The sequence below is a fragment of the Lentibacillus songyuanensis genome (assembly GCF_039548255.1).
Taxonomy (GTDB): domain Bacteria; phylum Bacillota; class Bacilli; order Bacillales; family Amphibacillaceae; genus Lentibacillus_C; species Lentibacillus_C songyuanensis.
In genome coordinates this window covers 1-115,343 of sequence record NZ_JBCLVH010000010.1, presented here as the reverse complement: position 1 = coordinate 115,343, position 115,343 = coordinate 1, and the positions used below count along the sequence as shown (strand labels likewise).

Genomic DNA, 115,343 nt, shown 5'->3' with positions numbered 1-115,343 from the left:
ATCATGCATTGTGGAAACTCCCCCAGAAGGCACTTTCGCATCTAAAATTGCCCGTAATAAATAAGTTCCATCTCCTGGCCCAGCACCACAAGGATCATCACATTCATCAACAAATGCCCATAAACCTCCCTTCTTCATAGCATTCTCTATAGCAGTTTCTACTGGCGGCATATCTATGAAAAATTGTTCTTTAATCTCCCACATGTATTCCACCATGTCCTTTGCTATTTTTTCTGCCAAAGCTTTATCATCATTGGTCACAACAATACATGATGCACCTGCTTCTTTTTTATCGGAGCCATAGAATCCAGCAAAAGGTGAAACATTTATAACGTTTTCATTTGCTTCCCATTCATATGCTCTATCCATCAGAGCTTTCATTGGACCATTATCTGTATTCGTACGTAGAGCTGGTAGAAGTATTGGTGGCTGCATTCTTACGCAAACAGGCTTAACTTTATCAAATACAACTTTCTCTAGAAGCTGACACGCTTCTTGCTCCCTTTCATAAGAGTCTTGATGTGGCTGCGTATTATATGCAAATATAGCATCTGCTTTCTTCGCAGTTACATCAGAAATATTACCATGTGGATCCAGTACCACTAAAAGAGGCATTTCATCTCCTACTTCATTTCTAACAGCGGTCAGCAAATCACCTTCGCAATCTTCATAACCCTCAACCACTGCTGCACCATGCAAATGCAGTAGTACTCCATCCAACTTTTTATCTCTTAAATTGTTAATTATTTCATTTTTAATAAATTCATAAGCATCCTTTCTTATTGGTCCCGAAGGTATGGCACCAGCAGCAATCAGTGGCACAATATCCCATTCCTTTTGTTCTCCATAATCAACAAATCCGCCGATATTGCCCGAACACGTTCGTATCCCTCTTTGTTTTTTCACCATCGTGTCCTTCTTATCCAGCACCCAGAAGTCTTCCAACGATGTATATTCACTACTAAAGCTACTTGTTTCATGCCAAAAGCTACCCATTGCAACTCTCATTTTTTTATTTCTCCTTTATCATTTATTAAAAATGTAATTACTATAAATCTATAATCTATAATTAATATTATGGGGCTCACCTTAACCTTAAGATTATCACTCCCTTTTTTGTCAAGATTGTAAACAACCTAACTATCTTTATCTTGGAATTGGTACCAACCTAGTTTAAGAAGCTGAGTAATGTGATTAATGTGCTTTATCTCCTTAAAAGAATCCAATCCCTGGGGGCCAAGCTCTCTTCCTATTCCACTCTGTTTATATCCTCCCCACGGCGCTTCCACATAAGGAATATGATAATTATTGATCCAAATTGTACCCGCTTTAATTTTTGCCGCAATTGCTGAAGCGTGGTCTACATCACCAATTACCCCTGCCGCTAAACCATACTGTGTTCCATTAGCTAAATTAACCGCTTCCTTATCGTCCTTAAAAGATTGTACAGTTATAACCGGGCCGAATATTTCTTCCTGAACAACTGTCATTTCTTGGTGAACATCGACAAAAATCGCAGGTTGAATATAATATCCTAAACCTTCTATCTCTTCTCCTCCGATTAAGGTAGCCCCTTCTCTAACCCCCACAGATAAGTAACTTTTCACCTTTTCTAAATGGCTTTTATTAATAATTGGACCCATCTCCGTTGTCTCCAGCCTTGGATCTCCAATCCTAATTTTGCCTATTGATTCCCTCAAACGATCGATGACTTTTTGATATAGGGATTCATGAATTAACACTCTTGAAGAGGCTACACAAACTTCACCTTGATTAAAAAACCCGCCAAACATAATCCATTCAACAGCTTTATTAATGTCTGCCTCTTCCAAAATTATCATCGCAGACTTTCCGCCCAACTCAAGTGAGATACGCTTGAACGATCTTGCACAGGCTTCATTAATATTTCTACCGGTTTGCACTCCCCCTGTAAATGAAACCTTATCAATGTTTTGATTAGAAATCAGAGACTTTCCTACGGTTTCTCCATCTCCCAAAACTAAATTAAATACTCCTTCCGGTACGCCAGCTTCCTGGAGCAACGCAGTAAATTGAATCATCGACAATGGTGTTACTTCCGACGGTTTAAAAATAACCGTGTTCCCTGCCGCTAAAGCTGGAGCAATTTTCCACATCCCAAGTAATAGTGGAAAATTCCAAGGTAAAATGAGCGAGCAAACTCCAATTGGTTCATATATTATCGTACTCACCGAGCCATCTTCCATATCCATTTTCCGATATGTTTCCGATTCTATAAGTTTCGCATAATATCGAAGACAGTTTATCGAATCCTCCATATCCATTTTGGATTCCCTAATTGGTTTGCCGGTGTTTTGTGTTTCGATTTTAGCCATTTCATTAACATTTTCACCTAATAAATCTGCAACCCGGTATAGGACCTGGATACGTTTCTTTCTATTTATCCACCAGTCTGTTTCGTCAAATGCTGTTCTCGCAGCTGCAGCTGCCTGTTCCGCTTGTTTAGCCGTTGCCTCAGAAATGTCTATAATTTTTCTTTCATTTGCTGGATTTATAATCGTTCTTTTTTCGCCTTCTCCATTTATCCACTGCCCGTTTATAAATAACTGTTTTTTATTAATCATCATATTCTCCTTATTTCCATTTAGAGATTATATAATATAAACATTCTGATAATATCGGATAAAGCACCCCTCAATAGTCAGAGCCCTTACCTTATCACATCTACTTTTTCATACTGCTCAGTACGTTTCTTCATGGCTATCAATGTAATCATCTCAAAAATAACGGAAGATGCTGCAACAGCGGTAATTTCTCCACTATCATAACTTGGTAATACTTCCACCAAATCAAAACCTTTGATATTAAGTCCATCCAAGCCACGGACATATTCCAATGCTTCATAACTTGTCGGTCCGCCAACTTCTGGGGTCCCTGTTCCTGGTGCATATGCAGGGTCAAGGAAATCGATATCATAGGTAACAAATACCGGACGGTCGCCAGCGCGGGCATGAATTCGCTCCATCACTTTGTCATAACCAATTTCTCTAACTTCTTTCATTGGAATAACTTCATAACCAAGGTCTCTAGCGTCCTGCATATCTTCTGGGCCATAAAGCGGACCGCGCATTCCAACCTGAATGGAATGGTCCACATCGATTAATCCTTCTTCAACCGCCCGGCGAAAAGGCGTTCCATGGACATATTTTTCACCAAAATAATTGTCCCAGGTGTCACTATGTGAATCAAAATGGACTAATGCGATCGGTCCATATTTCTTGGCGAATGCCCGCAAATGCCCTAATGTAATCGAATGATCCCCACCCATCATGACGGGAATAATTTCTTTATCCAAAATTGGTTCAAGTGCATGAACGATATTGTCATATGTCCGATGAATATTTCCAGGAATAATATCAATATCGCCGTAATCAACCCCTGAACAATAATCAAAAATATTAATATCCTGATCAGGGTTATAAGGACGAAGTAAAACAGAAAAATCTCGGATATGTTGTGGACCATAGCGTTGACCAGTACGATTGGAAGCTGCAGTATCAAATGGTACACCTATGACAGCAAAATCCACATCTTCTGTTGTCGGTAAATATTCCAATCGCATAAATGTACGCGGACCGGTGTAGCGTGGCGATTTTGACGAATCTTTTGGTTGGTACATAAAAATTCCCTCCTTCGAATACTTTTATTATTGCAAAATCCATGCCACTTTTTAGTCCCGCAAATTAAGCGGATTCAACGTGTTCATTTAATTCAATTTTGACTCAACTAACAAATTATCAATTCAAAATGAATCAATCGATTCATTTTGAATTGATTTGGTATTCTTTTAACCGGCGAACGACTGTGGACTGGCTCAAACCAAGGAACTTTGCCATTTCATACGTTGTTTTATATTGACGATATGCCCGCTTCAACCAGTTTTTTTCTACTTCTCGTAACGCTTCCTGCATTGTCAAACCTTTTCGTTCAAAAGCCTCTGTGGTCCACTCTTCTGTTGGTAACCCTGTCCCTATGTTGTCAGTTTCTTCAACAAATGGAAGGTCGGACGGATAAATTATGTTTGACATCGATGTTATAACTAACCGTTCGATTAAATTTTCTAGTTCGCGCACATTACCGGGCCAATCATAATTTTGTAAGTTATTAATTGCCGCTGGATGAAGCACTTTATTCGTTTTATATTTATGGTTAAAGACGGATAAATAGTGTTGGATTAATTGATAGACATCCTCTTTTCTTTCTCGTAAAGGGGGAACCGTAATTGGTATAACATTCAAACGATAGAACAAATCTCTCCTAAACTTACCTTGAGCTATCATTACTTCCAAGTCCTGGTTAGTTGCTGCAATCAGACGAAAATCAACATTCTTTCCTATCGAGCCACCAATTCTGGTAATTCTCTTTTCCTGCAAAACCTTTAAAAGTTTTACTTGAATGGCTAATGGCAGTTCACCAATTTCATCAAGAAACAGTGTACCTCGGTCCGCAAGCTCAATCATACCCGGTTTCCCATTTTTATCAGCGCCTGTAAAAGCGCCAGGCTCATAACCAAAAATTTCAGATTCGAATAACGTTTCCGGAATCGCACCACAATTTACTTCTATAAATGATTCATTCTTTCGCTGACTATAATCATGTAACATATGCGCAATGACATTTTTTCCAACGCCCGATTCACCTAGTAACACAGCAGTAGCATCGGATGCCGCAACCCGCTGTACCATATGATAAATGTCCTGCATGGTTTTACTTTTAATCACTACTTCATCCGCTTTGTTCTCTCTTAACTCCTCGATTTCCGATTCATACCGCAACATTTTAAGCTGCAGTTGCTCATAATCTTCCCTTAACTGCTGAATTTCTGTCAAATCGTGGGAAAAGCTGATGATCCTGACAATATCCCCATCATTGTCTGTAAGCGGAATCCCCGTTGCCATCACAACTTTATTCGTCGGTGTTTTCTGCATTACCTGTACTTCTTTTTTCGTATGCAATACTTTTGCTGTTACAGATGGATAAAAAATATGTTCCTCTTCCAATTGGAAGACTGTCTTACCAGTTAAATCTTCCTTGGTCTTCCCATAAATACTCAGGCAATTTGCACTTACCCGTAACACGTTCCCCTCCCCATCAGTTACCACAATATTATCATTGGATGCATCTAAGATTCCGTCTAATTCAATTTTTAGAAGTTTCATATTTGACATTAGCTTATCACCTTCCTATTTTTTATTTACCTTGTAGCAATTTTAACAGTTTATTTGGCAGAACGTATAAAAATTCCACAAAAAAAGGTTCTTCTAAATTTCTTTAAGTCATATGACTATTTTCAAGAAATAAAGAGAACCCCTCTATTAACTTACTATTTTATGAACTTTTAGATATCTCATTACTCAATTCTTGCTTTTTTTCCTCCGTTTTTAATGGTGATGAACGCACTATATCTTTCTCGGCCCTCAACGATTTAAAAAACGAAATGCTCATAGCTATAATGACTAAAGAAAATGGTAAACCTGCAACAGCAGAAACAGTTTGCAACGGAACTAATCCACCACTTAAAAGTAATGCAATCGCAACCCCGGCAATAACGACCCCCCACAATATTTTACTTCTATTTGATGGAGCTATCGTTTCTTCACTATACATTCCTAACACATAAACTGTAGAGTCGGCTGATGTTACAAAGAAGATGATTAAAGAAATGATTGTCATACCAATAAGAATAGGGCTAATAGGGAAAAGCTCTAAAAAGTAGAACAAAGCGGTATCCATATTTGCTAAAATTCGATTTGCTAACTCTGTATTTTGTAAATTAATAACGTTGTATAGTGCACTTCCACCGAGAGTTGAATACCAGATCATCGTTGCTATTGAAGGAATAAGCACTGCACCAAAAATAAATTCTTTTATAGTTCGTCCTTTGGAAATTCTTGCAATGAAAATCCCCACAAATACACCAAAACTGATTGCCCAGCCCCAATAAAAGAAATCCCAACCCGCTTGCCATGTGTAATCATTAAGAAATGGCTCAAGATGAAAACTCATACCAACAAAGTTCTTTACGTAGTTACCGGTTGTATTTACGATAATTTCTAGAATGTGCCTAGTCGGTCCCAATACAAAGATCAACACCATAATTGCTAAAGCAAGTACGATATTAATATTGGACAACCATTTTATTCCCCGTTCTATGCCAGTACTGGCAGAAATAATAAACAAAATCGTTAATAGAAGGATTAAAATAATTTGATTAATAGGTGTGTTATCTATATTCCAAACGTATTCAAAACCTGCCCCCATTTGCTTAACTCCCAACCCTAAGGAAGTCGTTATACCACTGATGACGGCAAATATAGCAATAATATTGATAACTTTACCAAGCGGTCCAAATGCCCGCTCACCCAACAATGGTTTTAACGTATGATTAATTAACGGCGGGGTGCCCTTTCTATATTGAAAATACGCCATCATTAATCCAATAATTGCATATGTTCCCCAACTGTGTAAGCCCCAATGAAAGAAAGTATATTGCATTGCGACTTTCGCGGATTCCACTGTCCCCCCTTCACCAAAAGGAGGCTCGAGATACATTAGAACTGGTTCAGCAACTCCCCAGAAGAATAGACTAATCGCCAGACCTGAGCTATATAACATAGCAATCCAAGAAAATGTGCTAAATTCTGGTCTATCGTCATCCTTACCTAAGCGAATTCTTCCGTATTTTGAAAAAGCAACATATAAACAGATTATCACAAAGAGAAAAGCTACCAACATGTAATACCATCCAAAATTGTCACTAATAAACGTATAAAGAATGTATTCGGAGATTTGCCCCATCGTTTCTGGGGCTAGTATACCGAAGCTCACAAATACTGCAACCACAATAAGTGAACCTATTACTACTATATTTCTTCTCATTAAAAATCTCCTTTCATTTATGCTCACTATTTAATGGTGGGGATCACCCACTGATTTTCTCCTCTTTCCGTCGTTACATATTCCGGCCACCGATAATGAATTGGAGGCTCATAATCACATAGCGGCGGAACCCATTCCTCTCCACCTATACCACCTCCAGTACGTTCCACGAACTCATCTTTCGCCTGTTTTAATAATCCAGGCTGTGTTAACAAATCAATAATCGTCATCCCAACTGTTTTGGAGGCGCTTATAATCATCGGATCAATGCATTCTCTTATTCCCCCCAATGCATTCATAACCCATGCCGGGTAAGCATAGCCCGATTCAGGCGATTTTAGCGCCGGTCGCCCAATATACAACCTGACAGTTGGAGCATGCCAACAATATTCGGTATAGTCATCTGATGTAAAATGACGTTGCCATGACGGTAACATTTCCCGCATTTTTCTTTCCGCTTCTTCCGGCGATATCAATGTTTCAATCTCTTCCAAAAATGGTTTGTCCATCGGTTCAAAGCCAAGATTTGCTTGGATCTCTTGTGCAATTTTTATAGCATCCCCATTAAATTTAGGCGCTCCCGCAATTTCTAAATTCTGATAGGTTGCTTCTGCCATGGCATGATTTTCAAGTCCAGTACGTGACTTTGTGATCCAATCTCGTTTCCAATTACAATGAGCTGATTTTGCAGCACTTTCAGCATTTTGATCAAGAACCTGAACCACTTTTTCGGCCATCTCAATAGTAGGGACACGGATAAAATAATAGATTTGGGCCATTTGTCCTGGAATATTGTCTGCAGTTGCTTGACCTGTATTTAAAATGGTTTCATTGACAGACCAGCCCATGTTATATGACAGCATATGCTCCCTATACATCTTGGACAAACTGTACATATTCACAACCGCATCCGTTGCTCCTGGAGCCCGGGCTGTTGCATGCGAAGCTGGAATAGGCGAATCCCCTCCTGACGATAACCATGTCTCTGGCTCATCACAGGTAAACGTATACATTACTGAATATCCAACCGCACAATGCGTATCCAAACGTGTTGTATTGCATAAAGGTAACATGTAAAAAGGATGGAAACTTATAGCTGCATCTAGATCATTATAGTAACCCTTAGCAGCATGAATAGGTTTCGAACCCCTTAATTTTTCAGCAGGTTCCCCAAAAAATTTTAGTTTCCCTTTTATATTATTTTGCTCCATGGTTGCTTTCGCAGCTAAAAAGCCTCCAAATGATCCAATGCCTAATGCGGAATGTGGATCCGTGTGCCCACCCGCATATTTGCTAAGTCCGTCCCGTGGCCGCTCAACGGTTTCCGCCGCTTGACAATTGCCGGGGACGGCATCATATTCCGCATACCCTCCAATTACTGGTCCATTTCCATTATCCCAGGTGGCACAAAATGCAGTTGGCATTCCGCCGCTTCCTTCTTCTACTACAAATCCTTCCTCTTTTAATCGGTTGATATACCATGCAGAAGACTTATATTCTCTCCATGCTGTCTCACCATAATTCCAAATGACTTGATTCCAGTCTGACAGTTTCTTCTCGTTGTCTGTTACCCAATTCATCACCATTTGTTTTTCTTGAGAGGCCATAAACCAAATTCTCCCTTCTAGTAACCTTTAATCCATAATTTAGAAGTTATAACAACAGATCTTATGAAGTCTGACAGACATGATACATTGATTCATAAACCAATATCACCTTTGTCAACTTAGAGCATAAATCGTGTCCGCCAAAATTATGTTCACAAATAGACTTCGATCCTATTTAGTGTGGGTTATTTCCATTCAAATTCAAACAATGAGCGAACCCATGTTAGAAAAGATTTGTTCGCCTCCAACCCAAGTTTCACAAACCTCAATATCTTTAAAATGATCCATTGGTATGTCATAAGGATTGTCAGTTAAAATGGCAAAATCCGCTAACTTACCCTCTTCAATGGATCCAATTAAATGTTCACGGTGTATCGCCTTTGCAGCTTCTATTGTATATCCTTGTAAAGCCTCTGTAAGCGAAATTTTATGCTCTGCCCCAACAATGTTACCTTGCAATGTTGAACGCGTAACAGCAGCATAAATGGCCAACAAAGGATTTGGTGGAGCAACAGGCGTATCCGAAGACAATACAATAGGAATATTTTTCTCCTTAAACCAGCCATATGGAGAATAATTTTCACCATACTCACCTACTGCACGCACAACACCTTCTCCAAACTGATAAACATGTTGTGGCTGAGGTACAGGCCAAATACCCAATTCAGCAATGTCATCAACTTGTGAAACAGCAGGTAAACCACAATGCTCGATTCGATGACGACGATCACTGTCCGGTGATAGCTCTTGTGATGCCCTTGCACCATCAATAACCAATTGAATTGCTCCGTCACCTTGAGCATGCGTAATTGTCTGAAATCCTTGTAAATGTGCCTTTACGAAAATATCTTTAAATTCATCTGGTTCATGATAAAGATATCCTTGTTTACGCTTGCTATCAGAATATCCGGATGATAAGTATGCTGTTCCCGAATTTAATGAACCATCCGCATATAATTTTATAGATCCAATTGATAATTTCTCATCTCCAAATCCCGAACGAAGCCCAAGTTTTATTAACTCATCCAAATACGTAGATAAAAACGACATGACAACGCGTAATTTAAGGTTTCCATTTGCTTTGGCGGTTTCAAATGATTCCATTTCTTGTTTGGTAACTTGTGGATCGTTAATCGTGGTGATGCCAGCAGAAATGCATTGCTCCTGTCCAACCTTAACCAGCGTTTGTAAGCCGATAGGAGTATCAGGCATATGAATATTTGGCCCATGATTACCAATAACGACTCCTGATTTCTTTGCAAAAAAGTCATTGGCACTATCGAATAACTGCCCATTAGGTATCCCATTTTCATCTTTTCCAACAACACCGGCAACAGGATCTTCTGTATGTTCGTCAATTCCCAATTGATTAAGTAAAAAATGATTAACTACATTTGAATGACCGCTTACATGCATAATTTGCACAGAATGATTCTTACTTACTCTATCAAGGTCATCTGCAGTAGGATAACGTTTCTCTTCCAAATTCCGCTGGTCAAAACCGAATCCACGAATGATCCCTTCAGGCTTTAGTATTTCTTTATGTTTAGAAAGTTGATTGACTAAATCATCCATATTTTTTACCGTTGGATAGCTGAGATCAATCCATGTATGACACATTCCTAACATCATAAGATGGGCATGCGGGTCAATAAACCCAGGTATAAGGCAACGTCCCCCTAGATCAACTTTTTTAACTTCATCACCCTGTAATTTTCTGTTACACTCCTCTAGTGAGCCGGTACATACAACTTTATTCTCCCTTACAGCAACAGCCTCTACCCCTTCTTTTTTTCCCATTGTTAAGATAGAGCCTCCATAAAATAATAACGATTTGTTTACCATATCTGTCTCTCCCTTGTGTTGAATATTAATAATAACGATTATTCATTTTATTATTTGCAATTTATATGCCAACTTGAGCCATTCTTATCATGAGGGCAGGTTGTAATAATAACTGTTATATAAGTTATACAAGTTTGTATAGCCTGTAATATTCAAGATTAATCCTAATGTAAATTATATAAGCTTCTACACAATCTATTTTATAGCTAAAAAGTTACTAATTTAATGTATTTCATGTGACAGAAACCGGTTTATGAAGACCTTATACGAATCGGTATAACCTTATACAATATTGTATAAGGTTATTACTTGTGCTACAATTCTATGTAATAGGCCATATACGGGATGATTTTCCATAATTATTTTTGAAATTTATTACTCGAACCATGGAGGCTACGCATGAAACCAAATGAATTGTGGGACTGGGAAGAAATCATTAATACAATATATACGGGTGTCGTTATTACCAATCCAGAAGGGAATATAGTCTATACTAATGATTCATGTGAATATTGGTTTGGATTAAAAAAAGCAGAACTAATTGGGAGATCAGTAATAGAACTAGAAAAAGAGAAAGTATTTTATCCTTCCTTAGCAAAAAAAGTCATTGAAACAGGTAAGAAACAAACACTGATTCAGGAAACGCAGACCGGACAAAAGTTACTAGCCACTGGAAATTTCATTTACGATCGTAACCAAGATGTCAAATTAATCGTGTGTTATGCACAGGATATAACAGAAATGGACAAGTTAAAAGCATATGTAAAAAAAGTAGAGGGAGAACTAAAAAGTATTAAGCAGGAATTATACCAACTTCAAAATGCCAAGGATATCACTTTTGGAATTGTGGCGAGAAGTGAGAAAATGAAGAATATCATTACTTCCCTTGACAGAGTGGCAAAAACAGAGGCAACTGTTTTATTTACTGGAGAATCAGGGGTTGGAAAAAGCTTACTAGCTGAATACCTGCATAATAAAAGTGAAAGAAAAGGAAAGTTAGTAAAAATCGATTGTGGAAGTATACCTGAATCCTTGCTTGAATCAGAACTATTTGGATATAAACCCGGCGCTTTCACAGGGGCAAATCCTAAAGGTAAGAAAGGTTTAGTTGAAGAAGCAGAGGAAGGCACCTTATTCTTAGACGAAATAGGTGAATTACCCTACACTTTACAGGCTAAGCTGCTAACACTCATTCAGGAAAAACAATTTTATACAATCGGAGACACTACTTCAAAAACAGTAAATTTTCGTCTGGTAACCGCAACCAACATTAATATAGAAGAAATGATAGAGCAAGGAAAATTTAGAGAAGATTTATATTTTCGGCTTTCTGTGATTCATCTTGCAATCCCGCCCTTACGTGAACGTAAAGAGGATTTGATTGCTATGATTATGGATCTTATAAAGAAGTTCAATCAACTTTATAATCAGGAAAAAGAACTATCGCATGAAGCAATTGATTGTTTACTCAACTATTCCTGGCCTGGAAATGTAAGAGAGCTTGCAAATATCATTGAAAGACTAATCTTAACGATAGATGAAGAAATCATTACGCAAGAGCACCTCCCTCAAGAAATTGCTACTTCCGGTTTTCCTGTTTCGATGGTTGGAACAAAAAGAACACTTCCTGAAATTATGGCAGATACAGAAATACGGATCCTTCGTGATGCTCATGTGAGGTGTAACAGTACCACAGAAATGGCCAGGTTATTAGGAGTAAGTCAACCGACTATTGTTAGAAAGCTTCAAAAATATAAAGGTATGATTTAATAACCTATTTAACATTGAATGTGAAGGCGCCCTATTATTGGGGACGCCTCTTTGTATAAACATGCTTGGACTTTCGTATTAAATCATAAAACGATTATTTTTATTCCAAAACCCTTCCCAGCCTCTCCACCGCCTCCGATATCTCCTCTTCCCCAATACTAGCAAACCCCAACACCAATTCAACCATACCTGCAGTTTCATACCGCTTCGTCAACATAAACCGTCGCATCGTATAAATTTCCAGCTTTTCTTGCTTCGCTGCTTTTTCCACTTGCTCATATGTTTTTCTCGTTTTAAACCATGCCAAAAAATGCAAGCCGGCCGGAATATCTTCTATAACAACCCGCTTCCCAAATCGCCGGCAGATATGAGCGATCAATTCCTTACGTTTCGATTCATAATGGTGCGTCATCCGTTTAAGATGGCGTGCATATCCTCCTGTCTCAATAAAATAATATAAGGTATATAACGATAGAACATTACTGCTCTGCATAAAATACCGATATTTTTCCCGGTATTTCCTCAATATATCTGGCGGCAAAACCATGTAGCTGATCCGCAATCCAGGTAGCATTGTTTTGGAAAACGTACCTGTGTAAATGATACGCTGATTTTGGTCTAAACTTTGCAACGATGGAATGTTATCCGTCTCATATTTGAATTCACTATCATAATCGTCTTCAATAATATAACGGTCGGTTTTTTTGATAGACCAATTTAATAATTCAACCCTCCTTGCGATAGGCATGATTTTGCCAGTTGGGAACTGGTGTGATGGGGTGACAAATAAGTAATTAATATCGGTCGCTTCGACTTCATTCATTGCAATTCCTTTATCGTCGATTGCAAGCGTATGTACATCAAATCCCATATCTGCAAGCAGCGTATAGAACCGCGAATATCCAGGGTCCTCCATCGCAACAACTGTCCCTTTTTCATTTAGATCCATTAAATTGCGAATTAACAACTGGGTGCCTGCCCCGATAACAATTTGCTCCGGCTTACAAACCACCCCGCGTGACATAGCAATTAAACGGGCGATACTTTGCCGCACCAGATATGGTCCCTGATAATGGCTGACCTCGGATAATTCATATTTATGATTCATCAGTGCTTTTTGCTGGCATTTCATCCATTCATGAAAGGGAAACATAGCTATATCGGATGTCATATGCGATAAGGAAAGCCACCCTTCCCCTGTGAAATGCTGCTCTTTTAAATCCTCCGGTAACGACTGTTCATGCCGCTTGCCTTTTTGGATAAACGGGGTAATATTTTCTACATAATAGCCTTTTCTTTCTTTTGTATAAATGTATCCCTCCGCAAGCAGCTGCTCATAGGCGCTTGTCACTGTATTCACACTAACATTTAGTTGTTCAGCTAACTGCCGTTTTGATGGGAGCTTTTCATGTGCTTGTAATCTGCCTTCCAAAACCTGTCCTTTTATACGCAGATAAATTTGTTTATATAAATTTTTCCTGTCGTCTATTTTATTAAGCGTAATCAACATTAGCCATCCTCCTAATCTGGTGCCCAATAAAATTAATAACTGGTACTTTTCATTATACCAGATTGTTGTCATACTTATCACTATATTAGAATAAGGAGTGATTACGATGACCACAACAGTAGCAACAACCGAAGAGTTACAAGCCAAGCGTCAAAAATACATCCCACGCGGTGTAAGCAATGGGAATTTGAACATTGCAGCACATGCAAGCGGTGCAACGGTAACCGATATCGAAGGAAGGAAATGGATCGATTTTGCCGGAGCCATCGGAACGCTAAACGTCGGCCATACCCATCCAAAAGTCACGGAAGCGGTTAAACAGCAAGTCGATCGATTCCTGCATCCAGGTTTTAATGTCATGATGTACGAAGGCTATATTCAACTGGCAGAAAAGTTATGCGAGATCACCCCTGGAACATTTGATAAACAAGCTATCCTATTAAATTCAGGGGCTGAAGCAGTGGAGAACGCGGTAAAAGCAGCCCGCCGCTATACAGGCAGACAAGCTGTTGTTTCATTTACAAGAGGATTCCATGGCCGGACCAATATGACCATGAGTATGACAAGTAAAGTGAAACCGTATAAATTTGGCTTTGGACCATTTGCCCCTGAAGTTTATCAAGCTCCATATCCATACACATACCATAAGCCTGATACCATGACTGAGGATGCTTATGTGGACCAAAAAATCGAGGAATTTAAAGACTTCTTTCTTGCAACAGTAGCGCCTGAAACAGTTGCTTGTATCGTGATGGAGCCTGTTCAGGGGGAAGGGGGCTTTGTTATTCCACCGAAAAAATTCGTACAATTTGTAAGTAACTTTTGCCATGAGCATGGGATTGTCTTTGTCGGCGATGAAATTCAGACAGGCTTTGGACGGACTGGAAAGTTATTTGCTATGGAACATTTTGATGTCGTACCTGACCTTATTACTGTATCCAAATCATTGGCGGCTGGTCTGCCATTAAGCGGCGTTGTTGGTAAGACAGAGATTCTAAATGCTGCAGGTCCAGGTGAATTAGGGGGCACCTACGCAGGTAGTCCGGTTGCTTGTGCCGCTGCATTAGCTGTCATCGATATCATGGAAGAGGAAAACTTATCACAAAAATCGGAAATGATTGGCCAAAAAATAGAACATAAATTACTATCCTTGAAAGAGCAACATGACTATATCGGAGAAATACGTCGTTTGGGATCTATGGTTGCTGCTGAATTGGTTATCGATACTACAACCAAACAGCCGAACAAACAAAAGACAGCCGAAATTGTCATGAACGCGAACGATAACGGCTTATTGCTACTTTCTGCTGGAATTAAAGGCAATGTGATCCGCTTTTTAGCACCGTTAGTCATCACAGATGAAGAACTAACAAAAGGACTGGATATGTTGGAAAAGGCATTTGATTAAAACTGGTGCCAAACGGGTATTTTTAACTATCGGGCGGTCTTAAAGGAAGAATGAACAATAAGAATTTTTGTGAAAATATGTTATCTGCTGAACCCTATTCCTTTAGCATCTAACAAAATTGTATTATGCTAATGAAAGATAGGTAAACATATCAAGATCAAAAAGATCATAAAAGGAGGCACTAGCAATGACAAAACAATTCAACGTAACGAACCCTGCCACAGGCGAAATCATTGAGCAAGTCACGATGAATACAGAAGAAGAAATTAACAAGAAATTAGAACTCGGGCATAAAGCCTTTAAGGAATGGGCAAAAGTCAACGCGCATGAACGTTCCCGTTTACTGCAAAAATGGTCTGACAAGGTTAAGGAAAACAAACAAGAAATCGCTGAAATCATGACCAAAGAAAATGGGAAGCCAATGCATGAATCATTAGGTGAGGTTGACTATGCAGCAAGTTATATTGACTGGTATGCTGAAGAAGCAAAACGAATTTATGGTCGCACCATTCCGGCGAATACGGAAAACAAGCGCATTATTGTCAGCCATCAGCCGGTGGGACTTGTAGCAGCAATCACTCCCTGGAATTTCCCAGCAGCCATGATGACCAGAAAAGCAGCTCCAGCTCTTGCGGCAGGCTGTACGTTTATTGTAAAACCAGCAGTAGAAACACCATTAACCGCGATTCGGATCATTGAACTTGCCCATGAAGCAGGGATTCCTGAAGATGCGGTACAATGCGTCAACACGCGTGGAAGTATTGCCGGTGATATTTTTACCAGCAGTGATTACGTTCGTAAAATCACGTTTACCGGTTCCACCCCTGTGGGCAAAACATTAATTAAAAACAGTGCCGATTCAGTCAAGCATGTAACAATGGAATTAGGTGGGCATGCTCCACTAATCGTTGCCGAAGACGCCGATCTTGATTTTGCGGTACAACAAACAATTGCCACCAAATTTAGAAATGCAGGTCAAACCTGTGTCTGCGCTAACCGGCTGATTATCCACGAAAACATAGTAGAGGAGTATTCCAAGAAGCTGGCAGCAGAAGTGGAGAAACTCAAGGTTGGTAACGGCATGGATAAAGGCACCGATGTCGGACCGATCATCAACAAAAAGGGCTACGAAAAAATTGTTGAACAGGTAAACGACGCTGTCGAAAAAGGTGCAGAAGTATTAGTCGGCAATAAATATGATACGGATGATGATAAAGGATATTACTATGTTTACCCAACTGTATTAAACAATGTTAAGGATAATATGGACATCATGCACCAGGAAACATTTGGTCCAGTTGCTCCAATTACAACCTTTAACAAGTTAGAAGAAGCTGTTGAAATTGCCAACAACACGCCATACGGTCTTGCAGCCTATTTCTTTACGAATGATTACCGAACCGGAACATATTTACATGATCATCTGGACTTCGGTATTGTTGGCTGGAATGATGGCGGACCATCTGCTGCCCACGCACCATTTGGTGGCATGAAGGAGAGCGGCCTTGGCCGTGAAGGCGGAATTGAAGGAATTGAGCCTTATTTGGAGACAAAGTATTTGTCGATTGGGAATTTGTAAAAAGAATGTAAAAACAGAGCTGTTATGATAACGGCTCTGTTTTTATATTTGTATACTTTGCACATCATGCATGGTCTTTGGCAGACTCTTTCCACGCAAACGTAATACCAATACCTACCGCTAATAAAATAGCTGCAAAGTAAAACGGATAATTCAGATCAATATCGAACAAAAGTCCGCCAATGACTGGCCCAATCACGTTACCGATGCTCGTAAACATAGAGTTCATCCCGGCAACAAAGCCTTGCTCGTTTCCCGCAATCCGCGACAGATAGGTGGTAACAGTCGGCCGCAATAAGTCAAAGCCAATAAAAATGGTTATAGTAACAAGCATAATCATATAATATTCATGTACCAGCGTCATTAAAAATACCAAAACCATCGAGAAAATCAAACAATAACGGACTAACCGAACCTCTCCAAACCATTTGATAAAATGGCCAAAAAAGACCACCTGAAAAATTGCACCTAATATGCCCCCACCCGAAATCATAATCGCAATGTCTTTCGGTGTAAAACCAAATTTATGGTCAGCAAACAAGGAGAACAACGATTCAAACGATGATAGACCAAATGAAAAAATAAAGATAATTAAAAAAGAAATGAGATAGATTGGTATGAATATCCGTTTCCAACCTGTTTGTGCCCCTGGAATCTGCTGTACATCATCTTGATGTCGCTCAGGCTCTTGCAACAATACAAATGATAGTACAGCCGCTATTAAACCAAAGACAGCAGCGAAGAAAAACGGCATCCTTGTTCCAATACCAGCCAAAAAGCCGCCAACTCCCGGCCCTACGATAAAACCAGTATTAATCGCCGCTGACATATACCCCAATGCCTTTGGTCGGTAGTCGGGCGATGTAATATCGGCAATATACGCTGTAACTGCGGACATAATAAAAGCTGCGCTAACCCCTCCAACCATGCGTGATATGAATAGTGCAACCACATCCTTGCCGATGCCAAATAGAAATTCAGAAAAAGCAAAGATAATTAATCCAATCACGATCATTTTTTTTCGTCCAAAACGATCCACCCACTTTCCAGCAATTGGAGAAGCCAGCAGCTGTAAAAAAGCAAATGCTGCAACAAGATATCCAACAACCGAACCGGATAAATGTAATTCATTCATAATGGTTGGAACAACGGGAATAACGAGACTAATCCCCAAAAATGCCAAAAATAAATTGATTAATACAATGACAAGTGCCACCGTTTGATTTTTCTCCATACTATGTTACTCCTTTAAAAAACTGTGAACTATTTCAGAACTAATAAAGACACTTACAGTATGCGTCAATCAATGAAAAACATGATCATGCACCTTAATATGCGAATTTATTTTCAAACCACCGTTTTACTCATTTCATGATTGTACTATATTTTCATGCAAAAGGTCTGTTGTAAAGCCTTATTTTTTATAAAAAAGTGAGCTTTTTCTATCACCGACAAAAATAAGATGAATCCATAGCAGCCAATAATATCATACCTGCTTTAAACAGCAAAAAAGTGATGTTTCCCCCTTTTATTTCATTGGCGGTTTTCATTAACTGATTATGGAACAAATACACTACCAAAGAACCACAAAAGGCATTACAAATTTCTTATGAAAATGAATACTTTTTACCTTGAACATCTCGATTTTTACTGGTAATTTATAACTAATTATGCAAAAGTGTTAACATTATGTTAATTTATACAGGCTGTCAACTCGATGACGTTGTTCCATCTGGATTGAAACTACTACACATCATTGTTAAACCCACTCACAAATTCCTGCACGACAACGGCAGATTTGATCACTTCCCATTCTTGTTAATCCCTTTTAATCAGCACGAAAGTAATGTTTTGATATTAATGAAATCATGCTATAGTATTCGGCCGTTAGCATTTAAAATGATTTGGAAAAAACAAAAAGATAGCAGGTATTTTCACATAAAGGAGTAGCCTATGAAGAAAATTTTTACATGGATGCTCGCTGTTTCTGCCTTGTTCCTCTTAGCTGCTTGTAGCAATGATGAGGAGACGGCTGACGAGCTGATTGAATATTATAATGAAGAATGGATTCCTATCCATGCAATGAAGAGTGCAAAAATGGATGATGCCCAAGAAAGACTTTTGAAAATTCAGGAAGAACAAGAAGAAAATTATAGAGGAGAAGCTATCGCTTTGTACAAAGACGAAATTATACCATCTTTTAACGAGGTTTTAGAGCGACTTAAGTCCGTAGAACTGGAACACAAAGAGGTTAAAAAAATGAACGATTTGCAAATGAAGGCGGAGGAATTTGGCAAAACCCATTTAAAAATGGGAATTGATTATTTTAATGATGATATCTCAGATACCCAATACATGACCCATGAAGATGAATTAAAAGAAAAATATGATGACGTCCTTGAGTACCGGGATAAACTAATAGAAAAATATGACCTGAAATATGATAAAGAAAAAGACAAAGTCGATGGCTTTTACGAACTAAAGCATAAGGATTAATAGAAAATTTATCGAGCGAACTGATTTTCATAAATGTTAAGTCTGTACGCTCTTCGCTTAGAGATATCACTAAAGGAGTTAAAAACATCCGGGGAAAGCTTTAAAGACAAGACAATCTTCTTTACAAGCCTGTTATGAAAAAAATCCATTGTGATTATGTTGTAAAAAGACCCCGAAAAACTGAAGAAACGTGTAAATGATGAGGTATTATCCAGTGAAAATAATTTAGCTAAAGAAATCGCTATGGTTGAGTTATATTTGTTTTCCGGTAACGAGCGACCGGAGGATCATGTCATTAACGGAACAGACGCTGCTAGCTCAGTGCTTATTTATCATGTTACGAAATTATCAGCGGCAAATAGATGCGGTTGGCGAAGATATCGACTTTGAACAAGGACCGAATGATCCATTATTGGCAAGAGTGGAATCTATCCATTATGATGTGACGGATAATTGTCTTGGATTCGGAACTAACCACCAGCCTTTTTGACGAAGACGATAATTATACCAGAAAAGATTTTATGAATCCTTGAGGAAGGAATGACGGTGGAGGATTTAATTAATAACTAGATCCTGAAACATATTATCGACCAGCAATTCAACAGTGGCCGGATCTGGAGTGTTCAACATGATGAAAAGAATGTTTTTTATATGTATAAGTATGATTATACTACTTTCTATTACAAGTTGTTCAAATGACGATGAAGTAGCTAAGGAGTTAATTGATTACTATAATAATGACTGGATTACTGTTCAAAAAATGAAACAAGAAAAATTAGGATCAAAGAAGATTGAATTACTCCGTCAAATAGAAATAGGTGATGAAAGTGCCAATACCTATGCTAAAGAAGAAATCATACCCAGTATGAAAGAAATACTAGATTATCTTCATGGCATTAAGTTAGATCATAAAGAGGTTCAAAAGTTACATCAATTACAAGTTGAGGCAGATGAGTTTTTCTATGAAGGACTTAAAGATTTTCCAGCACATTATCGTGGCGAAATAAATGATAAGGAAATACAGGAAAAAGAAGACAAACTTAAAGAAAAATATGATGAAGTCCTTGATTATCAAGAAAAACTCATGGAAAAATATGACCTCAAGTATGATCAGGCTAAAGGCAAAGTAGACGGCTTTTATGAACTGAAAAATAGGGAAGATTTAAAGGATAAGATATACTCGATTATCGGGATAAATTAAAAACATTATAATGAGAGCTTTTTGAAACATAAAAAGGCTCTCTGATTATATGAATCGTATAAAACATGGGGTGTCACACTTGAAAAAAATGTTTTTTATATGGATTAGTATGATACTGTTGCTGATTATGACTGGTTGTTCAAATGATGACGAAGCAGCAAAAGAATTAATTGATTACTATAATAATGATTGGATTACCGTCCAAAAAATGAAAGAGGAAAACTTAAACCCAAAAAAAGATAAACTGATTGACATTGAAAATGATAGTAAAAATAAGGCAAGCACCTATGTGAAAGAAGAACTAATGCCAAGTATGAAGGAAATATTGGATTATCTCAATCATATCGAATTGGAACATAAGGAAGTTAAAAAGTTACATCGATTAGAGATGGAAGGAGAAGAATTTGCCTATAAAGGGTTTAAAGACGGTATAGCTTATTATAAAGGAGAACTAACTGATGATGAAATGAATGAAAATACCAAGAAGTTGGAGAAAAAATATGATGCATTTCTTGAGCGAAGGGACAAATTAATGGATAAATACAATATTGTTTGGGTTGACGATTCATCTTCTGAATCGGGTTATCAAAAAATGAAATTAAAAAGATAGTTGCTTGCCAACTTACGAAAAGGCAAAGGGAACTAGTTGCTTAGCTCCCTTTTTCTATAAAATCTTGATACACAATCTCCCCATCCATCACCGTTAATTTCACCTTCGTATCTTTAATCTCTTCTACCGGCACATCAAATAAATTTCGGTCAAGTACAATGACATCAGCAAGTTTTCCCTTTTCAAGTGTACCTAGCTCATGTTCCCGAAATCCTCCGTATGCCGAACCGTTAGTATAATCATGTAAAGCCTCTGCCAGTGTGACCTTTTCAGCCGGGTTCCAGCCTCCTATTGGATTGCCATCATTAAATACCCTAGTCACAGCTCGATAAATTTCCATCATTGGATCTAATCCCACCACAGGAAAATCTGTGCCAAAAGCCATTCGAGCACCGCGTTGTTTTAGGGTGTTAATCGGCCATGTAAAAGGCTCTCGTTCCTTGCCCAATCGGTCCAGATAATCGTTGTCTTCATATTTTTCAGACACTCCTAAATGCTCCGGCTGCATTGATGCAATAACACCCAGTTGCGAAAAACGATCCAGATCATCAGGATGGATGACTTCAATATGCTCAATCGTGTGTCGTGAATCCCGTACCCCATTTATTTTTTGCGCAGCTTCAAAGCTATCCAATCCCAACCTAACCGCTCCATCTCCACAAGCATGTAGTCGAATCCGAAAGTCTTCACGGTCAGCATCGATAATCCATTGTTTCACCTGGTCTATCGGAATCAGTGTATTACCTCTTGTTTCAGGACAATCTGAGTAGGGTTCTAAGAGGTAGGCGGTATATGTTGTAGGGACCCCATCCAGGAACTGTTTCAAACCAGAAAACATCAGCTTATCCGAACAGTATTGCTCTCTTAATACTCGTGGGCGTTCTAAGTCACCATTTAGTGCAGTCATAAACTGGATCCGTGTGGTTAATTTCCCTTTTTCCTCAAATTCTTGATAGATATCCAAATCGCCGAGCTCCAAATTAGGAAGCGGAAGCATATCACTTACTGTCGTAATACCCAATTTCGCCGCCTGGTTCAAAAATTTTTCTAGGATGCATGCTTTTCGTTCTCTTGGAATGCTAGTAAATGCCTGTTCAGCTAATCCCATCGCTGTTTCATATAGAAATCCAGTCGGCTCTCCATTTTCATCTTTTGCTATTCCGCCAAACGGAGGGTCTGGAGTATTACGATCAATCCCAATCACTTCTAGTGCTTTACTGTTCAGCCATGCTCCATGACACTCTGCATTAAACAGGAATACTGGACGATCTGAAATAAATTGATCAAGTGTTGAACGATGCGGGAGTTTCTTTTCATCCCAAAACACATGATACCAGCTAAAACCAATCACCCAAGGATCATCGGGGCGGCTATCAGCAAACACCTTCACCATTTCTGCTGTTTCCTGTTCAGACTTCGCATCAAGCAATGAGACACTAACCTGTGCCAAGCTACCTAGAAATAGATGCAGGTGAAAATCCTGAAATCCTGGCATAATTAATTTCTCCCCAACATCCAGCACCTTTGTATGAGAGCCAATGAACGGTTTAACTTCCTCCACTGAACCAACAGCTACAATATAACGATCCCGAATAGCGACTGACCCCTTTATAGGTTTATCATGTTGTCCGGTAAATATCGCTTCACTAGTTAATACAAGGTCCGCTTGCTCTAAAGTACTCATAAATGTCTTCCCCCAACGGTGTTTTACTTTTATAAAAGTAATATTCGATAATCAAAATCACTTAATAATGCAACTATTAAGAATTAACAAAAGATAGTTGCTCCCCTAATGACTTCACTTGATAAAGGTCATCTCGCCTATCTTTTAACGGTGTGACCGTTCCAATCAAACGATTTTGCCTTATAGCTTCGAGATCGACTTCACCTATCACCATCGTTTCGGTATTTACAGCAGCCTCTCCGATAATCCCATCATCAGTTGATCCATAATCAATCGGCATGAATATCCCGGATTGTGCATAGTTCGTGTTCATATGATAAACATGGGTCAAGTTCCCAACGGTACCCGCAGTGATCGTGGCCACTTGATTTTCAATGGCTCTTGCCCGGGCACAGCAACGAATTCGCAAATTGGCCTGTTGATCTTGTGCTGTAAATGGAATAAAAATCAATTGAGTACCTTGATTCACAGCAATTCTTGCAAGCTCTGGAAACTGAATATCGTATCCTATTAAGATGGAAACTTTTCCACAGTCCGTATCAAATACCTTCACTCCATTACCAGCTTGCGTTCCCCACCATTTCCGTTCATCTTGAGAAATGTGCAGTTTATATTGCTCATCAATTCTGCCATTACGATGAAATAAATAAGCAACATTATACAGCGAACCCTTCTCAATTACGAATTGAGAACCGGCAATAATATTGATACTGTAGCGAATTGCCATTTCGGAAAATAACTGCAAGTAGTCCTTGGTATACGCTGCCACCTCCCTTACCTGTTTGTTTGGCGCGGTTTTCTTAATAAAAGATAATAGCTGTATTGTAAATAACTCCGGAAACACGACAAAGTCGGATCGTACCTTGGAACTTGCATCGATATAGTATTCACTTTGTGATGCAAAATCCTTAAACGATTGAATTGCCTTCATCGGATATTGAATTGCTGATATACGTATGGGCAACGCACGCTTATATTTTTCAGTTATCACCGGCACATATTCCGGATTCCTCCATTCCATTAATGTTGCATATTTTAATGAGGCATGGTCATCTGGTAAATAGTTTGCCATGACTTTGTGCAGTTTAAAGCCGTTCATTAGTTGAAAGGTAAGCACAGGGTCATACAAGTTTCGATTGATGACTTCATTCGTATATTCATCCGCTGATATCTGATCCCCATATTTATGATAATTTGGCAGCCTCCCGCCGAATAAAATACTTTCCAAATTAAATTTTTTACATATTTTACGACGTGCTTCGTATAAACGTCTACCAATTTTCATTTGTCGATATTCCGGGTGAACGACAACCTCAATCCCATATAAATTCTTCCCTGCCGGATTATGATTGCGGATAAACCCTTCATCGGCAATTTCATCAAATGAATGATCTTCCCCATATTCATCAAAGTTGACAATAATACTGGAGCACGAACCAACAATTACCCCATCATATTCAATACAAATTTGACCTTCAGGGAAAATTTTCAATTGGCTTTCGAAATGTTCCCGTTTAAAGGCGATAGCTTCATTGCCAAAACCAAGCTTGTTCATCTTGATGATACCTTCTATATCCTCATGTCTTGTATTTCGTACGATAAGTTTCTTTTTTATAGTTGATACATCTGTACCTAACATCTCATTCCCCCTCTTGTTCATTCCACGGTGTTAATCCTACAGGAACCAGCATTGTCTTCTTATCTATGGAAAGCACTGGTCCCCATACTACTTACTCGTTTGTTTTAATAGAAACAAACTTTTCTTCCAAATACTCCACGAGCCCGTATTTTCCACCTTCTTTTCCAATACCGCTTTCTTTGACACCACCAAATGGAGCCTGAATGGTGATTGGTGTTGGGTCATTAATACCAACAATCCCGAACTCTAATTCCTGCATCATTCGAAAGCCACGGCCCAAATCATTTGTGAAACAATACGCAGCTAATCCATAGGAAACATGGTTCGCCCTTTCCACCACTTCTTCTTCTGTTTTAAATGTAAAGATAGGAGCTACCGGGCCAAATGTTTCTTCTATAGCAATCTTCATCTCATCATTTGCATAATGAATAACAGTTGGCTCGTAGAAGTTTTGCTCGCCACCGATTTTTTTTCCTCCACAGAGTACTTTTCCGTGATGTCTTTTAGCATCTTCTACATGACTGGATACTTTTTCTAACGCTGCAGCATTAATTAACGGACCAACATCAATACCATCTTCCAATCCATTGCCGACCTTTAAATTGGAAACCCTATCTGCGAGCTTTTCCCCAAATTCTTCGGCGATGCTTTCGGAAACATATACCCGGTTGGTACTGATACACGTTTGACCCGTATTTTTAAATTTTGAAAGCAAGACACCCTCTACTGCTGCATCCAGATCTGCATCTTCAAACACGATTAATGGAGCATGCCCTCCCAATTCCATGGAGATTTTTTTCACCGTATCTGCAGAATCACGAATTAGTTTTTTCCCGACAGCTGTTGATCCAGTAAAAGTAATCTTGCGTACATCCGGATTGCTTGTCATTGCACTTCCAATTTCTTCCGCATCACCAATCACCAGATTTGCTACTCCTTTTGGTAATTTGGCCTCATGGAAACATTCAAACACTTTTATTGCTGATAGCGGTGTTGCAGGTGCAGGTTTCAACACAATTGTACATCCGGCGGCAAGCGCTGGTGCGATTTTGCGGGTAATCATGGATAACGGAAAATTCCATGGCGTGATCGCGGCAGCTACACCAACCGGTTGACGAATGACCATTAGATGTTTATCCGGATGTGACGCAGGAACCGTATCCCCATATACCCGCTTAGCTTCCTCTGCATACCATTCCAGGTAACTTATCGCACTGTTCACCTCACTTTTTGCGTCAGCAAGCGGTTTGCCATTTTCCTTTGTGATCGTTTCCGCCAGTTCATCCTTGCGTACCCGCATCAAACGAACCGTTTCTGCTAAATAATGACTCCGCTGATTTCCAGTCGTTTTCTTCCATGTTTTGAATGCCTCTTTTGCATCAGCAATTGCCTCATTAGTTTCCGCCTTTCCTACCGTTGCAACAGATGCGATTACTTCCCCAGTAGCAGGATTCTTAACATCCAATTTTTCCTTTGTTTCTCGCCATTCACCATTGATATAAACCATGTTATAACCTCCCTGAAGTATTCCGTATCGAAATTCTTTTTTTAATATTCATTCCTTATTTGCCAAGTTTTTTCAAAAGCTGTAATTGAATCATCAATAACCGCAATCATTTCTTCCACTTCTTGTTTATTAATGATAAGTGGTGGCGCTACGGCAACAATTTCTTTATTGGATCCAAGTGCTCTTAGGATTAGTTTCCGGTCAAAACATTCATCCACAACGGTGATTGCCGGCGCTACTGAAGGATCAAAGTATTTTCCACTATCCCGTTCTTCCCGTAGTTCAAAGGCTGCCAGCAGCCCCTTAGCTCTGCATCTTGTCACATGTGGGTGTTTATCTTCCAAATAGTTAAACCCTTCTCTTAACACCTGCTCCATATTACGTACATTTCCTACTACATCTTCCCGCTCCATTATTTCAATATTTTTCAAGGCAACGGCACAAGCTGTTGGATGACCACTGTAAGTAAAACCATGTGATAACACCCCGTCATATTGAACAATCGTATCGCGAATACCTTTTTTCATCATGACGCCGCCTAACTGAGAATAGCCACTAGTTACACCTTTGGCAAAACACAACATGTCAGGTACGACATCCCAGTGTTCCATGGCAAACATTTTTCCAGTTCTGGCAAAACCACAAATTACCTCATCAGCAATAAATAAAATGTCGTTTTCATCACATAGATCCCGGACTGCTTGCATGTATCCTTCGGGTGGAATATGAACACCACCAGAGCCTTGAATCGGTTCCATAATGAACGCAGCAATCGTATCTGCACCTTCTTTTTCCACGATATCGCGAATACACCCTTCATAGTTTGAATCGCTCTTATCTCCGCGTTCACAATTGGTAAGATAAGGTTTGGCATGGAAAACATCCGCTATATTCGAATTTGCAAAGTCGTGGAATGCCGGGATACCAGTCGCTGTTTGTGCTGCAACTGTAACACCATGATAGCCGTTCTCCATTGCAATGATTTTTCGCTTCTTTGGCCGACCTTTTAAACTCCAGTAAAAGCGGGACAACTTAAAAGCGGTGTCATTTGATTCTGATCCACCAGAAGTATAGAAAACGGCACTTAAATCACCAGGAGTGATGCTGGACAGCTTGTTCGCAAGCGTAATAGCCGGTTCGTTAGAATATCCCTTAAAGGATGAAGCATAGGCCATTTTTATCATTTGTTCCTTTCCTGCTTCTGCAAGCTCTTGTTGTCCATGACCCAAATTCACATTCCAAAGCATGGATAATCCATCAAAGTATTTCTCACCATCTGTACTATTTGCATAAACTCCGTTCCCATCAGCAAAGATAAGCGGTGTTCCTTGTTCAGCCTGTGCTTTCGGTGGAGTGGTAGGATGAATGTAATGTTCCTTATCCTGTGCTACTAGTTTCGTAGTTTTTGCACTTTGTGTTTGTACAGCCACATTAACCCCCCCTGAAATAGTAGTTAATTCTATACTTATTACTGATGCAACTTCTATGCCAATCAACTCTAAAGTTTATAAATGATATTAAGTAATTAAAAATGGTAAATAGCTGTCCTGCTGCGTTTCGAATCATTCAATAAACTAACCTGCCATTTCATTTATATTTGCATAAATGACACATCTTCAAACCATAAAGGAGGAACATTTATGAAAAATTACATAGCATTATGATTAAATGCATAATTAGATAAAACTAATTCTTAGACCTAATATGTAAAACTAGGCCGTCAAATATGAGTGCCTAGTTCTACGTATTCAATTCATTACAAGTTAAATGTTTTCCCCCTATTCTTTTAGCCACTTCAGGACTGGTTTGTCACCACATGCACATGATACATGTCGTGCCGGCGATCATTCAGCGGTTGGACCGTACCAACCAAACGGTTTCGACGTAGCGCTTCTAAATCTACTTCGCCCACCACCATCATCTCAATGTTAGCAGCGGCTTCACCAATAACACCGTCACCAACCCCATAATCAATAGGGGTAAAAATTCCTGATTGTGCATAATTTGTGTTCATATGATATACCTGTGTCAAGTTCCCAACTGTCCCCGCAGTTACCGTTGCAACTTGGTTTTCAATTGCTCTTGCCTGAGCACAACAACGAATGCGCAAATCCCCCTGCTTATCTTGTGCAGTAAATGGACTGAAAATCAATTGAGCTCCTTGATCTACTGCGATTCGTGAAAGCTCCGGAAACTGAATATCGTATCCCATTAAGATAGAAACTTTTCCACAATCTGTATCAAATACTTTCACCTCATCGCCAGCTTGTGTTCCCCACCATTTCCGTTCATCTGGAGAAATATGCAATTTATACTGCTTATCAATTGTGCCATTGCGATGAAACAAATAGGCAACATTGTACAGCGAACCATTCTCCTCAACAAAATGAGAACCTGCGATAATATTGATGCTGTAACGAATTGCCATACCGGAGAACACTTCAAGGTAATCTTCCGTAAACTCCGCCACCTTTCTTACTTGTTTACTTGGCACGGTTTCTCCAAGAAAGGCTAAAAGTTGCATTGTAAATGATTCAGGGAACATAACAAAGTCAGATCGTATCTTGGAACTTGCGTCGACATAATATTCACTTTGCGCGGCAAATGCTTTAAATGATTGAATCTCCTTTAACGAGTACTGAACTGCAGCTATACGAACGGGTAATGCACGCTTATATTTTTCCGTTACTTTTGGCACATACTCTGGATTCTTCCATTCCATTAATGTTGCATACTTTAATGAAGCATGGTCATCTGGTAAATAGTTTGGTAGAATACGTTTAAATGTAAATCCATTTATTAGCTGAAACGTCAAAACTGGATCATACATGTTTTTCTTTATTACTTGATAAACATATTCCTCTGGGCTTATCTGTTCCGCATACTTGTGATAATTAGGAATACGCCCTCCGAAAACAATACTTTTTAAATGAAATTTTTTACAGATTTGCCGGCGGGCTTCGTACAAACGTCTGCCAATCTTCATATTCCGGTATTCCGGATGAACGACAACATCCGTACCGTAAAGATTTACCCCGTCCGGATTATGATTTCGAATAAAACCATCATCCGTAATTTCGTCGATAGTATGCTTTTCATTATATTCGTCAACGTTTACAATTAAACTGGAACATGATCCGACAATTTTACCATCAAATTTAATACAAACTTGCCCCTCTGGAAAAATCCGCAAATGGCTTTCATAATGTTTTCGTTGAAAAGGGATTTCCGGATTGGCAAAACCAATTTTAGCCATCTCGATAATCTCGTCAATATCTTCTGGTTGAATCGGGCAAACAACAATTTCCTTTTCATAACCGGCATGCTCCACTTTTGTCATTATTTCTCTCCTAACCTGTTTAAATAATTAATAATGATTTCTACGTTCCATTTTAAGATATACGATCACGAAACTTCATATAAAATTTCATCATTCCAACTGCCTTTGCGTGTTGGCTATGAAAGGGAATGGGGCGCAGCTGTTCTTTTTCCAATGGATTACTTCTCTCCCCCTCATGTAATATACTATTGGCAATCAATTTACCTGCCATGGAGGACATCGCGGCCCCATGCCCGGCAAACCCAAATGCATAATATGCGCCATCTTCCAAACGTCCCATATATGGTAGCATCTCCTGCGTGAATCCTACCTTACCACCCCAACTGTACTCGATTCTGGCATTTCTTAGTTGTGGAAAAACGTCAATCATTCCTTGACGCAGATTTTGGAAAAGGTGCTCCTGATCCCGTCTATTGGAACGGCCGGAACCTCCAAATGCCATCCGGTGATCTGCCGTTCTGCGGAAATAATATAGTAAGTTTTTTGTATCTGATACCGCTCTGTCATGTTTAATTAATTCTTGCAACTCTCCCTCAGGCAGTGGCTCAGTAGCAATCATAATACTTTCCACCGGAACAATCGTCCTCTTAATTGTATTCTGGAAGTTACCGGAATACGCATTGGTCACAATTACGAGATCTTTCGCAAATACGCGTCCTTTATTCGTTTCGACCACGACTCCACCAGACATTTTGCGATATTGTAATGCCTCGGAATGTTCATAAATTGTCCCGCCCAATTCTTCAACTGCTTCAGCCAGGCCAAGGACATAATTTAATGGATGAAAATGAGCACTACTCCCATCAACTCGGCCACCATGGTAAAAGGAAGTATTTAATTCAGTCTGCAGATCTTGCTTCTCGACAATCTTTATTTTGTCATAATGAAAATCTCTTGCCATTATTTCCTGTTCCCTTTTCATACCATCCATGTGTGATGGTTTGTAGGCAGCATGAAAATCTCCATTTCTCCTAAAATCGCACGATATTTGATGTTTATGGATGATACCTTCAATCAAATCGATCGAATCAAGGGATAACTGCCACATTTGTCTAGCTACTTCCATCCCTTTCTTTTTCGCATGTAACTCCATGGATCCAATATAACCGGTAAGTACTTCGCCACCGTTTCTTCCACTTGCACCATAGCCAACTCGTTCTTTTTCCAAAACAACCGTTTGGCAATCTTTTTGTTGAAGATGATAAGCTGTTGATAGTCCTGAGAAACCACCTCCGATGACAACCACGTCACAATGCTGATCCCCTTGAAGGCGTTGATACCTTTTTCGTTTATTTCCTGTCGCTTCCCATAAAGACAATCGATCCATGTTTTCACTCCTTTTTTCTGAAAAAACTAGTAAACGTTGTTCGTTAAAACAGTAAATTCTTATCTTTTGACGATGTGAATTTCATAAAGAGCATTACGGATAAAAGAACCAATAACATAAGTAAAATAGATAGTGCTGCTCCTAATTGCCAGTTCATTTCAACCAAGAAGGAATCACGGATGACATTTCCAACCATGACCAGCTTGTTACCTCCCAATAGATCAGCAACAACAAACACACTGATTGCCGGAACAAACGTCATAATGAATCCGGCAATAATACCTGGAAATGTTAAAGGTAAAGTTACTTTGAAAAATGTTTTTACCGGATTTGCCCCTAAGTCTTCCGCTGCCTCTAGATAAGATTGATCCAATTGTTCAATAGATGAATAGATTGGCAATATCATAAAGGGCAGGAAACCATAAACTAAACCGATAATAATGGCAAATGGTGTGTATAACATTTTAATCGGCTCGTCGATAATTCCGAAATTCAATAAAATATTATTGATTACTCCGCCATCATTTAGAAGAGCATTCCATGAATAGAGGCGAACAACCAAGTTTGACCAAAAGGGAATCATAACTAGGAACAACAGAATATTTTTTCCCTTATCAACACGTGCGATGAAATATGCAAACGGATAGGCCATCAATAGACATATAATAGAGGCTACCAACGCCCATGCGACCGATTGCCAAATAATACTTAAATAAAAGGAACTAAACGCTAACTTGTATGAGGAAAGGCTGAATTCGAAAATTGTTCCCCCATAACCATCACTAATCGTAAAACTAATCACAACAATCATCGCCACAGGAATTACCAAAAACAAAAGCAACCAAAGTAGACTTGGTGATAATAGTGAATATGCGAGTTTAAGATTTTTTACCATATCTGTCTCCTTTCTACTTCTTTGTCTGCGTCATCCGCTTTCCAACAACGAGAACCATAATGACAATGAAAATAATCATAATGGTTGAAAGTGCATTAATTTCTGGTGAGACACCTTTACGAACCATTGAATAAATCAAAACAGGTAACGTACTTGAACCAGGACCTGTATTAAAAAAGGCAATTACAAATTCATCAAGCGATATGGTAAACGCCATCAGCGAGCCGGCAAGAACCCCTGGGAAAATCAATGGAAATGTAACCTTCCAAAATGTTTGCCAGCTATTGGCACCAAGATCTTTAGCAGCTTCCTCCAATGACGAATCAAATCCATATAACCGAGCTACTACTACCAACATCACGTACGATGTGGTAATCACCACATGACCCGGAATGACTGTGGCAACCCCCAATGTAACATGTAGCCAGCCATATAGGGCTAGCAGGGAAACCCCGACCACAATATCCGGGATAACAACTGGGATATAAAATAAGAAATTCGTCATTTGCTTCCCGAAAAACTTGTAGCGATGAATGGCAAGTGCTGCCAACGTTCCTAAGACACTTGCAATAACAGTTGTGATGACGGTGACAATAATACTGTTCTTTAACGCATTTAATATTTGCTCGTCATGAATCAATTTGAAATACCAGTCAAACGTAAAACCAGTCCACACTGTCCCCAGCTTGGAATCATTAAATGAAAATATCATCAGCACAATCATTGGGATATAAAAGAAAAGGAATACAAGCAATGTATAGATAAACAATATTCTTTTCGTTTTAACTCTCACTTTTTTTCACCCACCTTCTAACAAAACAATAACCTTATTAAGTGAGGGGTTCCGACGCACTCAGATGTGCTAATGCAGGCGAAGGCATAAGGACGTGACGGTTTTAGCCTGCCCTTCCGCCCCCACTTAATAGAGGAACAAAGGCTAAGTTCTCAGGTATCTGAGTTGAAATGCCTTTGTGACCTGCATCGTGCAGGCTGAGAACAGAATCGGACCTTTGTCATGCAGTTGACTCCCATTTATCTTTTTTGGTTTCATCCAGTGGGAATCTTACTGCCCGTTAAGAGTGGAATAAATATGATTTATTCCATATTTTCACCATTACTTGGCTCTTACTTCTTGCCACGTACGATTCATCATCTGTAACTTTTCAGGTTTTAAATCCCTATAATATTGTGCATTATCCGGTATTTCTGGATATGAATTCGGATTATTCTTCACTTCATCTGTCATCTCATCTTTTGCAGCTTCATTTGGATTACTACTTGGTGTATTTTCGGACAACTTCGCACTTATTTTCGCATCTAATACAAAGTTGATAAATACTTCAGCAGTATATTTATGTTTGGATGATTTCGGAATAACCAAATTATCGACCCAAACAGTTCCACCTTCTTTAGGCATCACAAATTTAATATCAGGATTGTCCTTATAGGCTCTGGCAGCAGAATCATTATAAGTGTGAGAAATCCATGCTGTTCCATTTACTAAATCGGCATCTGGTTCTGAGCTGTATCGAAGGATACTAGGATTTAACTCCATTAATTCTTTTTTAGCTTCTTCTAAATTGTCTTCATCTGGTTTATTAGCGTCATATCCTAATTTTTGTAGCGCCATTGTTAGCGACTCTCGAGAATCATTTTGTATCGTTACATGACCTTTATATTTGGGATCCCAAAGATCTTCATAACTGGTTGGCTTTTCCACTTTTTTCTCGTTATAGGCGATTCCCTCCGTTCCAAACATATAAGGAACAGAATATTTCTTTTTGTCCTTACCAGGGTCGTATTCAGGGTTTTGCAAATCCTCTTTGATATTTTCAAAGTTTGGTATATTGTCCATGTCTAGTTCTGCAAGAAGATCCTGGTTAATCATTCTTTCAACGATATAATCAGTTGGAACAACGACATCATATGGAACATTTGCCTTGTTTAACTTGGTCAGCATCTCCTGATTGGAAGTGAACGTATCATAGACCACTTTCACACCATATTCCTTTTCAAAATTTTTGATGACATCCTCATCACCATAGCCACCCCAATTAAAAAAGTACAATTCATCGGCAAGCTCTTGATCTCCAGAGTCTGCTGCGGCATCATCGGAAGAACCACATGCAGTTAAACTAATAACCAACAAACCTAACAGGACCATCCAGAACATTTTTTTCATCCATAAATCCTCCAATTCGTTTTGATTCGTTAAACTTACCGTAAAATGACAGAATGAGCTGGTTCCCAACTAATTGAGATTTCATTTCCTTTTTGCATATCATCCATTTTTCCATTGGATTCATGAACAACCATTTCTGATCCGTCATTTAGCTCTACAACCACTTTTGTTGTCGTTCCAATATAAATCTTTTCTTTAAATGCTCCGGTTAGAACAAATGGTTCGTTCTGTTTTTCGGACACAATTCCGGTATTTTCCGGCCGAACGGAAATATATACTTCTTCTGCTTCTTTTAGGTCATTGCTTTTTGGTATGAGAACATGTTGGCCAGCAACATTTAATAAAGCATAGTCTCTATCCAGATGATCCACCACCCCCTTGAAGATGTTTGTTTCTCCAATGAAATTGGCTACAAACCGCGTCTTTGGTTTCTCATAAATTTCATTCGGACTGCCCATTTGTTCAATTTTCCCTTTATTCATAACCACGATGCGATCAGACATAGTTAACGCTTCTTCCTGATCGTGGGTTACATAAATGAAGGTTATACCAAGACTCTGTTGTAGACGTTTTAACTCTATTTGCATTTGTTTTCGTAGCTTTAAGTCAAGTGCTCCCAATGGTTCATCAAGCAGTAAAACTTTAGGATTGTTCACTATAGCTCGGGCAATAGCGATCCGTTGTTGCTGACCGCCGCTCAATTGTTTAACACTCCGCCCGCCATAATCCTCCAATTGCACCATATTTAGTGCTTCTTTTACACGTTCTCGTATTTCCTGTTTATTAATCTTTTTCATTTTCAATCCAAATGCAATGTTTTCTGCCACATTCATATGTGGAAACAACGAATAACTTTGAAACACAGTGTTCGCTTCCCGTCTATATGGCTCCACATTGTCAACTTTCTTTTCATCAATCTTTACATAGCCGGAAGTTGGTTTTTCAAATCCCGCAATCATTCGTAATGTTGTCGTTTTCCCACAACCAGACGGACCAAGCAAGGTTAGAAATTCCCCCGCTTTCACGTTTAGATTTAAATCATCAACTGCTCTGTAACCGCCGAATTGTTTTGTAATATTTTCTAATTGAACCATGTAATTTTTCAATTTTCACCCCTCCAAATAAAGTGAAACTTCGTTCAGTGGGGGGTTCGACGCACTCAGATGTGCTAGTGCAGGCGTTGTCACAGGAAGTGACGGTTTTTGCCTGTCCTTTCTCCCCCACTTATACTAAGGAATCCAAGGCTAAGTTCTCAGGCATCTGAGTTGCAACGCCTTTGTGACCTGCATCGTGCAGACTGAGAACAGAATCAGGCCTTTGTCATGCAGTTGACCTCACTTATCTTTTTTAGTTCCACCTTAAAACCTTGAAGTGGGGGGCTTACTCCCCATTAAGGCGGGATAAAACCATTCTCTGCCTAAAACACTTGAAAATTCCATTATTTTTATGCTACTTTCCTATCGTGGAGTGAAAAGAAGCAACTATTTTTCTAAAGGAAGGTAACAAATATCCCCCTTTTTGACAGCGCTTGCAATTTCAATTACCGATTACCCATTACAAATTAAAGAAACACTGTGCTCCACATACAGATTTGTCATTTTCATCAAAGAGAAGCTGTTTTCTCCGCTTCTTCAAAATCAAGGTCAGCCATTTTCCTTTTAAAGAATTTCGTTTGATATAGCATGTAAATAAACCCGATTACTACCCAAACGAGACCTCCAATAAGTGCATCAGCGTGTAGAAAATACCATAAGACTCCAGTTAAACCAGCGCCAATAAGAGGCATGATCAAGTAAGAAAAAATATCTTTTGGTGCTTTATACATTTTCTTTCGGAACACAAAATGGGAGACAACGGATAAATTAACAAATGTAAAGGCAATCAATGCGCCAAAATTAATAACAGCAGAAATTAATTCCAAACTAGGGGATATTGCAAGTAACGATACTGCGCCAACCAATATAACTGAGAAGATCGGGGTTCTGGATGTTGGATGGACGTACCCAAAGAATTTTCTTGGCAATACACCATTTCGCCCCATAACATATATCAAACGAGAAACACTTGCATGTGAAGCAAGTCCAGAAGCTGTAGTCGCCGCAAATCCACCAGCCACAAATAGTATTTTGAAGAGTGTTCCACCGAGATATAAACCTATCTCAGGTAATGGGTCATCAACTACTTTAAAAACGGATACGTCAGGAAACAATGCTTGTGTGAAATGACCACAAACAAAAAAGATACCTCCGCCGATGAGTACTGTCAGCATAATCGCTTTCGGCATAATGTTAGTATTTTTAGCTTCTTCTGTATACATTGTAATGGCGTCAAAACCAATGAACGAAAAGCACACAACCGTTGCACCTGTTAAAACAGCGGTTAACTGTACATTGGAATGGAATAACGGTTCTGTTGTCATAATTGTTCCTTGCCCCATCCCTTGAGATAATTTAATAAAGGCAAGAACAATAAAAGCTAAAATTAAAGTGGATACAAAAACAATAAGAATGGAATTTAAACTGGAGGTTTTTCCCATACCCCAAATATTGATTCCTGTCACCACAATGACATAACTAACTACCCAAATCCATGCTGGTACCTCTGGAAAAAAAGATACCATGTAAATGCGAATGATCAATGCATTAACCATTGGAAGAAGTAAGTAATCCAATAGGGCTGCCCAACCGACCATAAAACCAAGGTAAGGATTCATCGTTTCTCTTGTATACGTATAGGCTGAACCTGCACTGGGAAACTCTTGTACCATTTTTCCATAGCTAACGGCGGTAAATAACATGACGATTAATGCCGCTACATATGCAAGCGGAACAACTCCATTTGTTTCTTTTGAAACAATCCCGAATGTATCAAATACCACTGTCGGGGTCATATAACCTAAACCAAGCCCGACAATCGCCCAAAGGCCCAGCGAACGCTTTAGCGTACTTTTTTCCGCCATATACCTACTCTCCTTATATCGGAAATTTTTCAGGCATTACTTTGAAAGTCGTACCAAGTTTTAACAAGAATGAATTCCTATGTCCTGTTCGTTATACTTAAAGCCTCCTTCTTGGTTTGATAATTATAATAATTACAATGATTGCAACTTTTATGCCAACCCTGTATTCACTGTTTCAAACGATTTTGTATCACAATTTTATGAAATAATGCATACTCTAATCATTTATGCATAAAACAACGCTCTGCTCAATTTTTAAGAAATAACCTTCTTATAACTAGAGCGCCTTGACACTTTGTCAAAGACGCCCATTTTTGTTGCATATGGTAATTATTTTGAAAAAATAATGTATATATAGAACTTACGTAGCTATTCATCTTTTCATTAACATATCTTAAATCGATACATATGAAGAAACGCATAACTACAATTAACATCAATCCTCGTTACGATGCTTAATAGGAAATTTATCAAGTGGACTAATTTTAATGAATGCGAAAAGGGGAAACTCACTTTTTACCAGCCCACGAAAGATGAACGTTTCTTCTCTTATATTCTAATGGATCCACATTTTATCAGAACTTCTTGAACTTGCTTTAATGAACCTTTGCAAAATCAATACTTAGGTAAGCTATGCTATCCTCCCCAATCACTGCATACCACCCGATTAGTATAACTTCAAGTATTTCATAATTTACTCAAGTTTCGGACATGATAAATAAACTTCGCCCCTTGGTATCAGTAAAGATTTCATTATCAAGCTACACCAGGAATAAGCAGCGGTTTTTGCAAATAACTAGGTAACTTGCTGAAAAACCGATCAAAAAATTACTGCGACAAACCAAAACCTTCATCAAATGGTTAAAAACAAACTATTTAGGGAGGATCTTTATTATCGTCTAAATGTTGTATCCATTCAGGTCCCTTCATTAAGGGAGAGGATAGATGATATCCCCCTATTAATTTATTATTTTTTTGATTCTTTCAAGAAAAGATATCAGAAATCTTCCAACTAAGCGAAGATGTGATTGATAAACTTAAACATTATCGCTGGCCGGGGAATATTCGAGAATTGGAAAATATGATTGAATATTTGGTAGTGACTGCTAAATCAAATACCATAGAAGCTAATGCCCTTCCAGACAAGGTATTATATGAAAATCAATATATGAAGGAGGCTTATAATTTAGGGGAGCATAACCTTACAGATTATTTAGAGGAAATAGAGAAAGAAACAATAAAAAACGCTAAAACAGAGCATAAGTCTACTAGAAAGGCAGCTAAATCACTTGGTATTACACAATCTGCCTATGTAAGACGGTTAAAAAAGTATCATCTTTAAATGAATCGATTATGACTCGTTCACATTAAAACCTTATGAGAAAGTATAATTTTAGCCATGAATTTTTGAACATATACCATTTTATCCCTCCTTAACGGGCAGTAAGACCCCCCACTTCAAGATTTTGAGGGGCAACTAAAAAAGATAAGTGGGGGTAAACTGCATGACAAAGGTCCGATTCTGTTCTCAATCTGCAGGACGCAGGTCACAAAGGCGCTGCAACTCAGACGTTCGAGTTCTTAGCCTTTGTTCCTCTATGCAGTGGGGGAGAAAGGGAAACCCCACTGCATGAAGTTTCACTTTATTATGGTACAGAACTTGCATTAAAATGTTAAAAGGAGGAATTCCATTGGTATCAACAATAGATAACAAGCCCAAACAAGATGGATTCAGAATGCCGGGTGAATTTGAACAGCATCAAGGTACTTGGATGCTATGGCCCACCCGAACCGATACATGGAGAGCGGGAGCAAAACCGGCACAACAAGCATATGTAGAAGTTGCAAAGGCAATCGCACAATTCGAAACCGTTACCGTTGGTGTAGGAACTGACCAATTTGAACATGCACGTGCACGTTTGCCTAACCATATTCGGGTAGTTGAGATTTCATCGAATGATGCCTGGATACGCGATATCGGACCAACATTTATTAAAAATGATCATGGAGAAGTTCGCGGAATAGATTGGAAGTTTAATGCATGGGGAGGGCTGGATGAAGGATTATATTTTCCTTGGGATCAGGATGCACTAGTAAAACAAAAAGTATTGGAAATCGAACAAATTCATCGATATGATGCCTTTGATATCGTGTTAGAAGGTGGAGCAATTACAGTCGATGGTGAGGGTACACTGATCACCACCGAACAATGCCTATTGAATCCAAATCGAAACCCTAATTTGTCCAAGCAAGCGATTGAGGAAAAGCTTCGCGACTATTTAAACATTGATAAAGTTATTTGGCTAAAGGATGGTCTAGTTGGTGATGAAACAGATGGACATGTCGATGAAGTTATATTTTTTGCCCGACCTGGAGAGCTTGTAATAGGCTGGACAGACGATCCCAAACATCCACAATATGATGTATTGCATCAGGCTTACCAACAATTAATGAAGGAAACCGATGCAAAAGGAAGAAATTTTACAATCCACAAAATACAACTTCCAAAACAAATCGTATTAACTAAAGAGGAAAGCCAGCAAATCGACATGAACGCAACCAGTTATGATCGTTCACCTAATGATACATTTATTGCGACATATATTAATTGTTATATCTGTAATGGTGGGGTCGTTATACCCGTTTTTCATGATCCACAAGACGAAATTGCTATCAACACGTTTAAAGAGATATTTCCCGATCGTGAAGTTGTCCCCGTTTATACACGGGAAATTTCCGTTGGTGGCGGGAATATCCACTGTATTACCCAGCAGCAGCCGTTACCGTAGTAAAGGCAAGGAGTTGCTCCTTGCCTTTGATTCAATCTCGTTTTCAGAAAAAGTAAAACATAAAAAGGTTCCACCATACATAAAGTGAAACTTCATTAAGTGGGGGATTTCGACGAACGCAGACGTTCTAATGCAGGCATCGCCACAGGACGTGGTGTTCCTAGCCTACCCTTCCTTCCCCACGTAATGTTAGTGAAGAGAATAGGACCAGTTTACTCCCACTAATCTTTTTTGGTTTCACCTTAAACCCATGAAGTGGGAGTCTTACTGCCCGTTAAAAGTGGGATAAAATTACGATGTGATCTCTACTTCATCAATTGATTCCTCAAATGATAATTCAGGTGGTTGCTTCTTAAACATCCTAGTTAGATACATTAAATAAATGCATCCAATAATTAACCAACTAATCCCTAACAGGAAGGCGAATTTACTTAAGCTAGTCCATAACCAAATACATAATATTACTCCTATTAACGGAAGTAATAAATAAAGTATAAAGTCTTTAAATGTGCGTTTCCTGTTTCTTACGTAAAAATGGGCAAACACTGATATATGCACAAAGGTAAAAGCAGAAAGTGCCCCAAAACTAATAAAAGAAGAAACTGTTTCTAAACTAAATAATAAAGCTGACAACGCTACAACCCCCACGATAATTGTGTTAAATACAGGGGTTCGATATTTTGAATAAAGGTATCCAAATATTTTTTTGGGAAGAATTGTATCTCGCCCCATCGCATATAACAATCTTGATACACTTGCATGCGAGCTTGTAGCTGAGGCAAAACAACCTAAGATATAAGCAGTCAAGAAAAAGGATTTAAATAAAGTTCCACCAAGAAATGCCGCAACTTCTAAACCAGCGGAGTCTGGATCCTTAAACGACATATAGTCAGGAAATACAAGTTGACCAAGGTAAGAAATAATGATGAATAATAAACCACCAATAATCGTAACTAGAAAGATTGCCTTTGGTATTATTTTTTTGGCATTAATAGTTTCCTCAGACAATGTTGAAACAGCATCAAAGCCTAAAAATGAGAGACATAAAATTGCAGCCCCTCCAAAAACGGGAGAAGATGAACCCTCGGGGTTAAAAAATGGTAATGTTGAGAAAAGGGTCCCTGCACCTTCACCACTTAAAAGTCCTTTAACGGAGAGAATGATAAATAAAGCAACAAAGATAATCTGAAAAGAAATCAAAGTGAAATTCACTCCTGCAACAACCCTGATACCTCTAACATTAACAATTGTTACAATCATGATCGCTAGTATTAGCCAAAACCACACTGGAATTGCCGGGAATTCAGCATTTAAGTATATTCCAATAACTAAGTAGTTGATCATTGGCAAAAACAGATAATCTAATAATAAAACCCACCCAACAAAAAAACCAATATGTGGATTAAGTGATTTTTGAGCGTATGTATAGGCGGAACCAGCATATGGATAGGCTCTAACCATCCGCCCATAACTAAAGGATGTAAACAACATAGTAAGCAGAGTTACAACATAAGCCATTGGCAGCATCCCTTTCGTTAATTGGGATACAATTCCGTAAGTAGTAAATACGGTTAAAGGAACCATATAGGCCAATCCAAATAATACGACAGGTAATAATGTAAGTACTTTTCTAAACTCTGTATCGGATTTCATTACACTCACCTTCCTGAATTTTTATCCCCCCTCTTAGCGGGCAGTAAGAGTGGGATAAAAATACCCATATTCCTCTGGCAATGGTTCCTTCACGTTCATAACCATTTCACTTGTCTAAAATTCACGGGCTGAGGAAACAATAGTTGCTCCTGATTCTTTATATTACTCATCGATGAAGCTGCTGGACCCGTCCCCCGCACTTGTTTCTACAACACCTTCATGTCCTGCTTGTTTCAGAGTATCCATCCTGCAGGGGTGATGGCAATGAGAATTTCATATTTTTTCTATGGGATTCCAATTCGCATATTTATCGTCCTGCCTTCAGTTATTTATCTTTGAAATATGGTTTAGAAAGTGTTCATTCAGATCAAGAGAAAGCTGTTCTCCACTTTTTCGTAATTATTATTATCCAATGAATTCCCGATCCGAAGAAATGCTTGCCTTTTCGATAGGTTAATAATGATAGAAAAGACTGTTTCCATTCTGCGATGTTCTGGTGCACGGTTATTTTCGAAATGATTAATCGAATTAGGAGCATTAAATTCATCAGATAGCCAACGCTCAAATAACTGCTCGTTAATCACTTCTTTATTTGTGATACTTGTTTGCATTAGCTGCTCAGCTCTCTTTTTACGAAGTGCTGAATCATCAAATTTAAATTCATTTCTGTCCTCTAAATTTTTCTTGATTTCATTGGAACAAATATGATTCGTATGGACTAATGTTCCATTATCTCCCCCGACATAATCCAATCCAAATGGAGAAACCTCTGCATTAACCGCCATGCCATTTCCGTCTCCTTGATCATATCCAATCAGGAAACTAGCAGCAGATGCCATTTGTCCTCCTTTCACCTTGGATATGGCTTTTGTTAGAGAATTAGAGTTTAGCACCGCCCTCAAACCCAGATGAATAGGAACCTCATTAGACTTTTTATCCGTGATTAGGGCATTAAAGCAAATTCCTACGCCCGCAGAATTAAATCCAATCTTTCCTATGATTCCGCCTTCTGTGACCATTGTTATCGCCGGATTAGCTTTACTCTGTATATCTAGTAAAAGCAGACTTCTTTTTTGTGAGGCCTTCCAATCCCAATTTTGGCCAATAATCGTGTCAGATATGATTGGATTCATAACCGCCATGGCAGTACATCCATCAGAAAATGCCTTCCCTTTATATCCGGTTAGTGCAATCTCACTGCGGGCATTTAGAGCAAGAATATCGGCAAATTCCACACCTGCCCCATCCGCAATCCCTTCCATTTCCTCTATCATCTCTGGATCATATCGTTCAATTGCTTTCAAATGGACCTGTGCCCGTTCTTTGGCTTCAGACCACGTAATATTCTGATAGCCGTGAAATAATGTTTCATATGTTTCCAGACTGTGATGAACCTCTTGTTTAGCCTGGCTGCCATGTTCATAACCGATTTCCTTTGCAGAACCTCGCAGTTGCAGTTTTTTAATCATCTGTTTCCTCCATTCGTCTTGTCTGATAAATATTAATTTATCTTTTCCTTAAATGCTGTAAGTGACTCATCGATGATCCCGATCATTTTGTCAATTTCCTCTTTATTAATCACTAATGGTGGTGCAATAGCAACCCGGAACGTTCCTATTGGTCGGAGAATAAGCTTGCGATCGAAGCATTCATCCACAACCGTGGAAGCTGCATTCAGTGACGCATCAAAATAGTCACCAGTCTCCGGATTGAACACTTCCAGTGCAGCTAACAGACCAATTGTCCGGCAGTTTCGTACGATATCGTGCTTCTCCTCTAAATAGGAAAGTCCTTTCTGTAATTCCTTCTCCATTTGTTGTACATTCTTTACAACATTTTCTCGCTCTAATATCTCAATGTTTTTCAATCCAACAGCACATGCAGTCGGATGCCCACTATAGGTGAACCCATGGGCAAAAACACCATCAAAATTCACAATTTGTTTTCTTACTTCATCACTAATCATTACGCCACCGAGTTGCGAATAACCACTGGTAACTCCTTTTGCAAAACACATTAAATCAGGCACAACACCCCAATGTTCTATGCCAAACATTCTTCCGGTTCGGCCAAATCCACAAATCACTTCATCCGCAATAAACAAAATATCGAATTCATCACAAAGTGACTGAACTGCTTTTAAATAGCCTTCAGGAGGGATATTCACGCCGCCTGCGCCTTGTACCGTTTCCACAATAATGGCAGCAATGGTATCTGCCCCCTCTTTTTCGATCAGTTCACGAATCGAATCCGCATAATTGGGATCACTTTTATCCCCTAACTCACAGTTGGTTAGATGTGCCTTTGCATGAATAAATCCTTCTACACTGGTTCCAGCAAATTCATGTGTTGAAGGAATACCAGTTGCACTTTGTGCTGCCTGGGTTACCCCATGATAACCATCCTTTAATGCAATAATTTTCTTTTTTTCTAGCTTTCCCTTTTGTGCCCAGTAAAAACGAGATACTTTGAAAGCGGTGTCATTCGATTCCGAACCACCTGACGTAAAGAATACTGCATTTAAATCTCCTGGGGCAATCGAAGCAAGTTTTTCAGCAAGTCTAATCGTCGGCTCACTAGAGAAACCTTTAAAGGCTGAAGAATAAGCTATTTTTAACATTTGCTCTCTAGCTGTCTCAGCCAGTTCCGTTTGCCCATGCCCCAAATTCACATTCCATAACATCGACATGCCATCTATATAAGCTTCCCCCGTTGCATTATATGCATAAATGCCCTTACCTTCCGAAAAGATAATACCAGGTCCGTTTTCCGCCACATCTTTTGGTGCTGACGTTGGGTGAATGAAATGTTTTTTATCTAGTTCCGTAAGTTCACTAGCTTTTGATTTAGCAATATTCGAGTTCATAAAATAACCTCCTGCTTTTTATATTCTATTTATTTAAACTTGCAAATCTTATGCCAATATTTAATTATATTATTAGAAAACACACTAATATGTTGTTATAAAAGAATTTTAAATATATGATGCATCATATTTTCCCAAGTCATCGTGATGAATAGTTACAAAAACTATGCATCAACGCATACACTTATTATAGAGTGCATAAAAGACAGCTTATCTGTTACTAACAAGCTGCCTTTCCATGCTTACTCGCACTCCAATATTTTTTTATATTTACGACTGACGGCGGACTGACTAATGCCTAGTGCCTTCGCTGCCTTTGTCGTTGTCTTATATTTTTTCATTGCTAGCATAATTAACTGCTCTTCCACATCTTCCTTCGCTTCACTTAACGGGATAATTCTTGAAATCATTGGCCTTGACCGCTTGACCTCTCCAGTAATCATAAATTGTCCAACAAAGTCTTCATTGATCACATCTTCATCTGCCGTCACAAATAAACGCTCAATTAGGTTCTGCAATTCACGAATATTACCCGGCCACGAATAATTTTCTAATAAGTTCAATGCACCGGGTGAGAAATGATAGTTTTTGTCGTATCGCCGGTTCAACGATTGCAGCGTATGATAAGCTAACAAAGGTATATCCTCCGGTCGTTCACATAAAGGCGGTACATGAATCGGAATGACATTAATTCGATAATATAAATCCTCACGAAAACTTCCTTTTTCAACCAGCTGCTTTAAGTCCTTATTGGTTGCTGCAACGATTTGTACATTGATAGGAATCGGGGTAACGCTTCCAATTGGCACCACTTCATTTTCTTGCAGTACCCTTAACAATTTCACCTGCAGCGAAAACGGCATATCACCAATCTCATCAAGAAACAGGACACCACCGTTCGCCTGCTCAAAATATCCTTGCTTTCCCCTTACATCCGCACCGGTAAATGCCCCTCTCGCATAGCCAAACAATTCACTTTCCAGTAAATTTTCTGGTATTGAGCCACAGTTGATCGTTAAAAATGGCTTTGCAGAGCGATTACTTTCGGTATGTATGGCCCGGGCAATTAATTCCTTTCCTACTCCCGATTCCCCCTGGATTAACACCGTTGAAGAGAAACTCGCTATCTTTTCAATTTGAATCATGATCTTTTGCATTTTAGCACTGCAATAAATGATATCTTTAGAAGGATCAGTTTTATTCTTTAATCGTGAAAGCTCCTGCTTGTACCGCTGCGTTATTTCTTTGGTTTGCTGTAGTTCGGTCTTCAGCTTTGTATTTTCCGTTATGTCCCTGGAAGCAATCACCACCCGCATTAATCCCCCGTAATCATTAAAAATGGGATTACCAATGGCGAGTATTTTCTTTCCAGTATTGGTTTCCTGCACAATGGATACCTTCTCTTTCCTTTCAAGCACCATTCTTGTTACAGAAGGGGAAAAATGACCTTTTTCTTCTAATTCCAATATATTTTTCCCAACTAACTGATGTAGATCTTCTAACCAAAAATCCCGAATATAATTATCACTATGTCTTATCAATGTGCCCCGATGATCAACAACTAACAGTTCATCATAAATCGTAGAAAGAATCGCGTTGAGATCCCGATTTAAGTTTTTTACTGTCTCCATTTCCATGGCCATATCCTCCACCATCGGCAAGTCTTGCACGATGATAATAGCACCGTCTACCTTTCCGTCTGAATGCTCAATCGGACTATAATCAACCAATACCCCCATTTTATCGGTAATATGGATTTGGTTTAATATGGTCTTCCCAGAAGAGAATACTTGTTGCAAATGTTCGCCATTAAATATACTGCCTGCATTCGCTCCCATTACTTTATCCACAGTAGATCGAATCATTTGTAATCCTGAATCATTACAATTAACAACCTTTTGCTGATGATCAACGACAAATATCCCCATCGGTATTGACGCAAGCAACACCTTCAATATATTAATATTATGATTATCACGAAACATTTCGACGAGCATATCTTCCCTTCTGAGATAGCCCACCAATTCATGATGGTCATCATGCACTAGCACAATTGGTTCACCTAAAATTTGAAAAATATAGGGTACAGAAATGGTTTGATTCGGATTGAACACGCCAATTTTTTCAATGGAAATTGCATTGGAAAGGATTTGCTCCATGTTTAAATCCTGGCTCGTTATTTCTTGAGTCGTCAATCTTTTGAGATCAACATAGGCATATACATGATCGTTATTCGATAAAAATAAATATGGATCATGATGGTCAACTAGCTTCCTAGAACCCACCTCCCCCTGTAAGGTACCTTCTACTGTAACAATAGGTCGTAGCTTATCAAAAATTGTTTGGCTCATTCATGGACCCCCTTTTTCACAAGCAATTCTATGTATTCCCCATTATAGCAAATTTCTTTTAATAATCCGATGTATATTTATAGATGAATAAATAAAAAAGGTGGCATACCCATGCAGGCCGCCACCTTTTTATCTTCTTGAAGATTTTAAATTGTAACTCCAGGCTTATTCAGCAGTGAATGCACTTCCCGATAAGGCAATTGATGCGATTCTGCAACCCCTTTAAAGGTGACATTGCCATCAAGCGTATTCAGTCCTTTTAACAAAGCCGAATTATCCAAACAAGCCTGTTTATATCCTTTATTAGCGATTTGCAGCGCATATGGCACCGTCACATTGGTTAATCCAAGCGTCCCTGTTCTTGGTACTGCCCCAGGAATATTTGGTACCGTATAATGAACAACGCCATGCTTCGTAAATGTCGGATCGTCATGACTGGTAATTCGGTCACTTGTTTCCACATTTCCACCTTGGTCAATGGCGACATCCACAATGACCGATCCATTTGGCATATCTTTCACCATATCTTCCGTAACCAATACTGGCGCCTTAGCACTAGGAATCAGCACTGAACCAATTACCAAGTCAGCATCCGCGACTTCTTCATGGATATTCAGACTGTTTGACATAATGGTACGGACGACCCAAACAAGTCATTCAGCTGTCTTAACCGAGCAGGATTCAATTCTAAAATAGATACTTCTGCACCTAAGCCTAAAGCAATTTTCGCCGCATTTGTACCTACTACCCCACCGCCAATGACAGTGACTTTCCCCCGTTTCACGCCAGGTATACCAGCTAACAGAACCCCTTTTCCACCGTTCGTCTTCTCTAAATATTGGGCACCAATTTGCGTCGCCATGTAACCGGCAACTTCACTCATTGGGGCCAACAATGGTAATGACCGATCATCCAGCTGCACTGTTTCATAAGCAAGCCCAACCACTTTTTTATCAATCAATGCCTTGGTCAACTCAGGTTCGGCAGCCAGATGCAAGTAGGTGAATAGATTTAACCCTTCATAAAAATAATCATATTCTTCTGGAAGCGGTTCTTTGACCTTCATTACCATTTCCTTTTCCCAGACTTCTTTTGCAGTCGAGGTAATGATGGCACCTGCTTGTTTATATGCTTCATCCGTAAATCCTGACCTGACGCCTGCTACCACGGAACAAGCCATGCAACGTTCCCCGGCCGAGCCAAAAGCAGCACTGATGATTTGGGTTGCTGCGTTTTCAAGTTAGCATCTTTTAAAACAATGGAATGATTTTTCGCACCGGACAATGCCTGCACACGCTTTAAGTTTTCCGTTCCTTTTTTATACACGTACTCTGCTACCGGCTGAGAACCAACGAAAGAAATGACGCCAATCTGCTCATGTTCAAGCAAACCATTAACAACATCATGTGCCCCATGGACGATATTAAATACACCTTCTGGCAATCCTGCTTCTTCCAGCTATTCTGCCAACCGATTTGCCAGTAATGGGGTCCGTTCCGATGGTTTTAGAACGAATGTATTTCCCGTTACAATCGCCATTGGGAACATCCAGCATGGTACCATCATTGGGAAGTTGAACGGGGTAATCCCGCCGACAACCCCGATTGGATAGCGGTAAACACCAGATTCAAGTCCTGAAGCTATCGATGGTAGTTGCGATCCCATGGATAAGGATGGTGCTCCGGCTGCAAACTCCACACATTCGATACCATGAAGCACTTCCCCGTGTGCCTCTTTAAAACTTTTGCCATTTTCGATCGTGACCAATTCAGCCAGTTCATCCCAATGATCGACTAATAGTTGTTGATATTTAAATAGAATCCGCGCCCGTTTTGGAACGGGTACCTCTTTCCGCGACGTAAATGCTTCGGAAGCTAAATCGTCTTTGGAAAATTAAATTCCTGTAGAGTTTTTTATCTAACCTGGACAATGCCTAATCATCTATATGTACTTTTGTCGTTTCACACCATGCCTTCGATAATTAATCGAAAGCCAGGCGACCAACGTTGCAACAAGCCCAGAAATCGCAAAAATTATTGTAATGACGATAAATCCATGAATAGCAATCGACCGTCCTGGTACAGGCACAAGTCCAAAATATACGGTACCGAAGATCGCAACACCGAACACACTAGCAAGCCTCATGGTGGTATTGAGTAACCCACTCATGTCAGAGGCATCACGTTTATCAACCTCGCTGGTCAGGTGGTCAACCATACCTGTGAATTCTATGCCGAAACTGAGTCCACCTAAACCAAGCAAAATTATAAGTAATGTTCCGCTAACAGCTCCAGCCAGCACACTGACACATATTCCGGCGAAACTGATGGCAAAAACAAAAGAGGCTATGGGAATCATCAAACGCTTATTCCTTGCAGAAAGTTTCCCAATAACTGGGCCACCGATTCCAAACGCTGCTACCCATGGGACCAAAGCAAGCCCAGAGTAAGTTGGACTTTTGCCAAGTCCCTGTTGGAGATAAAGTGCTAGCACGAACAGAATAGCGTAATATACACTGCTGATGACAAATTGTGAAAACAGTCCCAGGGAGATACTCGGCTGAGTAAAAAGCCTCAAATTGATTACTGGATAACCACCTTTTGCCTTAAACCGATGTTCCATGACTATAAACAAAGCGAATGCTAGTGCACTGCCTACTAAGCAGTTCCATACCCACATCGGCCAACCTTCATTTTGGCCAAAGGTAAGGGGGACAACGAGTAGCAACAGTGCCAGTGTTAGAACTACAACGCCCTTTAGATCCAGACGTTGGGACTTGTGTTCAGCGTTTTCGGGTAAAAACCGTGCGGCCATCCCAAGAAACAGAATACCTAATGGTACATTAATCAAGAAAATCGGGCGCCATCCCATATTAAATAAGTTGGCTGAAATAAGCACGCCACCCAATACCTGGCCCATGGCAGCACTACCGGCTAATACAATCGTGTAAGCCGAAAGAGCGTGAGTCCTGGCTTTCCCCTCAAAATTTAGCTGGATACCGGTTAGAACCTGGGATATCATGAGTGCTGCACCAACCCCTTGAATAAGGCGAGCAATCACAAGGACAATCGCGTTCGGAGCAATGCCGCAGAACATGGATGCCAATGTAAAAAAACTAAGCCCATACAGGAACATTCGACGGTATCCATGAATACTACCTAATCGAGCGCTTGTGATTAGTAACGCTGCATACGTCAGTGCATAGCCCGAATTGATTAAAATTAGCTCTGCGCTTGTCGCGTGCAAACTAGAGTGAATAGATGGCGTGGCAATGTTAACAATAGCCGTATCAACGTTTCCCAAGAATATTCCACCAAGTAACGCGGCTAACAGCCCAACTTGGGAACTTGTTTTATTTTTGTACTTTTCATTTACCATAACCATTTCTTTTGACATAATGAATTCCTCCTTAAAAATCTTGTTAATCTATCGATTAAGTCAAGATTCCTTTCATAGACTGTCCGTGATTCATGTAAAATGGAAGATAATTGGAGAGTAAAAACTTATACCCTCCACTTACCCAATCGTTTTATTATAAGTGAATTTCAACGATCTCATTTAGAGAGGAATACGTTCCGACGTGGATGGTTCACCCATGGTCTTTTCAATATTTCGACTGTTTTTTTCTAGTTGCAGTAACTGTTGTTTCATTTCCAAGCCTCCTCGATATCCTGTCAACCTGCCATCTTTACCGACGACCCGGTGGCAAGGGATTGCAATAAGAACAGGATTAGCACCTATTGCTGCACCAACCGCGCGAAACGAATTCAACTTTTGAAGATGCTCCGCAACATCTGAATAGGATTTCATGTGTCCATAGGGAATATTGTATAGCGTTTCCCAGACTAATCGTTGAAATGGAGAACCGTAAATATCGATCGGAAAGTCAAATTCCTTTCGTCGCCCTTGAAAGTACTCTTTGAACTGAAACGTAAAGGGCTTTACTAACAATTTATCATGAATCAAACGGGCATTCGGGAGTCGGCTACTCACCCATTTATCTAAATCCACAAATGATTGAGTGGGAGACACATAACAAAGGCCCTTGTTTGTTGCAGCCACCATCAATCGCCATGATTCATAGAAGAAAAAATCCCAATAAACAAACGTGTTATTTTGTTTCATCTTGAACCCCTCCATAATTTTTTTCAGTTTGTACCTTTTTCCGAAACACTGTTGGTGTAAGACCCGTTTTTTTTTGAAACAGTGTTGTAAAATGGGCAGCGTTGGGAATTCCCACTGCCTCGGCAATTTCCTTAATGGATTGATCCGTAAAAAAAAGAGACTGTTTGGCCTTTGAAATTCTTGTTTGTTGAATGTATCCAGCAAGCGAAATGCCCTTGATGCGCTTGAATATTCGATGCAAGTGATAGGGACTGCCATGGAACATTTCTGCAATCGTATCAAGCGTCAAGGTTTCACTGTAATGGGTGTCAATCCACTCAGTAATTTGTATCACCCATTCTTCGTCTGGCATTCGCAGTCCATCCGGCCTGCATCGTTTACAAGGACGAAAGTGTTGAGATAATGCTTGCTCAACATCACGAAATATTTGTACATTCTCTTGATTTGGAACCCTTGATTTACATGAAGGCCGACAAAAGATACCCGTGGTTTTCACACCATAGAAAAAGAATCCATCAAAAGAGGCATCATTTTGAATAATGGCTTGCCAAATGTTACTGTTTATAGACTTCTTTTCACCCATTCCGGATGTGCTTAACTGTTCTTCCACAATTTTTTCGGGCTCAGGTTGTTTCATAAGATCGCCTCCACATGTTAAGTATAAATCGGATCACCACAGCATGTAAGGATTTTAGAATGTAATAGCAAGAATACAAAAGTAATCAAAAGTTATTTTGTGATAAAGGACAAAAGAAAAAACCATCAATTTTGATGGCTTGATGGAGGTAAATTTATTATGGCCCGAAAAAAGAATCGTTGCCAGTCCCTTTATGATTAGCAAATTATTTGGACTCGTAACAGAACACGGTTTCTGTTACAAGTTTGTTTCACCATACTTGTTTGCCTCATTTTTTATATAGTACTATGGTTCATACGAAATTACTTTTTTCATTAGTACCACTTTGATAGGGATTTCAGTGGAAAAACATAATGCATTCTAAAGCTCATCTATCACTACTGGAACCGTTATCAAACATCATCTTCAAACAGAACGAATATTGTAAGACTTGTAGTATCAAAGATTAATCTTTCATCCTTAATTATGTGTATCAAACTAACTAAATGATTTTAAAGCTAGTTTTATAGCTCCTTTCTAAATGAATAACACCATTTATCGTAATTCATCTTTTCTTCATAAAATCGATGTGCATTCGTTCGTTGAATTCCAGATTCTAATGCAATAAATTCAGCATCCTGATCCTTTGCCCATTGATGAATAAAATTTAGTAGTTTCTCACCATATCCGTGGGAACGGTATGCAGCGTCAGTAGCTAAATCATAAATGAACACATGCCGCTTGTTATAAAAATTGACCCGCCAAGAGACACCCGCTACAGATACAATCCTATCTTCTTCATATAATGCGAACAGTTTATATTTTTGTTCTTTCATTTCCATTAACAAACCGATAAAACTTTCCTCCGTTAAATCGGTTCGAAGTTGATTAATTACTGGAAATGCTTCGAGCCACTGTTTTTTTCTTTTCAACTCAATTATACTGGTCATTTTTATCCTCTTTTCGTGATAAAGGCATAAACTATTCATTCACTATGAGACTTGAATAAACTTCTGGTCTCCGATGAGCCATACATGAAATTTTACCGCGTACTTGGTCGATATAATCTAAATCCAGTTCTTGCATAATGATTGCTTCTCTTTCAGGCGCTCTCGCAAGAACTGTTCCCCAAGGATCAATAATCATACTATTACCAAATTCCACTTGTTCTGGTGGAACCGTTCCAAATTGTCCTGCTGCAATTATATAACATTGATTTTCAATTGCTCTTGCGCGCAAAAGAATTTCCCAATGATGTGCTCCCGTGTATAGAGGAAATGCCGCTGGGACAAAAATAACTTTACTACCTTGAATAGCTAATGATCGGAACAATTCTGGGAAACGAATATCATAACAGATTGTCATACCGACCGTACCAAAGTCAGTCTCCGCTGTTACAACATCACTTCCTGGTTTAATCGTATCCGATTCCTTGATTGTATACCTTCCTTCAAATTCTGCATCATACAAATGAATTTTTCGATATAACTTGACAATTTCACCCTTACCATTTAAAAGAATACTCGTGTTATACACACGTTGCCCGTCCGCCTTTTCCAAAATACTGCCGCAATGTAAATAAACATTATATTCCTTTGCAACACTTGCAAAAGCATCACTTGTTGGACCAGGTATTGTTTCTCCTATTCCCACTTTCTCGCTATCTTCACCCATATAGTCAACATACTCCGGCAAAACGATAAATTCTGCACCTTTATTTGCAGCCTCTTTAACTAATTTCAGTGCCTTTGAAATATTTTCTTTCTTATTATCTCGAGAATTAAGTTGAATCGCCGCTACTCTCATTCCTATCCCTCCTGAATTTTACTAAATTACTCATTATCCTATGTGGCATACTACTAATATTTACCTCTTATTTAATCTTATTTTTGAAAATTTGCGGATAATCCCATCTGGCATAAACATAATAACCAATACGATAATTAGTCCGTAAATAACTAATCTATAGTCTCCTAACACTCGTAAATATTCAAGTCCCATGACAACTATAAACGATCCAACAACAGGCCCAGCAATTGTTCCAATTCCTCCAACAACAACGATTAATAATATTTGCATCATAATATCTATACTCATGACAGATGATGGTGTTAATACTTGGACATAATGGGCAAATAACGAACCCGCAACTCCAGCGATAAAGGCACTAATCATAAAAACATATAATTTATGTTTTGTTAGATTAATCCCTAAGCTCTCCGCTGCATCCGGGGATTCTTTAATTGAATTTAATGCCAACCCTTGAGGCCCCTTTACAATCCGGTATATGATAAACATGGAAATAAAAAATATGATTAAAACTAGATAATATATATTTAACCTGTTCGCCAAGTTAAAGCTAATTGACCCGATACTTGTGAATGCAGGAATACCACTTAATCCTAATTCTCCTCTTGTAAGGGTTACCAGATTACTAGTTACAAGTTTTGTAACTTCCGCAAAACCTAAAGTTAATATAGCAATATACGGAACAATTCGAAGTCGTAAAACAGGTAAACTAATAAAGGCCCCAGCTACTGCTGCAAAAAGTCCTCCAATAAGTAATCCAAACCAAGGAGATACATCTAATTTCATCGACATCAAAGCAGACACATAAGCACCAATCCCAAAGAAAGCTTGATGTCCAAAAGAGAATACCCCTGAGTATCCTGCAATTAGATTCCAGCTAGAAGCAAGGATGGCAAATATGAGCGATAAAATTAAAATATGCAGATTATAACTTTGTACAAATAGAGGAATTATTAGCAGAAATATAGCTCCTATTAAATAACCAAGTTTATTTGTTTTATACCAAGCTACATTTTTCCCCATGATAGTATCCTGATTATTGACGTTTACAACGTTTTTAAGATTCAATGACTACCACTCCTTTGTTCCAAATAATCCAGAAGGCCTGATCCATAAAACTAAAATTAGTAAAGAAAAGGCGATTACATTTTGCCATTCGGAAGCAAATACTAAAACACCTAATCCTTCAAGTATTCCTAATCCAATCCCCCCTACAATTGCCCCTACTAAACTGCCAAGACCACCAATAACAACTACTGCCAATGCTTTTAGTAGTAAGTCTGATCCCATCCATGGGTTTACAGAATAAATTGGGGCCAGCATAATCGCTGCAACCGTTGCTAATACAGCACTAACACCAAACGCAATCATATAAATTAATTTTGTATTGATTCCGTAAAGGGTTGCAGAATCACTATCCTGTGATGTTGCCCTTAATGCTTGTCCAAAACGGCTATACTTAAGAAATGCCCAGAATAGAAGGATAATCAATACCGCTACCATAAAGATTAAAATACGTTGAGCGGATAATCCGATTCCAAAGATGGAAAATTTTGCATCTATATAATAAGGGATATTTTTAAATCGTTCACCCCAAATATTTAGCGCCAAATTTTGTAATAAAATAGATAAACCAAAAGTTGCAATCAAATGACTCTCTGTCCAACTTGGCTTGTCCATTAAATATTGAATAATGACCCTTTGAACTACAACCGCTATAATAAATACGATAATGATGCTTATAATAGCTGCAATGATCGGATTAATACCAGCGGATACATTTAAGAAAAACATTAAAAAACCGCCTAGCATGTAAAACTCCCCATGTGCCAAGTTCAGCATTTTCATTGTACCCCAAATTAGTGACAATCCACTTGCCATTAATGCATACATAGAACCAACGATAATTCCATTTAAAATTTGTTGTATTATAATTTCCATATCATCACTCCTTATAATCCTAAATATGCTTGTTTTACGTATACATTATCCATTAGGTTTTCAGCTTTTCCTTCGAGAACAATTTTTCCTGTTTCCATCACGTACGCATAATCAGAGATTTCGAGAGCAACGTTGACGTTTTGTTCTACTAGTAAGATCGTAATACCTTCCTTGTTCAGTCTTTGTAGTAATACAAAGATCGACTCAACAATTTTGGGTGCTAATCCAAGGGATGGTTCATCCAACATTAACATCTCCGGACTACTCATTAACGCTCGTCCAATAGCCACCATTTGCTGCTCTCCACCAGATAATGTGCCCCCATGTTGCATTTTTCTTTCGTGTAGCCTTGGGAACATTTCATATACTTCCTCTAATTTTTCCTTTCTTTTCCCCCACAATGATTTTTCAAATGCACCCATGAGCAAATTTTCTTCTACCGTCATTTGAGGGAAAAGTCTTCTATCCTCCGGGACATGGGAAATTCCATGTGAAATAATAGCAGAAGGAGGAACCTTATCTAGACGTTTATCATTATAAAAAATTGCTCCACTTTTCGGTCCTATCAATCCAGAAATTGTTCTAAGGGTAGTTGTTTTTCCAGCACCATTTGATCCCAACAAGGCGACTGTTTCACCTTTTTCTATTTTCATAGAAAGATTGTGAATTACTTGTACATTACCATAGAAAACATTAATATCATGAATATTAAGCATGTTGTTTTACCCCCCCTAAATAAGCTTCGATTACGAGAGGATTCTCTGAAATTTCTTTCGGTGTTCCTTTAGCTAATACTTCACCATAGTTTAAAACAAGAATACGATCGGACGCTCCCATAACTGCCTTCATTACGTGCTCAATCATAATGATAGCAACACCGCTTTCTTTGATTTTCTTAATAATTCCTACAACCTCATTCCCTTCAGAAGGGGTAAGCCCTCCAATAACTTCATCTAATAAAAGAACTTGTGGTTCTGTTGCAAGAGCTCGAGCCAACTCTAGTTTTTTTAGATTTCCAATAGATAAGCTCTTCGCTTCCAAATCCTTAATATTACTCATTCCTACAAACTCCAATATTTCTTCTGCTTTTGCTCTAGCCTTTGAAATACTATCCTGTTTATTTCCAAAATAGGAACCTACCATAACATTTTCAATTAAATCCATGTTTTGAAATGGCTTCGTTACTTGAAATGTACGTGCTATCCCTAGATGACATCGCTGATCCGGACGTTTATTCGTTATATTAATATCTTTATATATAATCCTTCCAACATTTGGTTTTAGCACCCCAGCAATTACATTAAACATCGTAGTTTTTCCGGCCCCATTTGGGCCAATTAACCCAAGAATTTCATCTTGGGCTAATTCAAATTTCACATCCTTCAAGGCCGTTAAACCACCAAAAACTTTTTTGACGTTTTCTACCTTCAAAATAGTTTTACTCATAAGCTACCTCCGTTATATCTATAATGAACATTTACTTTATCCATGGTTGTCCTTCATACTTTGAAGTTGCAATGTTTTTCGGCCAAATAATTTGATTCTCACCATCTTGTATTTGTGCTGCTGGAACTGGAAGGAAATCTGGTCCTGATTTTGCAGTATGATTTGCTTCATTGAATTCAAATTTTCCGGAAAGTCCATCTCGACTTAGACTTGACAGCCCTTCAACAATTTTATCGGAATCCAATGTACCCGCTGCCTCGATTGCACTTAATGCATTATTCATATAATCATAACCTTGAGCAGCATCAGAGTTTCCATCAGCTTCATATATTTTTACATATTTCTCTTCAAATTCTTTTTGTACTTCAATAAGGCCAGGGTGATAAGAGATTGGCTCCCAAATCAGTCCATTTGCATTTGTCCCAGCTTGCTCAATGAACTCTGGACGGATTGGATAATATATTGCCATGTGTAAAGATTCTAAATTAGTTTCATTAAATTGTTTCACTAGCGCAACTCCAGACGAAACTGATGTGAAACAAGTAATGAGAACATCCGCATCAAGTGATTTCAATTTTGTTAATTGAGGATAAAAGTCTGTATGGCCAACATCAACTGTTTCAAAAGCTACTTGCTCCCATCCATCTTTTTTAAATAGCTCTTCTGCTTCCGCTACATTTGAACGGCCGTAATCAGTATCTTCAACTACAAACGCAACAGTTTTATTTTTTGGATCAAAATGTCCATCTTTGATTAATTCTTTAATTGTTTCATATGCCCCTTCACCATAAGCTTCACTACTAAAGTTGCCTTTCCAAAAATACTTATATTTATCTGGGTCTTCTTCTACTTTTTCTGAAATAGCACTACTAACTGGTTCTCCACTCATAACGGGCTTTTCATACTGAGAAGCTAAGTCCATTACCGCCATCGTTACAGAACTAGAAAAGGCGTCGCCGATTAGAAAGTCAACATTATCATTGTTAAATAATTTCTCCGCAGTACTCACGCCCTCTGAGGGTTGACCTTGGTTATCCTCAAAGATCATTTTAACTGGTAGCATATCTCCATCAATTTCAATTCCACCTTTTTCATTCCACTCGTCAACAGCCATTTCCATTCCCTGCTTAAGCGCAATTCCTGAGTTTGCTGTTGAACCAGTAAGTGGTCCAGTAACCCCAATCTTAACCGTATCTGCAGAACCACTAGCACCTTGACTACATCCAGCCATAAATAGTATCCCGGTGATTAATATAATCATTGAAACAAATATTATTCTTTTTTTCACAAAAGTTTCCCCCTTGTCAATTCAAAAAAATGAATATAGCATATACTCTTAGAATCACTACGTTTTACCTTAATTCATACATTGTAGCTGTTTACATGAATCTTAGACTTAATTTCCTTTTCATAAATAACTTTTTTATCTCAACACGAATAATACGAATAAAACATAATACATATATTGGGAATTATATATTTTAATTTCTTATTTTACACCATTCCATAATAAAGGCTGCGAAAGTTTTTGTTACTTTCTTCAGACTATCTAAATCGACGTATTCATTTGCACCATGCATTCCTTCCCCTATTGGTCCATAACAAGTAGATGGAATTCCAAATTCTTCAAATGCCCGGGTATCCGTCGTACCAGTAAAGTTTAATTCCTCAATCTCTTCATCTGTTATTATATTATGTGCAAACGCTATTGTTTTATATAATTCAGAGTAATCTGTACCTGATGAAATTCCTGGGGCACTAAACCCATAAAACTCTACTTCTGGTGGTGACTCCTTTAACCATTCATCATTTTCAGCTGCATTTAAGATCCATTCTTTTACTTCTTGTTGAACGTCTTCTGGGTCTTGGTCTGGGTAAAAACCAATACGAGCCTCAAAAACACATTCAGAAGGAACGTTTGAAGGCCAGTCACCGCCCTTTATGACACCTACATTTACATTTAATGGGTGAGAGTGTTCCAAGTAGTTATGATGTTTCGGACGACTATTAATATGTTCACGGTATTCATCCAAAGCTTTAATTAAGTAACTTGCTTTATTAATCGCATTTACTGCCTTTTCTGCTCTTTCTACGTGAGCTCCAGCTCCACGTACTTTTACCCTTACCCATAATACACCTACGATTGCTGTTTGAATTCTTAGCTCTGTTGGCTCCGGAATTAGTGCTGCATCGGCAACAAAACCATTATCTAGTAAAGCAAGTGCACCATTTCCAGTACATTCTTCTTCTATTACCGTTTGAATTTGAACATCTGCACCTAATTCAATTCCAGCTTTTTGAATTGCTTTAACTGCATGAATCATCGCGGCAACGCCGCCTTTCATATCTTGAATTCCACGACCATACATTTTATTATGGATAATCGTTGGATTATATGGATCTGTATCCCATAGAAGTTCAGGTTCTGCACTAACTACATCCACATGTCCTTGAAGAATTATACTCTTCCCAATTTTAGGACCCTTCGTTTTTAATTCTCCAACAATAACAGGACGATTTTCATACGACCATTCTGGAACCCCAAAATTTTTATAAACACTAAGCCTTTTCGGATCCGGTTCAATGGAGGTTGTTTCTAAGTTCATTTCATCCAAATGTTTTTTAATAAATTTTTGAACACCTGCTTCATTCCCTAATGTACTTTTATAGGAACCAATGGACTTTAAGAATAGCAATTGTTCATCCCATAACTCATCAATAATTTGATTTACCTTTTCTATTTCTCTAGTTTCGCTTAAGTTATTCATAACTTATCCTCCTTGATAATTTAATAGACTCTCGGCATTCACCGAGTCAGACTGGGTAAGGGATTTCCCTTCCCATAGATTTTATTTTCCTCCTACCTTGTAGGGGGATTTTTTATTGAAACAATATTCCGAACTGGAAATAACATGTTGAAATATTGTCATTAAAATAGTCAAAAATACCCTTGACTTTTCAAAATTAACCCAAAAATCGGTTTTTAGGGGAGTTTTTCCTATTAACCAAGTGAGGGTGTTGATTTTGAAACCAATTTTCACCGCACATGCGGACTACCAACAGTTTGTCATGGATCAACTACAAGAACACTATTCCGGTGGTATCCTTACACTTGTGAATGGTGATTGGCCTGTTATCATGAAACTCTGGATCACGGATCTCTCAAAGATCACGATACTACTTATGCCTTATTACGGTAAAAGAGGTCCGGAACCGAGAAATCCTGCGTCCATGATGCGGTCGTATCTGCTTTTACTCTTGACCAATCCAACCATGAGTATCGATCGTTGGGTTGATCAGCTTCAACGAGTTCCACTTTATGTATCCTTAGTGGATTTGAACCCGGTGACACACCTGGTGTTGGTACATTCCATGACTTTTTCTTTCGCCAGTGGGGAAGTGAAAGAAAAAACGTAACCCACAAAAGGAAAAGCAAAAAGTCTCGTAAACGGAAACCAAAAAGAGGTAAAAAGGGTGAAAAAGCACCTGTATCCAAGCTTGGTCGGGTTAAACGGTTGGTCGAGTGGATCATCCCAAGACTAGATCAAGAAAAACAGATGCCATTCGATCGTTTATTTGCATTTTTTCAATCCGAAATACTTACCATTTCAGCTAAGTTAGGACTGCTCGGGGATACAGATAATATAAGCGTTGCCGGTGACGGTACACCCATCGTCACCGCATCCCATCCCCGAAGCAAATCCACCTGTAATTGTCGCGCCCAGGGTATAGCGAATTGCAAGCACGGTCGCATTTACTCCCAACCCGACTGTGACAGTGGATGGGATAGTCATCGAGAGAAGTATTTCAATGGATACCACCTCTATATGATCAATGCTTGCGATAGCCCGTATGACTTACCTTTGTACACGCGTCTGAATCCTGCTTCCACGCATGATTCGGTCGGCTTGGTTGTCAGTTGGGCTGAATTTTCGCAGCGGTTCAACCTGGGCGCGGTAGAAAGGGTGCTTCTTGATGCCGCACATGACGCTTATTCTATTTACGAACTCATGGATCATAAACAGGTTGAACCTATTATTGATCTGAATAAGCGCGCCAAAAAAGATGTTAAAACAGATGGTGATATAAGGATATCACCACAAGATATTCCCATTTGCCCGATTGGTAAGAAAATGAAACCAAACGGTTATGACAATACACAACACCGCCAGAAATGGAGATGCCCATTGGCGTGTGGAACAAAGAATTCTTGTGAAACACCCTGTTCGACTGCAAAGTACGGTCGAACCTACCACACCTATACCAAAGAGAACAAGCGTCTGTTTCCCAAGCTATCCAGAGAAACAAATCGTTGGAAAACGATTTACAAGCGTCGTACTTCAGTGGAGCGATCCAACAAACGTGAAAAGGTCGACTATCATCTCGAGGCTGGCAGACATCGTTCTACGATGATGTGGTACATGCGAACTTACGGAATTATGATGTGCCAGCACATGGATGCATGGTACAGCCATCAAGAGCACGAATTGGACTTTATTAAAGAATCGATTTTCCCAAAAGTAGTCTAAGTGATTGAATTTTCGAAGAAATAATATCCTTAGGCTTATTTGACATGCCCTTTTTTGAAAACACTATGAAAATAGCCGGTTTTAACTTCAATCAAGACTTATTTCCAGTAATTTTATGGAAAATGTGTCATTGTCGCCCTAAGAATTCCGGGAGCCTATTTTAATATTTGTAACCAATATTATTTTTGTCTTACTTTACACCAGTCCATAATAAAGGCTGCGATCGTTTTTGTTGCGGTCTTTAAACTATTTAAATCGATAAATTCATTTGGCCCATGCATATTCGCCCCGGTTGCTCCATAACAAGTGGTTGGAATACCAAATTCTTCAAAAGCACGGATATCCGTCGTGGCTGTAAAAGCTATTGATTTGATTTCCTCATTTGTAGTTAACTTATGTGTGGAGGCAATGGATTCGAAAAGTTCAGAGTCCCCTTCATTCACAAAACCTGGCGCACAAAAGCCAAAGAATTCAACTTCTGGCGGAGTTTCTTTTAACCATTCATCTCTTTGAGCAGCATTTAGAATCCACTCTTTTACTTCTTGTTGAATTTCTTCTGGATCTTGATTAGGATAAAAACCAATGCGGGCCTCAAAGATACATTCCGAAGGAACGTTGGACGGCCAGTCACCTCCCTTAATTACACCGACATTTACATTCAAAGGATGAGGGTGATCGTCAAAATAACTTGGTTTTGGTCTATTGTTAATATACTCTCTATATTTATCCAAAGCTTGGACTAAATAAGCTGCTTTATTAATCGCATTTACTGCTTTTTCTGCTCTTTCTACATGCGCTCCAGCTCCTCTTACTTTTACCCGAACCCATAGTACACCAACTTGTCCTTTTATAGTTCTTAATTCAGTTGGTTCTGTAATTAAAGCACCATCCGCAATGAAACCTTTATCCAATAAAGCTAAAGCTCCATTTCCAGTACATTCCTCTTCCATCACCGTTTGAAGTTGAACGTCAGCCCCTAATTCTATTCCAGACTTTTGGATCGCCTTAACTGCATAAATCATCGCTGCAACACCCGATTTCATATCACAAATACCGCGTCCATACATTTTATCATCGATAATTGTAGGGTTATATGGATCTGTCTCCCATAAATATTCAGGTTCAGCACTTACAACATCAATATGCCCTTGAAGGATTAAGCTTTTCCCGATTTTAGGACCTTTCGTTTTCCATTCTCCTACAACTACTGGGCGATTTTCATAGGACCACTCTGGTACTCCACAATTTTTATAAGAAGAAAGTCTTTTCGGATCCGGATTAAATGAAGTCGTTTTCAAATTCATATCATCTAAATGTTTTTGGATAAAACACTGAATACCCGCTTCATTCCCCAACGTACTTTTATAAGTACCCAACGATTTCAGAAAAAGTAATTGTTCTTCCCAATTTTCCTCGAGAATTGCTTGTACTCTTTTAATATCCTTTGTTTTCTCCACAATGTTCATACAATTTCCTCCAATCTATTATTCCTATATATCCAATCCTTAATAAATTAAAGATATATATAGCTTAAACTAAAACACTTTCAGTAGATTGTTATTTAATTTTGTAATCACAACAGGTAATCCACCTAAAATCACCCCCCTCAACCCTTATCAAAGAATCGAACCTCAACACCTGTACTAGCATCATCAAATTTAACATTTATTTATATTTATTAATTATGCATTGATAAGTTTTACGATTAGCACATGAAATCAATTATATTATGAAAATATGAATATAACGTTTTCCAAAACTTCAACTTTCATTTCTAATACTTTTACTTAGGATTTTTACTTATTGTTCAAAGCTAAATATATGGACAAGTTACACTTGAGCCAACTTTTGGTATAGCTTAAGTTTATTTAACCTAATAATTGCCTTACTTGTTCAGTATAATTAATTAAATTTGGCATTTATTATAATCCATTTTCATTAAGATTAGTGGCAATTTTTATTATGCCAACAGTCATTATCCCTATCTATTTGAGTAACAAATATATATCAGTGAATATAAATTTAATTGGTGATTTTCTAATCATTATTGTACTAAATGCTATTGTATCAGGCTTAAATTTGAGGGTAACCTACTAGCTTAATAGCATTATACGTGGTATTCTGAACATTTTCCTACCTACAATATTCAATTTAACAGTCAACAAAGTGTATTTATTAAATAAAGTTTTCCGATCAGTCTACTTTCTGCTTTAAATTACTTTTCATAAGCCCATCATCTATTATTATTTTATGCCTAGTTGTTTTTGAGTGGATTGTATCGCATCATGTAATTTTTCGATCATTGTATGAATTTGTGATTGATCTATAATAAGTGGTGGTGCAAAACAGATAATATCTGTCTGCTCATAGGTTACTGGACGGCAGATAACTCCTCGTTCATGTAATGCTTCAATAACTTTTCCAGCTACCTTGGATTCCGAAGCAAAACGCTGGTTGGTATTCGGATCCTGAACAAGCTCAACTGCACCAAGCAGCCCCAGCGTGCGAACGTCACCGACAATTTCTAATTTATTTTTTATCTCTTTAAATCCGTTCAACAGTACTTCACCCATTTTTCGGGAATTTTCCACAAGATTTTCCTGCTCGATTATCTCAATATTTTTTAAGGCTACGGCAGCTGCAGTTGGATGACCACTATAGGTAAAGCCGTGGAATAGCGTTCCTTTCGATTTTTCCTTCAAGACATTATGAATGGCATCCGATATAACCACGCCCCCCATTGGAACATACCCACTGGTAACACCTTTTGCAAAGGTCATTAGATCAGGAATAACTTTCCAATTTTCTGTACCAAACATCTTTCCAGTGCGGCCAAATCCAGTGATAACCTCATCAGCAATAAACAAAATACCGTATTCGTCACATAAATTCCGGACTTCTTGTAAATAATCATCCGGTGGAATGAGTACACCACCAGCACCTTGTACTGGTTCAGCCATAAATGCCGCAACAGTTTCCGGACCTTCCTGTTCAATCATTTGTCTGAGTGAGGAAATTGCTTTCCCGGTTGTACTGCCATATGGTGTTTGAGCATGAGTAATACCTGTGATCATATGTCCAGCCATATCCCAGAATTCCGGAATTCCGGTTACACTTGTTGAAGCTGCTGCAACCCCATGATATCCCCGTTTCAATGCTATAATTTTATGGCGTTCCGGCTGTCCTTGGATTTTCCAGTAATGGCGGACGAGCTTAACTGCCGAATCATTTGCTTCCGACCCACCCGAAGTAAAAAAGACACCGTTTAAACCTTTAGGCGCAAGTGATGCGATCTTTTCTGCCAATTTAATTGCCGGCTCATGGCTAAATGTTGAGAAAGCCGAGCTAAATGCTATTTTTTTCATCTGATCAGCGGCAACTTCCGCCAATTCTTTCCGGCCGTGACCGATGTTTACATTCCATAATGATGACATTGCATCCATGAATACGCTTCCACTTTTATCAGTAAGATAAATTCCTTCACCCTTTTCTACAATGATTTTTGGTCCATATTCCTGTTGCTGTTGAATTGACGATGTCGGATGAATAAAATGTTTTTTGTCCAATTCTTCTAATGTTTCCATGTAAAAGCCCTCCCTTTTATTTAAAAAACCAGATATACAGGCAGCACAAAAACAATATATTTGCCTACCTATATAACTGGCTATAACCTAGGACATGCCCCACTTCATCAGCAGAGTCAATTAGATTTGACAGCTATTAATATATTATAAATAAAAATATAACAAAAAATCAATCTATTGTCAACACTTTGCAAAGTTGCAATTGTGATCCAACTTTACAGTATGAAATTAAAGCACAACCAGCTCACGGTCTAACCTGAAGACAGCTGGAATACTCCTTAACAAACTATTCATAAAGAGAAAACACCCCAATGTTTGGCATAGTTTAATTACTCAGTAAAAACTACCAAACAGAAGAGGTGTCCGCTATTATTTGACGCTACTGGATGACTGTCGGAGTTGGAAATTGAACAAGGGATTTTAAAGTTAAAGGATGCCTGGAATTTATAATGAAACTTTATTACTACTTCCATCTGGTACCTATTAAAACACCAGAACTGATCCTTTTGATTATACCAGAATATATTATAATACTACTATGGATACGATGCTAAATTTTTAGTAGGACCTATTTCTGGGGTCAGGAAGGAGAGTAGGTATGGGGGATAAAAGTGGGAAATCAAGGAATATATATATAATTATGGGTGTACTTATTGTACTTGTAGCAGTGTCCTTTGCCAGACTTTCATACGGAATGATTCTTCCTTTTATGAAGGATGGTCTCTTTATTTCCTATAAATCAGCAGGAACTCTTGGCACAATTACTTCGCTAGGGTATTTAATTTCTATTATGTTTGCGGGGTATCTATCGACTAAATGGGGTGGAAAAAATACAATAATTGTTGGATTACTTCTAATTAATTTAGGCTTTTTCAACTTATCAATAACAACAACTTATTGGTATAGCTCTGTTTTTATGTTTCTTCTAGGTATTGGAACTGCTTTTGTTTTCACTCCGTTAATTGCGATATTGACCGAGTGGTTCCCACAAAAAAAGGGTTTTGTTATTGGATGTGTAAATAGTAGCGCAGGGATTGGATCGTTATTTGTCGGCATCCTTGTTCCCTTTCTTGCTGATATATATATCGAAACGTCTTGGCGAATAACTTGGAAAATTTTTTGCATAATTGGAGGTTTAGTTTTTTTCATGACTATATTTTTTATTAAAAATCCTCCAGTTGCAAAAGAGGCTTTAATTCAACCCTCTTCTCCAGTAAAAAAAATATATACAAATAGAAACGTGATCAAAGTAGGTCTTATCTATGGAATTGTGGGAATGACTTTAATTGTTCAGACTACCTTTATCCTAAGTTTTATGTTGGAAGAAGGGCTGGATATGAGACTTGCTGGGCAATTAATTGCTTTGAACGGAATATTAGCTATTTTTAGCTCACCTTTTTGGGGAGGAATTTCCGACCGATTAGGCAGGCGGAATTCTTTAGTTATAGCAATGAGTCTAAATCTTTTGTCTACGATTATTCCAGTCGTATTACCTAATACAATAGGGTTTGCAGTAAATTTAGTTATTCAAGGAGTTGTTGCGTTTGGTATAATGACGCTAGTACAAGCCTTAAGTACGGAACAATCATCCTCCCAAGATACACCTATTGTAATTAGTTATACCACTTTTTACTTTGCGACTGGACAGTTTTTAGGTCCTACTCTAGCAGGGTGGCTTATTGATTATAGCGGGTTTAAAAGCACCTTTCTTTTCTTTGCGTTATGTATGTTTATCGGTTTATTTATAATTAAAATTATAAAAGTTACAGAAATAAAAACGGTCGGAAATTCCTCTGCTGATGGATAAATATAAACTTTACTGTTTTGAACTTTAATAACTTTGGTTCGGTAACAAATCACTGGATTAACGACACCCTTCGATATTATAAACAATCGCATACGCTACGAAACGGACAAGATCATAATTTGCCTTTCCCTTTAGTCAAACTGATTTCATCGATTCCTATCAACGGAGGTGTTGTAACTTTAGAATAAAGTTTGATAAAACCACCTCGCAGATCCGTGTTTTACGGTAAATAAGAAGAATCCATTTTGAAAAAGGATTGATCAAAATGGATTCATTCTTTGTGAAGTATTATATAATTTTTGTTTAATAAATAGTTCGATCATCATCTACCTGATTTATTTCACAAAAGTGCCCTTTTCTTAACTGATTTTTTTAATTAGAAGATAGCCATTCAACTACATCATCTATGTTTTTATCTGGTGGGAAAACAGGATAAAACACTTTTTCAATGATCCCATCTTGCACAATAAGAGTAAGCCTTTTATTAAGCGTCATGGAATCTACCTCAAATAATGGAAGGCTTAAAGCATTCGATAAAACCAAATCTGAATCACTTAATAATTGATACGGTAAATGAAGCCGTTCAGTGAATTCCTTTTGATATTCAGTATTTTGGGTGCTCACACCAAATACTTTTGTATTTAATTTTTGTAATTCCTGAAAATGATCTCGAATAGAACAAGCCTGTGGTGTACATCCTCTAGCGCCTGGAATTTCATTCCATCCATTAGGAAGACTTACTCCCGGCTTTCCCGTTAAAGGGTAAAAATATAAAACAAATCTCCCCATTATCTTTGACGGATCTACACTTTCGTCAGCTATAGAGTTTAATTCGACTGATGGTATTGCGTTACCTTTCAAATGATTACATGCGCCATCATCCTGAGGTACAGGAAGGTCGTTAGGAAGTTCCAAAAAATTGTTTTCTGCCATTATCTTGACTCCCTCTATCAATTTTTTCCCTGACTATAACTATTTTTGTCATCCAAAAATCACAATCTGGGTAATGAGCTTTTTGATTTGTGCATTTAATATGGCGATACAACCGTTTGGTAGCCAAATGGAATTTCCGGCTGATGAGAAATAACAAAAGGTACTTTATCACTATCACTTGCCATGGCATAACGGTTAAGCATCCAAATCATACTTTTGTTAATATTTGTGTAGAAACTTAACCAATACGACAGATGGTCTGGATTTTCATTTTTTATTATACAATTTGTCGGACTATATTAACCCTAAATTATTACTAAACTCTTTTTTGTTAACCGCGATCAACTACAATCACTTTTGCTTCTTCCTTATTAGGATTGAACACAACATGAGGAGTATCGTCAGGGATAATGAAAGCATCCCCTTCGTTCCACTCTGTTACTTCATTATCAATTTTTATTTTAATATGACCTAGAACAACATAAAATGCGTGACCTTGATAACAGACATGATCTGCTTCATAACCTGAAGGATAAACAACAACACGCATTCTTGCGTTGTCGATTTCTAACCATCTGGAAACAGCCCCTTTAGATGCTGAATCCGGGTAAAATTCTTCATTATTTTTGCTGACAACCATGTTTGATAAGTAACTGTTCGTTGATCGAGACATAATAACAACCCCTTTCAATCTTTTATTTAAAATTTTTTTGAACTGATAGAACAGCATGATGTAAACTTTCATCTTGGGTACCTGCTTTATCCTTTCCTTATTCGTGATTGACGGTAAAAAATAAATAGTATCCTGTCATATAAAATCTGGATAAGTTTTGATTCAACTGGCAGGGTGATACCCCACCGGTTCCATGTGGTGGTTCTGCTATAAACTCTACCATACAGTATAGGGCCATCCTGTTCGATCGCTTCATGTATGGTTTCTATCAAATTATGTGTGCTTTTTTATAGAGTGCTAGAGTTTATCGATATATACTCAGGTAAGAGCTACGCAGCCATTTCTCAAAATTCAGGAATCCCTATCACACTTGTCGATACTGATGTTGCCGATGTTACACCATGATTTGTCTTTTTTATGGACTATCTCGTTTTCGTTCAGGCTCCCCTTTCAGTTTTAAAAATAACGAGCCAATCATAACTATCCGTTGGACGGATGGTTAAGATTGTTCAATAAATTTGGAGATTGTTCAATAAATTTAGACTGTCATCCCAGTCCCCTTCAGCAATGAACCCACATCCTGATAAGGCAACTGATGCGATTCTGCAACCCCTTTAAAGGTGACATTGCCATCAAGCGTATTCAGTCCTTTTAACAAAGCCGAATTATCCAAACAAGCCTGTTTATATCCTTTATTAGCGATTTGCAGCGCATATGGCACCGTCACATTGGTTAATCCAAGCGTCCCTGTTCTTGGTACTGCCCCAGGAATATTTGGTACCGTATAATGAACAACGCCATGTTTCGTAAATGTTGGATCGTCGTGACTGGTAATTCGGTCACTTGTTTCCACATTTCCACCTTGGTCAATCGCGACATCCACAATAACCGATCCATTTGGCATAGCTTTCACCATATCTTCCGTTACCAATACCGGCGCTTTAGCTCCAGGAATCAGTACCGAACCGATCACCAAGTCAGCATCCGCAACTTCTTCATGGATATTCAGACTGTTCGACATGATGGTATTCACGGATGACCCAAACAAGTCATTCAGCTGTCTTAACCGAGCTGGATTCAATTCTAAAATAGATACTTCTGCACCTAATCCTAACGCAATTTTTGCTGCATTTGTACCAACTACCCCACCACCAATGACAGTGACTTTCCCCCGTTTCACGCCAGGTATACCAGCTAACAGAACCCCTTTTCCACCGTTCGTCTTCTCTAAATATTGGGCACCAATTTGCGTCGCCATGTAGCCGGCAACTTCACTCATTGGGGCCAACAATGGTAATGAACGATCATCCAGCTGCACAGTTTCATAGGCAATCCCAACCACTTTTTTATCAATCAAAGCTTTGGTTAACTCAGGTTCTGCAGCCAAATGCAAGTAGGTAAACAGAATTAATCCTTCGTAAAAATATTTATATTCGTCCGGAAGCGGTTCTTTGACCTTCATTACCATTTCCTTTTCCCAGACTTCCTTTGCGGTCGACGTAATGATGGCACCCGCTTGTTTATATGCCTCATCTGTAAATCCCGATCCCATGCCAGCATCCGTTTCGACGTATACTTCATGACCAGCGTTTTTGAGTGTGACCACACCTGATGGAGACATGGCTACCCTGTTTTCATTGTTTTTAATTTCTTTTGGGATACCTATCCGCATTGTCTGCTCCCCCTCCTGTGATAGCTACTACTATGCTTATACCCAGCGTGTCGTAATAACTTTCTTCCGTGTATAAAATTCAATACCGTCTTTCCCATTAACATGCAGATCCCCATAAAACGAATCCTTCCAGCCAGAGAATGGGAAAAAGGCCATTGGAGCTGGTACACCAATGTTTACCCCCAGCATACCGGCATCAATCGTTTCGCGGAACTGCCGAACACTGCCACCATCGTTTGTGAAAATACATGAACCATTGGCAAAACGGGATTTGTTCGTCAGCTTCACCGCTTCATAGAGATCCTTGACACGAGAAATGGACAAGATTGGTGCAAACATTTCGTCCTGCCAAATCTTCATTTCGCTTGTGACATTATCAAAAATGGTTGGACCGACAAAATAGCCTTTCCGCTTCATTTCTTCATCATTTCGCCCATCCCGAATAAGAGTCGCACCTTCTTTTTCTCCTGTTTCAATATATTGCAGTGTCCGCTCCTTATGTTGATCGCGAATAACTGGCCCAAGGAAAACACCTTCATCCAATCCATTACCAATCTTGATTTCATTCGCTTTTTCCACCAATGTTTCAATCAAATCATCAGCAATGGAGTCTTCCACGGCTACCACGGAACAAGCCATGCAACGTTCCCCGGCCGAGCCAAAAGCAGCACTGATAATTTGGGTTGCAGCATTCTCTAAATTTGCATCTTTTAAAACAATGGAATGGTTTTTCGCACCAGATAGTGCTTGCACCCGCTTTAGGTTTTCTGTTCCTTTTTTATATACGTACTCGGCTACTGGTTGCGAACCGACAAAAGAAATGGCGCTAACGTTTTCATGCTCAAGCAATCCATTGACAACATCATGTGCCCCATGAACAATATTAAATACCCCTTCTGGCAATCCTGCTTCTTCTAACAATTCCGCCAAGCGATTTGCCAGTAATGGCGTCCGTTCTGATGGTTTTAAGACAAACGTATTTCCTGTTACAATCGCCATTGGAAACATCCAACACGGCACCATCATTGGGAAATTGAATGGCGTTATTCCACCCACAACGCCGATCGGATAACGGTAAACACCGGATTCAAGTCCTGACGCGATCGATGGTAGTTGTGACCCCATGGATAACGATGGAGCTCCAGCAGCAAACTCGACACATTCGATACCACGAAGCACTTCCCCATGCGCTTCTTTAAAACTTTTACCATTTTCAATAGTCACTAATTCAGCTAGCTCATCCCAATGATCAACTAGTAATTGTTGGTATTTAAATAAAATTCGCGCCCGTTTTGGAACAGGAACCTCTTTCCACGACGTAAATGCTTCGGAAGCTACTTCTACTGCCTGGTCTAAATCACCTTTTGTGGAAAGAGGTACTTGTGCAATCACTTCATCTGTAGCTGGGTTCAATACTTCTGCCGTTTTTTCAGATGCCGCCTCCACCCATTTTCCTCCAATATAGTTCTTAAGCGGCTTCAATTGTGTTTGTGTCATATCTATCATGCCTCCTGCTTCGTTTTTTTCGGGGTGCCAGGCACTTAGAGACTCCCGCGAGTGCCGGGCCACCCGTCACGTCTTTTTTCTATGCATTTTCTTTAAAAACTTTTTTCAAGGTAGAAACAATAAATTCAACATCTTCGTCTGTACTCGAAAGTGGTGGACACAATGCCAAAATATTATTGTATCCGGCTACGGTATCACCATTTTTACCAATGATCAGGCCATTCGCTTTACAATCTGCAACAATTTTACCCACTCGCTCTGGTGATGCTGGTTCTTTTGTCGTCTTATCCTCGACCATTTCGATCCCCATCACAAATCCTAGATTGCGGACATCGCCAACATATGGATGTTCCGTCAATTCAGCGAGCTCCGTTCGTAAGCGTTCACCTAAAACTGCTGCTCTGCCAACTAAATTTTCTCTTTCCATAATCTCAATATTTTTGAGTGCTAATGCACAAGCTGCCGGGTTGCCACCGAATGTATTGACATGACGAAAATGACTGTTTTCCCCATTATCGACAAAGGTTTGGTAAATATCTTTACGCACAGCAGTCACTGAAAGCGGCAGATATGCACTAGTGAGACCTTTTGCCATTGTTACAATGTCCGGTTTAATATCAAAATGCTGATGACCAAACATTTTACCTGTCCGGCCAAAACCACAAATGACCTCATCGATGATCAATAACACACCATGCTTTTTACAAATCTCTTGTACTCTTTCTACATATACAGGATCTGGAATCAAAACCCCTCCACCGGTAATTAATGGCTCCATAATCACAGCGGCAATCGTTTCTTTTTGCTCCCAAATAATTTTATTTCCCAATTCCTGTGCGCATTGCAAATTGTGTTCCTTAACGGATACGCCGGCTGGTCTCCGGTAATTATCAGGAGGAGTCACATGCAAAAATCCGGAGGTTAGCGGTTCGTATTTGTATTTTCTTAACGCCTGCCCAGTCGCTGCTAACGCTCCAAGTGACCCACCATGATACGCCCGATAGCGGGAAATAAACTTATATCTTGATGGCTCCCCATTTTGCTGATGATATTGCCGTGCTATTTTAAAGGCAACCTCATTTGCATCAGAGCCACTGTTCGAATAAAAAATCATATAGTCATCATCAAGCAGCTCATTCAGCTTTTCAGCAAGCTCAATGCCCGGAACATGGCTTTGGGTCATGGACGTGTACGCCATTTTTTGCATTTGTTCATATGCCGCTTTCGCCAATTCCTCCCGCCCATAGCCAACGTTGACACACCACAACCCTGACATGCCATCTAGTAATCTGTTTCCCTCATGATCTGTTATCCACGAACCCTTTCCCTCTGTTACCACCATCGGACGTTTTGTATCGTTGTATTGTGAAATATGATGCCAAACATTTTGTCGGTCTTTTTCCTCAATTAATTGAGATTGCTGTAAATCTTTAGCAGTCTTCATCTCCACGTTCTCCTTTCCAATAATTTACTTTATCATTTGTCCATTAACCTATCGTTGTAAGCGGTTACTATTTTAATCTGTTATCCGCCTACTTATACTGTCATTCCTATGTTGACAACCTACAACTAATACTTCATAATTTATTTTACAAAGAATTATAAACATTGTAACTTCACACTTTGTAACATGATAAGCCATTTACTTTAACATTGTGAGGGGGATGGGGCTTGATCAGTAAATTTGAATTAACCATTCGTGATGTTCTCCAAAGAAAAACCTTTAAAAACGCCAAAGTAATTGCTGGTGATAAGGGGTTAAACAAACAGGTGAAATGGACGCATATTTTGGAAACAAACCAATTTGATTCCCTGATCAATGGCGGGGAGTTGATCCTGACAACCGGAGCGGGACTTAAGCTGGGCTCATCCACTGAATTCAGAAATTTAATGAACAGAAACGCAGCCGGTATTTGTATAGAAATCGGTACACACGTTGACCATATTTCCGATGAGATCATTCACTTAGCCAATGAATATCACTTCCCCATTATCATTTTTAAATGCTTTGTAAAATTTGTCGATATCACGCAAGATCTTCATTCCTTAATTATTGACCAGCACCACCAAATGCTTAATCAATTAAACGAATTGTCAACCAAATTTAACGAACTCTCCCTATTACCAAATGGCATTTTAAAAATTCTTCAAGAATTGCATACCTATTTGAAGAAGGGGGCCTTATATATCACCGATGAAACAAGATCCTATTATTATCCACCTGAAATCAAATACATAGAAGAAAATATCCGTAAACGTTTTTCCGATTTAGATGACCATCAACCAAAAGATAAATTAATTACATTAGACGAAGAAAGATATGCACTGGTTCCTGTCAAAGGACTTGGCCAAATTTGGGGATATTTATGTTTACCAGTAGAAGGAAATATCATGGAGGAGTTTCTTTTCTCCGTAATGGATCGTGCAGCTTTGGCAATTGCACAAATCATGTTACGAAATAGGACAATTGAAGAAAGAAAACAAAATAGAGAAGACAAGATCGTTCGAGATTTATTACACGGAAAGAAACATGAATCCGACGAGCTACATTCAATATTCCCTTTATCTACAAAAGAGTTCTATTACAGACTTATTCTTATCCAAACAAATCAACCGGAAACAACCGTGGATGAGGATGATTGGAATGAAACCAAATTGCAACGATCCGTATTGTTTCGCTCCCTGTTTAAACAACATGGGTTTCATCCTGTGGTGTCTGTCAGCAAAAGCGATACCGCTATCATTGCATCGTTTAAAATGAAAGATGATACTGATCAACAAAAACACAAATTTTCATCACTTGCACAAGCAATAACAAATATGCAAGCCAAAAATATTTTTGATGGCGGCGCGTGTTTGTTTGGGATTAGTAAAGTTAATAGAGAAATATCTTCGCTGTCAATGAGTTATCAAGAAGCAAAAAAGGTTCTTTTTCTTCAACGGGCGAACATTGCGTCATCGATTTTTTATGAAAACATCGGGGTATACCAACTGCTCCTCGATCATAAAGGTGAACATCTACATACCTACATTGAGGATTGCCTGGCACCTTTAATCAAGTATGATCAGGATACAAACAGTGAACTATTACGAACCCTGGAAGTTTATTTGGATTGTCGTGGTTCGAAAAAAGAGGCAGCCGAGCAATTATTTATTGTTCGTCAGACGCTGTATCATCGTTTGAGAAAAATGGAAGAATTGCTTGGCAAAGACTTTATGGAGCCGAGCAATCGACTTTCCCTGGAAATGGCGATCAAGGCTTATTATGTAGCAAAAGCGATTTATTAAGGATTACATGGTATTAGCTGAAAGAAATCTAGTAGACATAGATTTCTTTCAGCCACCCACCTAAACAAACTCTACTAAACCTACTTCGTCACCAAATCCAAAACCGTCTGCAATATCATATTAAATCGCAACATATTTATGATATGGCCGTATTTGTTTTTGCCTCTTTTTGGATTATAATCCAGTGATTGTATTGATCAATTAAAAACCCAATCCCAAACATAAACAGCAGTGTTCCGAATCCAAGGCCAACAATGTCGTGTCGAATAACAATAATAACAACACTGATCGATAATGGAATAGCAGTACAAAAAATGGTTCCAATTGTATAATTATTCATTAGTTTCCCGAAGGCTTTTATCAAATAGTCGGAAGGCAAGTGAACCTGGCTGACTCGAAAGTAAATGCTTAAAGCAACTGCCATAAAGTTGAGACCTATTAATAAGTATATAAAACGAATCCCCATATTACCTGGTACATAAACAATATGATGTATGTACAAAAACAAATCGATTAATAGTCCAAACAAAACAGTAAGAAAAGCACTTTTTATGATTATCAACAATGTGAATTTTATTTTCATAAAGTAACTTAATAAAAACGAAAGTAGATTCAAAATAATAACCCAGACGCCAATTGAAACTGGTAATATACTTCCAAGATTTTCAGCGGCAGTTGCCCAAGGTGCACTTCCCAAGTTAGCTATTATCATAAAGCTATTTCCTAAGGCATTTAACATAATAGAACAATAAAACCATAATAAATTAACTGAACTAATTCTCATTATTATCTTCCTTTCATCATTGCACAAGAAGTCCCATATCAAAAAGCTTCATTGACATCGGATTCAAACGTTTGCGAATAAAAAAGAGCGGGTAACAGTATGGAGCCTACATATCGCTCTCAACTATACCCCACCCCTTTTGTCCAACTTCATGTTTTAATGCATCCCTTCAAACCATGGAAGGACAGAATCGTTTTGGTAATCTCCAGTTTATTTCCAATGCTAAATGAAGAATCCGTTTATTTAAAAGAATATCCCCCATCAACATATAAATGCGTACCTGTTATGAAGGAAGACTCATCAGAAGCTAGTAATACCGCTGCTCCTACTAAATCGGTGGGTTTTCCTACTCGTTTTAACATAGTAAGTTGAGCCTCTTGTTGGAGGACAGTATCATCCTTTAGACGTTCTGCGGTTAAATTTGTTTTAATTGTGCCAGGTGCAATTGCATTTACTCTAATATTTTTAATTCCTAATTCAAATGCCATGTGTCTCGTCATAGAACCAACAGCGCCTTTAGATGCTCCATATGCAACTGCATTAGGTTCAGCAAGTTCCGAAGTAATCGAGGACATATGAATAATGGTGCCACTTTCTTGTTCCACCATAACTTGCGCGGCCTCTAAACTACACAAATAAACCCCCCTTGCATTAACATTCATAATCTTTTCGTAATCCTCTATTGTAGAATCCAAAAATGGTATTTTTTTTGTGATTCCTGCATTCGCGACCATAATATCTAATTTCGAAAAGGTGGATATGGTTTGTAAAATTAAATTGTTGACAGATGCTTGATCTGAAACGTCTGTTTTAACCGCCAACCAATTTTTTTGAGGATGCCCTGTATTCATTGCCTCTTTTTTGGCAGCCTCTTGATTAATATCTGCATACACTACTTTAGCACCTTCACCCAAAAACCCCTTGGCAATTGCTGCCCCATTCCCTGAACCTGCTCCTGTAACTATTGCTACTTTATCTAAAAGTCTCATCGTTGTCCTCCAAGTTATGATCTATTATTTATATTTCGATATTAAATTCCAAGTGTGCGCATCTTCGTCAGTTTAAAAATGATCAATCTAAGATATGTCCTTCCTTTTTGCACCACCATAATTCTAAAAAACTTTTTACTATCGTTCATTTCTCATATACAGTGTATAACATATAATACTACTGAGCTAATAATCAAAAATCAGTTTATACATTTTTTTTGCGCACAAGCAGCAATACTTTCCTCAACGATTCCTAGTCCTTTGTCCAATAATTCATCATCGATATTTATTGGAGGAAATAATTTTGGAACTTCTTTGTTTGGACCACATTTATCCATAATTAATCCTCGTTTAAAAGCTTCTGTACAAACTATTTCCCCAAATCCTTCCATTGAACTTGCAATTCCATTCATTAATCCACGACCACGAACTTCCAATTCTAATGAGGGGAACTTTTTCGCTATTTCAGATAGGAATGCTCTAGTTTTATCTCCTTTTTGATGAATACTCTTTTCAAAAGAAGGGCCATCCCAAAATTTAAAAGACTCAATTGCAGTTACAAATGCTAAAGTATTCCCTCGAAACGTTCCCGTATGCTCTGCGGGTGCCCATATGTCATGCTCTGATTTGAAAAGAGTAAGTGCTAATGGAAGACCATAACCACTAATCGATTTTGATAAACAAATAATATCTGGATCTAAACCAATTGATTCGAAACTGAAGAACGACCCTGCTCTTCCACAGCCTGCTTGAATATCGTCAACAATAAACATGATGTCAAAGCGGCGACATAGTTCTTGAACCTTGATAAGCCATTCATCTTTCGCTACCTTTATACCACCTTGGCCTTGAATAGTTTCAACAATGATAGCAGCAGGTAATTCGACGCCACTACTATCATCTGTCAATAATTTTTCCAAAAAGTCAAAGGTATCCATATTTCTTCCAAAATAACCATCGTAAGGAACTGTTCTTGTATTAGTAAGTGGAACACCAGCTCCTTTTAGACTTGAGTCACTCCCCGAGATTGAAAGGGAACCTAGTGTCATGCCATGATAAGCATTTGTAAAACTAATTATAGTTTGACGTCCTATGACTTTTCGAGCTAGTTTAAGTGCACTCTCTACAGAATTCGTTCCTGTCGGTCCAGGAAACATCACTTTATAATCCATATTTCGAGGTTTTAATATACTATCCTCAAACTTTTGCAAAAACGCTTCTTTTTGTGGAGTTGCCATATCCAGACTTAATGTAATACCATCATTTTTTATAAAATCCATTAATTTCTGTTTTAATACAGGATGATTATGACCATAATTTAAAGCGCCTGCACCACTAAAAAATCAATATACTCCTTACCCGTTTCATCCCATAATCGACTTCCTTCACTTTTAGTAAACATTGCGGGAAAACTTCTAATATAACCACAAACTTCTGATTCCAACTGTTCAAACATCCGTAAATCATTTAATTCTTGTTTTATTTTCATATTATCCCCCTTTGAAAGAGTAATAAACTTAAATAACAAAATGCTTAAATTTATAGAATTAGTATTTTACATTATTGGTCTCTAACCTATCTTCTCAGAATCCTCTTCGTTATTTTTATTTTTTCCCTCCCAAAAATCAGCATTTTTAATTCCTAGTTTTATTGGATCAAATACAGGATCTTTTCCGGCTTTCTTCTGAGCTTTATAATCATTTAAAGCTACTACAGAATATTTAAATAAGAACAGAAGGGTAAACAAGTTTAGGTATGCCATGCTACCTAATCCTATGTCTCCTGCAGTCCAAGCTGCTTCAGCAGAAATTATTGTACCCTCGAAAACAAAAATCATGATTCCGAATTTCATTAAATAATTCGTCCATGGCCTTTCCTTATTAACATTAATATAAGATAAGCTAGTTTCAGATTTATAATAGTAGGAAATCATCGTTGTAAAACAGAAAAACAACAATGCAATAGCTAGAAACGCCTTCCCCCAACCCGCAAAAATGGTATCTATAGCAAATTGTACGTTGGTTCCGCCTGCTACTACACCGGGAATATTATTAACACCTGCTCCTTCTACATTATACATTCCCGTAATGATTACCATGAAAGCTGTCATCGAACAAATAATCCATGTATCAATATATACTGCAAAACTTTGAACCAGCCCTTGTTTTGCCGGATGGGAAACCTCGGCAGCAGCACCTTCAAACGTTTCTCCACCAGAACCTGCGGCGTTCGAGAAATATCCTCTTTGAATTCCCCACGAAATAGCGGAACCTATTAACCCTCCAAATGTTGCATCAGCTCCAAAGGCACTTGATACAATAATTCTAAAAACTTCCGGTATCGCTGAAAAGTTTGCAAAAATAAGGATCAATGCTAATAAGATATAGCCTATTGCCATAAATGGAACAGCTAATTCTGCAGTTTTTGCGATTCTTTTTACACCACCAAATACGATTAACGCAAAAACGGCTACAAGAATAAGTCCAGTAATCAAACGATTTATTCCAAATGCATCTTCCATTGCAATCGCAACAGTGTTAGACTGAATATTCATTAACAAAAATCCATTGGCTATTATCGTAAGGATCGCATATGCAATCGCTAATTTTTTCAATCCTAATCCTTTATCCATAAAAAACGGGGGACCGCCACGATACTCACCCTTCAATTTGCTTTTAAATATTTGGGCAAGAGTAACTTCAACAAAAGATGTTGCCGCTCCCAAAAAAGCCATTACCCACATCCAAAAGACTGCACCTGGTCCTCCTAAAGAAATTGCAGTAACAACCCCCGCGATATTCCCTGTTCCTACCCTACTACCTAAAGACATTGATAAAGCTTGAAAGGATGATACCCCACTTTTAGAGGAACCTCCCGTAAAAGTAAATCTTATCATATCCTTAATCTGCGTAACCTGGACAAACTTCGTGATAATTGTAAACAACAAACCAATCGCCAAGAATGAAAATATAAAAAACTGATTCCACACTAATCCACTTAACCAATCCATAAACGAATTCATCATCGACCTCCTTAGAATTATAAGACATTGAATGAATCATACATCTTACATAAGATTGACCATTTAGAAATAATATTGAACTATTTATGATTTAAAATAGTTATTTCCTGGACATAAAGTTTGCTTTGTGTTTGTGTACTTTTTATTATTAAATCTGCCACATCATCCGGTTTCATAAATTCGTCTAAAGACTCCTGAGGAAGACTTTTCTGCCACAAATCAGTTTCCATATTACCCATATATGCGCAAAATACTTTTATATTTGTTTCGGTTAACTCTTCTGCAACAGCTTCCGAAAAGCCACGAACACCGAATTTGCTTGCACTATAAACGCTTTCAGTTGATTTCGCTTGTTTTCCCGATGCTGATACAATATTAATAATTTGTCCTCTATTTTGTGCTTGCATATGCGATAACACGGCCTGCGTACAAAAAACTGTTCCTTTCAAATTAATATCAATCATGGCTACAATTTCTACTTCCTGTAATTCATTTAGTTCCTTGAAGACTCCAACACCAGCATTATTAACAAGATAATCAATTCCTCCGTGCTCATTTACGATGGCTTCCATCACTTCTTGCACTCGGCTTAAGGATGTAACATTTACCTTATAGATAGAGGAACCTCCAGTTAATGTTAAAGCCACCTCCTCTAATTTAGATATTGTTCTCCCTAACAAGCATATATAATATCCTTGTTGTGAATATTTTCGTGCCAATGAAGCTCCGAGACCACTTCCTGCTCCGGTTATTACAACGACTTCCTTTTCCATTTTTAACTTCCTTTCTGACATTTTACATAATATTAAAATAAGTAAAGCTATACCTATTTGCTATTTATTTTTGTTTATTATTAATAAGTTTTGAATTCTCCTTCGCTTATGTGAAATCGTTTTCATTACATCTTAAAATCGTTATCCCTCATTTGAAGTCACACTGTAATATTTAGTGTGACCCCTAAAAATGTTCAAAAGTTCCAGTATAATGGCTTCTTTAACACACCTTTTTAGTATACATTATAACTCTGCCCCGTCTGTGCACCTAAAACGCTCTTTTTAAAAGCCCTAGCAACACCTTTAGCCTTTACAGGTTCAAATCCCTTAAATAATGGACCATACTTTTCTTCAGATTCCTCTACCATATTCGGGCTGACACTATTAATGCGTATACCTCTTGGCATTTCGATAGCTGATGACTTAACAAATGCCCGTACACCGCCATTGGCCATCGCAGAGGATGCTGCTTGTACGATAGGATCATCCATTAAGATCCCGGTAATCAATGTAATACTGCCGTGATCACGAATATATTCTAAACCTAAAAGTACCAGGTTTATTTGGCCTAATAGTTTGCTATTTACCGCAACAAGATTTTGTTCTGGTGTCATTTCGGTGACAGGACCAAAATGGGAAGCACCCGCCGTGCAGATAAGTGCATCAATTTCACCAACTGACTCAAACATATTCTTAATACTTTCTGTTGAAGTCATATCTACCTGCACTTCGGAGCTGCTTCGGCTCGCTTGAATGATTTCTGCATCATCTTTCAATTCATTAACAACCGCTTTTCCAATCGTTCCATTAGCACCGACAACTAATATTTTCACTTCGACTACCTCCCCTATCGTTCTATTACTGTTACTTGCAGCATATAAATCTAAGCATTTCGTTTAAATTGATGATAAGCATGCTCACGTGCCTGTGAAATATTTGGTTGAAACTGTATTAAAGCCTCCGCCCTAGTTTGCTTCACGTGACCAATTGCTTTATTTATTTGGCTATCCAGCTTGTTATCCGTTAATTCAGAAGCAATGGTCAACCCCGCCACTTGCCCCTGGGCCATGGCAACCTTTGCACTCTCAATTCCAGTAATATTTCCTGCAACAAAAAGGTTGGGGACATTTGTTTTCATCCGTTCACTATGTACTGGAACATGGCCTCCCAGTTCCTTCACATAGATAAACGAGCAACCAATCAATGCTGCTAACTCAGGCAATGGAGCTAAGCCACCTGCTATACAGACAAAATCTGTACCTACGATGTCATCGGTATTCTCTATCGTTTCTCCATCCGCATTTACCTGCACGGTTTTTACACCGGTTACTTGGTTATGACCAATAATTTCAGTAGCGGCTGTTTTTATTCTAATCGGTATATCAGATATTTTGATCCCCTTTTTAGGAAAATACTTGATTGCGAATCTTGGACTGACAAATTTTGCAAGTTTGCCCGCCTGACGCAGAAATGCAGATGGTGCCAAATGCGTCAATCTCATAAGGGATTCCATCACCTTTTCAGGACTACCAGCCTCATTTGAAGTGAGATTTTTAGCGGGAATAATAATTTCCTTAACATCTATACCACAAAGTTGCAGTTCATTTGCTATCGCAACGGAAAGTACATTTGCACCAATGATGACACAGCTGTTACCAGGCTTCACCCGATGCACATTGCCCATCACTTGAGCAGCACCAATCGATATAGCCCCTGGGAGTGTCCAACCGGGAATAGGAACTGGAACTTCGGTCGCACCAGTTGCTAAAAGTAGCTTCTGAGCTACCTCTTGTCCTTGGGATGTGTGTATTTTCCAACCAGCATCGGTTTGCTCGATATTATAAACTGATACCCCACATTCAATCGTAACCCCTAAATTGACGGCCTTTTGATGGAGAATAGAAGACTCTTCAATCCCATTCAACCATTTCCCACTAGGCTCCTGATAAAGTTGGCCAAGCAGCCTTCCACCAACTTTAGGAAATTCATCAATTACTTTTATATCTAATCCTTTTTCAGCCCCAGTAATGGCCGCATTTAAGCCAGCAGGGCCAGCACCTACAATAACTAAATCCCACAATTTACTCATCCCCTTTTCCAAAAGAGGTTAACGTGTGAATCTCCATTCCATTGAAAACGGGGGTTATACAGGCCCGCACTACTTTTCGCTCCCCCAATTGAACGCGACATTCAAAACAATGACCAATATTACAATAGATACCTCGAGCATTTCCACTTACCTCATGATGACGAAGTGTTTTCACACCTGCTGCCATCATGGCTGATGCAATAGTATCCCCTTTATATGCCTGGTATGGCTGCCCATTAAAATAGATGGTAACGGCTTTTTGTTCTAATTGATTTCCAAGAATTGGGTGGTTCTCAACTCTCATTGTCATGAATGGTTCCTCCCAACACACCAAAAGTGGTGGGCCGTATTGGCGGCCGATAGCTTAGTTGTATTTTATTTTTTAATGGTTCCTTATTTATCTCACTTACTACTTGATCGATTACATGTCGGCAGGTTCTCCCCCCACAGTAACCCATGCCGGCCCGTGTTCTTAGTTTAACCTCTCGAGAGGAACAACCATATTGCTCCACTGTATCTCTTATCACACCAAGGGAAACTTCCTCACACCTGCACACGATAATTTTATCCTCATCCACACCTAATCCCCCCATCTTACATGAAACCATTATAAGGTTTTTGCGTCGTAGCCATATGCGCCCAGCGAATCATCGTGATAAAATCAAAAACCGGAAGTCCTGTTGCACGCTGAATGTCAGATGCATATGGTGGGAGATCACTACATTCTAGTAAAATAGCACCAATATTTGGATGTTCTCCTACAAGTTCTAATGCAGCTTGAACTACTTCCTTTTTTACGGTTTCATTATTAAAACTCCCTCTACTTTCAATAATGGCTGAGAACTCAGGTAATTCTCCTAACCCTTTTACTTTTACATAGTCCGGATTAGCAATTCCACAACTCTTAAATAAGTCGTCCGTAATTCCATAAATGTCCGCAGTCAGCATTCCGATATTTTGATCCAGTTTTAATCCAGCTTTAATCCAAGGCAATTGAATAACACTTGATAAGTAAACAGGGATATCTACTGCATCGGCCACCTTATCTTGAAAATTACCAAAGAATCCGCAAGCCGCGCAGATTGCACGTGCTCCCTCTTCTTCAAATTCTTTCGCGGCTTTGATAATATCATCCAGCAAAGTAGGATCTCCTACATGGATTCTTTTTTGATTGCAATTTGGCACGACTTTTAACCGTACAGGGAAATCATACGTGCTTAGATTGGCAACATTTCCTGGTAAAACAGGATACCAGCAATCATCTAAATAAAGAATTCCAACTGAATACCCCGCTACATATTGACCTTTTTTCATGGTAATCATCTTGCTTTCTTTTCCATCGCCTAAATACCCGTATTCCCGTTTACTATCCAATGCTTTTGAGCTCATGATGGCACCTCCTAATAATTTTGGAGAATATTCCTTCTCCGAAACTATTAAACCCAAATTCACATTAACTAGAAGTAACCGTTGTATCCTCTGCGTTAACGTTATATCCTAACTTTTCTAGTTCCTCCTTAAGCTTTGCTTTTATTTCAGCAGTAGGTTGTGTTAAAGGCTTTCTCACTTTACCACCTTTCATTCCAATTATGTCCAACCCTGCTTTTACTGGTCCCGGGTATGGATTATCTTCCGCCTCAACTAAGCCATAAATACCCGATAATTTTTGATTCAATTCACTTGCTGCCAATACGTCTTTCTTCTCAACAGCAAGTTCGTAAAGGGTTACAATTTCCTTAGGAAGCAAATTGACTAGAATTCCAAAAGCACCTTCTCCTCCAATGGAAAGAGTAGGAAGTATAAAAGGTTCTTCACCGGTAAACACAGTAAAGTTTTCAACATCCTTCGTCAAAGCCAGAACATTACATAGGTGACCAAAGTCTGCAGATTCTTTCACACTTACAATGTTTTCTACCTGACTCAACTCATAAATTAATTCAGGAGTAAGGCAAACATTGGTTGCTGGCGGGTAATTATAAATGGCGATTCCAACCTTTGATTTTGCAGCTATTTCTTTGTAAAATTCTCTGATTCCTTCTTCACTTGTCTGATGATAGTATGGTGGTAAAACAAGACCCCATGTTGCACCACATTCTGCAGCATAATTGGTAAGTTCAATTGTCTCCTGCGCGGTAGAGCATCCAACACCTGCCATAACAGGCACTCTTCCTGCTGCATATTCACAGCCAGCCTCAATTAAACTCTTACGTTCTGCATATGACATAACATGATATTCCCCTGTTGTGCCCCCAACTAAAAGACCATGAACGCCATTTTCGATTTGAAAATCAATTACTCTCTTATATCCTTCAAAATCAATCGTTTCATCATCATGGAAAGGTGTGATTAATGGTACAAAAATTCCTTTAGGTGCAATACTCATTTTTTATTCCTCCTATAGTTTCATTTTATAATTAAACATCTATATCACTTATGAAATTTCAGCTTTGTAACGCGACAATTTTAACTGTTCAATGTTAAAATCAGTTTCTTCTCCCGAAATTAACTGGGTTACCATTTTCCCCGTAATAGGCGCCATACTGATCCCATCACCTTCGTGTCCGCTAGCAATATAAAAACCAGGAACTTCTTCTACTTCAGATACAATCGGTAAATGGTCGATAACCCATGGCCTGATACCAGCATACGTACGAATACAACTTACATCCTTTAAAACCGGCAGAAAACGTGTTGCTCGTTCAGCAATCCCTCTGATTACTTTATTTTCCGACCTCACGTTATAACCTTTAAAGGCTCGGTGGCCACCTACTAAATAGTTATTAGCATCTGTGGGCTCAATCGTAAATGCAATATTACTATCATCTACTAGTTTGCTAACTTTTCTTTGGTAATTGATATCTTCAAATTTAGAGAGCATGTAGCCAAATTCATGCACCTTTTGCTTAACGATTCGATTTGTTTTCTCGGTGACTAGGATGATACCTTTACGTGGTCTAATTGGAATATCGATACCTACCATATCCCCAATGTCGCTTGCCCAGACCCCAGCACAATTGACGACCCGTTTTGTATAAATTGTAGTCCTGTCCGTTTTCACTGCCTCCACATGTCCGTTGGTTCCTCTGACAATATCTTTAACCTCATGGTTGGTAAACAGTTTTAAGCCATATTTCTTTGCCTCTTCCACAAAAGCATAGCAAACTAAATAAGGGTTCATCGTGGAATCAACTTCCGTCCAAATTCCACCAGCTAAATCTTTAGCTAAATATGGCTCGATTTCCAACAGCTCTTTGTTATCAACTATGTTCATACTATAGCCCGCATCAGCCTGCTCGGTGGCATACCCTTTAGCCACCTCCAGTTCTTGTTGTGTTTCACAGACATATAAACTACCACGAGTCTTAAATTCAAAGTTAAATGATAACTCTTCCGCCAATTCTTTATACAGTTGAATGCTTTTGAATCCTATTTCTGTATCAATTCCGGGCTTCTTATCACTGATGAGTGCTACTGCATCGCAACGACTGGATGTACCACTTGCCACGTCCCCTTTTTCGACCAAGGCGACACTGTAACCAGCTTTAGACAGATGATAAGCTACACTCGAACCAATAATTCCGGCACCGATCACAACGATATCAACACTATTCAAGCTATCACCTCCTTGCTTAACGCTTGTTAGCTATCTCTTATAAAAACCTGAGGGTTGCACATTTAGCGCGATATTCACTTGCTTTTTATATAAATATTCTTCCAATCCATACGTTCCCAAGTCCCCGCCAATACCACTTTGTTTATAGCCACTCCACGGGGCCTCATTAAATGTTGGGTGATACGTATTAATCCACGTAATACCTGCCTGTAGACCGCGGATCACCCGCTGAGCCTTAGCTCCATCATTCGTAAACACTGCAGCGGCAAGACCAAAATCGGTTCCATTTGCTAACTCAAGGGCCTCTTCTTCTGTTTCAAATAATTGGATCACGAGCACAGGGCCAAAAATCTCCTCCCGAACAATACGCATGTCAGGCGTTGTGTTGGTAAAAATAGTTGGTTCCATATAGTTGCCCTTCGCAAGTTCACCGTCAGTAATTTGTTTCCCGCCACATAAAAGTTCCGCGCCTTCTTCTATCCCGATATTCACGTATTTTAATACACTTTCCATATGTGATTGAGATATCAGTGGACCCATTTCCGTTTCTTCATTCCATCCCGGTCCAATTTTAATTCGCTTTGCCCGTGCTACAAGCTCCGGAACAAACTTATCATATATACTTTTTTCAAGAATAAGTCGTGAACCAGCAGAGCAAACTTGACCTTGCTGAGCAAATATGCCAAGTAATGCATAATCTACTGCGGTAGCAAAATCTGCATCGGCGAAAACAATGTTCGGTGATTTCCCGCCAAGCTCCAGACCAACCTTTTTTATCGTATTTGCAGCCTCTTTCATTATTTGCTTACCTGTTGATGTACCTCCAGTAAATGAAATTTTGTCCACATCTGGATGTTTGACCAGCTCATCCCCGATAGTTGCTCCTGATCCCATCACTAAATTAGTAACCCCATTAGGTAATCCGACCTCATCGATAACTTCAAATAGTCGAATAAGCGTTAATGGTGTTTGCGTAGAAGGTTTAACAACTACCGTACATCCAGCTGCTAGTGCTGCAGACATTTTTTGGGCTGCCATCACCAGTGGATAGTTCCAAGGGACAATAAGCGCTACCACACCAACAGGCTCACGGATAACCATCGCCTGTATTTCATCTGGCACTTCGTACGTTTGACCATGTGGTTTTGTCGCCAGTCCGGCATAGTATTGGAATTGATTAATTGCATCTTCTACGTCACCGAGTGAATCACTATATATTTTTCCATTATTTAACGTTTCCAGTTTTGCTAATTCTTCTTTACGTTCCTCTAACTTATTTGCTATTTTCAATAAATAATCTGCTCTAATTCGGGCATACGTTGTTTTCCAGCCATTTTTATAGAAAGCATCTTTAGCAGCTTTGACTGCATGATTGACATCCTCAACCCCACCTTCAGTTACGTTTGCGATTACTTCGTTGTCTGCAGGATTGATTACTTCACGCGTTTTATTAGATGAACTAAATACCCACTCCCCGTCGATATACATACGCTCTACTGTGTTTAATTCTTTAAGAACTGATTTGTAATTCACCGATGTACTGATCATATTAATTCAACTCACTCCCTCTTAGAATGGAAACACTTAATGAATACGCTTTCTATTCACTCTAAAAATTTTTGATATGATCTACCTAAAACCTAGATCGGAATAAATACCTAACAAAAGTTACTAATATGGATATCTGTTAGCTTTAAATTAATTATATTTTCATGGTATACTGAATCTTGTCATTAGTAAAATACGTTTTTTTAATGTTTATCATCAATTCTATTCATATTAAGGAGGTTACAATGTAGTGAGTATCCAGAGGTATGAAATTTTCAACAAGGTTGTCCAATTGAAAAATATTACGAATGCAGCAAATGAATTAAATATATCGCAATCAGGTATCAGTCACGCAATTAAAGTTCTTGAAGATGAATTGGGTGTAAAACTGTTGATCCGTAGTCGTACCGGGGTTAAGTTGACGAGTGAGGGAGAAAAGATTTACCAACATTCATTAATAGTGACCCAGGCTCATTATAATCTGCTACAGGAGGCTTCCGCTTTAAATGGAATAGAAACCGGAACGATTAAAGTAGGTACATTTGCAAGTGTTACTACACACTGGATTCCGAAAATCCTAACCTACTTTAAGGAGAAATATCCCGGCATCACTATAAAGATTTTCGAAAACGATTATCAAACCCTTGAAAAGGCAGTGATTTCAGGGGAATTAGATTGCTGCTTTACCACTGTTTCCGATAACAAGGATATTGAATTTGTCCCATTGAAGAAAGACAAACTCTACTGTATTGTTTCAAACGAAAACCCACTACATAAACAAAACGAAATGAAAATAGACCAACTTAAGGAATTTCCATTAATTAAGCCAAAAAAAGGATGGGATAATGAAATTTCTAATTTTTTTAGTAAACATCATATAAATCCCGTAGTTGCCTATGAAGTTTCCGATGACCAATCTATCATTGCATTGGTCCAGGATAATTTGGGGATTAATATTCGGCCTGGACTTGTCTTAACAAATATGCCAGACAGCATTACTGCCCTTGAATTTGCCGAAGAGGCTTATAGGGTTATTGGTATAGGGACTACAAAGCATGCGTCACACGCAACGAAGAAGTTTATTTCTATTGTTACAGAATTATATCAAAATAGTTAATTCCTTCAAATAGTTATCACATATCTAAATTGGGACCCAGATAAAATCTATGATCTCTCTGACCATCGTTCCTTGGGAGTTATTGGAGCTGATAATACTATGGACTTTGTCGTATCTAACATACTTCAGTATTGCGTAGCATAGTATGAAGTTTGTGTGCCATGGGTAAGAAGGTTGGTCGTCGAAAATTTCTTAAAGCATAATATGCCCTTGTCATAAACAACAGCTGCACTGTACGGGATTTTCTTCCTTAGAATCCAAGCTGGGCACACCAATAAAGTGAAACTTCATTCAGTGGGGGTTTCCCTTTCTCCCCCACTGAATAGAGGAACAAAGGCTAAGTTCACAACATCTGAGTTGCAACACCTTTGTGACCTGCGTCCTGCAGGCTGAGAACAGAATCGGACCTTTGTCATGCAGTTGACCCCCACCTATCTTTTTTAGTTTTACCTCAAAATCTTGAAGTGGGGATCTTACTGCTCGTTAAGGCGGGATAAAAAATTGGCAGCATTTTATTCGCTGCCAATTAACTATATACCATAAAGGAATACCTTTTACCTATTTGCTACCACATATACTCTATTAAACTTATCCCGTCACCAAATCCAAAACCGTCTGCAACATAACATTAACCCCATTCTCACAGTCTTCCCATGGTGTCAATTCATCTTCCGCATGGCTCTTACCATTTATACTTGGAACAAAGATCATCGCTGTCGGAATATATGTCGCAATAAACTGGGCATCATGTCCAGCACCACTAACCATCCGCTTATACGAATAGCCAATATTTTGCGCCGATTGTTCCACTGTATTTACGATTTTCTCATCAAACCAGACCGTATCCCGATCCCATTGTTTAGTGAGTTTTACCTCACATTTTTCTTTGCCAGCGGAATCCGGGAGTCCCTGAATAATTTCCTCCACCTGCCTAATGGTTTTGGCATCCTGGTGTCTCGCTTCAAGGGTAAACACAACCTTATTCAGGATAACGGTATGAATGTTAGGACTTACATTCATGCGGCCGATCGTGTAGACTAATTTATCGTCCAGCTTATTCATTTTCTCCCGTATTTCAGTAATCAAATTATTCGTAGCGAACAAGGCATCTTTGCGCATTGGCATTGGTGTTGTACCGGCATGGTCGGAGTCTCCGGTAACCTCAATTTCATAATTGACCATGCCAACCACGCCTTCAACGACACCAATCTGGAGTGATTCACTTTCCAGTACGGGCCCCTGTTCAATGTGTAACTCCAAAAAAGCTGCTGCATCTTTTAACCGATTTTCTTGATCACCCTTAAAACCACTATTTTTCAGTGCCTCCCCAAATGTTACGCCATCTTCATCCGTTGACTGTAACATGATTGCTTTATCAAACTTACCGGAAATGACACCGGAACACATCATGGCTGGCTCAAATCGCGCTCCCTCTTCGTTCGTGATATTGGCAACAACAACTGGCACCTGAGGCTTTATCCCCTGATCCACCATTGTTCTTACAACCTCGAGACCAGTCAATACGCCAAGCACCCCGTCAAACCGCCCGCCTTTTTTCACCGAATCTAAGTGTGAACCGACTACAACTGGCGGTTTATCATTATCCAACCCGGGTAATGTTGCATACATATTTGCCATGTCATCATATGCAACCGTCATTCCTAGTTTTTCACATTCGGCTTGGAAATGTTTCCTTACCTTAATATCAATATCTGATAAGGCCAGGCGTGTAACGCCATTATTTTCCGTTCTGCCAAAATCTGCAAACTCCTCTATTGTATCCTTTAGGCGTTCTCCATTAATTAATACTTTTTGTTTCTGCACAACTAGTCGCCTCCAATGAATTCTCTATCTATCGTTTCCATATCGACGTGTTAATTCTTTACCTTTTTTCTTTGAACTTTCTCCTTGATATACAACGTGGTAACATATTTTCTGCTGTCCGGATTGGTTAACAGAAGCGTCTCTTTTTTTGAGGGCTCGGTTTGATGTTCAAATTCAAAAACATCTCCATCAAGTGTACCAACCATTTTCGAAATGGTATACCCGCGTTTCATTAAATCATCAATTTTAAGCTTCTCTTCTAGAAAAACATCATTATCTGACAATTCGCTTTTCCTCCTTTGCGAAAGGGGAAAACAAGTCCCCCTCATGATGAAATGAGATTTTTCCATTACCCAACAACTTCTTCTGTTTCTGTTTGCTCCTCATCAATAATCCAATCACGTCCAACAGTGATTCCTAAATATTTTTCATCACTTGGATCTTCAATCTCAGCTTGTGGAAATTTATTAAAATACCAATACTTCGCTAATACATAGTAGATGGCCCCTGCGATAACAAAGCCAACGATAAATGAATAATCCATAAAAACAATGGCGACAGCACCACCGATTACCCAGGCAATGAAACCAACAATATTGACACCACCATGATACTTGAATTGTCCTGCGTGTTGATATAGCTCTTGTACATTTACCCTCCGTTTTCGGAGTAAATAGTAATCGACAACAAGAATCCCGCTTATCGCCGACAACACGGCTCCAAAGAATAACAGCGCCTGCGTCAAAATTTCATAAACACTCCATGGCTGGATAATCGTTCCTACAATACCAACCACAAATACCGCAATCGCATTGGATACCTTAGGCCCTAGCACATTGGAAAAAATAGCAGCAGCAGGGATAATATTTGCAGCTGTATTCGTCGACCATTGTGTCAGGACAATCATCAGAAGCAGCATTGCCAGCATCCAGCCTGAAGCTGTCTCTTGCAGGGCAATAACCGGGTTGGAACTGCCTGCTACCATAAAGGCTGCCGCACCAATCATAATCATAAATGTTTCCGTTAGTGGCATGGCAATCAGACTGCCAATCAAATTCGTCCGATTTCGTTTAAACCAATTTCGTTCATGTTTAGGTGCTTTAAAAAACCGGGATATAGTCGGGATATCACACCCTAATGTTGCCCAGAATCCCATATTGGCAAAAATGACGATCATAAACGCAGTAATTGCAGCGCCTCCTGTAACCGGACTTTCCGCCCATGCCCAAACACTGCCTCCTTTGTCAATGATATCTGCTGTTAACGTTTGATAGATGATTAAGGATAGAATAATAATGATTGGGGCTGCAAAATCAGCAAAGCGCTCTACCCATTTAATACCAGATGCAGTATTAATCAGCTGGACAAGCGCAAATATGATATAACATAACAACCAGTTATCAAATCCTGAATTAATCGTATGAATGATGGAGTTGATTGCAGTCGAACCGAAATACGTGTTTAGCCCAAACCAGAATGATGCTGTGACCGCTCGTGCTACAGAGGGAATATGCGTACCAACGATGCCAAACGGAGCCCTCATATAAACCGGAAAAGACAAACCATGCTCAACCCCAATATCCCCAACAATCGAAACAATTAGACCAATTGCAAGACATCCCACTATAGTTGCTAGCACTACCCAAGGTAAAGGAATACTCTGTACTCCAGAAGCACCAATATCAAAGGTTGCTAAAAGAATTGCCATCCCAACCCACATTGCAAAAAATCCCATAACTCCTATCTTTCGCTGACCGTGACCAATTGGAAGTAAATCCGGTGACTTTAGGTACGCGTTATTTTTATTGGTCTTTTCCATCATCTATCCCCTTTTTTAAGTGGGCATCCTATGTTGCCCATTTTCTAAATACAGCAGCAACAATCATCCCTTCGTTCATCGTTCTTATCATCGGCAAATCTTCCCCTTAACATAAGAAATCTTATTATACTCTCTGTTTATCACCCTATTTAACCGTATGCAAAAATGCCTCTCGATCATTCCAGGACATTGGCGGCGCAGTTGGCTCCAGGTCCACCATGTCGATTGCCCCTTCAACCGGGCAAACAATGGAGCATAGATTACAGCCAACACAATCATCTTCCCTGACCTTTAAGTAATCATTTCCGTTTTCATCAACCAGCATATCGATACACTGATGAGAAGTATCTTCGCAGGCGATGTGACACTTGTTGCAATTAATACAAACATCATTATTAATCCGGGCTACCATGCGATGATTTAAATCCAGATCGCTCCAATCGGTAAATTTATGAACGGATTTACCGATAATGTCACTTAAAGAGGAAATTCCTTTTTCATCCAAATAATTGCTTAAGCCTTCATTCAAATCATCGATAATACTAAACCCATGATGCATGGCTGCAGTACAAATCTGCACACCACCAGCACCCATCAGCATAAACTCGACCGTATCCTGCCAGGTAGAAATACCACCTATTCCTGAAATTGGAATATGGAAGTCCGGCTGCCGTGCACATTCGCCAACCATATTTAAGGCGATCGGTTTAACCGCTGGACCACAGTATCCGCCATGTGCCCCCTTGCCATTCACATTAGGCGTTGGGTTCCACGTGTCAATATCGACGCCGATTAAACTATTGATGGTATTAATCATACTTACTGCATCCGCACCGCCACGCTGCGCAGCTCTTGCCGTTGAAGTGATATCTGTAATGTTCGGCGTTAATTTCGTAATCACCGGTACTTCGGCAACTTCCTTGGCATACATGGTTATCTTTTCAACCAAATCCGGATGCTGACCGCACGCCGAACCCATACCCCGTTCAGACATACCATGTGGACAGCCAAGGTTTAATTCAAACCCATCGACCCCGACATCCTGCACCCGTTTCACAATTTCATGCCAATTTTCCCGCTTGGGTTCGACCATCAAAGATGCAATAATGACCCGATCAGGGAAAAGTTTCTTTGTTTCATAGATTTCTTTTAAGTTTTCCTCAATTGGCCGATCCGAAACTAATTCAATATTGTTAAAGCCGGCTACCCGTTGACCATTAAAGTGATAGCCACCAAAACGAGCGGTCACATTCAATGTCGGCTCACAGAGTGTCTTCCATACAGCCCCGCCCCATCCAGCTTCAAACGCACGTTGGACCTGATACCCTGTATTCGTTGGCGGAGCAGATGCAAGCCAATAAGGATTTGGGGATTTAATTCCTGCAAAATTAATACTAATATCAGCCATATTCATCCTCCAATCATCTAGGTTATACTTGATTTTCAGTCGCTTTTAATTGTTGATGTATCGCATATGCTGTTTCTTTTCCCTGCTGGGCAGCCGATACAGCCATGGCTTCACCAATACCTTTTGCAAAAACCACATCACCGGCAGCATAGACTTTCGGATTTGACGTAAGAAAGGTTTCAGAATCCACCTTCACCACACCGCCATCATGTGCTAGACCGAATTCATCAATGAGCGGACGATGCCGTGTTTGACCAATGGCCTTTACCACAATATCAACATCCATTAAAAATTCAGACCCTTCAATTTCTACTGGCCGTCTGCGTCCATCTAATTCCGCTTCTTGTAATTCCATACGCACACATTCCATTTGTTTGACATGACCATCATCATCACTGATCAGACGCTTTGGTGCAGTCAGCCATCTAAATTCAACGCCATCCTGTTTAGCAAATTCATATTCAAAGTCATAGGCTGACATTTCCGCTTCTGTCCGCCGATAAAGAATCTTAACATTGTCGGCACCAAGTCTTACGGAGGTCGTCGCACCATCGATCGCCGTATTTCCTGCTCCAATGACAGCAACACGCTTGCCAACAAATTCATCGGGGTAATTTCCGTTCTTTGTTTCTTCCACTAAATCTATCGCATCATAAACCCCGGCCAAATCTTCCCCCTCCATGCCTAGCATCGGCACCTCAGCCATGCCTACCGTTAGTATGACAGCATCATAGTCCTGTATAAGATGATCCGCAGCAATATCTTTACCAACTTCCATATTTGTACGAATCTCGACACCCAAGCTCTCCACCTGTTCGACTTCCCATAAAGAAATATCCTTTGGCAATCGAAATGGTACAATACCATGAGTATCCAATCCACCAGCCTCACCTTTAGCTTCAAAAATGGTTACCTCATAACCAAGTCGTCCCAGTTCACGAGCTGCCGATAAACCTGCCGGGCCACTACCAACAATCGCAATTCGCTTTCCATTTTTTTCTCCTGCCTTAAATAATACTTGTTCATTTTTTATCGCCCAATTGGTTGCATAACGCTGTAAGTCCCCAATCATAATTGGTTTCGTCGAATCATTCAGGACACAAGCACCTTCACATAATTCCTCGGTTGGGCAAACCCGCGCACAACTTGCTCCGATCGGGTTTTCTTCCATGATGGTTTTGGCTGATCCTTTTAAATTTCCGGATGCAATCTTTTTAATAAAACCAGGAATATTAATCCCAGTTGGACAAGCTTTGATACATGGTGCATCATAACAATAAAGACAGCGATTGGCTTCGTCTAATGCTTCTTGTGCATTATAACTGGGCTTCGACTCATCAAAATTCTTTGCCAACTCATCCGTTGGAAGCAAATTTTGCAGTAAATTTTCCAAAGAAAAGCCTCCTTTCAGGATTACGGTCACACGACTTTTTTCACAGACCTTGCGTATTTACGCACACTATTTAATCTGGTGGAATTAAAAATCACCTCCTAAAATAGAATAGATTTTCCTTGTACAGGTATATAATAAGTAAGCGTTTTCAATGTGTATATTTATTATTATAAAATTTCCTAATTAATTATATATTTACATTGTGTAACAAGTTTACCCCCATCATTAGTCATTCTGTAATAGAAAATGACTAAGCCACATTGTCATAGCGGATGAAACTTTCCACTTACAGCATCTATCGTTATTAAAAAAGGATCAGTAAGGCCTATGCTACCTTCCACAACCCAATATGGCCGATAAAATAGCTTTTGTTTTGTTGCTGCTATTTTCGGAACGGTAAGCACCTTCTTTTTAGTAGAAATGGAATGATATAAATAATCCTCTGCAATTTCTTCGGCTTCTTCAAAAGCTAGATATGGGTTAATGATATCCCGGTCAGATATCTCTTGTTTCGTAAATTGTGGAAATGTATCCGCTAGGGCCCCAACTTTATTAACACCATCGACAGTACAACCAACGTGTCCTTTTAAGGGGTGGAAAAAGTTCTGTCTATCGATGATATATTCAAAAATAAAATAGGGATAGAATACCAGTCTTTGCACCTGATAAGTTCTCCCAGTATCTAATCTTTCCAGTCGTTTTTTAATTTCCTCCCGGCTAAACCCTGGCTTTTCTGCATCAATAATCACAATGATTCCCCTTTTACTTGTTGTTTGTTTCGAATAAAAGTAGAAATAATCTTTGCCTCTGGACCAATATCGCGATTCGCATGTTTATCTATATTTTTCGGGAGTGATCGTGGCCCTTTTGCCTGCTCAAATACCTCTTGGATCGGTTCTGATGGCGGTGTACCAAACAGGTTACCAATGATCATTGCGATAATGGAAATAAGTAAACCAGCAAGGAACGGATGAATCCCAGTAACATCCTGCCAATCCAATGACGTCCATAATATGTTTGCCATCCCGCCACTAATCATCGAGCTTAAAACGCCAACACGATTTGCCTTTTTCCAATAGACAGCCGTGATATAAGGAACCATGAAACTATTACCCAATGTACCGAATGCGAATACAACTAGGTCAAACACCTTTGGCGGCTGCACAACGGCAACAATAATACCAATAACACCGGCTAACAGCACACTTAGTCTGGATACAAGAATCATCCTGTTATGACTGGCTTTTTTATCGATAAATCGTTGATAAACATCACGCGACAAAATGGTCCCCGCCTGCATTAAAATGGAATCAGATGTTGACATGATTGCTGCCATCACAGCGGATAGTAATAACGCTGCAAAGATTCCGGGAAAGAAAGTATATGCAAGTGTTGGAATAACCATTTCCGGATCACTTAAATTTGGTAAAAGAACGATTCCCATAAAACCTAATAGATATGGCGAGTACGCAAATAGTTGATTATATATTGTTGTCCACAGTGTTGCAGTCTTGACGGTTGCGGTACTTTTCATTGACATATGTCTGACCACAACATGCGGCAGTCCCATATACCCGATCATGTAGATTAAACTAGATCCTAAAATAACACCCCATTGCCCATAATAGACATAGTCTTTCCCCCAAATACTTAAGTAGGAGGCATCAAATTCTCCAAGGGATTGGTTTAAGCCAGAGATTCCGCCGACATGTATAAGCCCGACAACCAACAGACAAGCAACCCCCAAAAGCATAACCAGTGCCTGGAAAAAGTCCGTCCATACCACGGCTAAATAACCACCAGCAACCGTATAAATGATGATGATGCCAACACCAATAATAACCGCCCACTCATATTTCCAACCCGTTAAAGACTCTAATGCCTTACCAGCAGCGAGAAATTGCGCAAATACGTAGGCAAATAGAAAAACCGTCGCAATGATCGAACCTACAACCCGTACCGCCGCACTTTCAAAACGTTTTTCCAAGTATTCAATTGGAGACAATGCACCTAAGAGTTCCGACATTCTTCTCATTCGTTTCCCTAAAACCGATAGATTGATAATACCACCGCCCGCATCACCAATCGCATACATGATGGCATACCAGCCGTGTTGAAAGGCCAACGCTGGACCGCCTAAAAACATAAACCCGCTCATTGAGGTACTTTGCATCGTTAATGCGGTAACAGCGGGGCCAATTTTACGATCGCCCAGTAAATAACTATCTGGTGATTTAGAGGCTTTCTTGGAAAAATACAACCCGATACACAAGAGAGCCAATAAATATATAACGAATATGACGACATCAGAACTCACTTTTTGTTCATCTCCCTTTCTTCAAATTTATCATCTCTATTTTTGATGAAATACATAATAATACCAAGTGCCAGCCAAATAAACGGCCATGGAACGATATACCAAAATGTATCTGTAGGAAAATTGAACATCCGTCGCACCTCCTTTTTATATAGTGGCTTGGTTTACATGTATGTTGGCTAGAAGGGTATTATTACAACTTGTACATGGGAGTGGCCTTTTAACAGGAAATAAATGCAACAGGTAAAAAAACACTAATAATGATTTTACATATTGTCTAATGAATGAAATATCTACCTTTATTATACTAATTTCACAATCTTTGATACCGCTTACAGAAAGCGGATAATAGTTCTAGCGTTGATCTCAAAAAAATTACTAGGAGGAGTATAGATGACAGACCAAAATACCAATATGAAATCAAACTTAACGACACGTCACATTGGCATGATTTCGATAGCAGGTGTCATTGGAGCAGGATTGTTTATTGGTAGTGGTGCGGTTATTCATACGACAGGCCCCGCTGCGGTTATATCTTATTCATTTGCTGGTTTACTTGTTGTCTTGCTGATGAGGATGCTGGGCGAGATGTCAGCGGCCTATCCAACAAGCGGCTCATTTTCTACCTATGCACGTGAAGCCATTGGGCCATGGGCTGGATTTACCATTGGGTGGTTATACTGGTTCTTCTGGGTTGTCGTCATTGCTATAGAGGCAACAGCCGGTGCTGCAATTATCCAATATTGGATTCCTGATTTTCCACTTTGGCTTATGACACTTATTTTGACACTTTTATTAACAGGTACTAATTTGTTTTCGGTCAAATCGTTCGGTGAATTTGAATATTGGTTTTCACTCATCAAAGTAGTCAGTATTGGTGCTTTTCTCGTTTTAGGATTTTGTGTTATTTTCGGATGGTATCCTGGAATCAAATCTGCTGGCACGGTCAACTTAATTGGCAACGGCGGGTTTATACCAAACGGAATGGCCTCGGTCTTAGTTGGTATCACCACTGTTATTTTTTCCTTTATGGGTACCGAAATCGTTGCGATAGCGGCCGGTGAATCCGAGAATCCAGTGAAATCAGTTAAAATTGCAACGAACAGTGTTATCTGGCGGATTTTGATTTTTTTCATCGGATCTGTTGCCATTATCGTTACCCTGTTACCATGGAATTCGGCTGACATCCTTGTAAGTCCATTTGTTGCGGTCTTGGACTATATTGGTATACCAGCGGCTGCGCAAATCATGAACTTTGTTGTACTAACTGCTGTACTATCTTGTTTGAATTCAGCTCTTTACGCAAACTCAAGAACATTGTATGGAATGGCCAAGAAGGGTGATGCACCAAAAGCATTTATGAAATTAAATTCAAAAGGTGTCCCAGCCAGGGCAATTTTATTTAGTACATTATTTGCTTACATTGCCGTTATATTAAACTATATTTCACCTGATAAAGTATTTTTGTTTCTTGTTAATTCATCTGGAGCGGTGGCGCTTCTCGTGTATATAGTCATTGCTTTTTCTCATTTACGAATGAGGCGAAAACTGGAACGGAAAACTCCGGAGAGACTTGATATAAAAATGTGGTTCTTTCCCTATTTAACATATGCAACGATTTTCTGTCTTGCCGGAATTTACATTGCAATGTTTGTCATTGAATCACTAAGAATGCAGGCCATTTTAACATCCATTATTGCCATTGGAGTTGTTGTATCTTATTTTGCTTTTTACAGGGCCAAAGAACGCGTAGCCAAAAATGCACCAAAAAACAACTTTTCCACTGATCCACAATCAAGATAAATAGAAATATCAAGTTGGGAAATGGAATATGTACCCAGCAATGTCTGGCATTTTATACGCTAAACGATTCCAACTTCAAAAGTCGATTCCTTAACAGGGAATCGACTTTTTAATTTAGCTTTTTTAAGTAAAGCACAAGAGCCTTTTTTACCTCTAATTTCTATTGGATAATCAAATTCGGTTCCTTCTCTAGGGAGATGCTTTGTGCATAGACATATTATAACGTCTTCATAGTCATTATCATTGCTTATAATAAAAACTGGTCTTTGGGTTAGTTTTCCGGATGGTAAGGCAAATTGGGCAAAGAAAAATTCGCCGTGATAAGCATTATTCCTCCGTTGGCGAATGTAGTCTTCATACTTGTTCATATATTTCCCCTAAAGTTTCTTTATATAGGTCATCCCAGCGTCTTTTTCCCTTTTTATCTCAAAAGTAAACCTTGGATTTATAGAAAAATCGACGAAAGCAGCTTTATCCCGAAAATGAATTCTTTTATCAAAAAATAATCACCTCAAAATCAAAAATTCTGTACTGCACCCCAAAAGTTAGAGTGAAAATCTAACTTTTGGGGTGTTTATTTATGGCTAAATATAGTGAGAAGTTTAAACTGATGATAGTAAAAGAATATCATGAAGGAAAACTTGGATATAAGCTGTTAGCTCAGAAACATGGGGTGAAGTCGCATAAACAGATTATAAACTGGGTAAAAAATTATGAGGAATTTGGTGCCGATGGATTAACGAGGAAGAAAAAGAACCGATCATATACTGTTCAATTTAAGCTGGATGTATTAAGATTTATGAAGAGAACAGGTTCTTCAGTAATAGATACAGCCCTTCAATTTGGCCTAACTAATCCTTCGATGATAACTAAATGGAAAAAGTCCTTTATTGAAGGTGGTGCTGGAGCCCTTGGTAAACCGAAAGGACGACCACCTATGTCTGATAAAGCTAAGAACAGTAAAAGCAAACACGCAGAAGAAAAAGAAATGACGAACGAACAAAAATTAGAACGTGAAAACGAGCTTCTTCGTTTGGAGGTAGAATACCTAAAAAAGTTGCGAGCTTTTCAGATGGATCCGGAAGGCTATCTAGAAAAGCACAAGCAGCGTTATCATTCGAACTCAGGGAAAGGTTCAAACTAAAAGATGTTTTACATATAGTCGGTATCCCTGAATCCTCCTACCATTATCATATAAAGATGTTGAAGGAAGAAAACCCTAATCAAGTGCTAGAGGAGCTTATTCTATCTATTTTCGATGAACATAACGGAAATTATGGCTATCGTCGAATTCATCTAGAATTGAAAAACCGTGGATATAAAGTGAATCATAAGAAGGTTCAACGTATCATGCAAAAATTAGGACTTAAAGGGAGTAAGTTCTGGAGAAAAACTCGCAAGTATAGTTCTTATAAAGGTACTGTGGGAAAAGTTGCGAAGAATCTTATTAATCGCCGATTTTACACTAATGTGCCCCATCAAAAATTAACAACAGATATCACAGAATTTAAATGTGCCAATGGAGAAAAATTATATTTAAACCCAATCATGGATATGTTTAACGGAGAAATTCTTTCGTATGGAATAAGTATGCATCCAACCTTAGATTTTGTACTTAAACCGCTCGAAGAAGCTCTTGAAATCGTAAAAGACACAAAATACAGAACAACTATTCATTCTGATCAAGGATGGCATTACCAACATAGAAAATGGGTCAAAACACTTAACAAAAATAAGGTTTTTCAAAGTATGTCTAGAAAGGGAAACTGCTTAGATAATTCACCAATGGAGAACTTTTTTGGTTTACTAAAACAAGAGATGTATCATGGAGAGGCATTATGTTCGTTTATAGAATTAAAGGGTAAGATTGATAGCTATATAGATTACTATAATAAAAAACGTATCAAGCAAAAATTGGCCGGCATGAGTCCGGTTCAATACCGTATCCACACCAGCCAATTAGTTGCTTAATATAAACTCTAACTTTTAGGGGTCACATCATTCGGGGTGATTATTTTTTGCTGATTGTGTGCAATCCCATGGAAAAAGTGATCGCACTATACCGTTAGTGTTATTAACACTAACGGTATTTTTGCTAAGTACATATAATGAGAATCGCGCTTACAACAACTTCAAGTTCACACGCTCTTCAATTCTTCCTCTGCTTTTGTATCATCAAAACAAAGCGCAAACGGTTTTCCCGGAATAAACTTGCCATCACCTTTTTTACCAACAAATTCCCCATCATCAACCATGAGCTTACCGCGAAGAAACACTTTATCCACTTTCCCTTCCTGCTTGTAGCCCTCATATGAGCTGTAATCAACCCCATGAAGACTATTTTCATTGGAAATAATAGATGATTCATTGGGGTCATATAAAACGATGTCTGCATCCATGCCAACGCCAATATGTCCTTTGCAATGATCCAATCCCATGTTTTTAGCAGGTGTCGTGGCAAATAAATCAACAAACCGCTGTCTGGAGATCTTACCGGTATTTACACCGTATGTCCAGAGAATCCCTAATCGATTTTCAACACCTGGCGCACCATTTGGAATATTGGTAAAATCATCAACGCCCATATGCTTCTGATTCTTCCAATCAAATCCGCAATGATCCGTGCTAATTGCGTTTAGCCAACCATTATCAACTGCTTCCCATAAAGCTTCCTGATCGTCCTTAGTTCGTAATGCTGGCGACATCACATATTTAGCACCCTCGAAATTCGGTTTAGCCAAATCATCTTCATCAAGCATCAGATACTGAACACACGTTTCCCCATAAACCGGAAGTCCGTCATTTTTGGCAGAACGGATTGCTTCCATCACATTTTTAGCTGTGACATGCACAATATAAACAGGAGCCCCTACCATTGCCGCTAAATTAATCACGCGTTGGGTTGCTTCCAATTCTACCCGCGCTGGTCGTGATACAGCATGATAATATGGATCGGTCTTTCCTTCAGCGACCAATTTCTTTTGCAGTAGATCAATCACATCGGCATTTTCACAGTGGACCATAACCGTTACACCAGCTTCTTTTGCTGCTTTTAATGCTTTGTAAAGGGCCTCATCATCACTGTGAAATGGCATTCCTTTATAGGCCATAAACAATTTAACCGTGGAAATACCCCTGCTAGGCAAATCGGCAATTTCCTCAAATGTTTTATCCACAGGATCACATACGACCGCATGGTATGAATAATCCGCCATGGCTTGGGGAGCTACTTCATTTTTGTCCATTTCAAAAATCGTATCTGCCATACCTTTGCCTTGTTCCTGGTTGACAAATTCTACAACAGTTGTCGTTCCACCAGCTACAGCAGCATTGGAGGTTTCGAATCCCCGAACCCGTTCTCCTTTGAATTCAAACGAATAGTGAACATGCTGATCAACCCCACCCGGAAGGACATATTTCCCTTTGGCATCAACGACCTCATCGGCAGTCGCGTCTAACTGGGCCCCGACAGCAACTATTTTTTCTCCCTCAACTAATACATCGCCAACAAATTCATCAATAGCGGTTACAATTGTTCCATTTTTAATTAATGTACGCATGTATATCCTCCTTGTATAAAAATTGTGAATACTTAACGTGATGTCGTATGTGTTTCTCCTTTTTTGGTAGCCAACGCTTTAACCACTTGCAGTAACAAATCACCCCCCGATTTGATATCCGATTCACTTGAAAATTCCTCAGGGCAGTGACTTTTACCGCCCATACTTGGAATAAAAATCATTCCCACATCGGTAACCCGGGTCATCATGGCTGCGTCATGAACCGCGCCACTATTCATTTTCATATAGTTATAGCCATATTTCTCAGCTGCTGTTTCAATAGATTGAATGATTCTAGGAGAAAGTTTCATAGGCTCCGATTCACCAATCAATTCCATCTTGCTTTGAAGTTTGTCTTCAGCAGCTACGGTGTTTACCTTTTCCGTTAGGGCATTGACCACCAAATCGATTCCTCGTGCCTCAACATCCCGCACATCCACGAAGAATTCCACTCGCTGAGGGATGACATTCGGCATATTTGGCTGACAGGTTATTTTTCCAACTGTGGCAACCGTTGTTGGCAGAGCTTTCGTTTTTGCCGTTTCCCGGATAAAAGCAATGATGGCAGCCGCTCCCGCCAGCGGATCCTGCCGCAGGTTCATTGGTGTTGTTCCTGCATGATTGGAATCGCCTTCGAGCGTAATTTTAAACGTCTTCATTCCGGCGATTGCTTGGACAATACCAACTGCCTTATGCCCCGTCTCAAGCACAGATCCCTGCTCAATATGTAACTCAATCATCGCATCGACTTCATCCTCACCAAGCGCATCCCTTTCCGCCTGCTCGACTTCAAGATCAAAACGTTTTATGACATCATAAGCGGAATCCCCATTTCCATTTGTAATCGATTTTAGGTCCGCCAAGCCATATTTCCCGGTCATTACCTTGCTGCCTAGCATCGTAATACCGAAATTAGATCCTTCTTCCTCAGCAAAAATAATCAGTTCAATGGGGCGGCTTAACGTTAGTTGTTCCTCTCTTATTACTCTAATCGTCTCTAAGGCAGTTAAAACACCAAGTAGTCCATCAAATTTCCCGCCATTCTCTACAGTATCGATATGTGAGCCGATCATGATGGAAGGCTTATCGATTCCCTTTCCATACGTTGCCCGAACATTTCCAACGGCATCTACTTTTACGGAAAGACCTAACCCTTCCATTTCCGAAAACAAATAATTCCTTGCTTGCCTATCCTCCGCACTGTATGAAAATCGGGTACAACCATGATTTGGGGTTTTCGTAATACTGACAATGGTTGATAAATCGTTAAGCAGTCGCTTTAGATTGATTCCCAACTCCAGGCCCCCTTACGCAATATCCATAACAACATTGGCTGGATTGTTGCTTATATAATAGTCTTATAAAGTGAAATTTCATTCGATGGAAGTATTATAGCAGAGATGTGCATAATAGAATTTTATCTATCCATTTTTTCCGGTCACGTCTAAATTTTAGTTTAATAATTTAACTATATATATATTGACCATCAATCTCATGTTGCAGATTGTAAAAAGATAGTACGCTTTTCTTTTACACATTGTAAAGCGCTTACATTCGACTTTTTTCGTGTTAGGTGCGTCTATTTTATCCTATTTACAGTATACTAAAAATAATAGTAACGAACTACCTTTAAAGAGAACAACAGTTAATTTTGTCCATAACTCACTGCGACGTTTTTTATCTGTGTATAATTATAAAGCGCAATCCAGCCTTTTTCTCGTCCAAATCCACTCTTCTTATAGCCGCCAAATGGCATTTGCACCCCACCGCCGGCACCATAATTATTGATGAAAACTTGTCCTGCATCAATTCGGGTCGCCAAGTAATGTGCACGACTAATATCTTGCGTCCAAATTCCTGTAACCAGACCATAATCCGTCCCATTTGCCAAATCTAATGCTTCAGCAACATCACTAAACGTAAACACAGTCAACACAGGACCGAAAATTTCTTCCTGCGCTAATCTGCTATCTCTCCCTACGTTATCAATAATTGTCGGCTGCACATAGAATCCACCTGCATAACCATCTATGTTTACAGCATTTCCACCAGTGACAATAGAAGCCTCATTTTTTGCTAGCTCCATTAATTCCATCACATGATTATATTGTCTTTCGTTTAATATTGGACCAAGATCCTTATCGTCTAAACCGGGGCCAAGCGTTAAATGTTCAAAGCGCTCAGCGACTTTTGCCAGAAATTCCTCTTTAAACGATTCTTCCACCAGGAGTCTGGAGCCTGCAGAGCACGTCTGACCGGAATTTTGTATGATGGAACGAACGACTCCTTCTACAGTTTTTTCCATATCACAATCTGCAAAAACAATATTCGGTGATTTGCCTCCCAGCTCTAGTGTAGATGGTACTACATTTGCCATTGCAGCCTGACCGACAGCAATACCCGTCTCCACTGAACCGGTAAATGTGACATGATTAATGGATGGTTGGCCGGATAATGCCGCACCAGCTTCATGCCCGTATCCCGTAACATGATTAAACACACCTGCCGGTAAATCCAGCTCATCGAAAAATGTCGTTAGTCGCATTGCTGTCATCGGCGTATCCTCTGCACTTTTTACCACCACTGTATTGCCCATTGCTATAGCTGCAGCAACACTGCGGGAAATAATCTGCAACGGGTAGTTCCATGGCACAATATGTGCGGTGACACCGACAGGTTCGCGCACAACGTAGTTCAACAGACCGTCCTCAATTGGGATGGTATCTCCCATCACCTTATCTGCCGCTCCGCCATAAAATCGGAAATATCGAATTGCTGCATCAACATCCGCATACGCTTGAGAGATCGGTTTACCAACATCCATCGATTCCAGTTCTGCCAATTCATCCCGCTTCGCTTTCATTTTAGCAGCAATATCAAATAAAAGGTCACCGCGTTCGTAAGGTTTAAGCTTTCTCCATGCCTCACTTTGAAAAGCACTACTGGCTGCGTTCACCGCTTCATCCACATCCTCCTTTGTCCCTCTTGGAATGCTTGCAATGACTTTTCCATTGGATGGATTTTTCACATCGATATGCTCTCCATTTTTACTATGAATCCAGTTTCCATTTATATACATTTTAAACTGTTTCACAAAATCCCTCCATATAATTCATTTCGTTCAGACTCCCTCTCATCATGAGCATAATCAAATATTCCGACCGCCATCAACATGTAAAACAGCGCCCGTGATCATTTTTGCTTCATCGGAAAGCAGATATTTAATGGAATGGGCAATATTTTCTGGCTTCAGCAATTTCCCAAGGGGAACACTCTTTTCAAAAATTTGCTTTCTAGTATCATCCACGTTTGCCCCTTCTGCTGAAAATTGACCAAGCATCGTCGTGTCGGACGGACCAGGGTGAAGCACATTCACATTAATATGATTTGGTGCCAACTCTAGCGCCAAAGCCTTAGAGAAAGCCTCTACTGCGCCTTTTGATGCAACATAGGATTGTAAACCCGGTCTTGGTCTAGTAGCAGATACAGACCCAACGTTTACAATACTTCCTTCATTCTTTTTTCTCATATATGCTGAAGCTTCGCGACAAGTTAAGAACATCATAGTCATATTAATATCCATGATTTTATGCCATTCATCCAAGCTCACTTCTTCAATTGGGGTGGCACGTTGGGCAATGCCTGCTAGGTTAACCAGCCCGTCAATGTTCCCAAACTGATGGGCGGTTTTTTTAAAAATATTTTTCACGGCATCTTCATCCAATAAATCCCCTTCAAAAGCTATCAATTTATCATTTTCTTCATATTCTGTAAGTGTATTTATGTGAAGATCGCAACAAGCAACATTTGCTCCCTGATCCAGTAAAAGCTTAACAGTTTCCTTCCCCATACCTCCGCCTGCACCGGTAACAATGAAGGTCTTATCTTCAAATGACATACAATTCACATCCTTTTTTGAAGTTTGCTTACAATCGCATCCCCAACTTGCGCTGTAGTTGCATTCCCTCCAATATCTGGTGTTAGTGTTTTATTTTCTTCCAGCACATCTTCTATGGACAAGAGAATTTTATTATACAAGTCAGATCGCCCGAAATGCTTGAGCATTAACGCTAATGACCACATTTGTGCAATTGGATTTGCGATCCCTTTCCCTGCAATAGCAGGAGCAGATCCATGTACCGGTTCAAACATGGACGGGAATTCACCGGTAGGATTAATGTTGGCTGATGGAGCCAGACCCAACCCGCCTGCGAGGGCTGATCCCAAATCAGACAAGATGTCACCAAACAAATTGGAAGCCAGAATCAGCTGAAAATCTTCGGGACGTTCCACAAACAAGGCAGCAATCGCATCCACATAGTATTTTTCATAATCAATGTCCTGAAACCTATCTGCTTCTTCTTCAATAACCTTATCCCATAATGTCATCGTATGAATGATGGCATTTGATTTAGTTGCATTGGTTACTTTTCGCAGATGGTGGTCCCTTGCATACTGAAACGCAAATGTTGCTGCCCTTGCAATACCCTCCCTGGTCATGATCGTATTTTGTATAGCAAGTTCCCGGGGTTCTCCCTGATACATCTTCCCGCCAGCCGCAGAATATTCTCCTTCCGCATTTTCCCGGATGATAACAAAGTCAATTTTTTTATTTTGTTTTAATGGCGTTTCCAATCCTTTTAGCAATTTTATCGGCCTGAAATTGATATATTGCTGAAAGCTTTTTCGGATCGGCATAATTAAATCCCATATAGGAATATGCTCCGGGACACGGGAATCACCAACCGCCCCAAATAGAATCCCGTCAAATGCTTTTAATTGTTCAAGACCAGTTTCGGGCATCATTAATCCGTGTTTCAGATAATAGTCCGTATTCCAATTGAATTCTGTTGCTTCATAATTAAATGTTGGATCCATATCAGACAACACTTTTAATATTTTTATCGATTCCCTCATCACTTCAGGTCCGATTCCATCTCCTGGTAAAATTGAAATCTTATATTTCATTTGAACTCACCCTTTTTTCACTATGTCCAAAAAAACTACCATATTTATTAATAGTAAAGTTGTAAATAAGATTCTTTCCAATCCTGTCTTGTGGGCTATTTTTTAACCAAGTTTCTCTTCTTTTTTGGTTTCCTTTAAAATGAATTAGATTCCAGTCTTGATCCTATATTTGTTACATGATTGGCAGGCTTGCGTCCATGATTCCACTTTCCATCCAATTCACGCTCTATCTGAGCACCGAGCTGCAGGAGCAAACCATCCTCCCCCTGAGGTGCAAGCATATGCATGCCCAAGGGCAACCCATTTCCAAGTTCAGCCATTGGCAGGGAAATTCCCGGTAATCCGCAAATATTAGCAATTGGTGTATAGGAAAAAATACTCCACAAATTTTCAAACCAATCATAAACGGAAGGATTATCGCAAGTAGTCAGATACTCCATCGTTCCAACCAATGGTGTAGGTTTGGCCATTGTCGGCGTAAGGATCACATCCCAATCCTCAAAGAATGATCCCATCCTACGGGAAATTTCATTAAATTTCGTCTGCATTTTGACACGTTCCGCATAGGAAGCAAAACGCCCCTCTTCCCAGACTTTGATACACATCGATTCAACGAGATCTGCCGGCGGAGCTTCCAGGTTTTTTTGTCGGAGGATATCAGAAATTGTTTGTGCAAACTTCATAATATAGGCTGCTGTCTGTGCTTCATAAGAAGCATGAAGATCAAGATCTGGAACAACCCATTCTACATGATGACCAAGTTGCTCAAGGAAGTCAGCTGTTTTCTTTAACTCAGAAACTATTTCCGGTGTCGCTTTATAATCTCCCCACTCATGTGAAACAGCGATTCGAAGTCTGTTTGGATCCCGTTTTATCAGCTCGGAATATGGCTCTTGCGGAATCCAATAAGGTATAAATTCACCGGGAGCTCCTCCCCTGCAATGATCGAAAAAGGCAGCAGTGTCACGTATGGTTCGTGTATGGCAACCCTGTGCAGAAACGACATTCATCAAGTCCGAACTGTTAGGGGCTGCCGAAAAAACACCTCTAGACGGTTTCAATCCGATATTTCCGTTTACACCTGCTGGAATTCGAATGGATCCACCACCATCGCTCCCATGGGAGATTGGAACAATACCGGCAGCGACTGAAGCTGCAGTCCCGGCGGAGGAGCCACAGGTTGTATAATCAAGATCCCAAGGGTTTCTGGTAATATAAACATCCGGGTTCTCCGCTGAACTGCAGAGGCCAAACTCAGGTGTTGTCGTCCGTCCAATAACGTTGAGTCCAGCTTTGCGAATTTGCTCTGTCAGAAAACTATCCGCTGGGGAACGGTTTCCCTGCATAAGCAGAGAGCCCATTTCCTGTAGACGCCCTTTAAGCGTAGGACCAAGATCCTTCATAAAAAATGGTACCCCGGCAAAAATGCCGTCAGGATTCATTCCATCCATCAGGGGATCATCCACTACATCATGAAAGACCTCAATAACGCCATTGATTTCAGGGTTTAAGGCTTCAACCCCTTTTGCAACCTGGTTTGCCAACTCTTTTGGGGTGATCTCACCCTTTTGAATCAATTCCGCAAGACCAATAGCATCATAGTTGGACCATTCATTCCAGTTCATTGCCAAATTCATAAAACTTCACTCCTTCATATTTACGCGGTTTTTGCCAGATCCTGTTCATTTCTGTTTCCAAAACAATTACTGATATCCAAACGCTAATTTAATAACCTTCCGTTAAGCACTCCAAAACTTTGTAACAATTTCCGATCGTTGAGCAGCAAACCGTTCCTTCGTAAGTAAACTGCCGAAAACATAAGCAAGGAACGATAAAATTACCGATATAACAACCGGATGTAGGCCGAACGGATTTGGGATAAAAGTATTAAAACAAATAAAGGCAATCACCCCTGTTAAAATGGAAGATAATGCGCCAGCACTGTTCCCCGTCTTCCAGTATAATCCCATGACAATTGGCCAGATAAAGGCGGCTTCCAAGCCCCCCATAGCAAACAAGTTGAGCCAAATTAACAGGCTTGGTGGCTTAATAGCCATAAAGAAAACAATTACTCCAATAATCGTGGTCACACCGTAGCTTAATCGTTGCACTGTTGTGCTGGTTGCTTCGGGCTTCACATAATTTAAATAGATATCTTTAATAATGGAAGAACTGGCAACTAGCAGAACGGAACTTACGGTTGACATAATAGCTGCCAACGGGCCAGCTAAAACAATTCCCACAAGCCATGGAGGCAACAACTCTAGCGCAAGTAATGGTAATGTATTATCGGCAACACTAATCTCCGGCATAATAACCCGAGCAAATACTCCCGTTAATGTCAAAACCAACATAACGAAACCAACAGCAAACGTACCGATCATGATCGCGCTATGCATGGACTTGGAACTTCTATATGAGATGGCTCTAACAGCTATTTGTGGTAGCCCTACAACTCCCACACCCACTAATACCCAATACGATGAAACATATGCTGGTGATAACGATTCGTCGCTCCCAAATGGTGAAACCAAATTCGGATTTTCGGAAATCAAATCCGACATAATATTGTTAATCCCTCCACCGGCAATAACAGTAGCTATCACTAGAATGAAGGAGCCTATTAGCATAATTACACCCTGGATAGTGTCCGTTATAACGACGGCGCGAAACCCTCCGATGACTGTATAAATAACAAGGACAATACCAAAAATAAATAATCCAGATACGTAAGGAATACCTATTACCGACTCCATCAGGTGTCCTCCACCAACCCACTGGGCGGCCATAAGAGCAAACAAGAAAACTACGATACAAACAGCGGACAAAATAACAACCCACTTATTACGATATCTCTCCTTTAAAAAGTCAACTAATGTAACCGCATTTATCTTTCTTGCCATGATTGCAAATTTCTTGCCGAGAATCGATAAGGTGAAATAACCGGTCACCAATTGTGTCATACTTAATAACACCCATGCCAATCCAAATGTGTAGGCTGCTCCTGGTCCGCCAAGGAAGCTGCTGGCGCTTGCATAGGTAGCAAACATAGTCATTGCAAGAACAAACCCTCCGAGTTGTCTGCCGCCAAGAAAATATTCATTGGTGAAATCAGAGGATTTTCTCACCAACTTGGACGAAAAAATCCCTATAAAAAACATCGCAATTAGATATAAAATCAATATTATGATAACTTCCCAATTCATTCCGGAGATCCCCCTTTGGTATCATCTTCATATTCAGCATCAAGCGGAATATCCTTGTAAAAAAACTTTACAATGATAATGACAAGAATCGTAAAGACAATAAACCCAAGAATGCAACTATAAAAGAACCAAGCAGGAAATCCAAAAACATAATGATACTTGTCAACATCTTTTGAACCAAAACCGTATGCGAAACCAAACCACCATAGGAAATTTGCTATAGCGATGCCAATCCCAATCAAGGCTTCACGGTTAGCAATTTTATACCGCGGATCATCTGACAACTGTTCTTGTTTAACGTTATCTTTCATTCTCGTAATCTCCTTTCACAGATTTAAATTTGTCTTGGTATTTTTCATTTATCAAACATATTTCAATCTTTTTAAACTATCATCAACTGTGTTTCACATCTTGGTAGTTGTAGCATCACCTCCTAAATCCGGTGTTCTTATTTTACCACCCTTCCGTACTTGTTCAATACTTTCTAAGATCTAGCCACATCACTCCTGTTTTAAACACAGTCCAATATTCCCTGAACTGGTAACGTTTTCAAACTGCTGTTAGGAATAATCTCGTATTTTTTCTTCTTACTTTCTAATATTTTCTCAAAGTCTGTATTTCTCCGTACAGAACCCAAAGATATACATGTATTTAAAGCATTTACATACTATGTATGATGTAGTACATTATATATAAAGCCTAACAAATTAAAAGTTATTTGTAAATAAAATTAACAGAAAGATTTGATTAGACAAATAATTGGATATACAATTATTAAGATGCTCATGGTTAATGGGCTTCATAGGAGGTGAACGTAAATGACATTTTCCGTTGAAAAGATCAACTTAAGTCGTACCATATCTTCAGAAATTGTATTAATAATAAAAGATAATCTTCTAAACGGTTCCTTAAAACCGGGCGATAAATTACCCACCGAAAAGGAGTTAATGGAACAATTAGGCGTAAGTAGGACCCCAGTCAGAGAAGCAATTAAAATTTTGGAAGCTATTGGTGTCATACAAATCAAACGAGGGGAAGGCATGTTTATAACAAACAGCCTCTCCCAGTTTACATTAAATCCTTTAATATTCAGTTTGATAATGCACAGTAATAATATGAAACAACTTATTGAGTTTCGTCAGCATTTTGAGGTTCTATTAATGAATATGATTATTATAGAAAAAAAGGATATCACCAAAATTGAAGATACTTACCGCTCCCAAGTAGAAAGAATGAATTCCAACCTAAGTCCTGAAGAACTTGCTGATATTGACCTTGAATTCCATTATGCTGTCCTAGAAACAACGGAAAATCCATTTGTCATGGAAATCGGCAAAACAATTTATGAAATTATCAAGCCAAATATGATTCATTTCAAACATCATAGTAATATTAAACGGACCTTAGAGACCCATCATTTTTGCTTGGAATTACTACGTGGCAATATTGATTTTAATTCTAAGTTGGTAGCGCAGCGTATGATTAAAAACAATGAGGAAATGATCGATTCATAACCATAGCACAACTTTTTGAAAGAAAGAAAAGTAACAAAAATAAGGGACGTTTACGCTTCTCTATTTGGCAAGAAGAACAGGATAACTGAAATCTGGGTTATTAAATCGTCCCCTAACCATGGTCTTTTTTCATCAACCTAAATTGATAAACTGCACATTGTGTTTTTACACATACATGCATCCCAATTTAGATATATTATAAAGAATAATAGATTAAACAGGAGAAAAAATGCAGAAATATAAATTGATAAAGAGAAACTATCTAAGGCAACAAAAAAATAACACCGGCAGTTTACCGCTACTACTCACTCGATTTCAATTCAATCGTACTCGTTATCTCAACACCCTTCAACGCCTGCGATGCCAATTGATCTGCTTCTCGATTTCTTTTCCGCGAAACCAATTCATATTCAGGTGTTATCCCCATTATTTCTAGCTGGGATTCAATCCGATCGATCCACTTCACTAATTCCGGTTCATAGCATGGCCATTCATCCGTCATCTGGTTGATCACAACGTTTGAATCCCCAATAAATGTCACCGGTAAATGATGCACATCCAATAATGTTAGTTCTTGTACCCCAAGTGCTAGCGCTGCATATTCGGCCTCATTATTGGAATTAAACTCCATAGCAGCTGCATTTTTTCGCAGCCGATACGACCTGCCATTTTTATCATAATAAATAACACATCCCAGGCCTGACTTCTTCGTTTCCAGTTCGAAACCACCATCAAAATAAACGGTCACATTGTGAGCTTCCGTTTGAATTTCTTCCATATATTTTTTTAATTCCTTCAATGACCATGTATAATCCGAACGGTCAATAAACATTAAATTTTTTGTCCGTCCTGTCTTCTCCAAATCCTCCGCAAGCATGATCGCATTCCTGGCCTGCAACTCATCAGAAATGAACCTTGTTGTCATTCCTTTTGGCGTTTGATACGTTACTTCAAGCCGCACATTCATCGTCAACCCTCCATTACCATCATTATTCCTTAATCGATGAAAATTATGTTTTTCCCAATCAAGACACCCCAGACCTTTTACCGATGGGTCCGACCGCCAAAATACGGTCCAGCCTAAAGGTCCGTACCCGTTTACGCCAATAACAAAAAGCGGTGACCGTATCCCTCTCAACCCGAAGCACCCGAATAATCCGCTGTGTAACATGATATTGATCATCCATATAAAAGATCATGATTTTCCGTTTCGACTCCATTGAATCGGACAAAAAATGATTCATCAGAAACACCTCTTAAAAGGAAACGTTTGTTCTATTATATCACGAGTAACTTCTTTTCATGCATGTAAATTTTAGTAATATCAAGCGTTCTTATTTTGATTGTATCTACATATATATAATTAAATCTTCATGTCCCTTTTGTATTGTCAAGCCTTTCCCAGAAAGGTGGTGAGCCTCTGCAATATTCTTAAAAATATACGAAAGGAGAAATGATTCATGAAGCAACTTGCCAAAATCGGATTGCTAACACAAATCCTGATCGCTTTTGTAATCGCTGTCATTGCTGGGATTATCTTTGGACCAAGCATTGATATTGTGGAACCGCTGGGCACTCTTTTCTTACGTCTTATTCAGTTTATTATTATCCCTTTGATTGTATCGTCATTGATTGTTGGTGTCGCCAGTACCGGTGACATGCAAACACTCGGACGGATCGGTGGTAAAACGATTATCTATTATTTAGTCACGACATTTATTGCTGTAGCCATCGGACTGTTGCTCGCTACAATATTTCGACCTGGCGCTGGTGTTGATATTTCTGCCACTGGAGAAATGCCAGAAACAACAGATACAGGTGGTGTCGTTCAAGTCTTACTAAACATTATTCCCACCAATCCACTGGAAAGCTTATCAAGTGGCGACATTCTACAGATTATTTTCTTTGCCTTATTCATCGGTCTTGGAATCACCATGGTTGGGGAAAAAGCCGCACCTGTTTACCGGTTTTTCGATGGTTTTGCCGAAATTATGTACAAAATTACCTGGATCATCATGAAACTTATTCCACTGGGGGTCTTTGGCCTATTAGCACCAATCATTGGCGAATACGGTCTGTCCGTTTTGCTTCCATTAATCAAGCTTGTTTCCGTCGTTGCAGTCGGTTGTATTGTCCATGCACTTATCTGTTATTCTATCGGGGTAAAGACACTAGGGAAGATAAGCCCAGTCCGCTTCTTCAAAGGAATTCTGCCTGCCAGCCTAGTTGCTTTCAGTACCCAGAGTAGCAGTGGTACCCTGCCAGTCACGATTAAATGCTCCGAAGATAAATTAGGCGTTTCGAAAAAAATATCGAGCTTTGTCTTGCCATTAGGGGCAACCATCAACATGGATGGAACGTCATTATATTTAGGGATCGCTGCCCTATTTACCGCCCAAGCCTATGGTATTGATTTATCCTTTGTCCAAATTCTGACCATCATTCTCATCGCCACACTCGGCTCCATTGGCACAGCAGGCGTACCAGGTGCCGGGTTGGTCATGCTAACACTTGTTTTAACAACAATAAATTTACCACTGGAGGCAATTGCCATTATCGCAGGTGTCGACCGATTCATGGATATGTTCCGTACAGCAGTTAACGTTACCGGTGACGCTTCTGGAGCCGTGATTGTCCAGGCTTCGGAGAATAAATTGAATTCGAAGGCTGCGGTGGATGAGTGACGTAAAGCTCCACCATTTATGATAAGAACCATTACTCAATTTCGTTCATAGCTAAACAAGCCCCCGCAAAATGTATAATGACAGCATTTTGCGGGGGCTTGCTCATACACGGATGTGTGACCATGTTGACATCAAAGGCTTCTGGTAATACCTCGGCGCCAGGCATATTCGAAAAGTATTTCTCCTATTCTATCTCCCTTGACGATCATTAAATAGTAAAAAAGTAAGAACAAATTTATGTCCTTACTTTTTTCGATAATGTTGGATACCGGTGGCCGGGGTCGAAAACACAGTCAAAGTATTGATTTAATAAGGTTCTGTATATGCAATGTGTAAAATTGGTGTAAAATAATTTTAAAAGTAATATGACTCCTTGAGCAATTTTTCTTGCACAAGCCGATACCGAAATTGCATGAGGCATTGTATAGTAATAGTTTTCTAGCCTATTTATGGACGATAAAACGATTGATATTGCGATAGCTTAATTCATATCCCCGGCCAATCACTTTTATGTCTATTATTAATTTATGTTGTATAAACCACTTATCCATAACTAAATTTCTGGCGTCTTTTTTTTATCACTGAACTTAGATAAGAAGGTATAGATATGATACCTTAAATAACAATTAGAATAAGTGCGTTAGACTTTTCAACAGTTAGTGAACTACTTAAAAATAAGCATGGTCCCTTCACAATTCATCATGGTGGCCACGCTTATTTTTTACTTACTGGTCTTTGTCCGATCCATTTTAATGTGGCATTATTATTTTCATACGAATAGGTAAGGGTTTGACGTTATCGCTCCCTTTTCCCCTCGTTCACACTGTACGTGAGACTTTCACCTCAT

94 protein-coding genes and 3 pseudogenes (1 of these 97 running past the window's edge) are annotated in these 115,343 nt (G+C 39.2%); 20 read left to right on the top strand and 77 right to left on the bottom strand.

Annotation, left to right across the window (positions count from 1 at the left end; translation table 11 throughout):
* From WMZ97_RS11875 to WMZ97_RS11845, 7 genes are all read right to left on the bottom strand, one after another.
* Positions 1-1,008, bottom strand: partial view of a M81 family metallopeptidase gene (locus tag WMZ97_RS11875; RefSeq protein WP_343272301.1) — the 5' portion only. Its footprint begins 474 nt before the window's first position; 1,008 of the gene's 1,482 nt are visible here — the first part of the coding sequence; the start codon lies at positions 1,006-1,008; its stop codon lies off the left edge, out of view.
* A 128-nt stretch (positions 1,009-1,136) separates the two neighbouring features.
* Positions 1,137-2,606, bottom strand: coding sequence for an aldehyde dehydrogenase family protein (locus WMZ97_RS11870; RefSeq protein ID WP_343272300.1), 1,470 nt, complete (start codon positions 2,604-2,606; stop codon positions 1,137-1,139).
* Between the two features lie 83 nt (positions 2,607-2,689).
* Positions 2,690-3,658, bottom strand: coding sequence for an agmatinase (speB, locus tag WMZ97_RS11865; RefSeq protein WP_343272299.1), 969 nt, complete (start codon positions 3,656-3,658; stop codon positions 2,690-2,692).
* Between the two features lie 142 nt (positions 3,659-3,800).
* Complete coding sequence (locus WMZ97_RS11860) at positions 3,801-5,198, bottom strand: sigma-54 interaction domain-containing protein (protein WP_343272322.1); 1,398 nt, start codon at positions 5,196-5,198, stop codon at positions 3,801-3,803.
* 169 nt (positions 5,199-5,367) lie between these two features.
* Positions 5,368-6,918: a BCCT family transporter gene (locus WMZ97_RS11855; protein ID WP_343272298.1), complete on the bottom strand. Its 1,551-nt coding sequence runs from the start codon at positions 6,916-6,918 to the stop codon at positions 5,368-5,370.
* A 26-nt stretch (positions 6,919-6,944) separates the two neighbouring features.
* Positions 6,945-8,525: a zinc-binding metallopeptidase family protein gene (locus tag WMZ97_RS11850; RefSeq protein ID WP_343272297.1), complete on the bottom strand. Its 1,581-nt coding sequence runs from the start codon at positions 8,523-8,525 to the stop codon at positions 6,945-6,947.
* A gap of 201 nt (positions 8,526-8,726) precedes the next feature.
* On the bottom strand, positions 8,727-10,370 hold the full coding sequence (locus WMZ97_RS11845) for an amidohydrolase (RefSeq protein WP_343272296.1): 1,644 nt from the start codon (positions 10,368-10,370) through the stop codon (positions 8,727-8,729).
* 399 nt (positions 10,371-10,769) lie between these two features.
* Here WMZ97_RS11845 and WMZ97_RS11840 point away from each other — a divergent pair, with 399 nt between their 5' ends.
* Positions 10,770-12,140, top strand: coding sequence for a sigma-54 interaction domain-containing protein (locus WMZ97_RS11840; protein WP_343272295.1), 1,371 nt, complete (start codon positions 10,770-10,772; stop codon positions 12,138-12,140).
* Positions 12,141-12,240: 100 nt separating this feature from the next.
* Here WMZ97_RS11840 and gabR read toward each other — a convergent pair whose 3' ends face one another.
* The gene (gene gabR, locus WMZ97_RS11835; RefSeq protein ID WP_343272294.1) at positions 12,241-13,650 is read right to left on the bottom strand and encodes a MocR-like transcriptional regulator GabR; all 1,410 of its coding nucleotides are present in this window, start codon (positions 13,648-13,650) and stop codon (positions 12,241-12,243) included.
* A 97-nt stretch (positions 13,651-13,747) separates the two neighbouring features.
* On the opposite strand from gabR, the gene gabT reads away from it, so the two are divergent.
* Both gabT and WMZ97_RS11825 read left to right on the top strand, forming a co-directional pair.
* The gene (gene gabT, locus WMZ97_RS11830; RefSeq protein ID WP_405027687.1) at positions 13,748-15,058 is read left to right on the top strand and encodes a 4-aminobutyrate--2-oxoglutarate transaminase; all 1,311 of its coding nucleotides are present in this window, start codon (positions 13,748-13,750) and stop codon (positions 15,056-15,058) included.
* A gap of 187 nt (positions 15,059-15,245) precedes the next feature.
* Entirely contained in the window at positions 15,246-16,637 is a 1,392-nt protein-coding gene (locus tag WMZ97_RS11825) for an NAD-dependent succinate-semialdehyde dehydrogenase (protein WP_343272292.1), read from the top strand.
* A 64-nt stretch (positions 16,638-16,701) separates the two neighbouring features.
* On the opposite strand, the gene WMZ97_RS11820 is transcribed toward WMZ97_RS11825, so the two are convergent.
* Complete coding sequence (locus tag WMZ97_RS11820) at positions 16,702-17,871, bottom strand: MFS transporter (RefSeq protein ID WP_343272291.1); 1,170 nt, start codon at positions 17,869-17,871, stop codon at positions 16,702-16,704.
* Between the two features lie 719 nt (positions 17,872-18,590).
* On the opposite strand from WMZ97_RS11820, the gene WMZ97_RS11815 reads away from it, so the two are divergent.
* From WMZ97_RS11815 to WMZ97_RS11800, 4 genes are all read left to right on the top strand, one after another.
* Complete coding sequence (locus WMZ97_RS11815; protein ID WP_343272290.1) at positions 18,591-19,133, top strand: LptM family lipoprotein; 543 nt, start codon at positions 18,591-18,593, stop codon at positions 19,131-19,133.
* Positions 19,134-19,422: 289 nt separating this feature from the next.
* Complete coding sequence (locus tag WMZ97_RS11810) at positions 19,423-19,623, top strand: hypothetical protein (protein ID WP_343272289.1); 201 nt, start codon at positions 19,423-19,425, stop codon at positions 19,621-19,623.
* A gap of 138 nt (positions 19,624-19,761) precedes the next feature.
* A complete protein-coding gene (locus WMZ97_RS11805) occupies positions 19,762-20,334 on the top strand; it encodes a hypothetical protein (protein WP_343272288.1) in 573 nt (190 codons plus the stop codon).
* 79 nt (positions 20,335-20,413) lie between these two features.
* Complete coding sequence (locus WMZ97_RS11800) at positions 20,414-20,944, top strand: hypothetical protein (protein WP_343272287.1); 531 nt, start codon at positions 20,414-20,416, stop codon at positions 20,942-20,944.
* 40 nt (positions 20,945-20,984) lie between these two features.
* On the opposite strand, the gene WMZ97_RS11795 is transcribed toward WMZ97_RS11800, so the two are convergent.
* From WMZ97_RS11795 to WMZ97_RS11745, 11 genes are all read right to left on the bottom strand, one after another.
* Complete coding sequence (locus WMZ97_RS11795; RefSeq protein WP_343272286.1) at positions 20,985-22,628, bottom strand: amidohydrolase; 1,644 nt, start codon at positions 22,626-22,628, stop codon at positions 20,985-20,987.
* A 76-nt stretch (positions 22,629-22,704) separates the two neighbouring features.
* The gene (locus WMZ97_RS11790; RefSeq protein ID WP_343272285.1) at positions 22,705-24,267 is read right to left on the bottom strand and encodes a bifunctional GNAT family N-acetyltransferase/carbon-nitrogen hydrolase family protein; all 1,563 of its coding nucleotides are present in this window, start codon (positions 24,265-24,267) and stop codon (positions 22,705-22,707) included.
* A gap of 91 nt (positions 24,268-24,358) precedes the next feature.
* Positions 24,359-25,774 carry an NAD-dependent succinate-semialdehyde dehydrogenase gene (locus WMZ97_RS11785; RefSeq protein WP_343272284.1) on the bottom strand — a complete coding sequence of 472 codons (1,416 nt, stop codon included), beginning with the start codon at positions 25,772-25,774 and terminating at the stop codon, positions 24,359-24,361.
* A gap of 41 nt (positions 25,775-25,815) precedes the next feature.
* Positions 25,816-27,204: an aminotransferase family protein gene (locus WMZ97_RS11780; protein ID WP_343272283.1), complete on the bottom strand. Its 1,389-nt coding sequence runs from the start codon at positions 27,202-27,204 to the stop codon at positions 25,816-25,818.
* 365 nt (positions 27,205-27,569) lie between these two features.
* On the bottom strand, positions 27,570-29,114 hold the full coding sequence (locus WMZ97_RS11775; RefSeq protein ID WP_405027686.1) for a GNAT family N-acetyltransferase: 1,545 nt from the start codon (positions 29,112-29,114) through the stop codon (positions 27,570-27,572).
* A gap of 52 nt (positions 29,115-29,166) precedes the next feature.
* Complete coding sequence (locus WMZ97_RS11770; RefSeq protein ID WP_343272282.1) at positions 29,167-30,441, bottom strand: NAD(P)/FAD-dependent oxidoreductase; 1,275 nt, start codon at positions 30,439-30,441, stop codon at positions 29,167-29,169.
* A gap of 43 nt (positions 30,442-30,484) precedes the next feature.
* On the bottom strand, positions 30,485-31,336 hold the full coding sequence (locus tag WMZ97_RS11765) for an ABC transporter permease (RefSeq protein WP_343272281.1): 852 nt from the start codon (positions 31,334-31,336) through the stop codon (positions 30,485-30,487).
* Between the two features lie 13 nt (positions 31,337-31,349).
* A complete protein-coding gene (locus WMZ97_RS11760) occupies positions 31,350-32,129 on the bottom strand; it encodes an ABC transporter permease (protein ID WP_343272280.1) in 780 nt (259 codons plus the stop codon).
* A gap of 321 nt (positions 32,130-32,450) precedes the next feature.
* Positions 32,451-33,518, bottom strand: coding sequence for an ABC transporter substrate-binding protein (locus WMZ97_RS11755; RefSeq protein ID WP_343272279.1), 1,068 nt, complete (start codon positions 33,516-33,518; stop codon positions 32,451-32,453).
* Positions 33,519-33,553: 35 nt separating this feature from the next.
* A complete protein-coding gene (locus tag WMZ97_RS11750) occupies positions 33,554-34,624 on the bottom strand; it encodes an ABC transporter ATP-binding protein (RefSeq protein ID WP_343272278.1) in 1,071 nt (356 codons plus the stop codon).
* Between the two features lie 497 nt (positions 34,625-35,121).
* Entirely contained in the window at positions 35,122-36,477 is a 1,356-nt protein-coding gene (locus tag WMZ97_RS11745) for an APC family permease (RefSeq protein WP_343272277.1), read from the bottom strand.
* Positions 36,478-37,304: 827 nt separating this feature from the next.
* Between WMZ97_RS11745 and WMZ97_RS21925 the strand changes: the two genes are divergently transcribed.
* The 3 genes from WMZ97_RS21925 to aguA all read left to right on the top strand — a co-directional run bounded on the left by WMZ97_RS21925 (position 37,305) and on the right by aguA (position 39,266).
* The gene (locus tag WMZ97_RS21925; protein WP_405027688.1) at positions 37,305-37,493 is read left to right on the top strand and encodes a sigma 54-interacting transcriptional regulator; all 189 of its coding nucleotides are present in this window, start codon (positions 37,305-37,307) and stop codon (positions 37,491-37,493) included.
* Complete coding sequence (locus WMZ97_RS11740) at positions 37,472-37,819, top strand: hypothetical protein (protein ID WP_449826326.1); 348 nt, start codon at positions 37,472-37,474, stop codon at positions 37,817-37,819. Before WMZ97_RS21925 ends, WMZ97_RS11740 begins: the two co-directional genes overlap by 22 nt.
* A gap of 349 nt (positions 37,820-38,168) precedes the next feature.
* Positions 38,169-39,266: an agmatine deiminase gene (gene aguA, locus WMZ97_RS11735; protein ID WP_343272276.1), complete on the top strand. Its 1,098-nt coding sequence runs from the start codon at positions 38,169-38,171 to the stop codon at positions 39,264-39,266.
* A gap of 291 nt (positions 39,267-39,557) precedes the next feature.
* On the opposite strand, the gene WMZ97_RS11730 is transcribed toward aguA, so the two are convergent.
* The 17 genes and pseudogenes from WMZ97_RS11730 to WMZ97_RS11650 form a co-directional block, all read right to left on the bottom strand.
* A complete protein-coding gene (locus WMZ97_RS11730; RefSeq protein ID WP_343272275.1) occupies positions 39,558-40,919 on the bottom strand; it encodes an APC family permease in 1,362 nt (453 codons plus the stop codon).
* A gap of 362 nt (positions 40,920-41,281) precedes the next feature.
* The gene (locus tag WMZ97_RS11725) at positions 41,282-42,388 is read right to left on the bottom strand and encodes a C45 family peptidase (RefSeq protein WP_343272274.1); all 1,107 of its coding nucleotides are present in this window, start codon (positions 42,386-42,388) and stop codon (positions 41,282-41,284) included.
* 32 nt (positions 42,389-42,420) lie between these two features.
* Positions 42,421-43,785 (bottom strand): aminotransferase family protein, encoded by a 1,365-nt coding sequence (locus tag WMZ97_RS11720; protein WP_343272273.1) that lies wholly within the window; start codon positions 43,783-43,785, stop codon positions 42,421-42,423.
* 242 nt (positions 43,786-44,027) lie between these two features.
* On the bottom strand, positions 44,028-46,136 hold the full coding sequence (locus WMZ97_RS11715; protein WP_343272272.1) for a sigma 54-interacting transcriptional regulator: 2,109 nt from the start codon (positions 46,134-46,136) through the stop codon (positions 44,028-44,030).
* Between the two features lie 146 nt (positions 46,137-46,282).
* Positions 46,283-47,298 (bottom strand): annotated as a pseudogene (gene ald / locus WMZ97_RS11710) (alanine dehydrogenase); the annotation flags it as partial.
* Positions 47,289-48,017: pseudogene (locus WMZ97_RS11705) on the bottom strand (aldehyde dehydrogenase family protein); the annotation flags it as partial. The pseudogenes WMZ97_RS11705 and ald (WMZ97_RS11710), both read right to left, overlap by 10 nt.
* 60 nt (positions 48,018-48,077) lie before the next feature.
* Positions 48,078-49,532, bottom strand: coding sequence for an MFS transporter (locus WMZ97_RS11700; RefSeq protein ID WP_343272271.1), 1,455 nt, complete (start codon positions 49,530-49,532; stop codon positions 48,078-48,080).
* Positions 49,533-49,694: 162 nt separating this feature from the next.
* Positions 49,695-50,261 carry a methylated-DNA--[protein]-cysteine S-methyltransferase gene (locus WMZ97_RS11695; protein WP_343272270.1) on the bottom strand — a complete coding sequence of 189 codons (567 nt, stop codon included), beginning with the start codon at positions 50,259-50,261 and terminating at the stop codon, positions 49,695-49,697.
* Positions 50,248-50,844 carry a bifunctional transcriptional activator/DNA repair enzyme AdaA gene (locus WMZ97_RS11690; RefSeq protein WP_343272319.1) on the bottom strand — a complete coding sequence of 199 codons (597 nt, stop codon included), beginning with the start codon at positions 50,842-50,844 and terminating at the stop codon, positions 50,248-50,250. Before WMZ97_RS11690 ends, WMZ97_RS11695 begins: the two co-directional genes overlap by 14 nt.
* A 557-nt stretch (positions 50,845-51,401) precedes the next feature.
* Entirely contained in the window at positions 51,402-51,827 is a 426-nt protein-coding gene (locus WMZ97_RS11685; protein ID WP_343272269.1) for a GNAT family N-acetyltransferase, read from the bottom strand.
* 31 nt (positions 51,828-51,858) lie between these two features.
* A complete protein-coding gene (locus tag WMZ97_RS11680; protein WP_343272268.1) occupies positions 51,859-52,683 on the bottom strand; it encodes a carbon-nitrogen hydrolase family protein in 825 nt (274 codons plus the stop codon).
* Positions 52,684-52,743: 60 nt separating this feature from the next.
* Positions 52,744-53,754, bottom strand: a complete 1,011-nt coding sequence (locus WMZ97_RS11675) for a branched-chain amino acid ABC transporter permease (RefSeq protein ID WP_343272267.1) — start codon at positions 53,752-53,754, stop codon at positions 52,744-52,746.
* 3 nt (positions 53,755-53,757) lie between these two features.
* Positions 53,758-54,627, bottom strand: a complete 870-nt coding sequence (locus tag WMZ97_RS11670) for a branched-chain amino acid ABC transporter permease (RefSeq protein WP_343272266.1) — start codon at positions 54,625-54,627, stop codon at positions 53,758-53,760.
* Positions 54,628-54,638: 11 nt separating this feature from the next.
* On the bottom strand, positions 54,639-55,343 hold the full coding sequence (locus WMZ97_RS11665; RefSeq protein ID WP_343272265.1) for an ABC transporter ATP-binding protein: 705 nt from the start codon (positions 55,341-55,343) through the stop codon (positions 54,639-54,641).
* Positions 55,336-56,073: an ABC transporter ATP-binding protein gene (locus tag WMZ97_RS11660; protein ID WP_343272264.1), complete on the bottom strand. Its 738-nt coding sequence runs from the start codon at positions 56,071-56,073 to the stop codon at positions 55,336-55,338. Before WMZ97_RS11660 ends, WMZ97_RS11665 begins: the two co-directional genes overlap by 8 nt.
* Positions 56,074-56,104: 31 nt before the next feature.
* Positions 56,105-57,361, bottom strand: a complete 1,257-nt coding sequence (locus WMZ97_RS11655) for an ABC transporter substrate-binding protein (protein ID WP_343272263.1) — start codon at positions 57,359-57,361, stop codon at positions 56,105-56,107.
* A 193-nt stretch (positions 57,362-57,554) separates the two neighbouring features.
* Positions 57,555-58,841, bottom strand: coding sequence for an ArgE/DapE family deacylase (locus WMZ97_RS11650; RefSeq protein ID WP_343272262.1), 1,287 nt, complete (start codon positions 58,839-58,841; stop codon positions 57,555-57,557).
* Positions 58,842-59,097: 256 nt separating this feature from the next.
* Here WMZ97_RS11650 and WMZ97_RS11645 point away from each other — a divergent pair, with 256 nt between their 5' ends.
* Positions 59,098-59,490 (top strand): hypothetical protein, encoded by a 393-nt coding sequence (locus tag WMZ97_RS11645; RefSeq protein WP_343272261.1) that lies wholly within the window; start codon positions 59,098-59,100, stop codon positions 59,488-59,490.
* A 98-nt stretch (positions 59,491-59,588) separates the two neighbouring features.
* A complete protein-coding gene (locus tag WMZ97_RS11640) occupies positions 59,589-60,602 on the top strand; it encodes a transposase (RefSeq protein WP_343272260.1) in 1,014 nt (337 codons plus the stop codon).
* A gap of 179 nt (positions 60,603-60,781) precedes the next feature.
* Here WMZ97_RS11640 and WMZ97_RS11635 read toward each other — a convergent pair whose 3' ends face one another.
* Both WMZ97_RS11635 and WMZ97_RS11630 read right to left on the bottom strand, forming a co-directional pair.
* On the bottom strand, positions 60,782-62,068 hold the full coding sequence (locus tag WMZ97_RS11635; protein WP_343272259.1) for an ArgE/DapE family deacylase: 1,287 nt from the start codon (positions 62,066-62,068) through the stop codon (positions 60,782-60,784).
* A 777-nt stretch (positions 62,069-62,845) separates the two neighbouring features.
* A complete protein-coding gene (locus tag WMZ97_RS11630; RefSeq protein WP_343272258.1) occupies positions 62,846-64,186 on the bottom strand; it encodes an aminotransferase family protein in 1,341 nt (446 codons plus the stop codon).
* A 598-nt stretch (positions 64,187-64,784) separates the two neighbouring features.
* Between WMZ97_RS11630 and WMZ97_RS11625 the strand changes: the two genes are divergently transcribed.
* Positions 64,785-65,993 (top strand): MFS transporter, encoded by a 1,209-nt coding sequence (locus WMZ97_RS11625; protein ID WP_343272257.1) that lies wholly within the window; start codon positions 64,785-64,787, stop codon positions 65,991-65,993.
* Positions 65,994-66,365: 372 nt separating this feature from the next.
* On the opposite strand, the gene WMZ97_RS11620 is transcribed toward WMZ97_RS11625, so the two are convergent.
* The 5 genes from WMZ97_RS11620 to WMZ97_RS11600 all read right to left on the bottom strand — a co-directional run bounded on the left by WMZ97_RS11620 (position 66,366) and on the right by WMZ97_RS11600 (position 72,221).
* Positions 66,366-66,926, bottom strand: coding sequence for a peroxiredoxin (locus WMZ97_RS11620; RefSeq protein ID WP_343272256.1), 561 nt, complete (start codon positions 66,924-66,926; stop codon positions 66,366-66,368).
* Between the two features lie 331 nt (positions 66,927-67,257).
* Positions 67,258-67,671 carry a cupin domain-containing protein gene (locus WMZ97_RS11615; protein WP_343272255.1) on the bottom strand — a complete coding sequence of 138 codons (414 nt, stop codon included), beginning with the start codon at positions 67,669-67,671 and terminating at the stop codon, positions 67,258-67,260.
* Positions 67,672-68,137: 466 nt separating this feature from the next.
* Positions 68,138-69,271, bottom strand: coding sequence for an alanine dehydrogenase (ald, locus tag WMZ97_RS11610; protein ID WP_343272254.1), 1,134 nt, complete (start codon positions 69,269-69,271; stop codon positions 68,138-68,140).
* Between the two features lie 36 nt (positions 69,272-69,307).
* Complete coding sequence (locus WMZ97_RS11605; protein ID WP_343272253.1) at positions 69,308-70,768, bottom strand: CoA-acylating methylmalonate-semialdehyde dehydrogenase; 1,461 nt, start codon at positions 70,766-70,768, stop codon at positions 69,308-69,310.
* 88 nt (positions 70,769-70,856) lie between these two features.
* Positions 70,857-72,221 (bottom strand): aspartate aminotransferase family protein, encoded by a 1,365-nt coding sequence (locus WMZ97_RS11600; protein ID WP_343272252.1) that lies wholly within the window; start codon positions 72,219-72,221, stop codon positions 70,857-70,859.
* 227 nt (positions 72,222-72,448) lie between these two features.
* Between WMZ97_RS11600 and WMZ97_RS11595 the strand changes: the two genes are divergently transcribed.
* Complete coding sequence (locus WMZ97_RS11595) at positions 72,449-74,065, top strand: PucR family transcriptional regulator (protein WP_343272251.1); 1,617 nt, start codon at positions 72,449-72,451, stop codon at positions 74,063-74,065.
* A gap of 136 nt (positions 74,066-74,201) precedes the next feature.
* Here WMZ97_RS11595 and WMZ97_RS11590 read toward each other — a convergent pair whose 3' ends face one another.
* The 14 genes and pseudogenes from WMZ97_RS11590 to WMZ97_RS11525 all read right to left on the bottom strand — a co-directional run bounded on the left by WMZ97_RS11590 (position 74,202) and on the right by WMZ97_RS11525 (position 86,883).
* A complete protein-coding gene (locus WMZ97_RS11590) occupies positions 74,202-74,777 on the bottom strand; it encodes a hypothetical protein (RefSeq protein WP_343272250.1) in 576 nt (191 codons plus the stop codon).
* 311 nt (positions 74,778-75,088) lie between these two features.
* On the bottom strand, positions 75,089-75,838 hold the full coding sequence (locus WMZ97_RS11585; protein WP_343272249.1) for an SDR family NAD(P)-dependent oxidoreductase: 750 nt from the start codon (positions 75,836-75,838) through the stop codon (positions 75,089-75,091).
* A gap of 200 nt (positions 75,839-76,038) precedes the next feature.
* Positions 76,039-77,121: pseudogene (locus tag WMZ97_RS11580) on the bottom strand (diaminobutyrate--2-oxoglutarate transaminase); the annotation flags it as partial.
* Between the two features lie 35 nt (positions 77,122-77,156).
* Positions 77,157-77,327 carry a hypothetical protein gene (locus tag WMZ97_RS11575; RefSeq protein ID WP_343272248.1) on the bottom strand — a complete coding sequence of 57 codons (171 nt, stop codon included), beginning with the start codon at positions 77,325-77,327 and terminating at the stop codon, positions 77,157-77,159.
* A gap of 81 nt (positions 77,328-77,408) precedes the next feature.
* Entirely contained in the window at positions 77,409-78,863 is a 1,455-nt protein-coding gene (locus tag WMZ97_RS11570; protein ID WP_343272247.1) for an alanine/glycine:cation symporter family protein, read from the bottom strand.
* Between the two features lie 77 nt (positions 78,864-78,940).
* Positions 78,941-79,633, bottom strand: coding sequence for an SDR family oxidoreductase (locus WMZ97_RS11565; RefSeq protein ID WP_343272246.1), 693 nt, complete (start codon positions 79,631-79,633; stop codon positions 78,941-78,943).
* A 233-nt stretch (positions 79,634-79,866) separates the two neighbouring features.
* A complete protein-coding gene (locus tag WMZ97_RS11560; RefSeq protein WP_343272245.1) occupies positions 79,867-80,466 on the bottom strand; it encodes a short chain dehydrogenase in 600 nt (199 codons plus the stop codon).
* 50 nt (positions 80,467-80,516) lie between these two features.
* Positions 80,517-81,713 carry an NAD(P)/FAD-dependent oxidoreductase gene (locus WMZ97_RS11555; RefSeq protein WP_343272244.1) on the bottom strand — a complete coding sequence of 399 codons (1,197 nt, stop codon included), beginning with the start codon at positions 81,711-81,713 and terminating at the stop codon, positions 80,517-80,519.
* 1 nt (position 81,714) lies between these two features.
* A complete protein-coding gene (locus WMZ97_RS11550; RefSeq protein ID WP_343272243.1) occupies positions 81,715-82,032 on the bottom strand; it encodes a (2Fe-2S)-binding protein in 318 nt (105 codons plus the stop codon).
* Positions 82,016-82,315 (bottom strand): (2Fe-2S)-binding protein, encoded by a 300-nt coding sequence (locus WMZ97_RS11545; protein WP_343272242.1) that lies wholly within the window; start codon positions 82,313-82,315, stop codon positions 82,016-82,018. The genes WMZ97_RS11550 and WMZ97_RS11545 overlap by 17 nt, the downstream gene beginning before the upstream one ends.
* 1 nt (position 82,316) lies before the next feature.
* A complete protein-coding gene (locus WMZ97_RS11540; RefSeq protein WP_343272241.1) occupies positions 82,317-83,111 on the bottom strand; it encodes an aspartate/glutamate racemase family protein in 795 nt (264 codons plus the stop codon).
* A 64-nt stretch (positions 83,112-83,175) separates the two neighbouring features.
* The gene (gene dapA / locus WMZ97_RS11535; RefSeq protein WP_343272240.1) at positions 83,176-84,105 is read right to left on the bottom strand and encodes a 4-hydroxy-tetrahydrodipicolinate synthase; all 930 of its coding nucleotides are present in this window, start codon (positions 84,103-84,105) and stop codon (positions 83,176-83,178) included.
* Between the two features lie 48 nt (positions 84,106-84,153).
* Positions 84,154-85,335 (bottom strand): NAD(P)/FAD-dependent oxidoreductase, encoded by a 1,182-nt coding sequence (locus WMZ97_RS11530; protein WP_343272239.1) that lies wholly within the window; start codon positions 85,333-85,335, stop codon positions 84,154-84,156.
* Between the two features lie 30 nt (positions 85,336-85,365).
* A complete protein-coding gene (locus WMZ97_RS11525; RefSeq protein WP_343272238.1) occupies positions 85,366-86,883 on the bottom strand; it encodes an aldehyde dehydrogenase family protein in 1,518 nt (505 codons plus the stop codon).
* Between the two features lie 250 nt (positions 86,884-87,133).
* On the opposite strand from WMZ97_RS11525, the gene WMZ97_RS11520 reads away from it, so the two are divergent.
* The gene (locus WMZ97_RS11520) at positions 87,134-88,000 is read left to right on the top strand and encodes a LysR family transcriptional regulator (RefSeq protein WP_343272237.1); all 867 of its coding nucleotides are present in this window, start codon (positions 87,134-87,136) and stop codon (positions 87,998-88,000) included.
* A gap of 588 nt (positions 88,001-88,588) precedes the next feature.
* Here the strand turns inward: WMZ97_RS11520 and WMZ97_RS11515 are convergent.
* The 8 genes from WMZ97_RS11515 to WMZ97_RS11480 form a co-directional block, all read right to left on the bottom strand.
* The gene (locus WMZ97_RS11515) at positions 88,589-89,824 is read right to left on the bottom strand and encodes a Zn-dependent hydrolase (protein WP_343272236.1); all 1,236 of its coding nucleotides are present in this window, start codon (positions 89,822-89,824) and stop codon (positions 88,589-88,591) included.
* Positions 89,825-89,874: 50 nt separating this feature from the next.
* A complete protein-coding gene (locus WMZ97_RS11510) occupies positions 89,875-90,108 on the bottom strand; it encodes a hypothetical protein (RefSeq protein WP_343272235.1) in 234 nt (77 codons plus the stop codon).
* 65 nt (positions 90,109-90,173) lie between these two features.
* Positions 90,174-91,643 carry an NCS1 family transporter gene (locus WMZ97_RS11505; RefSeq protein WP_343272318.1) on the bottom strand — a complete coding sequence of 490 codons (1,470 nt, stop codon included), beginning with the start codon at positions 91,641-91,643 and terminating at the stop codon, positions 90,174-90,176.
* A gap of 145 nt (positions 91,644-91,788) precedes the next feature.
* Complete coding sequence (gene preA / locus WMZ97_RS11500; protein WP_343272234.1) at positions 91,789-93,051, bottom strand: NAD-dependent dihydropyrimidine dehydrogenase subunit PreA; 1,263 nt, start codon at positions 93,049-93,051, stop codon at positions 91,789-91,791.
* Positions 93,052-93,073: 22 nt separating this feature from the next.
* Positions 93,074-94,444: an NAD(P)-dependent oxidoreductase gene (locus tag WMZ97_RS11495; protein WP_343272233.1), complete on the bottom strand. Its 1,371-nt coding sequence runs from the start codon at positions 94,442-94,444 to the stop codon at positions 93,074-93,076.
* A 263-nt stretch (positions 94,445-94,707) separates the two neighbouring features.
* A complete protein-coding gene (locus tag WMZ97_RS11490; RefSeq protein WP_343272232.1) occupies positions 94,708-95,193 on the bottom strand; it encodes a hypothetical protein in 486 nt (161 codons plus the stop codon).
* Entirely contained in the window at positions 95,190-96,761 is a 1,572-nt protein-coding gene (locus tag WMZ97_RS11485) for a sodium/proline symporter (protein WP_343272231.1), read from the bottom strand. The genes WMZ97_RS11490 and WMZ97_RS11485 overlap by 4 nt, the downstream gene beginning before the upstream one ends.
* Complete coding sequence (locus tag WMZ97_RS11480) at positions 96,758-96,892, bottom strand: hypothetical protein (protein WP_343272230.1); 135 nt, start codon at positions 96,890-96,892, stop codon at positions 96,758-96,760. Before WMZ97_RS11480 ends, WMZ97_RS11485 begins: the two co-directional genes overlap by 4 nt.
* A gap of 262 nt (positions 96,893-97,154) precedes the next feature.
* Here WMZ97_RS11480 and WMZ97_RS11475 point away from each other — a divergent pair, with 262 nt between their 5' ends.
* Positions 97,155-98,564, top strand: a complete 1,410-nt coding sequence (locus WMZ97_RS11475; protein WP_343272229.1) for an amino acid permease — start codon at positions 97,155-97,157, stop codon at positions 98,562-98,564.
* A 59-nt stretch (positions 98,565-98,623) separates the two neighbouring features.
* Here the strand turns inward: WMZ97_RS11475 and WMZ97_RS11470 are convergent, their stop codons facing one another.
* Positions 98,624-98,932 (bottom strand): hypothetical protein, encoded by a 309-nt coding sequence (locus WMZ97_RS11470; protein ID WP_343272228.1) that lies wholly within the window; start codon positions 98,930-98,932, stop codon positions 98,624-98,626.
* Between the two features lie 212 nt (positions 98,933-99,144).
* Between WMZ97_RS11470 and WMZ97_RS11465 the strand changes: the two genes are divergently transcribed.
* Both WMZ97_RS11465 and WMZ97_RS11460 read left to right on the top strand, forming a co-directional pair.
* Positions 99,145-99,708, top strand: coding sequence for a helix-turn-helix domain-containing protein (locus WMZ97_RS11465; protein ID WP_343272227.1), 564 nt, complete (start codon positions 99,145-99,147; stop codon positions 99,706-99,708).
* Entirely contained in the window at positions 99,609-100,535 is a 927-nt protein-coding gene (locus tag WMZ97_RS11460) for an IS3 family transposase (protein WP_343272317.1), read from the top strand. Before WMZ97_RS11465 ends, WMZ97_RS11460 begins: the two co-directional genes overlap by 100 nt.
* A gap of 167 nt (positions 100,536-100,702) precedes the next feature.
* Here the strand turns inward: WMZ97_RS11460 and hydA are convergent, their stop codons facing one another.
* From hydA to WMZ97_RS11420, 8 genes are all read right to left on the bottom strand, one after another.
* Entirely contained in the window at positions 100,703-102,124 is a 1,422-nt protein-coding gene (hydA, locus tag WMZ97_RS11455; protein ID WP_343272226.1) for a dihydropyrimidinase, read from the bottom strand.
* A gap of 32 nt (positions 102,125-102,156) precedes the next feature.
* Positions 102,157-103,419, bottom strand: coding sequence for a Zn-dependent hydrolase (locus tag WMZ97_RS11450; protein WP_343272225.1), 1,263 nt, complete (start codon positions 103,417-103,419; stop codon positions 102,157-102,159).
* A 350-nt stretch (positions 103,420-103,769) separates the two neighbouring features.
* Positions 103,770-105,218, bottom strand: a complete 1,449-nt coding sequence (locus WMZ97_RS11445; RefSeq protein ID WP_343272224.1) for an aldehyde dehydrogenase family protein — start codon at positions 105,216-105,218, stop codon at positions 103,770-103,772.
* A 54-nt stretch (positions 105,219-105,272) separates the two neighbouring features.
* On the bottom strand, positions 105,273-106,022 hold the full coding sequence (locus WMZ97_RS11440) for an SDR family NAD(P)-dependent oxidoreductase (RefSeq protein ID WP_343272223.1): 750 nt from the start codon (positions 106,020-106,022) through the stop codon (positions 105,273-105,275).
* A 5-nt stretch (positions 106,023-106,027) separates the two neighbouring features.
* On the bottom strand, positions 106,028-107,092 hold the full coding sequence (locus WMZ97_RS11435; protein ID WP_343272222.1) for an isocitrate/isopropylmalate dehydrogenase family protein: 1,065 nt from the start codon (positions 107,090-107,092) through the stop codon (positions 106,028-106,030).
* A gap of 134 nt (positions 107,093-107,226) precedes the next feature.
* On the bottom strand, positions 107,227-108,729 hold the full coding sequence (locus WMZ97_RS11430) for an amidase (protein ID WP_343272221.1): 1,503 nt from the start codon (positions 108,727-108,729) through the stop codon (positions 107,227-107,229).
* Between the two features lie 102 nt (positions 108,730-108,831).
* Positions 108,832-110,298, bottom strand: a complete 1,467-nt coding sequence (gene panF / locus WMZ97_RS11425) for a sodium/pantothenate symporter (protein ID WP_343272220.1) — start codon at positions 110,296-110,298, stop codon at positions 108,832-108,834.
* Entirely contained in the window at positions 110,295-110,609 is a 315-nt protein-coding gene (locus WMZ97_RS11420; protein ID WP_343272219.1) for a YhdT family protein, read from the bottom strand. Before WMZ97_RS11420 ends, panF begins: the two co-directional genes overlap by 4 nt.
* A gap of 507 nt (positions 110,610-111,116) precedes the next feature.
* Between WMZ97_RS11420 and WMZ97_RS11415 the strand changes: the two genes are divergently transcribed.
* A complete protein-coding gene (locus tag WMZ97_RS11415) occupies positions 111,117-111,812 on the top strand; it encodes a FadR/GntR family transcriptional regulator (protein WP_343272218.1) in 696 nt (231 codons plus the stop codon).
* Between the two features lie 301 nt (positions 111,813-112,113).
* Here the strand turns inward: WMZ97_RS11415 and WMZ97_RS11410 are convergent, their stop codons facing one another.
* Together WMZ97_RS11410 and WMZ97_RS11405 are read right to left on the bottom strand one after the other, a co-directional pair.
* Positions 112,114-112,779: a ribonuclease H family protein gene (locus WMZ97_RS11410; protein WP_343272217.1), complete on the bottom strand. Its 666-nt coding sequence runs from the start codon at positions 112,777-112,779 to the stop codon at positions 112,114-112,116.
* Between the two features lie 58 nt (positions 112,780-112,837).
* Positions 112,838-113,056: a hypothetical protein gene (locus tag WMZ97_RS11405; protein WP_343272216.1), complete on the bottom strand. Its 219-nt coding sequence runs from the start codon at positions 113,054-113,056 to the stop codon at positions 112,838-112,840.
* Between the two features lie 216 nt (positions 113,057-113,272).
* Between WMZ97_RS11405 and WMZ97_RS11400 the strand changes: the two genes are divergently transcribed.
* Entirely contained in the window at positions 113,273-114,496 is a 1,224-nt protein-coding gene (locus WMZ97_RS11400; RefSeq protein ID WP_343272215.1) for a dicarboxylate/amino acid:cation symporter, read from the top strand.
* Positions 114,497-115,343 lie beyond the last annotated feature (847 nt).

Coding starts and splice junctions, on each gene's coding strand:
- WMZ97_RS11870 (WP_343272300.1), bottom strand. CDS start 2,606: ATGATGATTAATAAAAAACAGTTATTTATAAACGGGCAGTGGATAAAT.
- speB (WP_343272299.1), bottom strand. CDS start 3,658: ATGTACCAACCAAAAGATTCGTCAAAATCGCCACGCTACACCGGTCCG.
- WMZ97_RS11860 (WP_343272322.1), bottom strand. CDS start 5,198: ATGAAACTTCTAAAAATTGAATTAGACGGAATCTTAGATGCATCCAAT.
- WMZ97_RS11855 (WP_343272298.1), bottom strand. CDS start 6,918: ATGAGAAGAAATATAGTAGTAATAGGTTCACTTATTGTGGTTGCAGTA.
- WMZ97_RS11850 (WP_343272297.1), bottom strand. CDS start 8,525: ATGGCCTCTCAAGAAAAACAAATGGTGATGAATTGGGTAACAGACAAC.
- WMZ97_RS11845 (WP_343272296.1), bottom strand. CDS start 10,370: ATGGTAAACAAATCGTTATTATTTTATGGAGGCTCTATCTTAACAATG.
- WMZ97_RS11840 (WP_343272295.1), top strand. CDS start 10,770: ATGAAACCAAATGAATTGTGGGACTGGGAAGAAATCATTAATACAATA.
- gabR (WP_343272294.1), bottom strand. CDS start 13,650: ATGTTGATTACGCTTAATAAAATAGACGACAGGAAAAATTTATATAAA.
- WMZ97_RS11825 (WP_343272292.1), top strand. CDS start 15,246: ATGACAAAACAATTCAACGTAACGAACCCTGCCACAGGCGAAATCATT.
- WMZ97_RS11820 (WP_343272291.1), bottom strand. CDS start 17,871: ATGGAGAAAAATCAAACGGTGGCACTTGTCATTGTATTAATCAATTTA.
- WMZ97_RS11815 (WP_343272290.1), top strand. CDS start 18,591: ATGAAGAAAATTTTTACATGGATGCTCGCTGTTTCTGCCTTGTTCCTC.
- WMZ97_RS11810 (WP_343272289.1), top strand. CDS start 19,423: ATGTCATTAACGGAACAGACGCTGCTAGCTCAGTGCTTATTTATCATG.
- WMZ97_RS11805 (WP_343272288.1), top strand. CDS start 19,762: ATGATGAAAAGAATGTTTTTTATATGTATAAGTATGATTATACTACTT.
- WMZ97_RS11795 (WP_343272286.1), bottom strand. CDS start 22,628: ATGAGTACTTTAGAGCAAGCGGACCTTGTATTAACTAGTGAAGCGATA.
- WMZ97_RS11790 (WP_343272285.1), bottom strand. CDS start 24,267: ATGTTAGGTACAGATGTATCAACTATAAAAAAGAAACTTATCGTACGA.
- WMZ97_RS11785 (WP_343272284.1), bottom strand. CDS start 25,774: ATGGTTTATATCAATGGTGAATGGCGAGAAACAAAGGAAAAATTGGAT.
- WMZ97_RS11775 (WP_405027686.1), bottom strand. CDS start 29,114: ATGACAAAAGTGGAGCATGCCGGTTATGAAAAGGAAATTGTTGTTTGC.
- WMZ97_RS11770 (WP_343272282.1), bottom strand. CDS start 30,441: ATGGATCGATTGTCTTTATGGGAAGCGACAGGAAATAAACGAAAAAGG.
- WMZ97_RS11765 (WP_343272281.1), bottom strand. CDS start 31,336: ATGGTAAAAAATCTTAAACTCGCATATTCACTATTATCACCAAGTCTA.
- WMZ97_RS11755 (WP_343272279.1), bottom strand. CDS start 33,518: ATGAAAAAAATGTTCTGGATGGTCCTGTTAGGTTTGTTGGTTATTAGT.
- WMZ97_RS11745 (WP_343272277.1), bottom strand. CDS start 36,477: ATGGCGGAAAAAAGTACGCTAAAGCGTTCGCTGGGCCTTTGGGCGATT.
- WMZ97_RS11730 (WP_343272275.1), bottom strand. CDS start 40,919: ATGAAATCCGATACAGAGTTTAGAAAAGTACTTACATTATTACCTGTC.
- WMZ97_RS11725 (WP_343272274.1), bottom strand. CDS start 42,388: ATGATTAAAAAACTGCAACTGCGAGGTTCTGCAAAGGAAATCGGTTAT.
- WMZ97_RS11720 (WP_343272273.1), bottom strand. CDS start 43,785: ATGAACTCGAATATTGCTAAATCAAAAGCTAGTGAACTTACGGAACTA.
- WMZ97_RS11715 (WP_343272272.1), bottom strand. CDS start 46,136: ATGAGCCAAACAATTTTTGATAAGCTACGACCTATTGTTACAGTAGAA.
- WMZ97_RS11700 (WP_343272271.1), bottom strand. CDS start 49,532: ATGTCAAAAGAAATGGTTATGGTAAATGAAAAGTACAAAAATAAAACA.
- WMZ97_RS11695 (WP_343272270.1), bottom strand. CDS start 50,261: ATGAAACAAAATAACACGTTTGTTTATTGGGATTTTTTCTTCTATGAA.
- WMZ97_RS11690 (WP_343272319.1), bottom strand. CDS start 50,844: ATGGGTGAAAAGAAGTCTATAAACAGTAACATTTGGCAAGCCATTATT.
- WMZ97_RS11685 (WP_343272269.1), bottom strand. CDS start 51,827: ATGACCAGTATAATTGAGTTGAAAAGAAAAAAACAGTGGCTCGAAGCA.
- WMZ97_RS11680 (WP_343272268.1), bottom strand. CDS start 52,683: ATGAGAGTAGCGGCGATTCAACTTAATTCTCGAGATAATAAGAAAGAA.
- WMZ97_RS11670 (WP_343272266.1), bottom strand. CDS start 54,627: ATGGAAATTATAATACAACAAATTTTAAATGGAATTATCGTTGGTTCT.
- WMZ97_RS11665 (WP_343272265.1), bottom strand. CDS start 55,343: ATGCTTAATATTCATGATATTAATGTTTTCTATGGTAATGTACAAGTA.
- WMZ97_RS11660 (WP_343272264.1), bottom strand. CDS start 56,073: ATGAGTAAAACTATTTTGAAGGTAGAAAACGTCAAAAAAGTTTTTGGT.
- WMZ97_RS11650 (WP_343272262.1), bottom strand. CDS start 58,841: ATGAATAACTTAAGCGAAACTAGAGAAATAGAAAAGGTAAATCAAATT.
- WMZ97_RS11635 (WP_343272259.1), bottom strand. CDS start 62,068: ATGAACATTGTGGAGAAAACAAAGGATATTAAAAGAGTACAAGCAATT.
- WMZ97_RS11630 (WP_343272258.1), bottom strand. CDS start 64,186: ATGGAAACATTAGAAGAATTGGACAAAAAACATTTTATTCATCCGACA.
- WMZ97_RS11625 (WP_343272257.1), top strand. CDS start 64,785: ATGGGGGATAAAAGTGGGAAATCAAGGAATATATATATAATTATGGGT.
- WMZ97_RS11620 (WP_343272256.1), bottom strand. CDS start 66,926: ATGGCAGAAAACAATTTTTTGGAACTTCCTAACGACCTTCCTGTACCT.
- WMZ97_RS11615 (WP_343272255.1), bottom strand. CDS start 67,671: ATGAAAGTTTACATCATGCTGTTCTATCAGTTCAAAAAAATTTTAAAT.
- ald (WP_343272254.1), bottom strand. CDS start 69,271: ATGCGGATAGGTATCCCAAAAGAAATTAAAAACAATGAAAACAGGGTA.
- WMZ97_RS11605 (WP_343272253.1), bottom strand. CDS start 70,768: ATGACACAAACACAATTGAAGCCGCTTAAGAACTATATTGGAGGAAAA.
- WMZ97_RS11600 (WP_343272252.1), bottom strand. CDS start 72,221: ATGAAGACTGCTAAAGATTTACAGCAATCTCAATTAATTGAGGAAAAA.
- WMZ97_RS11590 (WP_343272250.1), bottom strand. CDS start 74,777: ATGATAATAGCTAACTTGGGAAGTGCACCTTGGGCAACTGCCGCTGAA.
- WMZ97_RS11585 (WP_343272249.1), bottom strand. CDS start 75,838: ATGAGACTTTTAGATAAAGTAGCAATAGTTACAGGAGCAGGTTCAGGG.
- WMZ97_RS11575 (WP_343272248.1), bottom strand. CDS start 77,327: ATGAAAATAAAACAAGAATTAAATGATTTACGGATGTTTGAACAGTTG.
- WMZ97_RS11570 (WP_343272247.1), bottom strand. CDS start 78,863: ATGATGAATTCGTTTATGGATTGGTTAAGTGGATTAGTGTGGAATCAG.
- WMZ97_RS11565 (WP_343272246.1), bottom strand. CDS start 79,633: ATGGAAAAGGAAGTCGTTGTAATAACCGGAGCAGGAAGTGGTCTCGGA.
- WMZ97_RS11550 (WP_343272243.1), bottom strand. CDS start 82,032: ATGACAATGAGAGTTGAGAACCACCCAATTCTTGGAAATCAATTAGAA.
- WMZ97_RS11545 (WP_343272242.1), bottom strand. CDS start 82,315: ATGGGGGGATTAGGTGTGGATGAGGATAAAATTATCGTGTGCAGGTGT.
- WMZ97_RS11540 (WP_343272241.1), bottom strand. CDS start 83,111: ATGAGCTCAAAAGCATTGGATAGTAAACGGGAATACGGGTATTTAGGC.
- dapA (WP_343272240.1), bottom strand. CDS start 84,105: ATGAGTATTGCACCTAAAGGAATTTTTGTACCATTAATCACACCTTTC.
- WMZ97_RS11525 (WP_343272238.1), bottom strand. CDS start 86,883: ATGATCAGTACATCGGTGAATTACAAATCAGTTCTTAAAGAATTAAAC.
- WMZ97_RS11505 (WP_343272318.1), bottom strand. CDS start 91,643: ATGGAAAAGACCAATAAAAATAACGCGTACCTAAAGTCACCGGATTTA.
- preA (WP_343272234.1), bottom strand. CDS start 93,051: ATGGCTGATATTAGTATTAATTTTGCAGGAATTAAATCCCCAAATCCT.
- WMZ97_RS11480 (WP_343272230.1), bottom strand. CDS start 96,892: ATGTTCAATTTTCCTACAGATACATTTTGGTATATCGTTCCATGGCCG.
- WMZ97_RS11475 (WP_343272229.1), top strand. CDS start 97,155: ATGACAGACCAAAATACCAATATGAAATCAAACTTAACGACACGTCAC.
- WMZ97_RS11470 (WP_343272228.1), bottom strand. CDS start 98,932: ATGAACAAGTATGAAGACTACATTCGCCAACGGAGGAATAATGCTTAT.
- WMZ97_RS11465 (WP_343272227.1), top strand. CDS start 99,145: ATGGCTAAATATAGTGAGAAGTTTAAACTGATGATAGTAAAAGAATAT.
- hydA (WP_343272226.1), bottom strand. CDS start 102,124: ATGCGTACATTAATTAAAAATGGAACAATTGTAACCGCTATTGATGAA.
- WMZ97_RS11440 (WP_343272223.1), bottom strand. CDS start 106,022: ATGTCATTTGAAGATAAGACCTTCATTGTTACCGGTGCAGGCGGAGGT.
- WMZ97_RS11435 (WP_343272222.1), bottom strand. CDS start 107,092: ATGAAATATAAGATTTCAATTTTACCAGGAGATGGAATCGGACCTGAA.
- WMZ97_RS11430 (WP_343272221.1), bottom strand. CDS start 108,729: ATGAATTTGGCAATGAACTGGAATGAATGGTCCAACTATGATGCTATT.
- panF (WP_343272220.1), bottom strand. CDS start 110,298: ATGAATTGGGAAGTTATCATAATATTGATTTTATATCTAATTGCGATG.
- WMZ97_RS11420 (WP_343272219.1), bottom strand. CDS start 110,609: ATGAAAGATAACGTTAAACAAGAACAGTTGTCAGATGATCCGCGGTAT.
- WMZ97_RS11415 (WP_343272218.1), top strand. CDS start 111,117: ATGACATTTTCCGTTGAAAAGATCAACTTAAGTCGTACCATATCTTCA.
- WMZ97_RS11410 (WP_343272217.1), bottom strand. CDS start 112,779: ATGAATGTGCGGCTTGAAGTAACGTATCAAACGCCAAAAGGAATGACA.
- WMZ97_RS11405 (WP_343272216.1), bottom strand. CDS start 113,056: ATGAATCATTTTTTGTCCGATTCAATGGAGTCGAAACGGAAAATCATG.
- WMZ97_RS11400 (WP_343272215.1), top strand. CDS start 113,273: ATGAAGCAACTTGCCAAAATCGGATTGCTAACACAAATCCTGATCGCT.